Below are 111,219 nucleotides of genomic sequence, written 5' to 3'. Positions count from 1 at the left end.
CGACCAGCCCGCCGGCCGCCAGGTCCCAGGCAGCCAGCCCCTTCTCGTAGTAGGCGTCCACCCGCCCCTCGGCGGCCAGGCAGAGGTCCAGTGCCGCGGCACCCATCCGGCGGATGTCCCGGACGTGTGGGATCAGCTCCGCCACCACCCGGGCCTGGTGGGCTCGGCGGCCGGCGTCGTAACCGAACCCGGTGGCGACCAATGCCTGCCCGAGATCGGTCTCGGCGGAGCAGCGCAGCCGTTGCCCGTCGTGCCAGGCGCCACCGCCGGCGGTGGCGGTCCACTCCTCGCCGGTGGTGACGTTGCGCACCACCCCGGCGACCACCTCGCCGGCCACCTCCGCGGCGAGGGAGACCGCGCAGTACGGCAGCCCGTAGAGGTAGTTGACGGTGCCGTCGATCGGGTCAACGATCCAGCGCACCCCGCCGTCGGCGACCGGGCCGGTCTCTCCCGCGCCGTACTCCTCACCCAGCACCGCGTCGTCGGGTCGGAGCGCCCGCAGAGCGTCCAGCACCTGCCGCTCGACGGCCCGGTCGGCGGCGGTGACCACGTCGGTGACGGTGCTTTTGGTCGCGGCCACGGAGACTCCCTCGGCCCGCATCCGGTAGGCGGTAGCGGCCGCGTCCCGGGCCACCGTGACCGCGATCTCCAACAGCTCCCGCGGCGTGGGCGCCGAGCGGATCATGTTTGTTCCCTTCCCGCACGATCGGGCTGGTCGGATCGCCCGCGGGTATCATCCTTACAAAGTCCACATCTGCGCCCAATCGGCAGTCCACAGCGTCGATCCACCGTGCGGCGCCGAATGATCGCCGCAGACGGCGTTACAATTCAGCCTGCCCACGCGCCCCGGACCACCACCGACCCGCCGGTCCGGGACACGGGGGCCCTCAACGACATCGCCCGGCACGGCGTGCTGCGCCGGACGAACCGGCCGTTCCCGCTCTTCGCCTCCGGAAGGTCTTCGTGACAGATCCCCGCCAGACCGGCGCCGACGTTCGCTCGCTCACCGACACCCTGATCGCCCACGCGCAGAGCGCCGGCGGCCAGCTCACGTCGGCCCAGCTCGCGCGCACCGTCGAGTCCGCTGAGGTGACCCCGGCCCAGGCCAAGAAGATCCTGCGTGCGCTCTCCGAGGCGGGGGTGACGGTGATCGTGGACGGCTCCGCCACCACCCGCCGCCGGGTGGCCGCCGCCCGGTCCGCCACACCCGCCTCCCGGGCCACCACCGCCAAGACCACCAAGAAGGCCGCCCCGCCCGCGCCGAAGCAGGCGCCGGCCGCCGAGGAGGCCACGGCTCCCGCCCCGCGGAAGGCGACCGCGCGCAAGGCCGCCGGCACCACCGCCGAGGTGGCCGCCAAGGCCGCCGCCCCGGCGAAGGCCACCAAGACGACCCGGGCCACCAAGGCGACGGTGGCCGCGAAGGCCGCCGGGGCGAAGGCTGCTGGCAAGGGCGAGGGCCCCGAGGGCGACATCGACCCGGAGGAGCTGGCCGCCGAGATCGAGGACGTCGTCGTCGACGAGCCCGCCGAGCTGACCCAGGCCGCCGAGACCGACGCGGCCAACTCCGCCAGCGACAATGACTTCGAGTGGGACGACGAGGAGTCCGAGGCGCTCAAGCAGGCGCGTCGCGACGCCGAGCTGACCGCCTCCGCCGACTCTGTCCGGGCCTACCTCAAGCAGATCGGCAAGGTGCCGCTGCTCAACGCGGAGCAGGAGGTCGAGCTCGCCAAGCGGATCGAGGCCGGCCTCTACGCCGCTGAGCGGCTGCGCGCCGCCGATGAGGGCGAGGAGAAGCTCACCCGGGACATGCAGCGCGACCTGCTCTGGATCTCCCGGGACGGTGAGCGGGCCAAGAACCACCTGCTGGAGGCCAACCTGCGGCTGGTCGTCTCACTGGCCAAGCGCTACACCGGCCGTGGCATGGCCTTCCTCGACCTGATCCAGGAGGGCAACCTCGGCCTGATCCGGGCAGTCGAGAAGTTCGACTACACCAAGGGCTACAAGTTCTCCACCTACGCCACCTGGTGGATCCGCCAGGCCATCACCCGCGCCATGGCCGACCAGGCCCGCACCATCCGCATCCCGGTGCACATGGTCGAGGTGATCAACAAGCTCGGCAGGATCCAGCGCGAGCTGCTCCAGGACCTGGGCCGCGAGCCCACCCCGGAGGAGCTGGCCAAGGAAATGGACATCACGCCCGAGAAGGTGCTGGAGATCCAGCAGTACGCCCGGGAACCCATCTCGCTCGACCAGACCATCGGTGACGAGGGAGACAGCCAGCTCGGCGACTTCATCGAGGACTCGGAGGCCGTGGTCGCGGTCGACGCGGTTTCGTTCTCGCTGCTCCAGGACCAGCTCCAGCAGGTTCTCCAGACGCTCTCCGAGCGCGAGGCGGGTGTCGTACGCCTCCGCTTCGGCCTCACCGACGGTCAGCCCCGCACCCTGGACGAGATCGGCCAGGTGTACGGCGTGACCCGGGAGCGCATCCGGCAGATCGAATCCAAGACCATGTCCAAGTTGCGGCACCCGTCGCGTTCGCAGGTGCTCCGCGACTACCTTGACTGACCGCACACGTCAACCAATCGTGTCGGTTTGATCACCAGCTGTGGAACATTCTTCGGTGATCGATCGGTTGCCCGTCTGTGATCGTTGACGTGGCACCCTTGTTGCACGACACACTGTCCTCCACGCCAGGTGTGACCTCGGTCCCTCGCGGGCACACAGGGAAGGCAGGGCCCGAGATGGGTGTTGCACGATAGGTGAGCAACGACCCAAGAGATTGTTCATCGGTGACGACCAGAGGAGGAAGGCGATGACCCCGACCCTCACGCCGCCGCCCGAGACGGTGAGCCCCCCGGCCACCGATGAACGGTGCGACCGCTGCAATGCTGCCGGCAAGCTCCGGATCACTCTGTCGGGCGGAAGCGAGTTGGTGTTCTGTGGGCACCACGCGAACAAGTACGCGGAGGATCTCGTCAAGATCACGGTGCGCTACGCCACGGACCCCGAGTTCACCTGGCGCGGCGCCGACCTGATGGCGAACTGAATCCGCAATCGCCCAACCGTGACATAGCCGGCCGGAGGCCCCCGAGGGGTGCCTCCGGCCGGCTTTTCGCGTCCGTCCCTGGCGCGCGCCGACCTTCCTTACCGCTCAGAGGGTCTGGACGGTGGCGATGCGCTCCTCGAGCTGCTCGATGGTGGCCTGGGCGCTCGGCGGGCCGCCACAAATCCGGCGCAGCTCGGCGTGGATCTTGCCGTGTGGCTGCCCGGTGCGGTGATGCCGGGCGGCCACCAGAGCGTTCAGCTGGCGCCGTAGCGCCACCCGCCGCTGGGCGGCACTCATCACTGGTGGCGCTGACGCCGGGGCCTCAGCGGCCGGCTCAGCGGCCCGCTGGGCGGCCTTGCGCCGCTGCGCGGCCAACTGCTCGGCCTGCCGTTTGCTCAGCAGCATCGCGACCTGGTCGGCGGTGAGCAGTCCGGGGAGGCCGAGGTATTCCTCCTCCTCGGGGGTGCCGGCCTGGGCAGCGGTGCCGAACGACGCCCCGTCGAAGATCACCTGGTCCAGCTCGGCGGTCGCGGACAGCGCCGCGAACCGCTTCTCCAACTCGCCGCTGGCCTGGTCATCGCGCTGGGCGCGCTCCAGTAGGTCGTCGTCGAAGCCGTCGGACTCCTTCGGCTTGCCGAGCACATGGTCCCGCTCGGCCTCCATCTCGCTGGCCAACCCGAGCAGGTGCGGCACGCTGGGCAGGAAGACCGAGGCGGTCTCCCCGGGCTGCCGGGCCCGGACGAACCGGCCGATCGCCTGCGCGAAGTACAGCGGGGTGCTGGCGCTGGTCGCGTAGACGCCGACCGCGAGTCGGGGGATGTCCACCCCCTCGGAGACCATTCGCACCGCGACCAGCCAGCGCTGCTCGGACGCCGCGAATGTCGCGATCCGCCCGGACGCGCCCTGGTCGTCGGAGAGCACCACCGTCGCCTTCTCGCCGGTCACCTGCTCCAACAGCTTCGCGTACGAGCGGGCGGCCTGCTGGTCGCTGGCGATCACCAGGCCGCCGGCGTCGGGCATGCCCGCGTTGCGCAGCACGGTCAGCCGGGCGTCGGCGGCCCGCAGCACCTGCGGCATCCAGTCGCCGGCCGGGTCCAGGGCGGTCCGCCACGCCTGCGCGACAAGATCCTGGGTCATCGGTTCGCCCAGCCGCGCCGCCAGCTCCTCCCCCGCGTTGGTGCGCCACCGGGTCTCCCCGGAGTACGCCAGGAAGAGCACCGGCCGGACCACGCTGTCGCGCAGCGCGTCGGAGTAGCCGTAGACCGAGTCGGCGCGGGAACGCAGCAGCCCGTCGCCGCCCCGCTCGTAGCTGACGAACGGGATCGGGTTGTCGTCGGAGCGGAACGGTGTGCCGGTGAGCATCAGCCGGCGTACCGCGGGCTCGAACGCCGCCTTGACGCCGTCGCCCCAGGTACGCGAGTCGCCGGCGTGGTGGATCTCGTCGAGGATGACCAGCGTGCGCCGGGTCATGGTGCGCCGCCGGTGCACCTGCGGCGCCATGCCGACCTGGGCGTACGTGATGACGGCGCCGTGGAAGTCGGCGGAGGAGTGCAGGTCGGCGTTGCGGAAGGCGGCGTCGAGCTGGATGCCGACCCGGGCGGCGGACTGCGCCCACTGGGTCTTGAGGTGCTCGGTCGGGGCGACCACGGTGACGGCCTCGACGGTGCCGTCGTTCAGCAGCTCGGCGGCGATCCGCAGGGCGAAGGTGGTCTTGCCGGCGCCGGGCGTGGCGACCGCCGTGAAGTCCTCGGTACGGCGACGCAGGTAGTCCACCATCGCCTTGCGTTGCCAGGCCCGCAGGGGCGGGAACGTGTCGAACGCCGGCAACCGCGGTGCCACCCGTAGCTCCTCTCCGCTTTCGAACGGCGGGCCCGGGCCGAGGGCCACGGGTACCGCCGCCCATGAAAAGGCCCTCGCGCATCCGGTGCAGCGAAGGCCGACTCAGCATAACCAGCGGGGCCTCTTCTCCCCACTCGACGCCACGCTGGTCACATCCGCCGGCTCCGCGGGCCCCGCTCGCCCGAGGGTGCCCGGCACAGCCCGGGGCGGGGCAGCGAGCCGCTCAGCCCCGCGGACCGCGGGTGCCGGTGCGGGGCGGACGCAGGGTGGCTACCGGGGCGGACCAGCGCCGCCGCAGCGCGACCAGCCGCACCGCGAAGACGAAGAGGACCGCGACGGTCAGCCCGGCCGTGTGCGCATGTCCGTACGCCGACAGCAGCGCCACCAGGATCGATCCGGCGAGCGCGGCGAGCGCGTAGATCTCCCGGCGCAACACCACCGGGATCTCCCCGGTGAGCAGGTCCCGGCCCAGGCCGCCGCCGATCGCGGTGAGCATGCCGATCATGCAGGCGCCGACCGGCGGGACGTGGGCGTCGAGGGCCTTGAGCGTGCCGGTGACGGTGAACAGGCCGAGACCGGCCGCGTCGAGCACCAGCACGGTGGTGCGCAGGCGGGCGAGCTGCGGGTGCAGCCAGAAGACGGCGACAGCGGTCGCCGCCGCGGTGACCGCGTACCGCCAGTCGGCGAAGGCCAGCGGCGGGACCTCGCCGATGGCCAGGTCGCGGAAGATCCCACCGCCGAGCGCGGCGACGACGCCGACGAAGACCACCCCGAAGAGGTCGAGCCGTTTGGCCACCGCCGCGGAGGCACCGGAGGCGGCGAAGACCGCGACACCGGTGAGGTCGGCGACGAGCAGGGCGGTGGAGGTGGTCACCGGCGAAGGGTACGTGGGCGGGCGGCGGAGCCGCCCGCGGTCACTCGCGCCAGGAGTCGTAGATCTCCTTGCACTTGGGGCAGACCGGCGAACCCGGCTTGGCGGCCTTGGTCACCGGGAAAGTCTCCCCGCACAGCGCGACAACGTACGTGCCCATGACCGCACTCTCGGCGATCTTGTCCTTGCGGACGTAGTGGAACATCTCGGGACCGGTATCGGCGTCCTTCACCTCGGGACGTTCGAGAACCTGTGTGCTCACGTTTACACCTCCGACTTTCAAGTTTTACAGGTCCGCCTAAGCCGGTCCACCGCAGGCCGGCCGGAGGCGGCCCGTAACGTAACGGAAGTGACCAACTTTCACATCAGCCTCGGCGGTGAGGTGGCCGATGCCCTGCGCCACGGGCATCCGGTCGTCGCCCTGGAGAGCACCATTGTCTCGCACGGCCTCCCCCGACCGGACAATCTGCTGGTCGCCCGCCAGATCGAGCAGGCGGTCCGGGAGGCGGGGGCGGTTCCGGCCACCATCGGAATGGTCGCCGGCGAGCTGATCGTGGGCCTGGACGACGCGCAGCTGACCCGGCTCGCCACGGTCGACGGTGTGCGCAAGCTCTCCGTACGCGATCTGGCTCTGGCGGCGGCGGCCGGCGCGGACGGCGCCACCACGGTGGCCGCGACCAGCGCGGTGGCCGTGGCGGCCGGGATCGGCGTTTTCGCCACCGGCGGCCTCGGCGGGGTGCACCGGGAGGCGGCGCAGACCTTCGACGAGTCGGCCGACCTGATCACCCTGGCCCGGACGCCGATCGCGGTGGTCTGCGCCGGAGTGAAGTCGATCCTCGACGTGGGTGCCACCCTGGAGCGGCTGGAGACCCTGGGGGTGAGCGTGGTCGGCTACCGCACCCACCGCTTCCCCGGCTTCTACCTGACCGACGCCGGCTTCGACCTGGACTGGTCGCTGGAATCGCCGGAGCAGGTTGCCGACGTGCTCCTCGCGCGGGAGCGGCAGGGGGTGCACCACGGCGGGCTGGTGGTGGCGAACCCGCTGCCGGCCGACGAGCAGCTCGACCCGGCGCTGCACGACCGCACCCTCGCCGACGGGCTGGCCCTGCTGGCCCGCGAGGGGGTGACCGGGAAGGCGGTCACCCCGTTCCTGCTGGCCCACTTCCACTCGGCCACCGAGGGCGCCAGCCTGGCGGTCAACGTCCGCATCATCCTGCGCAACGCCGACCTGGCGGCCCGGATCGCGGTCGCCGCCGCGGCCCGAGCAGCGGCATGAGCGAGCGTCAGCGAGCGAATCATCGGCGCGGTGCCGTGGTGCCTCATGGCGACGCCGAGCGAAGCGAGGTGGCGGCATGAGCGAGCGTCAGCGAGCGAATCATCGGCGCGGTGCCGTGGTGCCTCATGGCGACGCCGAGCGAAGCGAGGTGGCGGCATGAGTCGGACACCCGGCATCGTCGTCGTCGGCGACGTGATCACCGACGTGGTCGCGGTGCTCACCGGCCCCCTGGCGACCGGCTCGGACACCGCGGCCGGAATCCGGTTCAGCGGTGGTGGGCAGGCGGCCAACACGGCGGCCTGGCTCGCCGCTCAGGGGGCCGACGTCACGCTCGCCGCTGCCGTCGGCGACGACGAGGCGGGCCGCGAGCGGGTCGCCGAGCTGACCCGGGGCGGGGTGACCTGCGCGGTGGAACGCCATGAGGGCTACCCGACCGGGACGGTCATCGTGCTCGCCCACGACGGGGAGCGCACCATGATCAGTCAGCGCGGGGCGAACCTGCGGTTGACCGCCGAGCAGGTCGACCGGGCCCTGGCGGCGGCACCCGACGCCGGGCATCTGCACCTGTCCGCGTACACCCTGTTGGACGCCGGGTCGCGCGGCGCGGGACTGCGCGCGCTGGCCGCCGCCCGCGAGCGCGGGCTGACCACCAGCGTCGACGCGGCGTCTGCGGCGCCGCTGCGGCGGGCTGGTGCGCCGGCCTTCCTGACCTGGGTACGCGACGTCGACCTGCTGCTGGTCAACACGGACGAGGCAACGGTGCTGGCCGGCGGGCTGGACCCGGCGGCGCAGGGGCGGGCGCTGACGGCGGTGGCCCGGCGGGTGGTGGTCAAGCGAGGCGCGGCCGGGGCGGTCTGGGTGGACCGTGGCGGGGTGGTCGAGACGGCAGCCGCCCACGGGGTCCCCGTGGTCGACGTCACCGGCGCCGGGGACGCCTTCGCCGCCGGCCTGCTCACCGCCTGGCTGGCCGGCGCCGACCCCCGCACGGCCCTGTCCCGCGCCGGCGACCTCGGCGCCCTGGCCGTCTCCTCGGTCGGTGCCCGCCCCACCTGACCCGCCCGATCCGCCCTTCCGTCGATCTTGCGGTCAGGGTTCGGCGTCGATGACCTTGTGGGGTCGCTCCTCGGCGGGGAGGGCCGCGGGTGGGGGCTCGTCACGGTGGCGGGGGTGCAGCTTGTTGGCGAGGCGGTGCTGCTCCTTCGGCGGGCGGTCGTTGGCCAGCAGCACCGCCAGCCACGGGATGAGCACCATCCCGAGGCCGCACAACGGCAGCCAGAGCCAGAGCAGGGGCGCCTTCGTGCCGACCAGGATCGCACCGACCACCAGGCACGCAACCCGGATGCCCATCATCAGCACGTAGCGCTTCTGCCGGCTGTTGAGCTGGTCGTCCTGGCTGCGCGAGGCGTCGGTGATCAGGATCGGCTGGTACGCCTGACGCTTCACCATGGGCCTCCTCGAGGGGGTTACGCCTCATCCTGACACCCCCGACCGTTGATCGGCGAAATTCGCCGCAACCAAGGGCGCAGGGTCCTCCTCGACGGCGGTCAGCCCTTGGCGGCCTTCGCCTCCGCCTTCATCCGCTGCTTGTACTCCCGCACCCGGCGCAGCGAGTCGGGATCGGTCACGTCGGCCACCGAGCGGTAAGAGTCGGCGTCGCCGTAGCCGCCCGCGGCCTCCCGCCAGCCGTCCGGGGTGATGCCGAACCGCTTGCCGAGCAGGGCGACGAAGATCTGCGCCTTCTGCTTGCCGAAACCGGGCAGCTCACCGACCCGGCGCAGCAACTCGCGGCCGTCCGTGACGTCGGACCAGAGCCCGGCCGGGTCGCCGTCGTAGCGCTCGACCAGGACCCGGCACACCTCCTGGACCCGGGCCGCCATGGCCTTGGGGAACCGGTGCAGGGCCGGCGGCTGGGCGAAGAGCGCGACCAGGGCCTCCGGGTCGTACCCGGCCAGCTCCCGGGCGTCCGGCTCGTGGCCGAGTCGCTGAGTGAGGACGTACGGCGAGGAGAAGGCTTTCTCCATCGGCACCTGCTGGTCGAGCACCATGCCGAGCAGCAGCGCCAACGGGCTGCGCGCCAGCAGCTCGTTGGCCTCGGCGGCGATGGGCAGGGAGAGCGTCATGCCCTCATCCTGCCGGTCGGGGCGTCGCCCGCCGCGCCGACTCCCCGGGACAGGGCGCCGCGGCCCGGTGGAGGGGGTCCCACCGGGCCGCGTGCGGGGTGGGTCGTCAGTTGACGACGAAGAGCAGCCGGTTCGGCGAGCCACTGCCGGGGCTGGTCACCACGCCGCTGGTGGCGTTGCTGGTGAGGTAGCTCTTCACCTGCGCCGGGGTGTACGACGGGTTGGCACCGAGCACCAGCGCCGCCGCGCCGACCACGTGCGGCGTGGCCATCGAGGTGCCGCTGATCGTGTTGGTGGCGCTGTCGTTGGTGTTCCAGTCCGACGTGATCGACGAGCCCGGCGCGAAGATGTCCAGGCAGGATCCGTAGTTGGAGTACGAGGCACGGGCGTCGGTGCTGGTGGTGGCGCCGACGGTGATCGCGGTGGAGACCCGGGCCGGGGACGAGTTGCAGGCGGCGGCGTTGTCGTTGCCGCCCGCGATGCCGTACGTCACGCCGGAGGCGATCGAGTTGGCCACCGCGTTGTCGAGGGTGGTGCTGACGCCGCCGCCGAGGCTCATGTTGGCCACGGCCGGCTTGACCGCGTTCGAGGTGACCCAGTTGACGCCGTTCACGACGCCGGTGGTGCTGCCGCTGCCGGAGCAGTTGAGCACCTTGACCGCGATCAGGCGTACGCCCTTGGCCACGCCGTACTTCGTGCCGCCGACCGTGCCGGCGACGTGCGTGCCGTGGCCGTTGCAGTCGGTGTTGTTGGTGTCCACGGTGTTGGTGCCCCAGCTCGCCCGGCCACCGAAGTCGCTGTGCGTGATCCGGATGCCGGTGTCGATGATGTACGCCCGCACGTTGGTGGCCGTGTTCGGGTAGGTGAAGTTGCCGTTCAGGGGCAGGTTGCGCTGGTCGATCCGGTCCAGCCCCCACGTCGCGCCGGTCTGGGTGGCCTGGGTGGTCACCACCCGGTCCTGCTCGACGTATGCGACGGCCGGGTCGGCGGCGAGCCGGCGGGCCTGGTTGGTGCTCATCTTCGCGCTGTAGCCGGTCAGCGCGGAGCTCCAGACCGTGCCGACCGTGCCGCCGTAGTGCTTGGCGAGGCCGGCGGCGCGGCCCGGGACCGCGGTGCGGGCGCCGAGGCTGTTGGCGGAGCCCACGACGTCGCTCTTGAGCACCACCAGGTAGCTGCCGCTGATGGCGTCGGGCGAGGAGGCGTAGCGGATGTCGCCGGTGGGGGCGGCGAGAGCGGGGGTCGAGGCGGCGGCGGTAAGGGCCGCGGCGGTTGCCGCGATGGCGAGCGCGCGCAACGCACGCCGGGGCACGGACACGTCGGACATCGTCTGGCTCCCTACTGGGTACGCCCGGGCTCGTGGCCACCGAGGCACCCATCAGCGGATGTTGCAGGAGATGGTAGCCAGAGATCGAAGTCTATGAAAAGAGATCACGGCAAATGGATGGAGGTTGCGATATGGAAGTCACGGGTGCCGGCTGATCGCCGGCCCCGGGAAGGCAGGATGGCGACGTGGATCGTCAAGACATGCTGCTCTCCCCCGCCGGCGTCGACGCCCTGCGGACCGCGCTGACCCGGGCGCGCTTCACCGCCAACGGCATCGCCGATCGGCTCGGGTCGCTGGCCACCGGCGGGGTGGCCCGTAACGACTTCCGCGCCGCGCTGCGCGCCACCGAGGACCGCGACCCGCTCGCCACGCTGATCCGGGTCTTCATCTGCGACCAGACCGAGTCGGAGGCGGCGGTGGCCGCCGCGCTCGCCCCGCTGGCGGTCGAGGAGGCCGTCGACGGTGGAATCGTCGAACGCCACGCCGACGGCCTGCGCGCCGGCGTCGACCTCGAACCGTACGGCGACGACTGGTGGGTGCTCGCCGACGTGCCGGCCAGCGCCCGGCCCGGAAAGCCGCTGCACGCCGAGCACGTGCTCGGCATCGGCGGGGCCACCCAGACGCTGATCGGCGCCGCCGTCCGCCGCCCGGTGGAGACCGCGCTGGACCTGGGCACCGGGTCCGGTGTCCAGGCCCTGCACCTGTCCACCCATGCCCGGCGGGTGACCGCGACCGACGTCTCCGAGCGGGCGCTGCGCTTCGCCGCCACCACCGCCGCGCTCAACGGCCAGGACTGGGAGCTGCTGCGCGGGGACATGGTCGCCCCGGTCGCCGGACGCCGGTTCGACCTGGTGGTCAGCAACCCACCGTTCGTGGTCGGCCCCGGCACCACCACGCACGTCTACCGGGACTCGGGCCGGGTCGGCGACGCGATCGGCGCCGAGCTGGCCGCCGCCGCTCCGCACCTGCTCACCGAGGGCGGCACGATGCAGTACCTGGCCAACTGGGTGCACGTCGCCGGCGAGGAGTGGGACGAGCGGGTGGCCGGCTGGTTCGCCGGCACCGGGCTGGACGCCTGGGTGATCCAGCGCGAGGTGGCCGACCCGATGGCGTACGTCAACCTGTGGCTGACCGATGTCGGGGAGGCGGCCGACCCGCAGCGGATGGCGGCCTGGCTGGACTGGTTCGACGCGCACCGGGTGGAGGCGATCGGCTTCGGCATCGTCTCGCTGCGCCGTGCGGGCCACGAGCAGCCCGTCGTCCGGGTCGAGGACCTGCGGCAGCGGGTGGAACCGCCGATGGGTGACCGGATCGCCGAGTGGTTCGACCGGCAGGACTGGCTACGGGCCCGCGACACCGACGGACTGCTGGCCGCGCGCTATCGGGTCGCCGAGGGGCTTCAGCTGCGCCAGGAGGCGACCATGGGCGACGAGGGCTGGGCGGTGGACCGGCAGGTCCTCGCCGTGCCGCACGGGCTGCGCTGGACGGAGGAGGTTGACCCGCTGGTGCTCGCCCTGGTCGGCGGCGCGGACGGCCGGCTGCCGCTCCGCGACCAGCTCGCCCTGCTCGCCGCCGCACACGATGTAGCCCAGGACGAGCTGGCCGAGGCGGCCGGGCCGATCGTGGCGCACCTGGTCGAGCGGGGCATCATCGCGCCGGTGGCGGACTGATGCGGGCGGTGGTGCAGACGGTCAGCCGGGCCAGCGTGACCGTCGGCGACGAGGTGGTCGGCGAGATCGGGACCGGCCTGCTGGTGCTGCTCGGGGTGACCCACGCCGACACGCCGCAGGTGGCGGCAACCATGGCCCGCAAGATCCACGAACTGCGCATTCTCGACGGCGAGAAGAGCGCCGCCGACACCAGTGCGCCGATCCTGCTGGTCAGCCAGTTCACCCTCTATGGCGACGCCCGCAAGGGCAGGCGGCCGAGCTGGACCGCCGCCGCCCCCGCCGAACAGGCCGAACCCCTGGTAACCGCCGTGGTGCAAGCCCTGCGAGACCGAGGCGCAACAGTCGAGACCGGCCGCTTCCGCGCCCACATGCTCGTAGAGAGCATCAACACAGGCCCCCACACCCTCCTCCTAGACCTCTAACCCACCCCTCATGTTGATCATGAGGTTAGCGGTCGACTTGATCTCCCTGGCCGCCGCTAACCTCATGATCAACCGGCCTGGTGGCGGAGCCAGGTGTCCAGTTGGGCGGGCCAGTCGGTGTGGGTCGCCGTGGCGTGGTCGACGGTGAAGCGGCCGAACCCGTCGCCGCCGGTGAACCGGCCGGGGGTTCGCTTGTCGAGCTCCAGCAGCACCCGCGTCTGCTGCGGGTCGGTCATGAAGATGACCGCCAACTGGTTGATCGTGCCGGCGTACCGCGAGGCCGGAAAGAACTCGATCTCCTGATAGAACGGCAGCGTCTGGTGCACGCCGTAGAGGTGCCCGCGTTCGACGTCGGCCCCGGCGAGCCGGAAACCCAGCCGCAGCAGCGCCTCCAGCAGCCGCTCCTGGACGGGCAGCGGGTGGACCGCCACCGGGGCGAGGTCACCCTGGTCGACCGCCCGGGTCACCTCCAGCTCGGTCCGCAGCTCCACCGTCATGCCGCTGAGGCGCTGGCCGAACAGGTCGGTCAGCGGCGTCTCCCAGGGCACCTCGAACCGGAACGGCACGTCGTACCGCTGCCCCGGGTCCAGCCGGAACGCGTCCGTCACCTGCCTGCGGCCGAACTCCTGCATGGTGCCGTACGCCGAGTCGCCGCTCTCCACCGCGACCCGGGTGACCAGGCCGAGCGCAACGGAGGTCAGCTCCACCGGGTGGTCCCCGCCGACCATCTGGACATGGCCCTCCAGGTGGTCACCGGGGCGACACTCGGGGTTGGCGAGCACCGTCTCCACCGACGGACCGCCCACCCCCAACGCCTGCCTGAGCCGCTTGAAGACCACCTTGTCCCCCCGATCTGCTGAGCTGGGCAAACCCGGCTGGCCGCCGCTGGCACGGTAACCGGCTCCGACCGGCAACACCGGCTGTTCCGCACGGATTCCTGTCGGTTCCCCGATCGCCTCACTCCCGTTTCACGCCCCGACCGCCAAGCTGTTCTCACCGGCGCCGCTGCGGCATTGCACCAGCACCGGTACGCGGCACGAAGGACACGGGGAGAGATTGACATGGCCGTTCAGATGATCGAGCACCAGAACCGCCCGGCTGCCACCATCGACGCCGAGCTCGGCACCGCAATCCCGACCGACCAGGACGCCACCCTGACCGACCTGGACGCCACCGACGAGCGTGGCGTCTCCACCGATCTGGTCCGGGCATATCTGAACGGCATCGGCCGCACCAAGTTGCTCACCGCGGCGCAGGAGGTCGAGCTGAGCAAGCGGATCGAGGCCGGCCTCTTCGCCGAGGAGAAGCTCTCCACCTGCACCCCGGTCTCCGCCGAGCTGCGCGCCGACCTGGAGCTGATCGTGGCCGAGGGCCGCGCCGCGAAGGACCATCTGCTGGAGGCGAACCTGCGGCTGGTGGTGAGCATCGCGAAGCGCTACACCGGTCGCGGCATGGCCTTCCTCGACCTGATCCAGGAGGGCAACCTCGGCCTGATCCGCGCGGTCGAGAAGTTCGACTACACCAAGGGCTACAAGTTCTCCACCTACGCCACCTGGTGGATCCGCCAGGCCATCACCCGCGCCATGGCCGACCAGGCCCGCACCATCCGCATCCCCGTGCACATGGTGGAGCAGGTCAACCGGATGGTCCGGGTACGCCGCGAGCTGTCCGTCGCGCTGGGCCGGGAACCCACCGTCGCCGAGGTGGCGAAGACGCTGGAGATCCCCGAGTTCCAGGTCATCGAGCTGATCTCGTACGACCGGGAGCCGGTGAGCCTGGACCAGGCGGTCGGCGACGACGGCGAGAGCGCGCTCGGTGACTTCGTCGCCGCGGTGGACCCGCGGGAGGACCCGGGCGACGCCGCCGCCAACGGCGAGCTGCGCAACGAGGTACGGATCGTGCTGGCCACCCTCTCCCAGCGGGAGCAGGCGGTGATCCGGCTGCGGTTCGGCCTGGACGACGGCCGGCAGCGCACCCTCGACGAGGTGGGCCGCGAGTTCGGACTGTCCCGGGAGCGGATCCGGCAGATCGAGAAGGTGACCCTGCTGAAGCTGCGTGCCCCGGAGCGGGCGAACCGCCTGGAGGCGTACGCCTGCTGAGCCGAGGTGTCTAAGAAGGGGCCCCTGCTACGAGGGGCCCCTTCTTACAGCCTGCGGGGGCCGGTGTCGGGGCGGGACGTTTCGGCGCCGGTGCGGACGGTGGCGTGCAGGACCGAGATGCCGTCCGGGCGGGCCAGCACCGGGTTGAGGGTGAGCGTGCGGACCCGGGGCTGCTCGTCGGCGAGCCGCCCGACCCGCAGCAGCAGGTCGATCAGGGCGGCCCGATCCACCGGCGCGGCACCCCGATGGCCGCGCAGCAGCGGCGCGGCCCGTGGCTCGTCGACCAGTTCGGCGGCGTCCCGGTCGGTCAGCGGCACCGCCCGCCAGGCCCGGTCGCCGAGCAGCTCGGTCGCCACCCCGCCCAGGCCGAACCCGACCACCGGCCCGAACGCCGGATCCTCCACCAGCTCCACCACGCAGGCCACACCGGGCGGCACCATCGGCTGGACCAGCACGTCCGCGCCGAAGACCGGGGTCATTTCGGCGTACGCCCGGCGCAGCGCGGCCGGATCGGCCAGGTTGAGCCGGACGGCGCCGAGGTCGAGCCGGTGCCGCAGCCCGGGGGCGGCGGCCTTGAGGGCGACCGGCCAGCCGAGCCGTTCGGCCGCCGCCACCGCCTCGTCGGCCGAGCGCACCGGCGCCGACTCCACCACGTCGATCCCGTACGCCCGCAGCAGCCCCGCCGGATCCGGGCCGTCGGCCCGCAACGCGGCCTGGCCGGCCGCCCGGTTTACCCGGCCCAGCTCGGGCAGCACGCCGGGTGGGCGGCGCAGCCAGTCGGCGTACGTGGTGACCCGGGCGAGCGCCCGCACTGCCTCCTCCACGCTTGGATACGCCGGCACCCCGGCGGGCACCCGCCCGGCAAGGAAGGTCGCCACCACCGGCTTGCCGACGGCCGCCGCGTCGGGCAGGGCGGCGGTGAAGTCGGCCTCCGAATCGGTGAGCTGGCCGGGCAGCGGCGGCGCGAAGACGGCCACCACGGCGTCCACCCGCTCGTCGGCGGCGGAGGCGGCGAGCGCGGCGGCGTACTCGACGGCGCCGGCCCGGGGGCCGACGTCGTGCGGGTAGCCGTCGGCGACGTCGAAGCCCTGGGCGGCGCAGGCGGTGGCCGCCAGCCCGGTCAACGCCGAGGAGTTGCCGACCACGGCGACCCGGCGGCCGGCCGGCAGCGGCTGATGGGCCAGGAGCACGCCCACGTCGAGCAGTTCGGTCACGGTGTCCACCCGGATCACCCCGGACTGGGCGAAGAGCGCGCTGACCGCGGCGGCGTCCAGTGCCGGCCCGTCGCCGAGCCCGGGCGGGCGGGCCAACGAGGCGAGCGCGACGATCGGCTTACGCCGGCCGATCCGCCGGGCCAGCCGGGCGAACTTGCGCGGGTTGCCGAAGGTCTCCAGGTAGAGCGTGATGACATCGGTGCCCGGGTCGTCCTGCCAATACTGCAGCAGGTCGTTCCCGGAAACGTCGGCCCGGTTGCCGGCGGAGACGAAGCTGGACAGGCCGAGCCCACGGCGGGACGCCTCGGCGAGCAGGGCCACCCCGAACGCGCCGGACTGGCTGAACACACCGACCCGGCCGGGGGCGGGCAGCACCGGGGCGAGGGTGGCGTTGAGGCGTACCGCCGGGTCGGTGTTGGCGATGCCCAGGCAGTTCGGGCCGACCACCCGCATGCCCGCGAGGTGGGCGGCGCGGACCAGGGCGCGCTGGACGGCCGCCCCCGCCGGCCCCGACTCGGCGAAGCCGGCGGAGATCACCGCCAGGCCGTGCGCGCCGGCCCGCGCGGCGTCGGCGACCACCTCGGGCACCGCCTCGGGCGCGACCGCCACCACCGCCAGGTCGATGTCGAGCCCGGCGTCGGCCGCCGACGGGTACGCGGGCAGCCCGGCCACGGTCGCCGCGCTCGGGTGCACCGGAACGATCGCGCCGGTGAACCCGCCGTCGCGCAGGTGCCCGAGCAGGGCCGCGCCGACGCCCTGCCCGGTGGTGCTGGCCCCGTACACGGCGATGCCGCGCGGGGCGAGGAGCCGGGCGATCGAGCGGGCCTCGGTGCGGTGCTCCCGGCCGCGCTGCACCGCCAGGGTCGCCTCGGTGGGGGCGATCGGGAAGTTCAGGTGCACCACGCCGTCGGCGTACTGGCGCTGGACCTGGTAGCCGAAGTCGGCGAAGACCCGCAGCATCGCCCCGTTGGCCGGGAGCACCTCGGCGACGAAGTGCACGATGCCGAACCGGCGGGCCGCGTCGGCCAGGTGCTCCAGCAGCACGGAGCCGATCCCCCGACCCTGGTACGCGTCCTCCACCACGAAGGCCACCTCGGCCTCCGGGGCGCCGGGGCCGAGCCGCTCGTACCGGCCGACGGCGACGATCCGGTCGCCGGCCAGCACCACGAACGCCTCCCGGTCCCGGTGGTCGACGTTGACGAACCGCCGCAGGTCCCGCTCCGGGATACGCGGGTACGGCGAGAAGTAACGCAGGTAGCGGGTGCGCTCGGAGAAGCGCGAGTGCATGTCCACGATCGCCGGGGCGTCGGCGGGACGGATCTGTCGCAGCTGGACGGTCGTGCCGTCGCTGAGCAGCACGTCCACCGGTTGCTCGACGGTGGTCACCGGTCGGTCCTCCCCCTACCGTCCGGTCAGTCCCGCGGGTCGTGCGGGTCGAGCCCGAGCAGCGGGAACACCGCCCGGCGGGTGGCCGCGATCGCCCGGCCCACCGGGTCCGGCTCGCCGTTGGGCTGCCACGGCTCGTACGACGGGTCGACGTCGTCGGTCATCCGCAGTGGCACCTCGTGGCCGGGCCGCCGCTTGGCGGCCAACTCCCGCCAGGCGGGCGGGGTGAGCGTCGCCGGGTCGATCGGCTCACCGGTGGCCACGGCGAGCAGGTGTGTCCAGGTCCGGGGCACCACCTCGACCAGCGCGTATCCGCCGCCGCCGAGGGCCACCCAGCGGCCGTCGCAGAGCTCGTCGGCGAGCGCCCGCAGCGCCAGGTAGGTGGCCCGCTGCCCGTCCACGGACAGGTGCAGGTCCGCGAGGGGGTCGAGCCGATGCCCGTCCGCCCCGCACTGGGTGACCAGCAGTTGGGGCCGGAACGCCCGCAGCACGGACGGCACGACGGCATGGAACGCGCGCTGCCAGCCGGCGTCGCTCACGCCGGGCGGCAGCGGCACGTTGACCGCGCTGCCCTCCGCGCCCGACCCGCCGGTCTCGTCGGGGAACCCGGTGCCGGGGAAGAGCGCGAGCGGGGTCTCGTGCAGGCTGACCGTGAGCACCCGGGGATCGTGGTAGAAGATTTCCTGCACACCGTCGCCGTGATGCACGTCCACGTCCACGTACGCGATCCGCTCCGCGCCCAGGTCGAGCAGGCGGGCGATGGCCACCGCGGGGTCGTTGTAGACGCAGAACCCGGCGGCCCGGGCCGGCATGGCGTGGTGCAGCCCGCCGGCCACGTTGACCGCGCGGCGAGCCTCCCCCCGCCACACCGCCTCGGCGGCGGCCACGCTCGCCCCGGCGACCAGCGCGCTGGCCTCGTGCATGCCGTCGAAGACGGGATTGTCCGAGGTGCCCAGCCCGAAGCCGGCGAAGAGCGGGTCTCGGGGCGCGGCCCGCACCGCGTCCAGGTAGCGCGGGTCGTGCACCCGGGTCAGCAGCCCGTCGTCTGCCGGCTCCGGCTTGACCAGCCGTACCCCGGGCCGGTCCAGCACGCCCAGCGCACGGGCGAGCGCCATGGTCAACTCGACCCGGACCGGGTCGAGCGGATGGTCACCCATGTCGTAGGCGAGCAGGGCCTCGTCCCACACCACCACCGTGTCGTCGGCCATGGCGCCATGGTCGCACGGGCGCCGAATAACGCTCGGGTCATGCGCTGCTCAGTGGCCGGGTGTACCGCCGGTGACGACCGGACGGTCTGGGTCGGCCACCCAGTTGCTCCACGAGCCGACGTACAGGGCGGCGTCCGGGCGGCCCGCGAGGTGCAGCGCCAGGACCGCCTGCGCGGCGGTCACCCCCGAGCCGCAGTACGCCCCGACCGGCTCCTCCTCGGCGACCCCGGCGTCGGCGAACCGCCGGCGCAGCGCCTCGGCGTCGGGGAACCGGCCGTCGGTGACGTATTCCGGCGCGGGCAGGTTGACCGCGCCCGGCACGTGCCCGGCGACCGGGTCGATCGGCTCGGTCTCGCCCCGGAAACGCGGGGCGGCCCGCACGTCGAGCAGCACCCCGGCGTCGGCGGCGGCCAGCCGGGCGGCCTCCCCCGCGTCGAGCACCGGCAGCTCACCCGGTGTGACGGTGACGTCCCCGGGCGCCGGGGCGGGCACCGTGGTGGAGACCGGCAGCGCGGCGGCGGCCCAGGCGGGGAAGCCGCCGTGCAGCACCCGGACCGCCCGGTGGCCGGCCCAGCGCAGCGTCCACCAGGCCCGGGCGGCGGACATGCCGTCACCGCCGTCGTACACCACCACGGGATGACCGGCGCGCATCCCGGCGGCGCGCAGTGCGGCCTGCAGCGCGGCGGGGTCGGGCAGCGGGTGCCGGCCGGCGACGCCCGGCCGGCCGCACAGCTCGGTGTCCAGGTCGACGAAGACGGCGCCCGGCAGGTGGCCGGCGACATAGTCGTCCCGGCCGGGCGGCCCAGCGAGCCGCCAGCGGACGTCGAGCAGGGTGGGCGGGTCGACGTGATCGAGCTCGGCGGCGAGCTGGGCAGGCTCGATCAGCAGGTCAGCGGTTCCGGACATGCGGTCCAGTCAACACCATCCGGGCAGCGACGCCACGATTCGGCGGCGGCCGGGTGTCGGGGGTCCGGGGTAGCATCGACCACCGGGAGGCCGTGACGTGAAGCATGACCTGGTCGATACGACCGAAATGTACCTGCGCACCATCCTTGAGCTGGAGGAGGAGGGGGTGCCGCCGCTGCGTGCCCGCATCGCGGAGCGGCTGCGGCAGAGCGGTCCCACCGTCAGCCAGACAGTCGCCCGGATGGAGCGGGACGGCCTGCTCACCGTCGAGGGCGACCGACACCTGTCGCTCACCCCACTCGGGCGCGGCACCGCCGTCTCGGTCATGCGCAAGCACCGGCTGGCCGAGCTGCTGCTGGTCAACGTGATCGGGATGCCCTACGAGGAGGCCCACGAGGAGGCCTGCCGGTGGGAGCACGTGATGAGCGACGCGGTGGAGAAGCGGGTCTACGACCTGCTCAACCGCCCGACCCGCTCGCCGTACGGCAACCCGATCCCCGGCCTGGAGGAGCTGGGCGAGCCCGGGCAGCCCGAAACCGAGTCGGTGGAGGGCGAGCGCAACCTGGCCTTCCCCGGCCTGTCCGGCCCGGTCGTGGTGCGGCGGATCTGTGAGAGCGTGCAGACCGACGCGGACGTGCTGCGGCAGCTGCACGCGGCGGGCGTCGACCCGGGCGCCACGGTGACCGTGGCTCAGGAGCGGGACGGCGTCTCCATCGACCGCTCCGGCGACCGCATCCGACTCCCCCGAGAGGTGGCCTCCCGGGTGTTCGTCGCGGCCCACTGACCGCCGGTCGGGGCCGCGCGCCGGCCCCGCCGGTCACAGCTGGCGGGTGTCCACCACCTTGGCCAGGTTGACCAACTTGCCGGCCATCTTCTCGGCCTCCGCCGTGTCCGCCCCGTGCGGACAGGTCCAGCGCAGGGTGGCCAGCCGGCCCTCGGTGGCCAGCCAGCCCACCTCGGCCACCGGGCCGACCTTGCCGCTCTTCGGCAGGTGCTGTCGGTAGGCGATCTTCCCCAGCTTGTTGACCTTCGTGGCGCCCCTGGGCTGCACATCCTGGGTGAAACCCGACGCATCGATCGACGTGTCGGTGATGCTGAGCGTCAACTCCGGCAGGAGGGCAGCCTCGGCGCGGAGCACGCAGGTGTGGGTGTCGCCGCGCTCCACAGCGGCGGCCACGTCGAACCGCGCCCCGGTGTGCTCGGCGATCACCCCGAAGTCGAGCAGCCGGCAGGCGCCGCCCGACGACGCCGCGGCCACCTCCACCGGCACCGGTGCCACCGCCGGCAACTCCACCGCCGGGGTCTCCGCGGCGCAACCCACGGTCAGCAGTACGGCCGAAGCGGCGAGCCAGGTTCGGACGTGCACGCTCAATCCTCCACCCTCGACGGCGGGTCCCCCGCCGAACGTCCGTCGGACACCGTACGGGGTTGCCGGCGTGCGAGGGAAGTCCTCACTCGTCCACGTACGGACAGTGCCGACAGCCTCGCCCGCAGCAGGTGCCCCGCCGGGCGAGGAACCCGGCGGTGAGCACGAAGAGCCCGGTCTCCGGGTCGAGGTAGCCGGCCTCCCCGGCAGCCAGCGCCGCCGCATGGACGGCCAGGATCCGCTCCCGACCCGGATGCTCGGGCGACAACCGGGACGGATGCGGCTCGGTCAACGGCCGGTCCGCCAGGGGTCGTCGCTCTCCACTCACCGGGCGAGTGTACGGAGGCGGCATCTGGTCAGCGGCGGCCCGGCGCGGCCGTCCCAGCGCGGCGTGGAATTCCTGGCGCGCCTGTCGAGCTGATGTCGCAGACGACTCAGCATCCTGGCTCAGCCGTACCGGTGGAAGGCGGCGCGGACCTCCTCGTGGTCGGCGCCGGCGGCCAGGAGGAGGCGGAGCAGCACCTTCGCCTTGTACGGGTCGAGCAGTCCACCCCAGACCAGCCCTCGCCGAAGCAGGTCGGCCTCGGAGCCGACCGCCCCGTAGGTGCGGCGCAGCACCGATCCGGCGCCGGCACGCGAGGCGAGCACCACCGGCATCCGCTCGGCCAACGCGCCGAGCGCTGGGGCGAAGGCCGGCGGCACGTGCCCGACCCCGAAACCGGCCACGACCAGCCCGTCCAGGTTGCCGGCGAGCGCGTCCAGCAGCGCCACGTCGTCGTCGAGGGTGACGGTGTGCAGCGCCACCCGGGTGGCGGCGAGCCGGTCGGCGTCCACCGGCGGCAGCGGGGCGCGGCGGGGCGGCCGGGTGAGCAGGCGTACCTCAGCCTCGATCACGTGGCCGAGCGGACCGGCGTCGGGCGACGCGAACGTGGCCGTACTGGTGCTGTGGGTCTTGCGGACAAACCTGGCGGCGTGGATCTCGTCGTTGAACGCGACCAGCACGCCGAGGTCGCGCGCGGCCGGGCTGGCGGCGACCCGGGCGGCGGCGAGCAGGTTGGCCGGGCCGTCCGGGCCGGCGAGCGTGGGGTTGCGCATCGCGCCGGTGATCACCAGCGGCGCCGCGTGCGGCCAGACCAGGTCGGCCAGGAACGCCGTCTCCTCCAGGCTGTCGGTGCCCTGGGTGACCACCGCGCCGGTCGCCCCGGCGACCACCGCTGCGCCTGCCGCGTCCACCAGATCGAGGAGCTGCCGGTACGTGAGGGCCGCGCTCGGCACCGCCTGCACATCGTGGACGTCGAGCGGAATGTCGGCGAGCCCCGGTACGGCGGCGGTGAGCTCCGCCCCGGTGAGTCGACTCACCACGCCCTGACCCCTGGCCCCGGCCATGGCGATCGTCCCGCCGAGGGTGAACAGCGCAACGGTCACCGGGCCACGCTCCCGTCCGGCCGCCCGGCAAGCAGGAACGCCTGCGGTCCCTTCTCGGCGTCGATCGGCTCGCGGACCAGCGTGGCCTGTACGGTCAGGCCGGCGTCGGCGAGTTGGTCGGCGAGCCGGTCGGGCGGCAGCCAGTGCACGTCGTACGAGACGGTGTGGCCGTACGCCTGCTCGAGCCGGATCCGGCGGTCGCCGGCCTTGACCGCGAGCAGCAGGTGCCCGCCCGGAGCGAGCACCCGGCGGAACTCGGCGAACACGTCGGGCAGCAACTCCGGCGGCAGGTGGATGATCGAATACCAGGCGACGAGCCCGGCCAGCCCCGCGTCGGGCAGCGCCAACGCGGTCATCGAACCGACCTCGAAGCGCAGCTCCGGGTAGGTCCGGCGGGCCACCTCGACCATGCCCGGCGAGAGGTCGAGGCCGGCGACGTCCAGCCCCAGGTCGCGCAGGTAGGCAGTGATCCGGCCGGTCCCGCAGCCCACCTCCAGCACCGGCCGGTCGGGCCCGACCTGCTCGGCGAACGCGGCCAGCATCCCCCGGGCGAGCGCACCTTCCTGCACGTCGGGTATCAGCCGCGCGTAGTCCACGGCAACCGTGTCGTACGCGGCGCGGGTCTCGGTCAACCAGGTCGGTTCGGTCACGACGGTCGACCCTAGTCGCCCGCCGCGCCCGTCGCGGCCCGCACCGCCCCCACCCCACCCCCGGTTGATCATGAAGTTGTTGCGCTCCGCTTCGGCGGTTCGGGACAACAGCTTCATGATCGACGAGGCAGGCAAGCGGGTAGGGCGGGGGCCGTGCGGGGCTAGAGGGGGAAGGCGGCGCGGTAGGCGCGGGGTGGGATGCCGACGATGTGGCGGAAGGATTCGCGGAAGGCAGTCGGGGAGGCGAAGCCGACGAGCTCGCCTACCCGTTCGACCGGCTGGTGGGTGCGTTCCAGCAGCTGCTGCGCGCGGCGGATCCGCTGCCGGTTGAGCCACCGCATCGGGGTGGTGCCGACCTGGTCGCGGAAGTGCCGGCTGAGGGAGCGCGTACTCATCATCGCGTGCGCGGCGATGTCAGCCAGGGTGAGCGGGCGGTGCAGGTTTTCGGCCAGCCAGGCCAGCAGCGGTTGCAGGCCGTCTCCGGCCGGCGCGGGCGGCTCGTACGCGATGAACTGCGCCTGACCGCCGGCGCGCTCCAACGGCATCACGCAGCTTCGCGCGGTGTCCGCGGCGACCGCCACGCCGTGGTCGCCGCGCACCACGTGCAGGCACAGGTCGAGGCCGGCCGCCGCACCGGCCGACGTCAGCACCGGTCCGTCCGCGACGAAGAGCACGTCGGGGTCGACGGTGACGGTGGGATGGCGGCGGGCCAGCTCGGGTGCGGCGGCCCAGTGGGTGGTGGCCCGCCGCCCGTCGAGCCGCCCTGATGCGGCCAGCACGAAGGCGCCGGTGCAGATCGACACCAGCCGGGCCGGGGTGGTCGCGACCGCGTCGAGGACCGCGGCGGGCACGGCCAGGTCGAGGTCGGCAACCCCCGGCACGACGACCGTGTCGGCTCCGGCCACCGCCGACAGGTCGTGGGGCACCCGGATGTTGACCGCCCCGGCCCGCACCTCGTCCGTGACGGCGCAGACGCGCACCTCGTAGGCCGGGCTGCCGTCCGCCCGACGTGCCCGACCGAACACCTCCACCGGCACGGACAGGTCGAACGGGATGACGCCGTCGTAGGCGAGGACCACCACCTGATGCATGTGCCCATCCTGGCGCGGATCCGTCGACCCCTGGCTCGCCGGCCCCTGTCCGGCGCACCGGCGCGGCCCGAGAATCGGCCACCATGACCATCCTCGTGCCAGTGCTCATCGGTCTTCTGTACGCCTGCCTCAACGCGTTCATCCACGAACCGCACCGCCGGACCGTCAACGCGATCATGGTGGGCGGGGCCGGGGCGGCGTACCTCAGCGGCGGCGGCCTCGGGGCCTGGGAGTTCCCCTTCGTCGCCCTGATGACCTACGTGGCCTGGCGTGGCCTCGGGTCATGGACGTGGATCGGGGTCGGCTGGCTGCTACACACCGCCTGGGACGTGGTGCACCACCTGAAGGGGGCACCGATCATCCCGTTCCTGCCCGGCTCCTCACACGGCTGCGCCATTTGCGACCCGGTCATCGCCCTCTGGGCCCTCACCGGCGGCTGGTCGGTCACGGACCTGGCACGACGGTTGCTTCCGAGTTCTTCGCCGAGGGACGCGACGGCAGCTTCCCCGGGTGCCGGAGGCACTACCCGAACCAGTTGATCGCCTGTCCGTGTCCGCGGGTCCAGGCGAGCGGTGTCCCGTCCAGCGCGAGCACGTTGTAATGCGCGTCGCCCGGCAGCTCCGGCAGCGCGTCGTAGCGCAGCACCTCCGGCGCTTCGTTCGCGATCCAGTGGCCGGGCAGGCCGCGTACCACCTCGGCGAAGGCCTCGCGGCGCGGCGGCGGCACCAGATAGAGCACCGAGGTGTGGAACACCACCAGGGTGGCGTCGGCCGGTGCCTGCGCGGCCAGCGCCGGCAGATCGTCCACCAGGTCGCCCCGGACCAGCAGCGGCGGGTCGGCCGCCGCGACCGCCGCCGCAGCCCGCAACCGGGTACGCCGGTGAGCATGCTCGGGCCAGATGAGCGCCTCCAGCCACGCGAGATCCGCCGGGTCGGTCACGTCGAGCGGGTTCAAATCCAGGCCGGCCCGCCACACCACCTCGGGCCGGCGATCCGGTGGCGTCATCCCGGTGGCCACGCAGTCGAGGACCGGCTCGCCCGCGCCGAGCAGGTGCTCGCCGTACCGGTAGGCGTACCGGTCGGGGTAGAGGCACAGGCCGGCGGACGCGCCGACCTCCAGCAACGCAAGCGGCTGCGGCAACGCGGCCAGCACCGGAAGCAGTACGGCGCACCGGCCGGCCTCGTTCGTCTGCGTCGACCGGGTACGCATCTCCGGCTCGATCGCCGACCAGTTCGCCAGGGCGTAGTCGTGGAAGGCGGCCGGATCCTCGACCGGGCCGCCGAGGAGGCGGACGACGCCGAACAGCAGGTTCGGCTGCCGCTTAGCGGGCGGGAGGGTCTCCAGCCGGGCGAGCAACTCGTCGTCGCGGGACACCGCCAGGGCCAACCGCTTGTACGCAGGTGACACCCCGTGCGCCTCGCGGGCGCTGAACTGGGCGTAGCTGGCCGCGATTGTCATCGCTCAATGATCCTCTCGTGCCCGGGCAACGGTCCGGCGGGCGTCACGCCACGCGATCAAGGCGGTGCGGAGCCGGGGCGAGGTGATGCTCTCTCCTCGGCGTCTGGCACCCAGTTGGTCGATCAGCCAGGCCGGCGCGTCGGCCTGCCGGACGGCTTCGGTCTTGGTGAGCAGGTCACCGCTGCGCAACGCGCGGCGGCCCCGGGCCATCGAGGTGAGACCGAGATCCGCGATCGTGGGGTCCAGCCACATCCATGGACGCCGGGCGGCCCAGGCCCAGTAGCCGGCGAGTTCGGCCCGGGCAGCCGCCCGTACGTCGTCGGGACTCATCGGTGGGAAGACGTCGCGGGGCGCGGGGCCGAAGATCGCGTACCCGCGATGCACCAGCTCGGCCCGGGTGATCCCGGAGAGGATGCGCTGGACGAGTTGCCTGTGGGTCCAGGTCGGATGCCGCACCTCGGGGTCGAGCGCCAACGCGGTGTCGACGTAGACGCAGCCGAGGTGCAGACCTAAGCCGGTGCCGGCGTCGAGGCGACGATGCAGACCAGCAAGCGTGGCCTGCCGGGCCGCGTCGAGCGGGCCGTCGATCAGCGCGACCAGGTCGAGATCGCTGACGCCGGGTAGGTAGTCGCCGGTCGCCAACGATCCCGCGACCAGGAGCCCCGCGACCCAGCCGAGTGCGGCGAGTTCCCCGCCGAACTCCTCGACGACCGGTGGCGAGATCACCATGACCGAAGTCTATGGGCCTTCTGCGCCGCCGGCGCCTACAGCACGTCGGGCCACGAACGCCTCGCCTCGGCCAGCGCCTCCTCGGAAACCGGCCCATGCTCCGCTTCCAACATCGCGGAGAGCTCCGTGAGGAGATCCAGCTCAAGCTGCCCGGCGACCACGAGCAGTATCATCCACCGTCCTTGCTCGCCGGACGAGACCTACGCCGCCGCGAAATCTCCTCAAGGTGTTGGCTCTGGTGCTGCCGGACCATCGCATCCCAGACTTCCTGATCGAAGTCCGGGTCGGGAGGGATCCACTTGTGCGAGCCGTCGCGGTAGTGGAAGCGCTCGTCGCCTTGCCGGATCACGCTCATCGGATCCATCCCAGGAACCGCTGGTGCAGGAGGCCAGCCGGCAGCCAGGTCAGGTCCTCGGCGGCCCACACGAAATAGGACCCCATGTAGAGGCCCAGCGACACCCGCGCGCCCTCGAACTCGGCCCGCAATTCCTTGCGCCGGGTCTCACAGGGCCACGGTGCCCCGCAGCCGCCGCAGCTCCAGACCGGCAGCACCGGGCCGTGCGTCGTCACGGCAGGCCGTCCAGGAAGCGCCGGGTGGCGACGCGCGCATCCCACCGGAGGGCCCATTCCGCCTGGTAACACGGATACGGAGCCAGCCGCGCCCACCACCACCGGCAGCCGGCGCACAGGCCATCGACGCCGGGAAGGTGCACCGACAGGATCTGGTTGACCTGCAGCTCGGTCATGGCTGCTCCTCCCCTGGCCAGTGGCCTCGACGGATCGGGATGCGGTGCTGCGCGCGGCACGGCAGATCCGAGCCGCACCGGCAGATCCGGCGGCACAGCCGCCACGACCACACCGGACGGTGCCGGCGAGCCAGCGTCAGCGCGACCGCCAGCAGGTAGTCCTCGTACGACACACGCTTGCGCATGCCCGCCTCCCGGATTTGGACTCCTATTTTGGAAGCCCAATCAGGGTAAAAGTTGGACTCCCATTTTGGAAACCTTGCTGCGGCGTGTCGTGGCCTGCAGCCCTGGTGGGGCGATAATCAGCCGATGGTCAACCCGACGATCCAGCGGCGGCGGCTCGGGCTCGCACTCAAGCGCGCCCGCGAGAGCGCTGGCAAGACGCAGGATGATGCTGCCGCCGTCATCGATGCCGCGGCGAGCAAGATCAGCCGACTTGAACTCGGGCAGTCGGGGATCAAGCTGACCGACCTGAACCTGCTACTCGACCTGTACGGCGTCGGTGGCGCGGACGCTGAGCCGCTGCGGGAACTCGCCCGCGCCGGACGTCAACGCGGCCGCTGGAGCACGTACCGCAACGTGGTCCCCGACTGGTTCCGTCAGTACCTCGATCTGGAAGGCGATGCTACGGAGATCCGCTGGTACCAGCCAGAGGTTGTTCCTGGCATCCTTCAAGTCGAGCCATACATCCGCGCCATGATCGCGACCGCTTATCCCCGGCTGGCCGAAGAGGATGTGGACCGGCAGGTCGCCGTACGGCTGGAGCGGCAGGCGATCCTGCGACAAAACAGCGGGCCGGATGTCAGCTTCGTCCTCAGCGAATCGGCGTTGCGTCGGAACATCGGAGACGCCGCGACGATGCGCGGTCAGCTACTTCACCTGACGGAAGTCGGCAAGCAGCCGAACGTCTCCCTCCAGGTCTTCCCGTTCGACGCGCAGACCTACGAGACGGCGTCCTTCAGCTTCATCATCCTGCGGTTCGGCGATGACGCGGCGTCGGACGTCATCTACGTCGAGACGTTCACCGACGCCGATTACCTTGACCGGCCGGACGCGGTACGGGCCTACACTCGGCTGTGGGACCGACTCCGGGCAGCCGCTCTCGGGCCGGTAGAGTCGCGCAAGCTCATCCTGCGGATGGCGGACGACATGAAGCGGTGACAGACCTTAGGAGTGGTCATGGAGACCTCAGATCGCCTGGTCTGGCGCAAGTCCAGTCGCAGCGACAACAACGGCGGCGCGTGCGTCGAGGTGGCCGACCTGGACAAGAACATTCTGGTCCGCGACAGCAAGGACCCGTCCGGCCCAACTCTCCGCTTCGGCAACCGAGCCTGGTCGGCCTTCGTCTCAGGATTGAAGCGCTAATCAGCGATGCGCTAGGCCGTGAAGCGACCGCGCTTGTACGGACCCGGCGAGTTGGCCGTGCTGTTCGGCGTGTCGCGCCAGCGGGTTATACAGATCACTCGCAGGCCCGGCTTTCCCGAGCCGGTCGCACGCCTGATCGGGATGACCGTCTGGGATGCCGATGAGGTGGACGAGTGGACGCGGCACAACCGCCCTCCCCGCCCAACCGAGGGCGACGAGGAGCGCTGAAGTCCTCTCGATCGGGGCGCTACGAACCTGATGGCGTAGACGATTCATCGACATCGGCGGCGGCTGAGTCGTTTGCGACATCAAGTTGGTAGCGAGCGAACCGCCGTCGGTCAGACCCGGCGTCCCGGGGCGGCTTGTCTAGATAAAGACGCGAAGGCGGGAGATCACAGGGGCGACGGGTCGCTCCTCAGTCGGCTGTACAGGTACCCGTCGCACCATCGGCCGTCCCGGAATTCGCAGGCCCGCACCACGCCCTCCAACTGAAAGCCGGCCTTCACAAGGGATCGCTGTTCGGCGATGTTCTCGGGGTGAGTGCCCGCCTGGATACGCTGTAGCGGCGTGTGGGTGAACAGGTAGTCGCACAGCATCGCCTGCGCCCGCCACCCGATCTCGTGCCCGCGCCACTCCGGCAGCAACGCGATCCCGATCTCCCAGTGCTTCGTGGGGCCGCCGAAGTCCCGAAGTGCCCAGCTCACGAACCCGGCCCCGACCTGTTCCTGCTCCACCTCGACCATCAGCCGGCCGCTGTCAGCCCCGAGATAGCTGTCGATGGCGTAGCGCCGCGTCGGCGCCTGCGGGTCCTTGAATCCAGTCCAGTCCAAGCCGATGAGGCCCGGCTCCGTCGCGAATCGGCGGAACATGGCCAGATCCTCCTCGACAACCGGCCGTAGCCGGATCGAGTGTTCACTCATGTCATCGCCCCATTCGCCAATGAACGAGGGTACTGAAGTCATCTCACCGGCGTGTCTCCCCGGAAACGCCGCGAGCGCGGCAGGAAGCCCTGCCGCGCTCGCGAAACGGGTGAAGCGTCAGCTGCAGCCGCTGGTGGAGCCGCAGCCCTCGCAGACGTAGCAGCTACCGGCGGGGCGCATCTTCGTACCGCAGGTGAAGCAGAGCGGTGCGTCGGCGGCCTTGCCGATCACGGCCTCGAGCAGCTCGGTGCTGGAGCCCACCGACGGCGCCGGCTTGACGGCGGCGACGTCCGCGACCTCCTGCTTCGGCTGGGCGACCGCGCCGACCTTCGGCTCGAACACCTCGACCGGGGCAGAGGCGGCCATCGCGGTGAGGTCCGCACCGCTCGCCTCCGCCTCCGCCTCGGCCGCGAGCTGGGCGGCCCGCTCCTTGGCGGTGAAGATGCCCAGCTCCGCGCGGCGCTCGTACGGCAGGAAGTCCAGGGCCAGGCGACGGAAGATGTAGTCCATCACCGAGGCTGCCATCCGCACGTCCGGGTCGTCGGTCATGCCGGCCGGCTCGAAGCGCATGTTGGTGAACTTGCTGACGTACGTCTCCAGCGGAACGCCGTACTGGAGACCGATGGAGATGGCCACCGAGAAGGCGTCCATCACGCCGGCCAGGGTCGAGCCCTGCTTCGACATCTTGAGGAAGACCTCGCCGAGGCCGTCGTCCGGGTACGACGAGGCGGTGAGGTAGCCCTCGGCGCCACCGACCGAGAAGGAGATCGTCTCCGACGGGCGCTTCTTCGGCAGGCGCTTGCGCACCGGCCGGTACTCGACGACCTTCTCGACGACCTTTTCCGGCGCGGCCGCCGGCTCCACCGCCTTGTTCGGCTTGGCGACGGACAGCGGCTGGCCGACCTTGCAGTTGTCCCGGTAGATCGCCAGGGCCTTGAGGCCGAGCTTCCAGCCCTCGAAGTAGATCTTCTCGACGTCCTCGACGGTCGCCTGCTCCGGCATGTTGACCGTCTTGGAGATCGCGCCGGAGATGAACGGCTGGACGGCCGCCATCATCCGCACGTGGCCCATCGGCGCGATGGACCGCTCGCCCATGGCGCAGTCGAAGACCGAGTAGTGCTCCGGCTTGAGACCGGGGGCGTCGACCACGTGGCCGTGGTCGGCGATGTGCTCGACGATCGCCTCGACCTGCTCCTCCGGGTAGCCGAGGCTACGCAGGGCGCGCGGCACGGTCTGGTTGACGATCTGCATCGAGCCGCCGCCGACCAGCTTCTTGAACTTGACCAGGGCCAGGTCCGGCTCGACACCTGTGGTGTCGCAGTCCATCATCAGGCCGATGGTGCCGGTCGGGGCGAGCACGCTGGCCTGCGAGTTGCGCCAGCCGTTCTTGTCGCCGACCTTGTTGCCGAGGGTCCACTGCTTCGTGGCCTCGCGCTGGACGGCGGTGGCCACGGTGCCGGTCGGCTTGATCGCGTCGTTGGCGGCGGCGTGCTTGCGCATGACCCGCTTGTGCGCCTCGGCGTTGCGGGCATAGCCGTCGTACGCGCCGACGATGCCGGCCAGCTCGGCCGAGCGGCGGTAAGCGGTGCCGGTCATCAGCGAGGTGATCGCCGCGGCGACCGAGCGGCCCTGCTCCGAGTCGTACGGCAGGCCGGAGGCCATCAGCAGCGCACCCAGGTTGGCGTACCCGATGCCGAGCTGCCGGTAGGCGCGGGTGGTCTCGCCGATCTTCTCGGTCGGGAAGTCGGCGAAGCAGATCGAGATGTCCATCGCGGTGATGACGAACTCGACCGACTTGACGAACTTCTCCACCTCGAAGCCGCCGTCGGCGCGCATGAACTTCATCAGGTTCAGCGAGGCCAGGTTGCACGAGGAGTTGTCCAGGTGCAGGTACTCCGAGCACGGGTTCGAGGCGGTGATCCGCCCGGTCTCCGGGCAGGTGTGCCAGTCGTTGATGATGTCGTCGTACTGCAGGCCTGGGTCGGCGCACTCCCAGGCGGCCTGGGAGATGGTGCGGAAGAGCTTCTTGGCGTCGACGGTCTCGATGGTCTGCCCGTCGAGGCGACCCCGCAGGTCGAAGGTGCCGCCGTTCTCCACCGCGCTCATGAACTCGTCGGAGACCCGGACCGAGTTGTTGGCGTTCTGGTACTGCACGCTGACGATGTCGGCGCCGCCCAGGTCCATGTCGAAACCGGCGTCCCGCAGCGCGCGGATCTTGTCCTCCTCGCGCGCCTTGGTGACCACGAACTCCTCGATGTCCGGGTGGTCCACGTCGAGGATGACCATCTTGGCCGCGCGCCGGGTGGCGCCACCGGACTTGATGGTCCCGGCGGAGGCGTCCGCGCCGCGCATGAAGCTGACCGGGCCGGAGGCGGTGCCGCCGGAGGAGAGCAGTTCCTTGGAGGAGCGAATCCGGGACAGGTTGGCGCCGGAGCCGGAGCCGCCCTGGAAGATCAGCCCCTCCTCCTTGTACCAGTCCAGGATGGAGTCCATCGAGTCGTCGACGGCCAGGATGAAGCACGCGCTGACCTGCTGCGGCGACGGCGTGCCGACGTTGAACCAGACCGGCGAGTTGAAGCTGAACACCTGGTGCAGCAGCATCCAGGTCAGCTCGTGCGCGAAGACCTCCGCGTCGGCCGGGGTGGCGAAGTAGCCGTACTCCTCACCGGCGGTGCGGTAGGTGCCGACCACCCGGTCGATCAGCTGCTTGAGCGACCACTCCCGCTCCGGGGTCCCCACCGCGCCCCGGAAGTACTTGGTGGTCACGATGTTGGCCGCGTTGACGGACCAGGACCCGGGGAACTCCACCCCGCGCTGCTCGAAGTTGATCGAGCCGTCCCGCCAGTTCGTCATCACGACGTCGCGGCGCTCCCAGGTGACCTCGTCGTAGGGATGCACCCCCTCGGTCGTCCAGACGCGCTCGATCTTCAGCCCTGTCCCGGCCTTGTTCCGTGACTTGCTGGTCGTCACGCCGTCGCCCCCCTCGTCTGCGCGCGGTCACCCACCGCGCGTCGTCAACTGTCAGAAATCCGAAAAAACTCAGCTGGTACGGCCGGCGGCCTCGACGGCCTCGGCCCCGGCGCCCTCGCGGGTCCGCGCGGCGGCCCGCAGCGTCTCGATCTCGCGCTCGAAGTCGGCGAGCGAGTCGAAGGAGCGGTAGACGCTGGCGAACCTCAGGTAGGCCACCTCGTCCAGGTCGCGCAGCGGGCCCAGGATGGCCAGCCCGACCTCGTGGCTGGGGATCTCGGCGGCCCCCTTGGCCCGCACCGTCTCCTCGACCTTCTGCGCCAGCAGCGCGATGGAGTCGTCGTCGACCGGCCGGCCCTGGCACGCCTTGCGCACCCCGCCGATGATCTTGATGCGGCTGAACGGCTCGGTCACCCCGCTACGCTTGACCACCGCGAGCACCGCCTCCTCGACGGTGGTGAACCGCTTGCCGCATTCCGGGCAGGACCGCCGCCGCCGGATGAGCTGGCCGTCGTCGGCCTCCCGCGAGTCGACGACTCGGGAGTCGGCGTGCCGGCAGTACGGACACCGCATCGCCCAACCTCCTTGACCAACCGCGGGCACACCGACCGGCGGGCACACCGACCGGCTCCCGGGCATGCGTCATCATGGCGCGGCCATCGCTATGCTGGCCGCCGCCGGTCGACAATACGGGAGTGCGTTCGGTAGTCAAACCCAACCTGTAGGCGACTTACGCCCATGTGACTACTACATCTAGGGGTCGACCGTATGCCGTCGCCCTAGCGAGGTCAAGTTGGTCGGCGTGTCCGGCGAGTCGCGTCACTCATAGAACGCCTGTTCGATTACGACGTACTATTAGCAGAACAGGCGTTCGGAAATCCAGGATTTCGCCGCGACACGCCGACAAGACGTCGTACAGATGTTTGAAAATGGCCGATCTCACCTATACGGTCAACAACGACCGGACGCGGCGTGTCGCGTCGGTCGGCAGCACCACCTGAGCACGCACCACGAGCCGACGAGGCACCCAGCGCCGACCAGGGAGGACGGACGTGACCGAGGACCGGGCCAGCCGGCAGGAGAAGCCGCAGCCGATCGACGGGGCGGGGCCGCCGGCGACGCGCCGACCACGCGCCACGCGCAGCCGGGCGACCCAGCCCGCCGTGCGCCCGGTCACGCCGATGAGCAGCTTTTCCGACCCGACGACGGTCGACCTGACCGCCCGGCAGCGTCGGATCCTGGAGTTCATCCGCACCTGGGTCGAGCGCCACGGCTACCCGCCGAGCGTGCGCGAGATCGGCGAGGCGGTCGGCCTGGTCTCCCCGTCCAGCGTCGCCTATCAGCTCAAGGAGCTGGAAAAGAAGGGCCTCCTGCGGCGCGATCCCAACCGGCCGCGCGCGGTGGACGTCCGCGCCCCCGGCGACGTGCTCGACGACGAGGCGGCCCGCGCGCAGCGGCCCGCCCCGGCGTACGTGCCGATGCTGGGCCGGATCGCCGCCGGTGGCCCGATTCTCGCCGAGCAGTCGGTCGAGGACGTCTTCCCCCTTCCCCGCGAGCTGGTGGGTGAGGGCGAGGTCTTCATGCTTCAGGTCAAGGGCGACTCGATGCTCGACGCCGCGATCTGCGACGGCGACTGGGTGGTGGTCCGGCAGCAACCGACCGCCGAGGTCGGCGACATCGTGGCCGCCATGCTCGACGGCGAGGCGACCGTGAAGACCTATCGGCGCCGCGACGGTCACGTCTGGCTGATGCCGCAGAACCCGGCCTTCGACCCGATCCCTGGCGACGACGCGACCATCATGGGCCGGGTGGTCGCCGTGCTGCGCCGGATCTGACACCCGCTCGGGTGACCGCCGACGTGGCGGTCACCCGATCAGCATCCGCGAGCGGTGGGCGCGCGGTGGCGCGGGCTCAGTAGCGGTCGCCGCGGTGCTCCCGGCCGCCGCCAGGCATCGGCCCGTACTGGCCCCGGTCGTCGTAACCGTCGCCGCGGCGGCCGGCCCGCGGATCCCGAGGGTCAGGCTCCCGTCGCGGCGGCTCGCCACGCCCGCCGCCGTACCTGCCACCGCCCTGCGGTGCGCCGCCGTGCTGCGGTGCGCCGCCGTAAACGCCGCCACCCTGCGGTCGGCCCCCGCCGCCCTGAGGTGCGCCACCGTGGCCGCCGCCCTGGGGTACGCCACCGTTGCCACCGCCCCGGGGTGGGCCGCCATGGCCACCGCCCTGCCGGCCCGCGCCGTAGACGCCGCCGCCGCTCTGCTGGCCGCCACCGTAGACCCCGCCACCGCGGCCGCCGCCGTCCTGAGGACGGCCACCGCCATCCTGGGGACGGCCACCGCCGCCCTGGGGACGGCCACCGCCATCCTGAGGGCGGCCACCGCCGTACACCCCGCCGGCAGGCGCCCGGCCCGGCGCACCGTTCACCGGAGCGCCACCGCCGGAACCGCCGCCGCCGCCGTACACCCCGCCCCGCGGACCGCCGGCCGGCGGCACGTCGGACCGACCGCCCTGCGACGGACCTCCGTCGCGCGGCGGGACCTCGTCGCGCGCCAGCCCGTCAGCCGGCTCCGCGGCCGGTGCCGGCTTGCGGCGGGCGCGCAGGATGCCGAAGATGCCGACGCCGACCATCAGCACGCCGAGCACACCCACCGCCGCGATCAGGTACGTGATCTGGTTCAAGGTCAGTCCCTCGAACCAGGACTTCGTCGCTGCCGGCTTGGAGCCTTCCGCACCGCCGTCGGGCAGCGCGTCGGCCCCGGCGGACGGGGTGTAGCTGAGGACATCGATGGGATCGGATTTCTCCATGAGGCCGCCGTCGGAGACGGTGACGAACAACTTGCCGTCCGGTGTGTAGGAGATGGCCTCGCCGAACGGGTCGGTCAGCGGGGTGATCCGCGGCTTGCCGCCGGTCAGCGCGGCGACGATGTCGCCGCCGGTCACGTCGTACTCGAAGGCGTCCGCGTAGGTGCGCAGGACAACTTTGGTGCCGTCGGGCGAGCGGGCCGCGCCGGTGACCGTCGCCCGGCCGGTCGCGCCGAGCTTGTTCTCGGTGCTCGTCTTCGGGATGGTGACCTCGCCGACCTTCTTCATCGGCACCGGTTCGGTGTCGCCCGACTCGAGCTGCGCCTCGGGCTTGAAGATCTCCGCCGTGCCGGACGCGTCCTTGGTGATGATCAGCGGCAGGTTGTCGTCGCCGACGAGCAGCGCCTGGGCGTCGCGCGACTTCCGCTCCGGGTAGGACAGCCGGTGCAGCACCGGCTGCTTCGAGCCGTCCAGCGGCATGGTCCAGACGGCGACCCGCTCCCGGCGGGTCTTGTTGGTGCTCTTGTCGCCGATGTCGGCGATCCAGAGGGTCTTGCCGTCCGGGCTGAGGGCCAGGTCCTCCGGGTCGTACGACCCGGCGCCCGGGTAGCCGACCTCCTTGGTGACGGCGCACTTGGCGTTGAGGTAGAAGACCTTTTTGTGGTTGTCCGGGCCGCTGCCGTCGTTGATCACCACATAGCCGCTGGCGGTCGCGACGAGACCGGACAGCTCACGCAGCCGCTCGTCCTCCACCGTGCACTTCTTCTTGGGCGCCGCGACCAGCACAGGGGCCGCGGCAGGAGCCGCCAGGGCGGCTCCTGCCGGCGCCACGACCGCACCGATGAGGCCCAGCACAATCGTGACCGAGGAAACAGCGTGCCGCATGCGGCCCATAATTGCATGCCTCGGGCATCGTGCGGGTGACGCCGGACCCCTCACCGGCCGGCGCCCACCCGCTCCTCGCTGACGAGCCGGTCCCCGGCGCGGTAGGGCGCCAACTCGGCGGCGAGCGCCTCGCCCACCCGGACGTGCAGCGCCGTGCCCTCGGGCAGGTGGGAGGTGCTCAACACCTCGCCCTGCCGGTGCACCCGCGCCACCAGGTCACCCCGGTCGTACGGGAGCACCGCCCGGATCTCGACCGCCGGGCGGGGCAGCCGCTGCTCGATCGCCTCGCGCATCCCGTCGACCCCGCGCCCGGTGTGCGCGGAGACGAGGACGGCATCCGGCCAGAGCCGCTTGAGCCGCAGCAGCGTCTCCTCGTCGGCCGCGTCGATCTTGTTGATCACCAGCAGCTCGGGCAGCCGGTCGGCGCCCACCTCGGCGAGCACCTCACGAACCGCGCGGACCTGCTCCTCCGGGTCCGGGTGGGTGCCGTCGACCACGTGCACCACCAGGTCGGCGTCAGCGACCTCCTCCAGCGTCGACCGGAACGCCTCGACGATCTGGTGCGGCAGATGCCGGACGAAGCCGACCGTGTCGGAGAAGGTGTAGAGCCGGCCGTCGGAGGTGGTGGCCTTGCGGGTGGTCGGGTCCAGGGTGGCGAAGAGCGCGTTCTCCACCAGCACACCCGCCCCAGTGAGCCGGTTGAGCAGGCTGGACTTGCCGGCGTTGGTGTAGCCGGCGATGGCCACCGCGGGCACCGCGTTGCGTGAGCGGCGGGCGCGCTTGGTCTGGCGTACCGTCGTCATGCTCTTGATCTCGCGGCGCAGCTTGGCGATCCGGTGCCGGATCCGACGCCGGTCGGTCTCCAGCTTGGTCTCACCGGGGCCGCGCAGGCCCACGCCGCCGCCGGCGCCACCGCCGCGACCGCTACCACCGGTCTGCCGGGACAGCGTCTCACCCCAACCGCGCAGCCGCGGCAGCAGGTATTCGAGCTGGGCCAGCTCGACCTGCGCCTTACCCTCGCGGCTCTTGGCGTGCTGGGCGAAGATGTCGAGGATCAGGGCCGTCCGGTCGACCACCTTTACCTTGGTGCGCTGCTCCAGGTTGCGCAGCTGGGACGGGGAGAGTTCACCGTCGCAGATCACCGTGTCGGCGCCGGTGGAGAGCACCACCGCGCCGAGGTCGTCGACCTTGCCCCGACCGACGTACGTGGCCGGGTCAGGCCGGGTGCGGCGCTGGATCAGCCCTTCGAGCACCTGCGAGCCGGCCGTCTCGGCCAGCGCCGCCAGCTCGGTGAGGCTGTTCTCCGCGTCCTCCTGGGTCCCCTCGGTCCAGACGCCCACCAGGACGACCCGCTCCAGCCGCAGCTGGCGGTATTCGACCTCGGTGATGTCGATGAGCTCGGTGGAGAGGCCGGGGACCCGCCGCAGCGCCTGCCGCTCCGACAGCTCGAACTCGCCGGTCGTGGCGTCGAACTCGTCGTCCTCGTAGGGAAGGAAGGTCTCCTGCTCTCGCAAACCGCGTCTCCTGTCCGTTATGTGCATCGCCGAGGGATTTTCGGCGCGTACGAGCAATCCTGACACGTGGCAACGCCCGACGCACCTGCTATATGCCCGTGACGGTACCCGCAAGTAGCGGGGCCGGATGCCGGTGAAGCTGGGCGGGCGAGTAGAAATGCCCTGCGAGGAGATCAGCGAGTACGGAGGAGTTTGCGTGGCTATCACCCGACTGCCGAGTGCGGGATTCTCGATCACGATCCGGCTGGCGGTACCCGCGGACGCCTCCTCCATCGGTCGGCTGACCACCGCGGTGGGCGAGGCCGGCGCCATCGTCACCGCGCTCGACGTGGTCGACTCCGACCCGTCCCACGTGATCGTCGACCTCACCTGCGACACCGCCGACGCCGGCCACGCCGACCAGGTGGTCAAGGCGCTGACCGTGCTGGACGGGGTGGACGTCCGCAAGGTCTCCGACCGGACGTTCCTGCTGCACCTCGGCGGCAAGATCGAGGTCAGCTCGAAGGTGGCGCTTCGCACCCGGGACGAACTGTCCCGCGCGTACACCCCGGGCGTGGCCCGGGTCTGCCAGGCGATCGCCGAGAACCCGGCCGACGCCCGCCGGCTCACCATCAAGCGCAACACGGTCGCCGTGGTCAGCGACGGCTCGGCCGTGCTCGGCCTGGGCAACCTCGGGCCGGCCGCGTCGCTGCCGGTGATGGAGGGCAAGGCGGCGCTGTTCAAGCGCTTCGGCGGGGTGGACGCCTGGCCGGTGGTGCTGGACACCCAGGACACCGACGAGATCGTGTCGATCGTCAAGGCGATCGCCCCCGCGTACGGCGGGATCAACCTGGAGGACATCGCCGCGCCGCGCTGCTTCGAGATCGAGGCCCGGCTGCGCGAGGCGCTGGACATCCCGGTCTTCCACGACGACCAGCACGGCACCGCGATCTGCGTGCTGGCGGCGCTGACCAACGCGCTGCGCGTCGTGGGCAAGCGGCTGTCGGACGTACGGGTGGTCGTCTCCGGCGCCGGCGCGGCCGGCACCGCGATCATGAAGCTGCTGCTCCGGCAGGGGGTGGGCGACGTCATCGCGTACGACCGGCAGGGCGCCCTGCACCGCGGGCTGGCCGGCCTCAACCCGGCCTGGCAGTGGCTGGCGGAGAACACCAACAAGGAGAACTACTCCGGCGACCTGGCGGGGGCGGTCCGCGGCGCGGACGTCTTCATCGGGGTGAGCGCGCCCAACCTGCTGACCGGCGACGACATCGCCACCATGGCCAAGGACTCGATCGTCTTCGCGCTGGCCAACCCGGACCCGGAGGTCGACCCGCGGGAGGCGCGCAAGCACGCCGCGGTGGTCGCCACCGGCCGCTCCGACCAGCCGAACCAGATCAACAACGTGCTCGCCTTCCCCGGCGTCTTCCGGGGCATGCTCGATGCCCACGCCGAGGAGTTCACCGAGGAGATGGCGCTCGCCGCGGCCCAGGCCATCGCGGACGTGGTCGGGGAGGACAAGATCAACCCGACGGTGATCGTGCCGAGCGTCTTCGACTCCCGGGTCGCCCCGGCCGTCGCCGCCGCGGTGCGCGCCGCCGCGCAGAACCCGGCCGCCACCCCGGCCCCGGCCGCCGACCCGGGCCCGGCCGACCTCCCCGAGATCGCCGCCAGCGCCAGCGCCACCCCCTGACGACCGCCGATCGCACTGGCTTTGGGTGCATCTGTTGTCGCTCTGGCAACAACAGATGCACCCAGACGGGCCAGCTCCGCCCGTTGATCATGAACTTGGCCACCCCAGGCCAGGACAAACCGCACCGCTAGCCACATGATCACGGGCGGCACGCCGCGGAGACAGCCGGCGGGGCGGCAGGGTGGGGTGGGTCAGGGGCGCAGGGTGGGGAGGGTGATCTCGCCGGTGGCGACCAGGACCGCCGGGCCGGCAAGCCAGCAGGAGTCGTCGGTCACGGTGACCGTGAGGCGTCCGCCGAGGACGTCGACCGCGACCGTGCCGGTGTCCCGGCCGGCGTCGCGCAGCACCACCGCCGCCACCGCTGAGGCGCCGGTGCCGCAGGAGAGGGTCTCGGCCGAGCCGCGCTCGTAGACCCGCATCAGCACATGCCCGTCGGCGCCGGTCACCGGCTCGCCGGGGGCGATGAACTCGACGTTCACGCCGGCGGGGAAGACCGCCGGGTTGACGTCGGGCGCCCGGGTGAGGTCGAGGGCCGCCAGCTCCAGGCTGGCCGGGAGGGCACAGACCAGGTGCGGGTTGCCCACGTCCACCGCCGCGCCGGTCAGGGTCAGCCCGCTCAGCGTGGTGGCGGCCGTCCCGTACACCTGGGGGCGGCGCATCTCGACGGCGACGACCTCCCCCTCGACCCGGGCGCGGACCACGCCGGCCCGGGTGGCGACCGGGAGCGTCGCGCCGGACGGGGTGGCCAGCCCGGTCTCCAGCAGGTAGCGGACGAAGACCCGGGCGCCGTTGCCACACATCTCGGCGAACGAGCCGTCGGAGTTCCAGTAGTCCATGAACCACTCGGCCTCGCCGGCCAGGGCCACGCCCTCCGGGTGCTTGGCGGCGCGGACCACGCGCAGCACGCCGTCCCCGCCGATGCCGCGGCGCCGGTCGCACAGCGCGGCGACCAGCTCGGGCGTCAGGTCGAGCGCCCCGTCCGGGTCGGGCAGGATGACGAAGTCGTTGCCGGTGCCGTGGCCCTTGGTGAACTCCACACCCCCATCATTCCCGATGGTCGGCGACCACCCGCAGCGCAGTGTCGAGAAACGAAGGCGAGGCCGAGTCCAGCCAGTGGATCCGCGGGTCGCGCCGGAACCAGGAGCGCTGCCGCCGGACGAATCGGCGGGTGGCCCGGACCGTCTCCTCGTACGCCTCGGTCTCGGTCAGCTCCCCGGCCAGGAAGCGCAGCACCTGCTGGTAGCCGAGCGCCCGGCTGGCCGTACGCCCCTCGGGCAGGCCGCGGCCCACCAGCGTCCGCGTCTCCGCGACCAGGCCGTCGGCCCGCATCCGGTCCACCCGGCGCGCGATCCGCTCGTCCAGCAGCCCGGTGTCCAGGTCCACCCCGAGCTGCACCGACGGGTAGTACGGCGTCGGCTCGGGCAGCGCGGCGGTGAACGGCGCCCCGGTCAGCTCGATCACCTCCAGGGCCCGGACGATCCGCCGCCCGTTGCCCGGCAGGATGCTCGCCGCCGCCGCCGGGTCCGCCTCCTTCAGCCGGGCGTACAGCGGGGCCGGGCCGCTCGTGGCCAGCTCCGCCTCCAGCCGCTGGCGCACCGCCGGGTCGGTGCCGGGGAACTCGAACTGCTCCAGCACCGCCCGCACGTACAGGCCGGAGCCGCCGACCAGCAGCGGCACCCTCCCCCGGGCCAGAATGTCGTCGACCGCCGCACGGGCCAGCTGCTGGTATTCGGCGACGCTGGCCGGCTCGGTCACCTCCCAGATGTCGAGTAGATGGTGCGGCACGCCCTCCCGCTCGACCGTGGTCAGCTTGGCGGTGCCGATGTCCATGCCCCGGTAGAGCTGCATCGAGTCGGCGTTGACCACCTCGCCGCCGAGGGCGTGCGCGAGGGCGATACTCAGCGCCGACTTGCCGGCCGCGGTCGGCCCGACCACGGCGATCACGGTCATGCCCGCTCCCAGGACGCCACGAAGTAGGCCACGCCGTAGGGGGCCTCGTGGTAGCCGAGGTCGCCCCGCCAGTCACCGCCCGCCGCGCGGACCGCGCCGGCCAGCACCTGCCACGGCGCCCGCCCGGCGACCTTCAGCTCCGTCGACAGCATCGGGTCCAGGCCGAGCAGGGCCTCGGCGTCCGCGTCGGCCAGGGCCCGGGCCACCCCGTCGTCGTACGCCTGCGCGCGCGGGTCGTCGTAGCCGGGCGCTTTGACGCCCCGGCACGCCGACCCGTCCCCCATCACCAGCAGCGCCCACGGCTGGTCAGCCCCGATCCGGGCCCCACCGGCGGCAAGGTTCTCGACCGGCTCGTCGGGCGCAAGGGACACCATCCGCCAGCTGATCGGTCGCTTCTCGTCCGGGCGCACCCTACGCAGCAGCCAGGCGCCGACGAGCAGGCTCAGCGGGAGACCGTCGGTGCCGACCGCGCCGCTCGGGAGCCGGCCGAGCCGCACCTCCAGCGGCAGCCCCCACGGCGCGAAACTGCCCCGATACGGGAAATCGAGGTCGGCGGTGCGGTCGCCGGCGCCGACCACCACGATGCGGCGCGCGCCCGAGGCGTACAGCCGGGCGACGGCGACGTCGCAGGCGGCTCGGAGGTCGTCCAGCTCGCCGGCGGCGGCGCCGGCCAACTCGGGCACGATCAGGGGCGGGTGGGGGCAGACGGCGGCGGCGACCAGAGGCACCCGTCCAACCTATCCGGATGCCCCGGTGCGTCCCCGCGCCGATCCGGTCATCCGGGGGCTACGACACCGTATGGTCACGGTCGACGACAGGCGCTCGACACGGACCGGGTCAGACCTGTGACAATGCCGGGAGTAACTTTGCTGCGCCGTGGCGGCGATCGGGGGGACCACCTTCCCGACGCCGGGAGAACGAGGATGGGCACATGAGCGACTGGACTGCCTTCGGACGCGTGGACGAGGACGGCACCGTCTACGTCAAGACCGCCGAGGGCGAGCGGGTGGTCGGATCTTGGCAGGCGGGCGCCCCGGAGGAGGGGCTGGCGCACTTCGCCCGACGCTTCGACGACCTGGTGACGGAGGTTGACCTGACCGCGGCCCGCCTCAACTCGGGCGCGGCGGACGCCGGGCACTCACTGACCACGATCCGGCGGATCCGCGCCTCGCTGGCCGAGGCGCACGTCGTGGGCGACATCGACGCGCTGGCCGCGCGCCTGGACAAGCTGGCCGCGGTGGCCGAGGAGAAGGCCGGCGAGGCCAAGGCGGCCCGCGAGGCCGCCCGGGGCGAGGCCCTGGCCCGCAAGACCGCTCTGGTGGAGGAGGCGGAGAAGCTGGCCGCCGAGTCGACCGGGTGGAAGACCGCCGGGGATCGGCTCAAGGAGATCCTTGACGAGTGGAAGACCATCCGCGGGGTCGACAAGAAGACCGACGGTGAGCTGTGGAAGCGGTTCGCCGCCGCGCGGGACGGCTTCACCCGCCGCCGGGGCGCCCACTTCGCCTCCCTGGACCAGGAGCGCAAGCAGGCGCAGACGGTCAAGGAGGAGTTGGTCGCCGAGGCCGAGAAGCTGAAGGACTCCACCGACTGGGGGGCCACCGCCGGCCAGCTCAAGGACCTCATGACCCAGTGGAAGGCCGCGCCGCGGGCGTCCAAGGAGGCCGAGCAGAAGCTCTGGGAACGGTTCCGGGCGGCGCAGGACGAGTTCTTCACCCGGCGTAGCGAGGTCTTCTCGGCCCGCGACAACGAGCAGCGCGCCAACCTCGAGCGCAAGCAGGCCCTGCTCGCCGACGCGGAGGCGCTCGACGTCGACGGCGACCCCAAGGGCGCCCAGGCCAGGCTGCGGGAGATCCAGGCGCAGTGGCACGAGGCCGGCCGGGTGCCACGGGAGGCCGCCACCGGGCTGGAGCGCCGGCTGCGTGCCGTGGACGAGAAGGTCCGCGAAATCATGGACTCGGCGTGGCGGCGCACCGCCCCGCAGGACAACCCGTTGCTGGCCCAGATGCGGGCGCAGGTCGCCGAGGCCGAGGAGCGGCTGGCCCGGGCGCAGGCCGCCGGCGACGCCCGGCGGGTCAAGGAGGCCGAGCAGGCGCTCGCCTCGAAGCGGCAGTTCCTCCAGCTGGCCGAGCAGGCCAGCTGAGCTGAGCTGATCCCGGGAGCCCCCGGTCCCGCCACGGGACCGGGGGCTTTCGTCTGCCCGGTGGGCGGTTGACGCATCGAGGCACGCTGATCAGAATGGGCGGCAGAGCCAGGTCAATCACCGGCGCGAGGGCATCGACGGCGAGGCCGCCGTCGCAGTCGCCGGTGCATCCCCGTGAGTGGCCGTCCACGTGACACGGCCCGTCGCGGCTGTCCGCGTACTCGATGACGAGCGGGCCGTCTCCCTTGGTCTTACCGCCCGCGGCGCTCGCGCGACGCGGGGATCCGAAGTGGAGTTCGCATGCACTTCCGACCCAAGGCTATCGGCGGCGCCCTCGCGGCGCTCGCCACCGCTGCGGCCGGCGTCCTCGTCGCCGCCGCCGTCAGCACCACCCCGGCCGCCGCCGCTGTCGGTGGCACCGGCACCGGTTACCTGCACACCAGCGGTAACAAGATCGTCGACAGTACGGGGGCCACCGTCCGGCTCACCGGCATCAACTGGTTCGGCATGGAGACCGACAACAAGACCTTCCACGGTCTGTGGTCGAGCAACCCGTGGCGCAGCCAGCTCGACACCATGGCCCGGCTGGGCTACAACACGCTGCGCATCCCGTACTCGGACGACTCGGTGAAGTCGGGCGCGGTGGCCACCGGGATCAACGACTACGTCAACCCGGACCTGGTCGGCCTCTCCCCGCTGCAGATCCTCGACCGGGTAATCGACTACGCGGGCAGCAAGGGGATGCGGGTCATCCTGGACCGGCACCGGCCCACCTCGGCCGGGCAGTCGGCGCTCTGGTACACCTCCGCGGTCTCTGAGACGACCTGGATCAACAACTGGAAGATGCTGGCCCAGCGGTACGCCGGCAACACCACCGTCATCGGCGCCGACCTGCACAACGAGCCGCACGCCGAGGGCACCAACCCGAACGCCACCGGTGCCTGCTGGGGCTGCGGCGACACCAATCGGGACTGGAGGCTGGCCGCCGAGCGGGCCGGCAACGCGATCCTCGGGGTGCAGCCGAACTGGCTGATCTTCGTGGAGGGAGTGAGCTGCCCCAGCGGCGGGGAGCCGAACGTCTGGAACGGCGAGAACGAGGACTGCGGCTGGTGGGGTGGCAACCTCTCCAAGGCCAAGGACTTCCCGGTCCGGCTGAACGTGGCCAACCGGCTGGTCTACTCCCCGCACGAGTACGCGATCTCGGTCTACCACCAGAAGTGGTTCGACGACCCGACCTACCCGGCGAACATGCCGGCCATCTGGGACAAGTACTGGGGCTACCTCTACAAGCAGAACATCGCGCCGATCATGATGGGCGAGTTCGGCACCACGCTCCAGGACCCGAAGGACAAGGTGTGGCTGCAGAACCTGCTCGCGTACACCGGGACCGGGGTGAACGGCATGTCCTTCACCTACTGGTCGTGGAACCCGAACTCGGGTGACACCGGCGGCATCGCGAACGACGACTGGACCACCATCAACCAGGCCAAGCAGAACATCATCCAGCCGTACCTGATCGCGCCGGTGGGCGGCGGCAACCCGTCACCGACCGGCACTCCGACCGGCACCGCGTCGCCCACCAGCCGGCCGACCACCCCGCCGCCCACCACCGCACCGCCGACCACCCCGCCGGCAACCGGGCGCTGCGCCGCGACCTACAACCAGACCAACGCGTGGCAGGGCGGGTTCCAGGGCGAGCTGACCGTGAAGAACAACGGCACGGGCACGTTGAACCCGTGGACGGTGACCTGGACCTGGCCGTCCGGGGTGACCCTGGCCAGCGGCTGGAACGCCACCGTCACCCAGTCCGGCACCACGGTCACCGCCGCCGCGCCCGACTGGGCGAAGACCCTCGCCCCCGGCGCGTCGGTGACCATCGGCTTCACCGCCAACGGCACGGCCAGCGCGCCCGCCAGCGTGAAGTTGAACGGCACCGCCTGCTGATCCCCAACGCCACGACCGCCTCGATCCGGAGCGGCTCGCCGGCCGGCGCCACCGCCGCCGCCGCCGCGAGCCGCTCCGGATCGTACGGGCTGGCGGGCGCCAACGCGGGAGCCTCCTCGTACCGCTCCGATCTCCCCGAAGGGACGCACCATGCGCTCATCCCGACGTCGGCCGATCCTGATCACCGCGACGGCCACCGCAGCCCTGCTCGTCACCAGCGCGCTGACCGCAGTCACCGCCCACGCCGCCACCGGCTGCGCGGTCACCTACTCTGTCGGCGGGCAGTGGCAGGGTGGCTTCACCGGCAACGTCACCGTCACCAACCTCGGCGATCCGATCTCCGGCTGGACCGTACGCTGGTCCTTCGGCGCCGGTCAGCAGGTCACCGAGGCGTGGAACGCCACGGTGACGCAGAGCGGAAGCTCGGTCACCGCCACCAACGTCAGCTACAACGCGGGCCTGCCCACCAACGGCAGCACGTCCTTCGGCTTCAACGGCACCTGGAACAACTCCAGCAACCCGACCCCGACCAGCTTCACCCTCAACGGCGTGACGTGCACCGGAGGAGTCGCGCCCACGGGCAACCCGACGACCTCCGCGCCGCCCACCAGCCCACCGCAGACCGGGCTCGTGGGCTGGGCCACCCAGAACGGCGGCACCACCGGCGGAGGCAGCGCCACCGCCACCACCGTCAGCAGCGCCTCGGCACTGACCAGCGCCGCCTCCTCCACCAGCCCGGCGGTGATCCGGATCTCCGGCACCATCACCTGCTCAGGCATGTTGCGGGTGCGGTCCAACAAGACCATCCTCGGCAACGCGGGTGCCACCATCGCCGGCTGCGGATTCAACATCAGCGGCGACCGCAACGTCATCATCCGCAACATCACCTTCCGGGACTGGGACGACGACGCCGTCAACGTCGAGCAGTCGGCAACGAACGTCTGGATCGACCACAACACGTTCACCAACGGCTACGACGGCACGGTCGACATCAAGCGCGGCGCGGACTTCATCACCGTGTCCTGGAACCGGGTCTACAACCACGACAAGACCATGCTGCTCGGGCACAGCGACGACAACGGCAGCCAGGACCTCGGCCACCTGCGGGTGACCTACCACCACAACTGGTTCGACGCCAGCACGCAGCGCCACCCCCGGGTCCGCTTCGGCAACCCGGTGCACGTCTACAACAACTACTACTACAACAACAGCGGCTACGGCGTGGCCTCCACCATGAGCGCCGGCGTCCTCGTCGAGAGCAACTACTTCGAGAACGTCAAGGACCCGTACCACCTCGGTGAGGCCGCCTCCGGGCCGGGCAGCCTGGTCGCCCGCAACAACTACCTCGTCAACTCGGGCAGCGGCCAGACCGGCGGCAGCGTGGCCAGCATCCCGTACCCGTACACCGTCGACAGCGCGAGCAGCGTCAAGTCGATCGTGACGGGCGGCGCGGGCGCCGGTCGGATCTCCGTCTGACCGCGCCTCGGTCGGGGCCCGCCGCGCGGCGGGCCCCCACCGCCGTCAGTGCGCGGCGCAGCCGGTGGTCGGCGCGGGCGGCGCGGCGGGCGCGCCGATGGTGGGCAGCCCCAGCAACACCCCCGGCGTACGCGGGGCACGCCCCGCCTCGGCCGCGTCGCCGGCCCGGGTACGCCGGTGCGACAGCGGCTCCCCGTCGGCGTTGAGGTGGTGCGGGGCGGCGTAGGTGATCGTGGTGTGCACGATGTCGCCGGGTCGGATCTGCCCGGCGAAGCTCCCGGCATCGAAGTGCACGAGGCGGCCGTCGCGGGCGCGGCCGGACATCCGGCCGGTGCGCTCGTCCTTGCGGCCCTCGCCGACGGCGACGAGCACCTCGACGGTCTCCCCCACGAGCTTCTTGTTCTCCGCCCAGGTGATCTCCTCGACGCAAGCGATCAGCCGCTCGTACCGCTCCTGCACGACCTGCTTGGGGAGCTGGCCGTCCATCGTCGCAGCGGGGGTGCCGGGTCGCTTCGAGTACTGGAAGGTGAACGCGGAGGAGAACCGGGCCTCGCGGACCACGTCGAGGGTCCGCTCGAAGTCGGCCTCGGTCTCGCCGGGGAAGCCGACGATGATGTCCGTGGTGATCGCCGCGTCCGGCATCGCCGCCCGGACCTTCTCGATGATGCCCAGGTAGCGCTCCGACCGGTACGACCGGCGCATCGCGCGCAGCACGTCGTCGGAGCCGGACTGCAACGGCATGTGCAGCGAGTGGCAGACGTTCGGCGTCTCGGCCATCGCCGCGATCACGTCGTCGGTGAAGTCCTTCGGGTGCGGGCTGGTGAACCGGACCCGCTCCAGGCCGTCGATCTCCCCGCAGGCCCGCAACAGCTTGCCGAACGCGTACCGGTCGCCGAACTCGACGCCGTAGGAGTTGACGTTCTGCCCGAGCAGGGTCACCTCAAGCACGCCCTCGTCGACCAGGGCGCGCACCTCGGAGAGGATGTCGCCGGGGCGGCGGTCCTTCTCCTTGCCGCGCAGGGAGGGCACGATGCAGAACGTGCAGGTGTTGTTGCAGCCGACGGAGATCGACACCCAGCCGGCGTACGTCGACTCGCGGCGGGCCGGCAGCGTCGAGGGGAACACCTCGAGGGATTCGAGGATCTCCACCTCGGCGGCGGCGTTGTGCCGGGCCCGCTCCAGCAGCACCGGCAGCGAGCCGATGTTGTGTGTGCCGAAGACCACATCCACCCAGGGCGCCTTGCGGACGATCTCGCCGCGGTCCTTCTGGGCCAGGCAGCCACCGACGGCGATCTGCATCCCGGGCTGCCTGTCCTTGACGGGACGCAGATGACCCAGGTTGCCGTAGAGCCGGTTGTCGGCGTTCTCCCGCACGGCGCAGGTGTTGAACACCACCACGTCGGGGTGCTCGTCGGCCTCGGCGGCACGCACGTACCCGGCCCCTTCGAGCAGGCCGGAGATGCGCTCGGAGTCGTGCACGTTCATCTGGCAGCCGTACGTACGCACCTGATAGGTGCGCGGGCTGCCCGCGGCTGCGGTAGTCATGACCCGGACAGCGTATCCGGGCCGACCCGATCGGACCGAATGAGGAGGAGCCATGTGCCGGAGCATCAAGACCCTGCGTGAGCCGTACGTCCCGGTGGTCACCGAGGCGGACATCCGGGCGGCCGCGTTGCAGTACGTCCGGAAGATCTCCGGATTCCGTACGCCCGCCCCGCACAACGCGGCCGCGTTCGAAGCGGCGGTGGACGGTGTGGCCGCAGCCACCGCGACCCTGCTCGACCAACTGGTGGTCCGGGGTCAGCGGCCGGCCGCCCACTCCTGACCGGCCCGCCGCCCTCGCCCGCGCGTCAGGCGGCGGCGAGAGCCGGGGCGACCGAGTCGGGCCCCCACTGCGAGCGGTGGCACTGCGACCAGCCCCGACAGCCGGGGTGGGCCACGGTGCACAGCCGCTGGTCGCTCAGCACCTCACCCTCGTCGGTCTCGACGACGTCGAAGTGCACCGGGCGGATCGTGCCACCCGGGGCGACCAGCAGGTGCCGCCCGGCGTCGAGGGTGTCGTCGCGCATCAGGCAGTTGCGGTCCAGCAGCTTGGCCAGCGCCGCGATGCTGGGCAGTTCGGCCAGCCGCTCGGGCACCCCGTAGCAGTCGACCATGGTGCCGTACACCCCCGGCGCCTCCCACACGTCGCAGATCACCGCGTACGTGGGAAGTCTGGCCGGGTCGGCCACGGCCAGGGGCATCACCACCCGGCCGAGCGCCTCGGCGAGCGCCGGGTAGACCTCCACGGGCGCCGCGCCGTCGATTCTCCAGTTCCACAGCTCGGTCATGCCGCCTCCTCGCTGTGCTCGTTCCACCGGCCTCCGGATCGGGCCTTACTGATGATGGTGGGGTGCATATGACCGCAGCCGGGGGCAAGTTACCGGTCTGTGACCATTCCGGGCAAAATTTCCTCCGGCGTCGTTGCTCGGAGTGACGGGAAGGTGACAGTTTATCGGGTATGGTGCCCGAACCCCGGCAGCGACATGAGGTTCAGCGGACCCGGACCAGATGCTCACCGCCGGGCAGCAGCTCGCCGATCACCGTGCCACCGGGCACCTCGCCCGCGACCAGCAACCCGCCGGAGGTCTGCGCGTCGGCCAGCAGCAGCCGCTCCCCCTCGTCCTGGCCGCCGAAGTCGGTCCACGGGGTCACCCACTCCAGGTTGCGGCGGGTGCCGCCGCTGACGTACCCGGCGCGCACCGCCTCCCGGGCCCCGGGCAGGTACGGCACGGCCGCCGCGTCGATCGCGACGGTGAGCCGGCTGGCCCGGGCCAGCTTCGAGACGTGCCCGAGCAGCCCGAAGCCGGTGACGTCGGTGCCACAGCGGACGCCGGCGGCGACCGCCGCCCGGGCCGCGTCCCGGTTGAGCCGGGTCATCGCGGCGACCGCCTCCGGGAACCGCTCCCCGGTCCGCTTGTGCCGGGTGTTCAGCACCCCCACCCCGAGCGGCTTGGTCAGCGACAGCGGCAGGCCGGCCCGGCCGGCGTCCAGCGTGATCAGTTCCTCCGGCCGGACAACCCCGGTGACCGCGAGGCCGTACTTCGGGCTGTCGTCGTCCACACTGTGGCCGCCGGCCAGGTGGCAGCCGGCCTCCCGGGCCACGTCCTGCCCGCCGCGCAGCACCTCCCGGGCCAACTCCAGCGGCAGCACGTCCCGAGGCCAGCAGAGCAGGTTGAGCGCGACCAGCGGGGTGCCGCCCATGGCGTACACGTCGGACAGCGCGTTGGCCGCGGCGATGCGGCCCCAGTCGTACGCGTCGTCCACCACCGGCGTGAAGAAGTCGGCGGTGCTGACCAACCCGGTGCGCTCGTCCAGCCGGACCACCGCGGCGTCGTCGCCGTGGTCCAGACCGACCAGCAGGTCGGCGGCGCCCGTGGCCGACCCGAGGCCGGCGACCATGAACTCCAGTTCGGCCGGTGGAATCTTGCATGCGCAGCCGCCGCCGCGGGCGTAATCGGTCAGCCTGAGTGCCTCGGTCATCCCCACATAGTTCACCTCGGCTGCCGGCGCCGCCATCTGGACGGGCGGGTCACTGACGTATTTCGGACGCACGGGCACACTCGTGCCTGGTGTTACCGCTCCGTGACCATTCGAGTTGCGTCCTGACACATCGCCCCGCCTACAGTGGCCCAACCGGGGACGATCGCTCCCCACCTTCCGCGATAGACGACAGGGACGGTGTACGACGTGACGACGGGCGAACCGCTCATCGTGCTGGACGGGGTCAACAAATGGTTCGGCCCGCTGCACGTGCTTGACGACGTCTCGCTCTCCGTCGGCAAGGGCGAGGTAGTCGTGGTGATCGGCCCCTCGGGTTCCGGCAAGTCGACGCTCTGTCGGACGATCAACCGGCTGGAGCCCATCGACTCGGGCATCATCACCTTTGACGGCACGCCGCTGCCCGCCGAGGGCAAGGCCCTGGCGAAGCTGCGCAGCGAGGTCGGCATGGTCTTCCAGTCGTTCAACCTCTTCGCGCACAAGACCATCCTGGAGAACGTCACCCTCGGCCCGGTGAAGGTCCGCAGGGAGAAGGCGGCCGCCGTCCGCGAGCGAGGCCTGGCCCTGCTCGACCGGGTCGGCATCGCCAACCAGGCCAACAAGTTCCCGGCCCAGCTCTCCGGCGGCCAGCAGCAGCGAGCGGCGATCGCCCGCGCGCTGGCCATGCAGCCCAAGGCGATGCTCTTCGACGAGCCGACCAGCGCGCTGGACCCGGAGATGGTCGGCGAGGTGCTGGACGTGATGACCTCGCTGGCCCGGGAGGGCATGACGATGGTCGTGGTCACCCACGAGATGGGCTTCGCCCGGCACGCGGCCAACCGAGTGGTCTTCATGGCCGACGGGCGGATCGTCGAGGACGCCCCGCCGACGGAGTTCTTCGCGAACCCGCGCAGCGAGCGGGCCAGGGACTTCCTCTCCAAAATCCTCACACACTGAGCGTCCGTAGTGGAGCACGCCGTCCCCCGGCGGCTCTGTTCAAGAAGGAGATGAGTATGCGTTTCAAGCGCGTGGCCGCGGTCGCCGCGGCGGCGACCCTGGCGCTCGGCCTGGCCGCCTGTGGTGGCGACAGCGACGAGGGCACCGGCTCCGGCAGCAGCGCCAAGGGCATCGTCGGCAAGGCGCAGAACCAGAAGAAGCTGGTCATCGGCGTGAAGGCCGACCAGCCGGGCCTGGGCCTGCAGACGGGCAGCCAGTACGAGGGCTTCGACGTCGAGATCGCCAAGATCATCGCCAAGGGTCTCGGCGTTGACGCGAACAACATCGAGTGGAAGACCACCGTCTCGGCCAACCGCGAGCCCTTCATCGAGCAGGGCACCGTCGACCTGGTCGTGGCGACCTACACGATCAACGACGAGCGCAAGCAGAAGGTCAACTTCGCCGGGCCGTACTACATCGCCGGCCAGGACCTGCTGGTGAAGGCCGACTCCACCCTGACCGGGCCGGAGGCGCTGGAGGGCAAGAAGGTCTGCTCGGTGCAGGGCTCCACGCCGGCCAAGCGGATCGAGAGCGACTACCCGAAGGCCCAGCTCCAGCAGTTCGACGCGTACTCGAAGTGCCTGCCGCTGCTGGAGCAGGGCAAGGTCGACGCGGTGACCACCGACGACATCATCCTCGCCGGCTACGCCGCCCAGGACCAGTTCGCCGGCAAGTTCAAGGTCGTCGGCAACCCGTTCTCCAGCGAGCCCTACGGCATCGGCCTGAAGAAGGACGACAAGGACGGCTGCGAGAAGGTCAACGACATCCTCAAGGCCGCCGCCTCGGACGGCTCCTACAAGGCCGCCTGGGACGCCACGCTCGGCAAGAGTGGCACCCCCGCGCCCGAGCTGGACACCACCAAGCTGACCAACTGCGGCAGCGTCTGACCGGTTCCAGGGCCGGCATCCGTACGGGTGCCGGCCCTGGCCTGTCACGACGCCGACGACGTTCCCAGGAGTCGACGCATGCACGTATTCGCTGATCCGAAAAACCTCGACGCGTACCTGTCGGGCTTCATCTGGATCCTCAAGCTCACCGGCGCGTCGGCGGTCTCCGCGCTGGTGCTCGGCGTACTGCTCGCCGCGTTCCGGGTCTCGCCGGTGCCGGTCCTGCGATGGTTCGGCGCGGCCTGGGTGAACGTCTTCCGCAACACGCCGCTCACGCTGATCATCTTCTTCTGCTACTTCGGCCTCTATGCGACGCTGGGCCTGAGCCTCTCCGACGACCTGCACCTGAACAACTTCTGGCTCGGCGTGGTAGGCCTGTCGGTCTACACCGCCGCGTTCGTCTGCGAGGCCATCCGCTCCGGCATCAACACCGTCCCGGCCGGCCAGGCGGAGGCGGCCCGGGCGATCGGGCTGACCTTCTTCCAGACCCTGCGCATCGTGATCCTGCCGCAGGCCGGGCGGGCCGTGGTGGCCCCGCTGGGCAGCGTCCTCATCGCGCTGTGCAAGAACGCCACGATCGTCGGCACCATCGGCGTGATCGAGGCGTCGAGCGTCATGAAGCAGCTGATCAACGACAACGGCAACGCGGTGATCCCGATCTTCCTGGTCTTCGCCGGCACGTTCGCCGCGCTCCTCGTTCCCACCGGCTACTTCTTCGGCTGGCTGGCCAACCGACTGGCGGTGAAGCGCTGATGAGCACCAGCACCGTTCTCTACGACCACCCGGGACCGCGGGCCCGCGTCCGCAACCGAGTGCTCAGCGTCGTCATCGGCGTCGCCCTGCTCGCCCTGTGCTGGTGGATCTACCACAAGTTCGACCAGGCCGGGCAGTGGGAGGGCTGGCTCTGGAAGCCCTTCGCCGAGTCGAAGACCTGGACCCAGTTCATCCTTCCCGCCCTGGGCCAGACACTGCTCGCCGCAGCCACCGGCATGGTCCTGTCGCTCGCCTTCGGCATCGTGTTCGCCGTCGGGCGACTCTCCGACCACTGGTGGCTCCGCGTGCCATCCGGCGTGGTGGTCGAGTTCTTCCGCGCCGTACCGCTGCTGCTGATGATCTTCTTCATCTTCTACGGCGTGCCGTTCCTCATCCAGGGGCCGGTCTCGGCGTTCTGGTCAGTGGTCATCGGGCTCACCCTCTACAACGGGTCGGTGCTGGCCGAGGCGTTCCGCGCCGGCATCCGGTCCCTCCCCGGCGGGCAGTCCGAGGCCGCGTACGCCGTCGGCATGCGCAAGAACCAGGTGATGCGGCTCATCCTGGTGCCGCAGGCCGCCCGCGCCATGCTGCCGGTGATCGTCAGCCAGCTCGTGGTGCTGCTGAAGGACACTGCGCTCGGCTACATCGTGGCCTTCCCCGAGCTGCTCCAGCGCGGCGTCAACGACCTCGCGGCCAACTACGGCAACATCGTGGCGTCGGCCATCGTGGTGGCCGCCATCTTCATCGCGCTCAACTCGGTGATCACCATGCTCGCGGGCTGGCTGGACCGGCACACCCGGCGGCGGGCCTTCCGGGCCCCGAAGCAGACCGCCGCTCCGGGCCCGGGCGAGGCGGCCGTCGCCGAACCGCAGGGCTGATCCGCACCACCGCGACGCGCCCTGCCACCTGCCTAACAGGCCAGGTGGCAGGGCGTTCGTCGTTCCGGCAGACTGACTCAGTGCCCCGGGTCAGCGGGCGATCTCGGTGACCCGGGACTCGCGGACCACGGTCACCCGGATCTGCCCCGGGTACGTCAGCTCTTCCTCGATCTGCTTGGCCACGTCCCGCGCCAGGACCGCCGCGCCGATGTCATCGACGTCCTCCGGCTTGACCATCACCCGGATCTCCCGGCCGGCCTGCATGGCGAAGACCTTCTCCACACCGAGCTTGCCGGCCGCGATCTCCTCGATCCGCTCCAGCCGCTTGACGTACGCCTCCAGGCTCTCCCGTCGAGCCCCCGGCCGGCCACCCGAACAGGCGTCCGAGGCCTGGGTGAGCACCGCCTCGATGGTCTGCGGCGGCACCTCGTTGTGGTGCGCCTCGATGGCGTGCACCACGTCCTCGCTCTCGCCGTACCTGCGGGCCAGGTCGGCGCCGATGATCGCATGGCTGCCCTCCACCTCGTGGGTGAGCGCCTTGCCGATGTCGTGCAGGAACGCGCAGCGCTTGATCGTCGGCACGTCCAGCCGCAGCTCGGCCGCCATGATCCCGGCGATGTGCGCGCTCTCGACCAGGTGCTTGAGCACGTTCTGCCCGTACGACGTCCGATAACGCAGCCGACCGAGCAGGGTGACCAGCTCCGGGTGGATCTCGGTGATGCCGACCTCCACCAGCGCGTCCTCGGCGGCCCGGTCGCAGAGCTGCTCGACCTCGTGCCGAGCCAGGTCGTAGACCTCTTCGATCCGGTGCGGATGGATCCGGCCGTCCAGCACCAGCTTCTCCAGGGTGAGCCGGCCGACCTCCCGGCGTACCGGGTCGAAGCAGGACAGCAGCACCGCCTCAGGCGTGTCGTCGATGATCAGGTTGACCCCGGTCACCGACTCGAAGGCGCGGATGTTGCGCCCCTCCCGGCCGATGATCCGCCCCTTCATCTCGTCACCCGGCAGGTGCAGGACGCTCACCACGCTCTCCGCGGTCTGCTCGCTGGCGACCCGCTGGATGGCGTCGACGACGATGTGCCGGGCCCGCTGCTCGGCGGTGTTACGCGCGTCGGACTCGATGTCCCGGACCAGCAGGACGGCCTCCCGCTTGGCCTGACTCTCGATCGACTCGACCAGCTCGACCCGGGCCGCCTCGGCGGTCAGCCCCGCCACCCGCTCCAATTCCCGGCGGCGCTGCTCCTCGACCTGCGTGAGCGCCTGCTCCCGCTCGACCAGGGTGGCCTCCCGAGCGGCCAGCGCCGCGCTGGCGGCCGTCAGCTGCCGTTCCCGCTCCGCGAGCCGCTCCACCTCCTCGGTGTGCAGCCGCTCCCGCTCATCCATCCTGGCCGCCCGCCGCTCGACCTCGGCGGCCTGCTCGCGGGTGGTCGCGGCGAGCACCGCCACCTCGCGCTCGCCGCTGCGCCGGGCGGCGGTACGGAGTTGCTCGGCGTCCGCCTCGGCCTGCTTGTGCGCCCGCTCCAGCACGGTGTCGGCCTCGGCCCGGGCATCGTCGAGGACCCGCCGCGCCTCCGCCCGGGCCGCCTTCGCCTCCGCCTTGGCGGCGGCCGCCTCCGTCCGGGCCGCGGCAGCGGCCGACTTCGCAACGTCGATCGTGCTGTTCGCCTCGTCGGCGGCGGTGCGCAGCGCCGCCAACGACTGCTCCTGCCGGTCCTTCTCGGCGATGAAGGCCGAGTCCTCGGGCGCGGGCGCGAGGTTGAGCCGACGCAGCGTGCGGACGCCGACCAGGACGGCACCGACCACCAGGACGGCAAGGAGCAGCACCACCACGAGGATGCCGATGTCGAACGCGCTCATACGGCCGCTCCGAACGCGCGGCCGGCAGCGTACGGCAGACCCCCGGTGAACCTGTGCCACCCCGCCATGGCCGCCTCCCCTGCACGTCGGGGCCGCAGGCGGTGTGCCAACAGGCACGCACCTGCGACTCTGGACGCCCGACCGAGCGGCTGGCCGTGGGTAGCTTTCCGTCGACGATGCCCCCCGTTGGGCATCGCCGGCAGCCGGTTGCAGTTGTCGACCGACTCCGGACCACCGGTCCGGAGTTGCCGTCAAAAGGCCGGTGAAGCTGGCCCTAAAGTGATGCTGTTCTGTTACGAGATCTATGTTGTGCGCTTAGCCTGCGCTGGTCGGGCAATGTGAGCCTGTACGGCGAGGCTAGGTCTCCGAGGGCCGTTCGGTCAAGAACTCATGATCAAACCACCCGGACGGAGAGAAGTTGCCGGGTCACACTGCGTCGATAAGATGCCGGATACGGACGGACAAACGCCCCGCCCAACCAACCCCCGGGTCACCCTTCCGACCTGCGCAAAGCCCTCCCAGGCGGCACCCTCGGGAGCCGGGAAGGGGCCTTCGGAGGCGTGACGTGCCGCAACGAAAACGCCACACATTTTCCGCAAGTTTTTGCGGCTGCCGACCCGCATCCGCCGACGCCGAGGGCCGCCGCGGCCCGTGTCTGTGTGGGTGATCAGTTGAGGGTGCGGGGCTCCCGGTCGAGGTCCTGCTCGGCGTCGGCGAGCGCCTCGGCGTCGATGTGCTCCGCGAACTCGGCCGCCTCGGCGCTCTGCGCGGCGAGGGCGTCCTTCACCGCCCGGATCGCCACGCCCGGCGGATAGCCCTTGCGGGCCAGCATGCCAACCAGACGGCGGAACACCGCGTCCGGCTCGCCCCGGGTGGCGCGCAGCTTCCGCTCCACCAGGGCGCGGGCGGTCTCCGCCTCGGTCTCCTCGTCCAAGTCGCCGAGAGCCTCGCTGGCCACCTCGCCGTCGACTCCGCGCTGGCGCAGCTCGTTGGCGAGCGCCCGGCGGGCCAGCCCACGGCCGGCGTGCCGGCTGCTGACCCAGGCACGGGCAAAGGCGGCGTCGTCGACGATGCCAACCTCGTCGTACCGGTCGAGGACCTGGGCGGCGACCTCCTCGGAGATGCCCCGCCTGGCCAACGCGCCGGCCAGCTCCGCCCGGGTACGCGGCCGGACCGCGAGCTGCCGCAGGCAGATCTCCCGCGCCAACTCGGCCTCATCCCGGGGCGGCGCGGCCTCGGAATCGGGCTCCTCGGCACGGCGACCCCGGCGGGGGCGGGGTGGGGTGGTGGCGTCGCCCGTCCGGGGCGGGCTGGCGTCCCAGCCGCGCCCCGTGCGGGCACGTCGTCCTGCCATGGGTCAGGTCAGAAGTCGACCGGCGGCAGCTCCGGGCCACCGGCGGCGTCACCCGCGCCGGCCCCGACGCCGAGCTTCTCCAGGATCTTCTTCTCGATCTCGGCGGCCACGTCCGGGTTCTCCCGGAGGAACTCGCGGGCCTTCTCCTTGCCCTGGCCGAGCTGGTCACCGTCGTAGGTGTACCAGGCGCCGGACTTGCGGATGATCGACTGCTCCACGCCGACGTCGATCAGGGAGCCCTCGCGGGAAATGCCCTTTCCGTACATGATGTCGAACTCGGCCTGTTTGAACGGCGCGGCGACCTTGTTCTTCACGACCTTGACCCGGGTCCGGTTGCCGACCACCTCGGTGCCGTCCTTGAGGCTCTCGATGCGGCGCACGTCGAGCCGGACCGAGGCGTAGAACTTCAGCGCCCGACCACCCGTGGTCGTCTCAGGAGATCCGAACATCACTCCGATTTTTTCGCGGAGCTGGTTGATGAAGATCGCGGTAGTGCCGGTGTTGTTGAGCACACCGGTGATCTTGCGGAGCGCCTGGCTCATCAGCCGGGCCTGGAGGCCCACGTGGCTGTCGCCCATCTCACCCTCGATCTCGGCGCGCGGCACCAGGGCGGCGACCGAGTCGATCACGATGATGTCGATCGCGCCGGAGCGGACCAGCATGTCGGCGATCTCCAGCGCCTGCTCACCGGTGTCCGGCTGGGAGACCAGCAGGGCGTCGGTGTCGACGCCGAGGGCCTTCGCGTATTCCGGGTCGAGCGCGTGCTCGGCGTCGATGAAGGCGGCGATGCCGCCGGCCCGCTGGGCGTTGGCCACCGCGTGCAGGGCGACCGTGGTCTTACCGCTGGACTCCGGACCGTAGATCTCGACGACCCGGCCGCGAGGCAGGCCGCCCACGCCGAGCGCGACGTCGAGCGCGATGGAGCTGGTCGGGATCACGGCGGTCTGGATGACCGGCCGCTCCCCCAGCCTCATCACCGAGCCCTTGCCGAACTGCTTGTCGATCTGAGCGAGAGCAAGGTCGAGTGCCTTCTCCCGGTCCGGCCCTGCCGCCATCGTTGCCACCCCTGCCTTCGCCGGCGTCTTCCCTGAGCTTCGCGTCACGCGGGACACGCTAGGCGCTGGGTCCGACAGAAAACCAGCCGACGGGCCGTGACCTGTGGACGAGCACCCAGCTGTGGACAATAGCCGAACAGGTGTACGACCCAGCAAGCAACACGCGGAGTCGGGAAAAAGGCTGCTCAGCGTAGCCGCGCGGGCACCCGGTCGGGGTACGCGGCGACCACCGCCCGCCACACCACGTGTGTCTCCTCACCCGCGGCGAGGGCCTGCTCGATGGTCCGCCCGCCGAGCTGGGACAGCACCTGGTCGCTGGCGAGGCTGGCCGCGTAGCCCGGCCCGAACGCCTCCGCCAGCCGGGTCCAGAAGTCGGTCAGCCGCACGTGATCAACCCTCCTCGTCGGGCGCCCCTGCGGGCACCGGACGCAACGCTAGCGCCACCAGGGGCACCACCGCGATCGCCGCGAGCAGGGTCAGGGTCGGATAGCCCACCGCCCGCATGACAAACCCGCTGGCCGCCGCCGCGCCCGCACCGGCCAGGCCCATGATGAGGTCGGAGAACCCCTGCACGGCCGGCCGGGTGGCGGTGGGCACCGACTCCGACAGCAGGGTCGAGCCGGCGACCATGGTCCCGGACCAGCCCAGGCCGAGCAGGATCAGGCCCACCGAGAGCAGCGGCGTGTCGTGCCCGGCGGTACCGGCGACCGCGCAGGCGGCCAGCAGCAGGGCCACACCGCCGAGGATCACCGGGCGCCGGCCCAGCCGGTCGGTGAGCCAGCCGACCACGGGGGAGAGCGCGTACATGCCGGCGATGTGCAGGCTCAGCACGATGCCGACCACCCGGAGCACGTCCGAGTCGGCGTGCGACTCGCCGAGGCGTACCGGGGTCATCGACATCACCGCGACCATCACCAGGTGGCCCATCGCCACCGCGGCGATGCCGAGGCGGGCGGCGGGCCGCTCGCGTACCGTCCGCCAGGCTGATGCCATGCCCGCGGCGCGCCGCGACCTGGTGCCGTCGGCGGCCGGCGGGTCGGCCGCCGCGAGCCGGCGCGCGGTGAGCAGCGGGTCGGGCCGGAGCAGGAGCAGCAGTACGACGGCGGCCAGGGTGAACGCGGCGGCGCTGAAGGCGAACGGGCCGGCCAGCGGGGGCAGTCCCCAGCCGCCGGCGGTGGCGTCGGCGAGCGTGGCGAAGTTCGGTGCGGCCACCGAGCCGATGGTGGTGGCCCAGACGATCAGGGAGAGTTGCCGGCCGCGGCGGGCCGGCTCGGCCAGGTCCACGGCGGTGTAGCGGGCCTGGAGGTTGGCGGCGGTGCCGCCGCCGAAGAGCAGCATGCCGAGGAACAGCAGCGGCACCAGGTGGGCGGCGGTGGCGATGACCACCAGCACGCCGCCGACGGCTCCGGTGAGGTACGCCGTCACCAGGCCGGGTCGTCGTCCGCGGGCCGCCATGATCCGGGTGACCGGTATGGCGAGCAGCGCCGCGCCGACCACGCCGGCGCTCTGGGCCAGCCCGGCCAGGGCGGTGCCGGCGACCCGGGCGGCGAGCAGCGCCCCGACGGAGATGCCGATGGTGACGCCGATGCCGCCGATGATCTGGGTGAGGAAGAGCAGCCGGAGCGTCCGCCGTTGGATCGGGGCGACGTCGAGCCGGGCCTGCGGCGGCGCGGTGAGGTCGGTGGCCATTGCGTGGTGCTCCTCGGTAAGGGGTGACCATCCTCTCGCACCGGACCGGACCGGCGGCGCCCGGTTCTACTACAGGCCGAGCCCCCGGCCGATGATCTCTTTCATGATCTCGGTGGTGCCGCCGTAGATGGTCTGCACCCGGCCGTCCAGCCAGGCCTTCGCGACCGGGTATTCGAGCATGAAGCCGTAGCCGCCGTGCAGTTGGAGACAGCGGTCGGCGACCCGGTTCTGCAGTTCGGTGGTCCACCACTTGGCCTTGGCCGCGTCGGTGACCGTGAGCCGGCCGGCGTTGAACTCGGCGATGCAGTGGTTGACGAAGGTGCGCGCGATGGTGACCTCGGTGTCCAGTTCGGCCAGGAGGAAGCGGTTGTGCTGGAATTTTCCGATCGGCCGGCCGAATGCCTCGCGCGTTCGGGCGTAGTCGAGGGTGAGGGCAAGTAGCCGTTCCGCCGCCGCCACCGCTGCGACGGCGATGCTCAGCCGTTCGCGGGGCAGGTTGGCCATCAGGTGGTAGAAGCCGTGGTTCTCGGTGCCGATCAGGTTTTCCGCCGGCACCCGGCAGTCGTCGAGGAAGAGTTCGGCGGTGTCGTTGGCCTTCAGGCCGACCTTGGCCAGCCGTCGGCCCCGGCTGAAGCCCGGCGTGCCGGTCTCGACCACGATCAGGCTCAGCCCGTGCGCGCCCAGGTCCGGCGCGGTTTTGGCGACCACGATCACGAGGTCGGCCTGTTCCCCGTTGGTGATGAACGTCTTCTGGCCGTTGAGCACGTAGGTGTCGCCGTCGCGGACGGCGCTGGTGCGGACGCCGGCGAGGTCGGAACCGGCCCCGGGTTCGCTCATCGCGATGGCGGTGATCAGGTCGCCGGTGCAGAAGCGCGGCAGCCAGCGCTTGCGCTGGTCGCCGGTGGTCAGCTCGGTGAGGTACGGGGCCACCACGTCGTTGTGCAGGCCGAACCCGAGGCCGGAGCAGCCGGCCGTGACGATCTCCTCGTCGAGCACCGCGTTGAACCGGAAGTCGCGCTGACCGCCGCCGCCGTACGCCTCGTCGACGTCCATGCCGAGCAGCCCGGCGGCGCCGGCCCTGCGCCACACCTCCCGGTCGACGATCCCGTCGGCCTCCCAGCGCGCGTGGTGCGGCACGGCCTCCCGGGCGAGGAATTCGCGGCACAGGTCGCGGAACTCCTCGTGCACGGGCTCATAGAGATGATGTTCCATGGCGATGAGTGTGCCGGGCGCGCCGGCGGGCGGGAAGGGCCGGCGAGCCGGGCACGTTTGCTGGCGTACGGGTTGGGTAGCTCGCGTCGTCCACCGGCCTGACGTAGGGGGCGCGCGGTGTCCGTACCGGCCGAGGCTGTCCCACGGGCCGGGCGGCGCGAGGCGCTGGTGGTGCACGCGTTGAGCGCTGCGGCCGCCAGCGCGGACGCGGTCAGCTACCTCGGCCTGGGGCGGGCCTTCCCGGCGAACATGACCGGCAACACGGTGCTGCTCGGGCTGGGGGTGGCCACCGGCGATCTGGCCGCGGCGGGACGCTCGGCCACGGCGCTGGTCGCCTTCCTGCTCGGTGCGGGCGCGGTGGGGGCTGCGGTGGCGGTGCGGGGCTGGTCGCGTGGGCTGGTCGGGGCGCTCGCGGTCGAACTGCTGCTGCTCGCCGCCCTGCCGGCGTGGTGGCTCGCGCTGCCGGGCCGCCCGTCGGGATGGCCGCAGCACGGGCTCATCGCGCTGCTCGGCGGTGCGATGGGGGTGCAGAGCGCGGTGACCTACCGGTGGGGCAGGGCCGGGGTGTCCACGACGTACATCACGGGAACCTGGACGGCGTTCAGCATCGGCGTGGCCAGCCGGCTACGCGGCCGGGAGGCCGGGAAGTCGACGGGCCCCCTGCACCGTGAGGCCACCGTGCTCGGGCTGTACGCCCTCACCGCCCTGGGGGTGGCGGCGGCGTTCACCGCGTGGCGGGCCTGGGCCGCGCTGATCCCGGTGGCCCTGCTGGTCCTGTCCGTGGCGACCGCCGCCTCGGTGAACCGGGCCCGAACCGTCCGGGCCGGGTGACGGGGCCTGGCAGCGTCGGCGCTCCGGCCCGCCGGTTACCCACGGTGATGCCGTTCCCCGGCCACGACACTCCGTACGTATTCAGCTAGGCGGTGAGCACGGCGGCGGCCACCTTGAGGTCGGCGACGAGGCCGTCGTACGCCACGTCCTGGTTGTCGGCGCGCAGCACTGCGGACGGGTGGATGGTGGCCAGCAGCTGCGACTGCGGGACGTCGGCGACCTTTCCGGCGCTGTCCACCGGTACCCGCTTGAAGTCCTCCGGGCGCTGCGCGGCGTCCGGCCAGGGCAGCAGTTCGCCGCGCTGTCTCGTGACGCGGAACGTCGGGCCGAGCAGGGCCTTGGCGGCGGTGGCGCCGAGCACCACCACGACCTCGGGGCGGAGCCGGGCGAACTCGGCAACCAGCCAGGGCCGGCACGCGGTGATGTGCACCCGGTCCGGCGTCTGGTGAATGCGCCGCTTTCCGCGCAGCTCGAAGCGGAAATGCTTAACGGCATTGGTGAGGTAGATGTGACCGGGGTCGATGCCCGCGTCGTCCACGGCGCGGCGCAGCACTCGGCCGGCCGGGCCGACGAAGGGCAGCCCCTTCTGGTCCTCCATGTCGCCGGGCTGCTCGCCGACGAAGACCACCCGGGCGCTCTCGTCGCCCCGGCCGAAGACGGTCTGCGAGGCGTCCCGGTAGAGCTCACAACCCCGGCAGCCGGCCGCGGCGGCGCGCAGCTGGTCGATGGTGTCCGCCTTCGGCGGGATGAACTCCTGGGCTCCGGGCGCGCTCTCGGTCTCGGCCATGCCGACTTTATATACCGGTTTCGTCATCGCCGCCCGGCCCGGGGCGAGCTCGGGGGTCAGTAGCCCCTACTGAGGCTGCGCGAGATCAGCGCGATCGCGATGACCACCAGGATGATCACCAGCGTCGTCAGGCCGATCCAGAGACCGGTCCTGGAGCCGTTCGGAGCCACGGTCGTCCACCTCCCGGCCGGGGATACCCGTACCCGGCCGGGCCATGCCGTCGCCCGGCTCAGGCGGTGTATCCGGCCGGCAGGCCGGGACGTACGGCCTGGGCGACCGCGTCGGCGAACGGCGCGAGGTCGGCCTCGTCGAGGGTGCTGACGGTGATCCGTACGCCGGGCGCGGCGGCGATCCGGTTCAGCGTGCCGGGGGCGACGGACCAGCCGGCGTCGCGCAGCGCGGTGACCGCCACCGTCTCGTCCGGCACGGGCACCCAGACGTTGATCCCGGTCCGCCCGTGGGCGGTCAACCCCCGGGCGGCCAGCGCGTCGACCAGCCCGGCCCGTCGGCCCTCGTAGCTCTCCCCCGCCCGGCGCACCAGGTCGGCGGTGGCCGGGTCGCGCCAGAGCGCCAGGACCAGGCGTTGCAGCACGGTGGAGACCCAGCCGGCGCCGACCCGGGCGCGGCCGGCCACCCGGGCCACCGTGGCCTCGTCGCCGGCGAGCACCGCGAGCCGCAGGTCGGGGCCGTAGGGCTTGCTCACCGACCGGACGAAGGCCCAGGTCGGGGTCGCTCCGGCCAGCGGATGCAGGGGTACGCGGGCCAGCTCGGCGGCGTGGTCGTCCTCGATCAGCAGCAGGTCGGCGCGGCCGGCGAGCAGCGTACGCAGGGCGGTAGCCCGGTCGGCGGAGATGGCGGCGCCGGTCGGGTTCTGGGCGCGGCTGGTGATGACGAGCGCGCGGGCGCCGGCGGCGAGGGCGGCCCGGACGCCCGGCTCGGTCGGGCCGTCGTCGTCGACGGGCACCCCGATGGCGCGCAGCCCGAGCGCGGCGACGAGGTCGAGCAGGTTGGCCCAGCCGGGGTCCTCGACCGCGACCGCGTCGCCGGGCCGCAGGTGGGCGGCGAGCAGCCGCTCGATGCCGTCCAGCGCGCCCCCGGTCACGGTGATCTCGCCGGCCGGCACGCCGTCGGCGGTGAACCGGGTGCGGGCCGCTTCGGCCAGGTCGGGAAGCATGGTGGTGGCCGCGTACCCGGTGGGTGGGCCGAGTTCGGCGGCGAGCGCGGCCAGGTGCGGGCCGAGCGGGGGCAGCAGCCGGCTGTCGGGCTGACCCGAGGAGAGGTCGCGGGCGCCGGGCAGCGGAGGTGGCATCAGCGCGGCGCGGCGGGTGGCCACCGGCGGGCGGGGCCGGACGCGGGTGCCGCGCCGGCCGGCGGTGGCGATCAGGCCGCGCTGCCGCAGCTCCTGGTACGCCTTCGCGACGGTGGCCGGGCTGACGGACAGCTCGGCGGCGAGGGCACGGACGGCGGGCAGGGCCTCGCCGGGAGCGAGGGCGCCGGAGCGGATGCCGGTTTCCACGCTGGCCGAAAGGGCGGCCGACGACGAGCCAGTGATCTGATAACGTGCTGCCACAGTTCGGCGATTGTACTAGAACAAAGGTGGGCCTGCCGCATGTACCCCCGGACCGAACGCACCACCGCGACCCGGATGCGCGACCGGATGAGCTACGACGAGGCCACCGCGCACGCCGTGCTGGACGAGGCGTACCACAGCGCGCTGTCGTTCGTCGTGGACGGTGAGCCACGCGTGCTGCCCACTCTGCACGTCCGCGTCGGCGACACCCTCTACCTGCACGGCTCCACCGGCAGCCGGCCGCTGCTCGCGGCGCGCGGCGGAGACGGGCTGGCGATCTGCGTCGCGGTGACCCACATCGACGGCCTGGTTCTCGCCCGGGCCCAGTTCAACCACAGCGCCAACTACCGCTCGGTGGTGGTCCACGGCACCGCCCGGCTGGTCACCGACGAGCAGGAGAAGCGCGACATGCTCACCGCGCTGGTCGACAAGGTGGCCGCCGGGCGCAGCACCGACAGCCGGCCGCCCACCCGGCGGGAACTGGCCGAGACGGCGGTGCTGGCGCTGCCGCTGCGCGAGGTGTCGGTCCGTACCCGGGTTGGCGGAGTCAACGACGAGCCGGCCGACCTCGACCTGCCGTACTGGGCCGGGGTGGTGCCGCTGCGGCTCACCGCCGGGGTGCCGGAGCCGGACGCCGGAGTGGACGTGCCGGTGCCGGCGTACCTGCGGCCGGCCCGCTCGCCCTGGCTGGAGCCGGTGGTGCTGCGGGGCGCGCACGTCGTGCTGGAGCCGCTCGACCTTTCCCACGCCGAGGAGCTGTACGCCGCGCTGGACGACCCCGAGGTGTGGCGGTACGTCGGCAGCCCCCGCCCCACCTGCGCCAACGAGATGGCCGGCCTCATCCGGGCCGCGCTGGCCGACCATGAACGGGGCGTCCGGGTGCCCTGGGTGCAGCGCAGCGCGGCGACCGGGGCGGTGGTCGGCACCACCTCCTACTACCAGCCCGACGAGGGGCTGCGGACCATGGAGATCGGCTTCACCCAGCTCGGCCGGGCGTGGTGGCGCACCGGGATCAACACCGAGGCGAAACTGCTGCTGCTCACCCGGGCCTTCGAGGAGCTGGCCGCGATCCGGGTGACCTGGCAGACCAGCACGCTCAACGAGCGCTCACAGCGGGCCATCGAACGGCTCGGCGCCACCCGGGAGGGGACGCTGCGGTCCAACCGACGGCGGGCCGACGGCTCCTGGCGGGACTCCGCGCTCTACTCGATGCTCGCGGCGGAGTGGCCCAACGCACAACTCCGACTGCGGGAAAGGCTTCGCCCGACGGCACCGGTGGCGTCATGATGTCCGGCGTGCTGGGCATCACTGACATCTGGACATACGTGCTGGGGACGGTGGCGATCGTGCTGCTGCCCGGGCCGAACTCACTCTTCGTGCTCTCCACCGCCGCCAAGCGCGGGGTGCGGGCGGGCTACCGGGCCGCCGGCGGCGTCTTCGTCGGCGACTCGGTGCTCATGTTTCTCTCAGCCGCCGGAGTGGCGTCGCTGCTCAAGGCGTACCCGCCGCTCTTTCTGGTGGTCAAGTACGCCGGCGCCGGGTATCTCGGCTATGTGGGGCTGACCATGCTGCGCGGCGCCTGGCGGCGCTGGCGCGACCGCAACGACCCGACGACGCCGCGGCTGATCGACGCGGCGGAGCCGGCGGCGATGACCAGCCCGTTCCGGAAGGCGCTGGTGATCAGCCTGCTCAACCCGAAGGCGATCCTCTTCTTCATCTCGTTCTTCATCCAGTTCGTCGACCCCGGGTACGCCTGGCCGGTGCTGTCGTTCATGCTGCTCGGGCTGATCGCCCAGGTGGCCAGCGCGCTCTACCTCACCGCGCTGATCTTCACGGGCACCTTCCTGGCCGCCCAGTTCCACCGCCGGCGCCGCCTGGCCGCTGGCGCCACCACCGGCATCGGCATGCTCTTCCTCGGCTTCAGCCTCAAACTCGCCACCGCCTCGGTCTAGCTCGACGCCGATACGCGATCATGGAGTTGCGGCGCGCGAACAAAACCCCGCCAACAGCGGGAAGTCCGGCACCGCAACTCCATGATCGGCGGAGGGTTGGGGCGGTTAGATGCCGCCGCCGTTTCCGCTGCTGACGCCACCGGTGCCGCCGGCCGTGCCCTTGAGGCCGAAGCCGGGCTGGACGGGCTGGTCTGGGTGGCGGCTGACGTGCGCGGACTCCCGGATCGTGGCGGACCAGTCGGCGTGCGCGGCGGCCGCGGCGTGCCGGTTGATCGCGTGTCGCAGCCAGCCGTCCACGGTGGCGACCCAGTCCCGCTGTTCCGTGCCGGTGTGCCAGACCCGGAAACGGCTGATGCTCTGGTGGGTGACCCCGGCCAGGGAGAGCCGCCGGTCGGCCCAGAGCAGCACCTCCAGCCCCGCCGCGTTGGTCACGAAGATCACCTCCAGCTCCGTGATCGGGCCGGCGTACAGGGGTGCCACCCAGTAGCCGAGCCGCTCGTGGAACGGCAGTTTCTGCTCCACCCCGGGCAGCCGGCCCTGCTGCAGGCCCGCCTGCCGCATGACGAAGCCGAGGGTTTCCAACGCGGCGAGGACGTGCTGCTGAACGGGGAGCGGATGGACGAAGACCGGCACCATCGCGCCCTGGTCCAGGTCGGGGTCGACCGACACCTCGGTACGCAGTCCGGTGCGCAGGCTCATCAGCGGCACCCCACCGAAGATGGTCACCGGGGTCTCCCAGGGCAGCGGGAACGCGAAGTCGACCGCCCGCCGCCGGCCGGCGGGCACCACGAACCGGCCGGCGATCGGCACCTGGTGGTACTGCACCAGCCTGCGGGGCGAGCCGGGATCCTCCGGTTCGACCTGGGCGACCAGCCCGAGCCGGAGGTGCCGGACCGGCACGTCCGCACCCCCGGCCGTGAGGGTCACCCGGCCGGGCAGCCGAAGCCCGGGTCGGGTGCTGGGGTTGGGCAGGGTGGTGCTCACCGAGAGCCCGGTCCAGACCGACTCCGACGACACCCCGGTCAGCCGCATCCGCGCACCCCCTCTCCCCCGCCCCGGCGGCATTCCCCGGATGCCGGCCGGGCACTCCTGACCGGGCGCCGCGCCGGCCGGCCGGGCGGGGCTCCGCGCCGGCCCGGCCGGACGGCAACCGCGGGACGTCAGCGCAGCCGGCGGCCCCGGGGCACCGGGTCGGTCTCGTCGTCGAACTCGCCGATGACCTCCTCCAGCAGGTCCTCGAGGGCCACGAAACCGATCGGCCGGGTCGGGCCGCCGCCGTTGCGGACCAGCGCCAGTTGGGCCTGCCGGCCGCGCATCGCCGCGACCGCCTCGGTGACCGAGGCACCGGCGGGCAGCACGAACGCCGGGGTCATCAGCTCGCCGGCGGTCGCCGACCGGCCGGTGGTGACCACGCGGACCGCCTCGCGTACGTGAACCAGGCCGCAGACCTCGCCACCGGCGTCGACGACGGCCAGCCGGGAGCGACCGCTGTCCCGAGAGACGTGCTCGATCTGCTCGGCGGTGTCCTCCCGGCGGACCGCGACGATCCGGTCGAACGGCTCCATCACCTGCGCCACGGTGGTGCCCTGCAGCTCCAGCATGCTGGTCAGCATCCGGTGCTGCTCGGCGCCGAGCAGCCCGTGCTCACGGGACTGCTCCAGCAGGATGCGCAGCTCGTCCGGGCCGTGCACCTGGGCGAGCTGGTCCTGCTGGTGCACGCCGAACAGCCGCAGCACCGCATTGGCCAGCGCGTTCAACGCGGACAGCACCGGGCGGGCGACCCGTGCGAAGGCCCGGAACGGCAGCGCCAACAGCATCGCCGAGCGCTCCGCGTCGGTGATCGCCCAGGACTTCGGGGCCATCTCGCCGACCACCAGGTGCAGGAAGGTCACCAGGGCCAGAGCGAACAGCAGCCCCACGACGTGGCTCGCCGCCTGGGGCAGCCCGACGGCGTGCAGCAGCGGGCTGATCAGGTGCTCGATCGCCGGTTCGGCCAGGGCGCCCAGCCCCAGGGTGCACAGGGTGATGCCGAGCTGCGCCCCGGCCAGCATCAGGCCCAGCTCGCGGGCCCCGTCCAGGGCCGCGCGGGCCGCCCGGCCGCCGCCGGCCGCCGCCTGTTCCAAGCGGTAGCGCTTGGCTGCGACCAGGGCGAACTCGGCCGCCACGAAGAAGCCGTTGAGGGCGAGGAGTACGACCGAGAAGAAGAGCGCGAACCCGGGCGTCATGCCGCCACCTCGCTACGCTCGGCGTCGGCATGGGCACTGCGCCGATGATTCGCTCGCTGACGCTCGCTCATGCCGCCACCTCGCTGACGCTCGGCGTCGCCATGAGGCACCACCGCGCTGCGCCGATGATTCGCTCGCTGACGCTCGCTCATGCCGCCACCTCCCCGCCCCCGCGCTCGGCGATCCGGAGTCGGACGGAGTCAGCCACGTGCCGGTCGACGGCCAGTACCTCGACCAGGGCACGCGGCTCGGCGTCGGGCTCGTCGCCGTCGACGCCGAGGCTGATCTCCAGCCGGTCGCCCACCTCAGGCACCCGACCCAGCTCCCGCATCACCAGCCCGGAGACGGTGTCGTACTCAGGTGCCTCGGGCAGCGCGATGCCGGTGCTGTCGGCGACCTCGTCGATCCGCCAGCGGGCGGGCACCACCCAGGACCCGTCCTCCTGCCGCGCCGGGGCCCGCTCCGGCGGATCGTCCTCGTCGCGGATCGGCCCGACCAGCTCCTCGGCGATGTCCTCCAGCGTGATGACGCCGGCGAAGCCGCCGTACTCGTCGACCACGCAGGCGAGCTGCCGGTGCCCGACCCGGAGCCGGTCCAGCACCGTCGGCAACGGCAGCGTCTCCGGCACCAGCAGCGGGGGTACGGCCACCGCCGCCACCCGGGTGGTGGCCCGCTCCGGCGGCGGCACCCCGAGCACGTCGGCGATGCCGATCACGCCAATCAGGTCGTCGACCCCCTCGGCGCCCCGGACGGGGAACCGGGAGTGGCCGGTGTCGAGCAGCTCGACGACCCGGCTGACCGGTTCGTCGGCCCGTACGATGTGCACGTCGACCCGGGGGACCATGGCCTCCCCGGCGGTCAGTTCCCGGAAGTCGAGGCCCCGGTCGAGCAGGTCGGACATCGCGGCGTCGAGGTGCCCCTCCTCCCGCGAGTCGGCGATGATCTGTTCCAGGTCCTCCGGGGTGGCGCCGCTCGGCAGTTCCTCGATCGGCTCGATGCCGAGCCGACGCAGCAGCCGCACGGCGGCCCGGTCGAAGAGGGTGATCAGCGGGCCGGCGATCTTCAGGTAGAGCAGGGTGGACCGGGCCAGCGCCCGGGCGAGGGGCTCGGCGCGGGCGATGGCCAGGTTCTTCGGGGCCAGCTCGCCGAGGACCATCTGCACCACGGTGGCGATGATCAGAGCGAGCGCCACCGACAGCGGCAGCGCCACGCCGGTGGAGACCCCGGCGACGCCGAGCAGGTCGGCCAGCCCGGTGCCCAGGTACGGCTCGGCGGCGTAGCCGACCAGCAGGGCGGTCACGGTGATGCCGAGCTGGGCGCCGGAGAGCATGAACGAGAGCCGGCCCGTTACTTCCAGGGCCCGGGCGGCGGCCTGGTCACCGTCGTCGGCGAGCTGTTTGAGCTTGCCCCTGTCCACGGCGACGTAGCCGAACTCCTGGGCCACGAAGTAGCCGGTGGCGGCGGTGAGCACGATGATGAGAACGAGTCCGACGAGGATCAGCACGGGAGGCTCAGGGCTCCCGGGGTCGTCGGGGCGAGGGGTTGCCGGGCCGTACCCGGCTGGCTACTGCTGCCCTCCTGGGCAGAAGAGTCGATCATGCAGCCATTCTATCGGCGTTGTCTGGACGCCCGCTGAAGGTGCCGGCAACCCTCCCCGGCGTCTGGTTCACCGCCCCGCCAGCTCGTCGGTGTCCAGCGGGTCGCGATGACCCGCGTGGTGCGTCATCGCGAGGTCGCGGTTGCCTGCTGCGGCGGTATGCGCGGTGCTGGCGGAGCGGCGCGTTCTCGCTGGCGGTGGATGCACGGGGCCCATCAGCTGGCGATCGCTTGATGACCCCGTTGCGGCTACCTCGATTACTTATCGGCCACATCCGACGAAAAATTCCATTAACGGGAATTGCGCCGCTTCCGCTGCTCCTGCAGCTCCTGGAGCCTCCGCAGCTTCCTTCGCTTCATCTTCGGAGGTTTCGCGCGATCCGCGGGGTGAGGCTTGGTCCACGGCCACTCTCGCATACCAAGACCGAGGATCAGGCCAACGGCACCCAACACAATCGGGGCAGTGGCAGTCATGAACTGAGTCCATTGGTCGTAGCTCGATCCGCTACCGTCGCGGTCATAAAAAATCGACGGGTCATTCGGGTCCAGACAGATCACCCTGGTCGCCGAATCGAGCGCCTCCTTGCCATAGTAGAGCTCTTCGCGTCGAACCTCTCCGTTGAGCTCGAAGCTGATATCGGCCACGTGCCCGAGGAACATGACAGATGCTCTAGTGTCATCGATAGATGCCGTTACGCAGTGACCTTGGACGATTATCTGCTCGGCGCTCCTCTGATAAGAAAGCAGGGCGGCCACGCCTGCGGCGATCAGCGCGGCGCTCAGACCGAGACCGATAATGTCGGCCCATGAGAGCCCGAACGGGAACTTCCGTTGCGGCGATTTCGACCTGGGTTGTCGCCTACTTCTCGAGGGCCGACTGCGGCGTGCCATGGTCATGCTCCTACAAGCAGGCTGAGGACGAGCGCCCCACTTCTGCTGATCTTTGGGCGTCCAGGCCAGAGGATCATCGTCAGGCGTGCCGGCATCTTCCCAGATCAGCGGTGCCGTTGACCACCTCGCGGACCTGGCCTTGTGGAGGCGAACTCGCGGCCAACCCGCAGGCCGTGGCACTCTCGCCCGCTCCGGGACCCGCCGCCGTGTCAGGCGCGCCGAGCCGGAATGGTCGTAGCCGGCTCGGGGGCCGGGCGCTCCCGTGGGGTCTCCACCAGCAGGTCGGGACGGCCGAGCTGGCGGACGGCCTTGTTGACCACCCGTTGCGCGGCGGTGAGGGAGCGCACCGGCAGCAGCTTGCCGCGGCTCTCCCGGCGCAGGACGAAGTAGTGCACGGCGGCGCGGACCAGGCCGCGGTCGGCGGCGCTGGAATGGGCGGTGGCGACCACCAGCTCACGCAGGCAGCGGGCCAACTTCTCGGCGAGCTCCAGCTCGGGGCCGTGCAGGCCGGTGCGGAGCGCGGCAAGATGGCCGTCGACCTTGCGGATGAGCACGTCGGTCCCGGACCCGGAGCCTCGCCCGTCGACGGTCATCCACGCCCCCCACCCCACGCCGCGTTGCGAGTGAAGTTACTTTATGTTGCGCACCGCAAGCAAGCAGTTAAGTAAGACTTAACAGCTGCAACATGGCATCCGACGCGTAAGCCCACCGACCCGGACAGACCAGATCCCGCCACGGACCGGATGTCGCACCGGCGAGGCACGATGGACGGGTGGCGGACGAGGTGACCGGCGGGGACGCGGCGGTGCTGGCGGGTTTCGGCGCGGCGACCCGCGAGTGGTTCAACGCCGCCTTCGCGGCGCCCACCGCCGCCCAGGCCGGCGCGTGGCGGTCGGTCGCGGCCGGGCGCAGCGCTCTGGTCGTGGCGCCGACCGGTTCGGGCAAGACCCTGGCCGCGTTTCTCTGGTCGCTGGACCAGCTGGCCAAGGCGCCACCGCCGGCCGAGGCACGGCAGCGCTGCCGGGTGCTCTACGTCAGCCCGCTCAAGGCCCTCGCCGTCGACGTGGAGCGCAACCTGCGCGCCCCGCTCGCCGGCATCCGGCAGGCGGCCACCCGGCTCGGTCTCGCCCCGCCGGAGATCACCGTCGGCATGCGCACCGGCGACACCCCGGCCGACGAGCGGCGGGCCTTCGCGCGGAACCCGCCGGACATCCTCATCACCACGCCGGAGTCGCTGTTCCTGCTGCTCACCTCCGCCGCCCGGGACTCGCTGCGCGGAGTACGCACGGTCATCGTCGACGAGGTGCACGCGGTCGCCGGCACGAAGCGCGGCGCCCACCTGGCCCTGTCGCTGGAGCGCCTCGACGCGCTGCTGGAGACGCCCGCGCAACGGATCGGCCTGTCCGCCACCGTACGACCGGTCGACGGCTGCGCCCGCTTCCTCGGCGGGGCCCGCCCGGTCGACGTGGTGCAGCCGGCCAGCAGCAAGACCATCGAGGTCAGCGTCCAGGTGCCGGTGGAGGACATGACCCGCCTCGACAAGCAGGAGCCGCCGGACGACGACCTCGGCGGCCCCGGCCCGCGCCGGGCGTCGATCTGGCCGGCGGTCGAGGAACGCGTCTTCGCGCTGATCCGCTCGCACCGGTCGACCATTGTCTTCACCAACTCCCGGCGCAGCGCCGAACGGCTCTGCGCGCGCCTCAACGAGCTGGCCGCCGAGGAACTGGAGGCGGCGGGCGCTCCGACCGGCGGGCGCGTGGCGCAGGGCGGCGGGCCGCCACGGCCGCCCCGGCCGCCGGCCGAGGTGATGGCGCAGTCCGGGGCGGCGGCCGGCGCGGTGCCGGTGATCGCCCGCGCCCACCACGGCAGCGTCTCCCGGGAGGAACGCCGACACATCGAGGAGGCGCTGAAGTCCGGGCAGCTCCCCGCGGTGGTCGCCACCTCCAGCCTGGAGCTCGGCATCGACATGGGCGCGGTCGACCTGGTGGTGCAGATCGAGGCCCCACCGAGCGTCGCCGCCGGCCTGCAACGGGTCGGCCGGGCCGGGCACCAGGTCGGCGCGGTCTCCCGGGGCGTCGTCTTCCCGAAGCATCGCGGCGACCTGCTCTCCTGCACCGTCGTCTCGGAGCGGATGGCGCAGGGCGCGATCGAGGAGCTGAGCTACCCGCGCAACCCGCTCGACGTGCTGGCCCAGCAGATCGTGGCGATGGTGGCCCTGGAGCCGTGGCGGCTGGGCGACCTCGCCGTGCTGGTCCGCCGGGCGGCCCCGTTCGCCGAGCTGCCCGAGTCGGCGCTGCACGCGGTGCTCGACATGCTCTCCGGGCGCTACCCGTCGACCGCCTTCGCCGAGCTGCGTCCCCGGCTGGTCTGGGACCGGGCCACCGACGTGCTCACCGGCCGCCCCGGCGCCCAGCGGCTGGCGGTGACCAGCGGCGGCACCATCCCCGACCGGGGGCTGTTCGGCGTCTTCCTGGCTGGCGCCGAGCGGGCCGCCCGGGTCGGCGAGCTGGACGAGGAGATGGTCTACGAGTCCCGGGTCGGCGACGTCTTCCTGCTCGGCTCGTCGTCCTGGCGGATCGAGGAGATCACCCCCGACCGGGTGCTGGTGTCGCCCGCGCCGGGGCAGGCCGCCCGGATGCCGTTCTGGAAGGGCGACCAGCTCGGCCGCCCGGTCGAGCTGGGCCGGGCCATCGGCGCCCGGGTCCGGGCGCTGCTTCGCCAGCGTGACGAGGACGCGGTCGCCGCGCTACGGGCCGGCGGGCTGGACGACTGGGCCGCCGGCAACCTGCTGGCCTATCTGCGCGAGCAGCGGGATGCCACCCGCGCCCTGCCGGACGACCGGACGGTGGTGGTCGAGCGGTTCCGCGACGAGCTGGGCGACTGGCGGCTCGCCGTGCATTCGGTGCTCGGCGCTCGGGTCAACGGCCCGTGGGCGCTCGCCATCGGCCGCCGCCTCGCCGAACGATACGGCGTGGACGCCCAGGTGATGCCCGCCGACGACGGCATCGTGGTGCGGCTGCCGGACACCGCCGACGAGCCACCCGGCGCCGACGTGGTGATCTTCGAGCCCGACGAGATCGCCCAACTGGTCGAGGAGTCCGTCGGCACCTCGGCGCTGTTCGCGTCCCGGTTCCGCGAGTGCGCGGCCCGGTCGCTGCTGCTGCCCCGCCGCGACCCGCGCCGCCGGCAGCCGCTCTGGCAGCAGCGGCAGCGCGCCGCCCAGCTCCTCGACGTGGCCCGCGAGTACGCCGACTTCCCGGTCACCCTGGAGGCCGCCCGGGAATGCCTGCAGGACGTCTTCGACCAGCCGGCCCTGGCCGAGCTGATGCGCGACCTGGCCGCCCGCAAGATCCGCCTGATCGAGGTGGAGACCGAGCGCCCGTCCCCGTTCGCCCGCTCGCTGCTCTTCGGCTACGTCGGTGCCTTCCTCTACGAGGGCGACGCGCCCTTGGCCGAGCGGCGAGCCGCCGCGCTCGCCCTCGACTCCGGGCTGCTCGGCGAGCTGCTCGGCCGGGTCGACCTGCGGGAGCTGCTCGACCCGGCGGTGCTCGTCGAGACCGAGCGGCAGCTGCGCTGGCGCACCGAGCAGCGCCGCCCCCGAGACGCCGAGGACGTGGTCGAGCTGCTCCGGGTGGTCGGCGATCTGAGCGAGGTCGAGCTGGCCGAGCGGGGCGTACCGGCCGGCTGGCTGGCCGAGCTGGCGGCGGCCCGCCGGGTGCTGCGGGTCCGGATCGCCGGCGAGGAACGCTGGGTGGGCGTGGAGGATGCGGCCCGGCTGCGGGACGCGCTCGGCGTGGCGCTGCCGGTCGGGGTGGCCGAGGCGTACCTGACACCGGTGGCCGACCCGCTCGGCGACCTGGTCGCCCGGTACGCGCGCACCCACGGCCCGTTCGCGGCGGCCACCTGCGCCGCCCGGTTCGGGCTCGGGGTGTTCGTGGTCGAGCAGGCGCTGCGCCGGCTCGCCGCCACCGGGCGGGTGGTCTCCGGCGAGTTCGCCCCGGACAGCGTCGGCACCCAGTGGTGTGACGCCGAGGTGCTGCGGCTGCTGCGCCGACGTTCGCTCGCCGCGCTGCGCCGGGAGATCGAGCCGGTGCCGCCACGGGCCCTGGCCGCGTTCCTGCCCCGCTGGCAGCAGGTCGGCTCGTCGGCCCGGGGCGTGGAGGCCCTCGCCGCCGCCGTGGAGCAGTTGCAGGGCGTCGCCGTGCCGGCGTCCGCGCTGGAACGCCTGGTGCTGCCCGCCCGGGTGGCCGACTACTCCCCCGCCCAGCTCGACGAGCTGTGCGCCAGCGGCGAGGTGCTGTGGGCCGGGTCCGGGGCGATCTCCGGCGGCGACGGCTGGGTGACCCTGGCGTACGCCGATGTCGCGCCGCTGCTGCTCCCGCCGCCGGACGAGGCGCTGGCCCGCACCCCGCTGCACGACGCGGTGCTCGAGACGCTCGCCGACGGGCAGGCGCTGTTCTTCCGCACCCTGTCCGACCGGGTCGGCTCGACCGACGACGCGGCGCTGACCGCGGTGCTCTGGGACCTGGTCTGGGCCGGGCACCTCACCAACGACACGCTCGCCCCGCTGCGGGCCGTGCTCGGCGGGGGCGGGGCGCACCGGTCCCGGCCGTCCGCCCCGCGCACCACCCGCTACCGCCGGCCCGGCCGGGTGGCGCTGCCCAGCCGTAGTGGCCCGCCCACGGTCGCCGGGCGCTGGTCCCGGCTGCCCGAGCGGGACCTCGACCCGACCCGCCGGGCCGCCGCTCTCGCCGACCTGCTGCTGGAACGGCACGGCGTGGTCACCCGCGGCGCGGTGATGGCCGAGCAGGTCGCCGGGGGCTTCGCCGCGGTCTACCCGGTGCTGTCCGCGCTCGAGGAGCGCGGGGCGGCCCGCCGGGGCTACTTCGTCGAGGGGCTGGGCGCGGCCCAGTTCGCGGTGCCCGGGGCGGTGGACCGCATCCGCGCCCTGGCCGACGACACCCGGGGCGGGGGCGGGCCGACCGTGGTGCTGGCCGCCACCGACCCGGCGAACCCGTACGGGGCGGCGCTGCCCTGGCCGGAACGGGTCGTCGACTCGGGCGACGGCACGGCCCCGGCCACCGGGCACCGGGCCGGGCGCAAGGCCGGTGCCCTGGTCGTGCTGGTCGGCGGCGACCTGGTGCTCTACGTGGAGCGCGGCGGGCGGACCCTCCTGTCGTTCAACGACGACACCGACGCGCTCGCCGCGGCCGGGAAGGCGCTCGCGGACGCGGTGCACTCCGGCGCGCTCGGCGCCATCTCGGTGGAACGCGCCGACGGTGAGGCGGTCCACGCCTCGCCGCTGCGCGACGCGCTGACCGCCGCCGGTTTCCGGGCCACCCCGCGCGGCCTGCGCCTGCGTAGCTGACCGACCACCCGCACCCCGCACCTCGCGGGCCGCGGCCCACGCGGAGATCGTGCTCGATCCAGGATCGAGTGGTATCGGAGCGCGGGCAAGGCCACTACATGCGAACCGCTACCGCGGTGACCGGTAGGACGGCCGGCGCTGCGGGAACGATGCCGCGCCCCCGGGGTGGCCCCGGAGGCGCGACAGGCAGCAGCCGACCGTCAGTTCGCCCGGATCAACTGACCCACCAGGCCGTGCTGCTCGTTGTCCGGCCCGGAGCTGAACCAGAGCGTGCCCTGGCCGCCGGTCGTCGCGGTCCCGGGCAGCAGCGCCCAGAGACCGTCGATCGTGATGGCGTCACCCTCGGCGTCCTGCAGCTGGCCCTGGAACTCGGTCCCGTTGAACACGTTGATCCTGCCGTCGCCGAAGTTGCCCACCAGCAGGTCACCGGCGAAGCTGCCGAAGCTGTTCGGCGCGATGGCCATGCCCCACGGCGCGTTGAGCGTCCCCATGCTGGCGACCCGGGACACCTGCCGGCCGAAGTCGGTGAAGAGGTCCACGAAGCCGAGCCCCTCACCGGGCACGTCGTCGTGGGCCGCCGCGTCCTGCTCGGCGTAGCTGACGTAGACCCGCTCGCCGACCGCGAACGCGTTGAACGGCGCAAAGCCCTCCGGCAGGTCCGGGTCCTGGAAGCGGACATCCGAAAAGTCAACCTTGTCGAAGTGCTCGTCGAACACGTCGATCCGCGCGTTGTGGAAGTCGGCGGCGAGCAGGAAGTTGCCGGAGTCCGTATGCAGCAGGGTCGCACCCTTGTAGACCGCGCCCTCCGTCCCGTGGGCAACGACGACGCCATTGGCGCCCGCGTTCTGGTTCCACGCGATGACGTCGCCGCCCTCGGTGACGAAAATGAAGCGGGCGGGCGCACCGCCACCCGCGTCCGGCACCGCGAAGCCGGCCGTGTCGTTGAACACCGCGCCGGTCGGCCCGCCGGGCACGCTGACCGTGATATTGACCTTTTCGACTCGCTCGCCGCCCACCCCGCCGCTGTAGACGGTGGCCGTGTCGGTGCCGTTGTTGGCCACCCACAGCGGCGTGTCCGGCCCCAGGGCGAGGCCCCAGGTGTTGACGGCGTTCGGGTCCACGAGCGCCGGGCTTTGGGAGTCCTGAGTCAGCGCCTGGTCCGAGACCTGGTTGATCACGTCGAAGCGCGGCGTCGGTTGCGTCTGAGGGCCGCCGTCTGAGGCCCACGCTGGACTACCGACGGCGGTCGTCGCGGCCACCGCTCCGATGGCCACCAGCCGTGCCATCTTCGTCGCCATACTGCTCCTCTCGATCGACTGACAGGCCCATAGCGACGCTTTCATGGCGATCGGACGGCCGACGCCAGTTTGATAAAACATTGTCACATTTCACCCGGTAGAGACGCCCTCCCTACCAGCCGCCCGGCCGCCGGATAGCCTGCCCGCATGGCCCGGACCCCGTGGATCTCGCTGACCACCGACTACGGTCTCGCCGATGGGTTCGTGGCGGCGTGTCACGGGGTCATCGCCCGGCTCGCCCCGGCCGCCCGGGTGATCAACGTGACCCACCTGGTGCCACCGGCGGACGTACGCCGGGGTGCGGCCGTGCTCGCGCAGACCGTGCCGGACCTGCCGGCCGGGGTGCACATCGCGGTGGTCGACCCGGGCGTGGGCACCAGCCGACGGGGGATCGCCCTGTCCACCCCGGGCGGGCTGCTCGTCGGGCCGGACAACGGCTTGCTGCTGGACGCCGCCGAGGCCCTGGGCGGGATCACCGAAGCGGTGGAGCTGACCAACCCGGCGTGGCTGGCATCGTCGGTCTCCCGCACCTTCCACGGTCGGGACGTGTTCGCGCCGGTCGCCGCCCGGCTGGCGCTCGGCGCCCCGCTCGCCGAGGCTGGTCCGGCGGTGGACCCGGCGGCACTGGTCCGACTGCCCGCGCCGGTGTTCCGCGCCGAGCCTGACGGGTTCGCCGCCGAGGTGCTGACCGTCGACCATTTCGGCAACGTGCAGCTCGCCGCCCCGGCCGAGCTCCTCGATGGGATGCCGGAGCGGGTCCGGGTGGCCGCTCGGACCGACCGACAACGCCAGCTCGGCGCGTCCGAGGCGGTCGCTGGAGCCGTCGCGATGCACGGGCGTACCTTCGGCGACGCCCCGGTCGGTGGCTTGGTCGCGTACGTCGACTCGGCCGGGCTGATCGCGCTGGCGGTCAACACCGGCCGCGCCGTCGACCTGCTCGGCGTACGCCCCGGCGACGTGCTGACCGTGCACCGGGAAGACTGACCCGGGCGGGCGAGGGACGATGGACGGGTGCCCGAAGGTGACACCGTCTGGAACACCGCCCGCGTCCTGCAGCGGGCGCTGGCCGGCGCCCGGCTCACCGGCTCCGACTTCCGGGTGCCGCAGCTCGCCACGGCCGACCTGACCGGCTGGACCGTCCGCGAGTCGGTCAGCCGCGGCAAGCACCTGCTGCTCCGGCTCACCGCGCCGGACGGGCACGCCGACGGCCGGCGCGACTGGACGCTGCACTCGCACCTGCGGATGGACGGCGCCTGGCGGGCGTACGCCCCGGGCGAACGGTGGGCGGCGCAGCCGGCCCACCTGATCCGGGCCGTGCTCCGCTCCCCGGGCGCGGTCGCGGTCGGCTACCACCTGCACGAGCTGGCCCTGGTGCCGACCGCTGAGGAGGACTCGCTGGTCGGCCACCTCGGGCCGGACCTGCTCGGTCCGGAATGGGATCCGGACGAGGCGGTCCGCCGGCTGGCCGCCCACCCGGACGAGACCATCGGCGAGGCGCTGCTGAACCAGCGCAACCTGGCCGGCGTGGGCAATCTCTACAAGTGCGAGGTGCTGTTCCTACGCGGGACATCGCCGTGGACGCCGGTCCGCGCGGTGCCCGACCTGGCCGAAATGGTCGCCCTCGCACAACGGCTGCTCGCGGCGAACCGGGGCCGGTGGACGCAGAGCACCACCGGCTCGCTGCACCGGGGCGGCACCACCTACGTGTACGGCCGGCGAGCCCAGCCCTGCCGACGCTGCGGCACCGCCATCCGGAGCAAGGACCTGGGCGAGCGGGTCACCTACTGGTGCCCGGTCTGCCAGCCGGACCGCTGCTGACCGGGCGGCTCCGGCTGCCTTCCGGGCCGGCACCGCCCCGTCCGAACGGCACATCACCAAAAAGCGACGTAGCGGCATGGATTGCCAAGCACCGCCCGGATGAGGCGACAGAACCCTGAGCCGGCCGGTGATCGCCGCCTCTGTGTCCAGTTTGTAGGCTGTGCCCCTCGTACATACCAATCCATGGGGGGTAATGGTCTCGTGCGGCTCACCAGGACCAGCCGGATCGGCGCACTCGCGCTGACCGCGGCGTTGACGATCACGGGATGCGGGGCCCTGAGCGGCCCCGACCGGCCCGACGGCGCGAAGACCACGGCCGGTGCCGCGCCGGAAAACGCCGCGCCAGAAGGCGCCGCGCCCGACGATCCCTCGGACGTCGGCGTGATCGTCGCGACCCGCGACGTCGAGATCAGCAGGGGCGGCAAAGCCTTTTCGGTCCGGGTCGAGCTCGGCCAGCTCCGCCGCCGCGACGGATTTGTCACCGTCAACGTCAAGCTGACCCGCACCGACCAGGACGCCACCAGTTGGCAGGTGGGCGAAGCGTTCCAGGGCGACACCATCTCGCTGACCTTCGCCGGGGTGACCCTGGTGGACCGCAAGAATCGCAAGCGATACCTGGTCGCCCGGGTCAACGCGGGCGCCGGTCGGACCCAGGCCAACCAGGCCGAGCGGGAGGAATACCTGGCCTCCTCCGACCTCTCGTCGGTGTTCGTGAGGCCTGGTCAGTCCATCTGGCTGTACGCCACGTTCGGCGCCCCGCCGGACGACGTCACCGCCGTCGACGTGGTCATCCCTCGGGTACCGGTGTTCGAGAATGTCCCGCTCGGCTGAGCGGGTGGCGGCGCTGGCCGTCGCCGCTGTCGCCCTCGGCGTGCTGATCGTCGCACCGGCCGGCCCGGCCGCCACGGCGGAACCTGCGTCACCAGCACCCGGGCCGAGCGTCACTCCCGGCACGGATGTGGCCCGCCCGGCGCTGGACATCACCGCCCCCGCGCTCGACATCGTCGTTCCGATCGAGGACCTGACCGACGGAAGCATCACCGCCGAGTCCCGCTCGCGGGTCGAGCTGACCCTGGCCGCCGACGTGCTGTTCGCCTTCGGCAAGGCCGACCTGACCCCGGCCGCCCGGGCCCGGCTGGTCGAGATCGCCGAGCAGCTCCGCGCCGAGGCCCGGGGCAACGTCCGGATCGACGGCCACACCGACTCGATCGGCAGCGGGCAGAGCAACCTCGCGCTGTCCCGGCGACGGGCGGAGGCGGTCCGCGCCGAGCTGGCCCGGCTGCTCGGCGACGCGCCGGTCCACTTCGTGGTGCAAGGCTTCGGCAAGGCGCGACCGGTGGCGCCGAACCAGGTGGACGGCCGGGACAACCCGGCGGGCCGGGCCCGGAACCGGCGGGTGGAGATCCGTTTCGACCGGTGACAAACCGCCGCCGGTTCGTGGAACTTCCACGAATCGGCAAGATCCCCCAGAGATACGGACGATTGGGTACTTCCCTCCCCCGGCTCTGGCGTCGCATGCTGCGGTTGACCACTGACTGGTCGTCAGCAGCGCGTACGCCCGGCACGCCGGGGTGGCGGCGGACGCGCCTTGTTCCGGGGGAGAGTCATGGCCCTGTTCCGCAGACTCCGGCCGGGCTGGGTCGAGCGCGCCCTCCGGACCGACGAGAACCCCGCGCCGACCGTGCCCGCCACCCGGGTCGCCGAGGAGGAGACCGGGCCGACGCCGGCCAGCCTCGACCCGGCCGCGGCGCCGCGCTGCTTCGGCCCGGTGCCGAACTTCGCCGGCAGCCCGCTGCCGATGCCCGACCGGGCCGGCCGCCCGGTGCCCGGCACCGGCATCCGCAAGTTCGTGGACCCGCTGCCGCTGCCGAGCACGTCCGACAACGCCAGCTCGGGCGCCCGGCTGCCGGTGGCGGTGCCGGACACCATCACCTGGCCCGGCTGCGACTACTACGAGATCGGGTTACAGGAGTACGCCCAGCGCCTGCACCGGGATCTGCCGGCCACCCGGCTGCGCGGCTACCGCCAGCTCAACCTGGGCACCGACCCGTCCGGGCACAACACGGTCTACCCGCCGGACCGGCCCTGGCACCTCGGTCCGGTGATCATGGCACGCCGCGGTCGGCCGGTCCGGATCAAGTTCATCAACCAGCTGCCCACCGGTCGGGCCGGCGAACTCTTCCTGCCGGTGGACGAGACCGTCGACGGGGCCGGCACCGGGCCGCTGGACGGGCCGGCGCCATACCCGCAGAACCGGGCGGTGCCGCACCTGGCCGGCGGGCAGACCGCCTGGATCAGCGCCGGTAACCCCTGGCAGTGGGTGACCCCCGCCGGCGAGATCACTCCGTACCCGGTCGGGGTGGGGGTGACGCCGGTGCCGGACATGCCGCCGCCGGGCGCCGGCGCCACCACCCTCTACTTCCCGAACGAGCAGAGCGGCCGGCTGATGTGGCTGCACGACAACACCCTCGGCCTGGCCCGGCTCACCGTCTACGCCGGGCAGCTCGCCCTCTACCTGCTCACCGATCCGGCCGAGGAACGGCTGGTCGGCGACGGGGTGCTGCCCGCCGACCAGCTGCCGCTGGTGATCCAGGACAAGACCTTCGTGCCGGACGACGCGCAGCTCGCCGCGCAGGACCCGACCTGGGACCGGGACCGCTGGGGCGCCAAGGGCAGCCTCTGGCACCCGCACGTCTACCAGCCCCGGCAGAACCCGTACGGCAGCACCGGCACCAACCCGACCGGTCGCTGGGACTACGGGCCGTGGACGCACGACCCGGACGGCGGGGGCAGCCCGTGGATCGCCCCGACGCCGAATCCGCATCACGACCCGGTCGCCGAGCCGGACGAGCCACCACTGGCGCCCAACGTGCCGCACCCGTCGGCCGTCCCCGAGGCGTACGGGGACACCCCACTGGTCAACGGGGTGGCCTACCCGTACCTGGAGGTGGCGCCCCGGGCGTACCGGTTCCGGATCCTCAACGCCTGCGCGGACCGCAGCCTCAACCTCCAGCTCTACCGGGCCGCCTCGAACCGGCCGATGTGGACCGAGGACGGGCACCTGGCCGACCCGGACGCCGGCGAGGTGCCGATGGTCGAGGCGGTACGGGCCGCCGGGCGGCCGGCATGCTGGCCCACCGACGGGCGCGACGGCGGGGTGCCGGACCCCGGGGCCGCCGGCCCGGCGCTGATCCGGATCGGCAACGAGGCCGGCCTGCTGCCCGCCCCGGTGGTGCTGGCGAACCGGCCGATCGGCTACCGGTACGACCGGCAGGATCCGACCGCGCTCAACGTGGACGAGCACACCCTGCTGCTGGCCCCCGGGGAGCGGGCCGACGTGGTGGTGGACTTCGCCACGCTCCCGCCGGGCAGCACGCTGATCCTCTACAACGACTGCCCCGCCCCGCTGCCCCGGTTCGACCCCCGGTACGACCACCACACCGACGCGCCGGACCGCACCACGATCGGCGGCCTGCCCGCCGCCCGTCCCGGCTACGGCCCGAACACCCGTACGGTGCTGCAGTTCCGGGTGGTCGGCACCCCGGCGGAGCCGTACGACGTGGCCCGGCTCGCCGCCCGCCTGCCCGAGGCGTACGCGGCGAGCCAGCGACCGCCGATCGTGCCGCAACCGGCGTACGACGCGGCCTTCGGCACCCGCACCCCCCGGGAGACGCTGGTCGCGGCACGGGCCACGTCAGTCACCTTCACCCCGCCCGGGGCGGTCATCCCGGTGACCCTGCCGCTGCTGGTGAAGTCGGTCGGGCAGGTCTTCGAAGCCCAGCACGGCCGGGCGGTGGGCCGGCTCGGCGTCGGCCACTCGAACGCCGGCCCGGCGACCGCGACGACCCTGCCGCTGGGACCGGTCGACCCGGCCACCGAGGTGCTGTACCCGACCGACCCCACCGTGCCGGTCGGCGGGGCGGCCGACGGCACACAGCTCTGGCGGATCGTCGGGGATGCCCCGCGTACCCACCCGGTGCACGTCGAGGGCTGCGACGTGCAACTGGTCAACCGGGTCGGCTGGGACGGCACGGTCCGCCCGCCGGACGCCGACGAGCTGGGCTGGAAGGAGACCATCCGGGTCAACCCGTGGGAGGACGTGATCGTGGCGCTGCGCCCGGTCCTGCCCAGCCTGCCGTTCAAGATCGGCGACAGCGTGCGGCTGCTCGACCCGTCCCGGCCGGCCGGCGTCCGGCTCGACGCCAGCCCGGTCAGCCCGGTCGACGGGCGGCCGACCGCCGTGATCAACCAACTGGTGAACCTGGGCTGGGAGTACCGCTGGCAGACCCGCGCGGCGGGGCTACGCGACCAGGGCATGAGCCGGCCTCTGGTGCTGCGGGTCGCGCCCGCGGCCCCGACCGGGCTGACCGCCAACCCGGCACCCGGCTCGGCCACCGCGCTGCCGGCCATCGCGCTGGCCTGGACCGGACACGGCAGCCGGCCCCCGGCCACGAGTCACCTGTTGCAACGAGCCACCGACGCCGCCTTCACCAGCGGGCTCACCGAGATCACCGTGGCCGCCACCGCCACCCGGCACACCGACGCGACGGTGACGCCGGGGGTCACCTACCACTACCGGATCCGCGCGGAGAACGCGGTGAGCTGCTCGGCCTGGTCGAACAGCGTCCCGGCGTCGGTGCAGCTCATCTCCCCGGCGAAGCCGACCGCGGCGGTGCCACCGGCCGCGCCGCTGCGGGTCGCGCTGCACTGGGCCAACCGCTCGTACGCCACCGGCGTGGACGTGCAGCGGGCCACCAACCCGACGTTCAGCAGCGGCCCGGGCACCACCGCCATCGCCGTCGGCGACGCCCACGTCGACCCGGCGGTCGCCCCGGACACCACGTACTACTACCGGGTCCGCACCACGTACCTGGGCGCCGCGTCACCCTGGTCGACGGTCGCCGCGGTGACCACCCCGCCACGGCCGGGGCTGCCGACCGGGGTGAGCGCCACCGCGACCTCGCCCGCCCCGGACACCGCCACGGTGCTCCTGAGCTGGTCCGCCAGCACGCCCGCCGGCCCGGGTTCCGGGTTCGTGGTGCAACGCGCCGCCGACCCCGCCTTCACCTGCGAGCTGGCCACCTTCACCGTCACCGGCCGTGGATTCACCAACACCGGTCTGGCCCGGGGGGTCACCTACCACTACCGGATCCGCTCGTTCAACGTCGTCGGCACCTCCCCCTGGACCTCCCCCATCCCGGTGACCACCCCCACCTCGCCTTGTTGATCAAGGAGTTTGCGTCAAGAATTCGCGCGGTCCCGACGCAAACTCCTTGATCAACCGCGTGCGGTGGGGGTGCGGAGTTCAGCCAGGGCGGAGGCGACGCCGTGCAGGAGGTCGGTCGCCTCGGTGAGGCGGGCGGCGGCCGGGTGCTCGGTGCTCGGGCGGGAGTCCTCGGCCACGTAGCCGGCGGCGGCCACGACCAGCCGCTCGTACGCCGCCACCCCGCTCTCCAGTTGGGCGGTCAGCGTGCCGTGCACCTCGACCAGCGGAGGGTGCGAAGCGATCCTGAGCGCCCGTTCCACGCCGGCCACCCGGGCGGCCAGGTCGCGCAGCGAGCGGTCGGCCTCGGCCGCCTCGCGCACCGCCGGCTCGGCCAGCCCGGTGAGCCGGCCGGACAGCCCGTCCAGGGTGAGCGCCGCCCGATCGAGCCGGGCCCACGCCTGCGCGGCGGTGGTGCCGCGCAGCGCGCGGCGGGACCGGACCCGACGTATCTCGGCCAGGACGCCGGAACCGACGGGCAGGCGCTCGACGGCGGCGACCAGCCGGGCGCGGGAGCGGGCGGCGGCCTCGGCCGGGTCGAGGGCCGGCGGCGCCGGCGTGGCCGCGAGGGCCCGCAGGTCGGCCCAGCGCCAGGCGGCGACCGCGATCGCGCTGCCCGCGGCGCCGGCCCAGATCGCATCCGGCAGGCCGATCCCGGCGTACGGGGTCAGCACCGCCGTCACGCCGGTGAGCCCGCCGGCCAGGACGCTCCACCGGCGGGCGGAGCGCCGCAGCCGACGCAGTCGACGGAAATGCCGGGCCCGTTCGTCCGCCATCGCTCCCCTACCCCTAGCTGGTGGTGCTCTCCCCGGTGCCACGGTCCCGGCTCAGGCTGGCCCGGATCTCGTCCAGTCGGGCGGCAGCTGCCGGATCGGCGGGCTGCGCCGGCGCCACCGCCGGACGATCCTGCCGACCGGAGAGCTGCTCGCCGGCCATGCTCGACCGGATCTGCGCCAGTCTCGCCGACCCGGCCGAGTCGATCGTCGCCTGCTGGATCTCCAGCATGCGGCCCTCGACCGAGTTGCCGGCCAGCTCGGCGCGGCCCATCGCGGTGGAGTACCGGCGCTCGATCCGGTCCCGAACCTCGTCGAGCGAGGGGGTGGTGCCGGGTGCGGTGAGCGCGGACATGGACTCCAGCGAGTGGGCCACGCTCTCCTGCATCTTGGCCTGCTCAAGCTGGCTGAGCAGCTTGGTCCGCTCGGCCAGCTTCTGCTGGAGGATCATCGAGTTGTTCTCGACCGCCTTGCGGGCCTGGGCGGCGGCGGCGAGCGCCTGGTCGTGCAGCGTCTTCAGATCCTCGGCGGCCTGCTCGGCGGTGACCAGCTGGGTGGCGAGGAGCTGGGCGGACTGCTCGTACCGGCCGGCCTCGGCCTCGTCGCCGCGGGCCCGGGCCTGGTCGGCCAGCACCAGGGCCTGCCGGGCGTTCGCCTGAAACTGCTCGACCTCGGACATCTGCCGGGACAGCTTCATCTCGAGCTGCCGCTGGTTGCCGATCACCGCGGCCGCCTGTTGGACCAACGCCTGATGCTGGCGCTGAGCCTCCTCAATGGCCTGCTGGATCTGCACCTTCGGATCGGCATACTCATCGATCTTCGAGCCGAAGAGCGCCATCAGGTATTTCCAACCCTTGACGAACGGGTTCGCCATCTCCGCGTTGTCCCCTCAGTAGCGTCGCGCCGCCTCGACCGGGCCGGGCGGAGTTGACCGACGGGCCGCGCGGTGTGCCTCCATCGTTCCAGGCGTACGCCAGCCCCGACACCCGGACGACCCTGATCAACATTACGCGGCGGGTGCCACCATGGCCACGGCGGCCGAGCGGGGTCAGGCGGCGCAGACCACGTCCCGATCCGCGGAGCGGACCCGGGTGCTGCGCAGCGTGGCCTTGAGCGGCGAATCCTGGCGGACCTGAACGGCCACCGAGCCGTCAGAAGCGACCCGTCGGACGCTCCGGTTGGTCGCCTTGCGGACGGCCGGCGGGGCCACCGGCGTCGGCTCGACCGCCTTGCCGGCCACCGGGACCAGCATCTCCGGCAGCTGCTCGGCCAGGGCGACCGTGTCGCTGACCTCGCGGAGCAGCTCGGAGAGGCGGGCGCCGAGCGCGTCGCAGATCGCCGCCAGCAGCTCGCTGGAGGGCTCTTTCTGGCCGCGTTCGATCTCGGAGAGGTAACCGAGGCTCACGTTGGCTGCGGAGGAGACTTCGCGAAGGGTGCGGTGCTGCCCCTGTCGGCGCGCCCGCAGAGCGTCACCGATCACCCGGCGTAGCAGGACCATCGCACCTCCCTCTGACAGGACCACCATTCTCCGGACCGGCCGCGCCGCTGCCGAGCGCGGCGGACCGCTCCCGGCGCCGTCGTCGTCCGTCGGAGCCTTTCCGCAACGGTACCCGCTGCCCGCCCCCACGACATCCCGCCCCGCCCCTCCAATTGTCCAGATCCGCGGCGGCGGACGGACGGGCGGGCGCTCGCGGGCGGGCCCGCGGTCGGGCGTGTCGCCCGACCGCTCATCGGCGGCCCGCCGCGGCCCGGTCGGGGTCATCGGCCCCGGCGGCCACGTGGATCCGCTCGGTCAGCAACCGCAGCGCCTCGATCACCGCGGCCGAGCGGATGTGGTCGCGGCCACCGTCGAGGTCGAGCCGGCTCACCCGGGTGCCGCCGGGACCGGCGACCGCGACGTACACCAGGCCGACCGGCTTGCCGTCCTGCGGCTGCGGCCCGGCCACACCGGTGGTGGCCAGCCCCCAGTCGGCGCCGCAGCGGCGCCGCCCACCCTCCGCGAGCGCGGCGGCCACGTCCGGGTCGACCGGCCCACGTTCGGCGAGCAGATCCTCCGGTACGCCCGCGAGCTGCGACTTGAGCTCGGTGGCGTAGACCACCAGGCCGCCCCGGTAGACCCCGCTCGCCCCAGCGATCTCCACGATCGAGGCGGAGAGCAGCCCGCCGGTGAGCGACTCGACGGTCGCGAGGGTCTCGCGCCGCAGCGACAGGCGGTGCACCACTCCCGCCGCCGGGCTGCCGACCGGCCGCTCGTGCCGCGCATCCGTCATGCCGATCCTCTCTTCGCCGCTGCCGCCGGCCCTACTCATCCTGCCCGCCGACCCGTCCGTCGCGGGTCGTCGCCGCGCCGGCCGGGGTCAGCGGGTGGGACGACGCAGGCGGAAGGCCTGGGCGATGTAGTCGAAACCGGTCAACACGGTGACGACGACCGCCGCCCCCATGATCCACGGGCCGACGACGGCCACCGCGGCCGGCATCGGCCAGAGGTACCAGGTGATGGCGAGGATCTGGAGCGCCGTCTTGAGCTTGCCGCCCCGGCTGGCCGCGATCACCCCGTGCCGGATTACCCAGAACCGCAGCCCGGTGATGCCCAGCTCACGAAGGAGGATCACCGCGGTCACCCACCAGGGCAGCCGGTCGTACCACGAGAGCAGCACCAGAGCCGCGCCGGTGAGCGCCTTGTCGGCGATCGGGTCGGCGACCTTGCCGAGCGAGGTGATCAATCCCCATCGGCGGGCGATCCAGCCGTCCACCAGGTCGGTCGCCGAGGCGACCACGAAGATCAGGCAGGCGGCGGTCCGCCAGCCGGCATGGATCATCCCGCCGGTCGCCACCGTGGCCGCGAAGACCGGAACAAGCAGCAGCCGCACCGCGGTCAGCACGTTCGCCGCGTTGAGCAGCGGAACCGGGGGCGCCACCGTCGGCTCCGCCCCGGTCATCTCCGCACTCCGCGGCGTACCTCGCACCGCACCACGTGGCTCCCCTGCCTTGCTCGGCCCCGTCGTCACCGTGCCGCGCCGGGCGCCGCCGAGATCATCTCATCCGGCACCGCGATCAGGTCGACACCCTCGGTCGCGGTGACCGTGGCCCGGACCAGGTCGCCGGGGCGCAGCGCGGCGAGATCGACCCCGCCGCCGTCCGGCGCGACCAGGGTGGTCGAGCCGTCCACCTCGGGTGCCTGGTGGGCCGCCCGGCCCTCGACCACGCCGTCGGCGACCAAGTCGACCAGCACCTCGACCGTCGAGCCGAGCCGCTCCTCAGCCCGCTGCGAACAGAGCTCGTCGGCGAGCGCGCTGAGCTTGTCGTACCGCCGCTTGATCGTGGCGGCGGAGACCTTGCCCGGCAGGCCGGCGGCCTCGGTGCCGTCCTCGTCGCTGTAGTCGAACACGCCGATCGCGTCGAGCCGCGCCTCGGTCAGGAACCGGACCAGCTCGGCCATGTCCTGCCGGGTCTCGCCCGGGAATCCGACGATGAAGTTGCTCCGGGCGCCCGCCTCCGGGGCCAGCGCGCGGGCGGAGGCCAGCAGCTCCAGGAACCGGTCGGTGGAGCCGAAACGGCGCATCCGGCGCAGCACCGCCTCGCTGGAGTGCTGGAACGACAGGTCGAAGTAGGCGGCCACGCCGGGCGTGGTGGCGATCACCTCGACCAGGCCGGGCCGGGTCTCGGCGGGCTGGAGGTAACTCGCCCGGACCCGGACGATCCCGTCGATCGCGGCGAGCTGCGGCAGCAGCTTCTCCAGCGCCCGGGGGTCGCCCAGATCCTTGCCGTACGAGGTGGAGTTCTCGCTGACCAGCACCAGCTCGCGGACGCCGGTCTTGGCCAGCCACTCCGCCTCGGCGAGCAGCTCGTCCGGCGTACGCGAGACGAACGCGCCGCGGAACGCCGGGATGGCGCAGAACGCGCAGCGCCGGTCGCAGCCGCTGGCCAGCTTGAGCGAGGCGACCGGGCCGGTGTCGAGCCGGTGCCGCAGCACCTGCCGAAGGTGCGCCGGGGTGTGCTCGTCGGTCTCGGCGGCCACCCGCGTCGGGGTGCCGTGGCCGGGCAGCGAAACCGCCGCGTCCCGCCGCTTGACCGGAGTGAGCGGCAGCAGCTCGCGGCGGTCCCGCGGGGTGTGCGCGTCGAGCGCCTCCCCGGCCACCACCGCGTCCAGCCGGGCGGCGATGTCCGGGTAGTCGTCGAAGCTGAGCACCGCCTGCGCCTCGGGCAGGCTCTCGGCCAGCTCGCGGCCGTAACGCTCGGCCATGCAGCCGGCGGCGACCACCTTGGCGCCGGTCTCGGCGGCGGCGAGCAGCGTCTGGATCGAGTCCTGCTTCGCCTTCTCCACGAAGCCGCAGGTGTTCACGACCACCACGTCGGCGCCCTCGCCGTCGGTGGTCACCTGCCAGCCGTCGGCGTGCAGCCGGGCGGCCAACTCCTCCGAGTCGACCTCGTTACGGGCGCAGCCCAGGGTCAGCAGGGCGACGCGGCGGCTGTTGTGGGAAGGGGAGGTGGCAGACACCATCCGAGGGTACCGGGCCGCGCGGGTGGGCCCACGCGGGCGGGCCGCCACGCGGGCCACGGGTCAGCGGGGCGTGGCGCCCACCCGGGCCAGGCGGTCGAGCAGGAAAACCTCGGTGCCGGCCAGGCCGGTCGAGCAGAAGACCGAGATCTGGTCCGCGCCGGTCCGGCCGGGAACCGCCCCCGCCAGCACCGCGCCCAGGTCGCGCAGCCGCCCGGCGTACGGCTCGACGGCGGCGAGCATCGGCGGCGCGTACGCGGCGGCCTGCGCCGGCGAGTCGGTGACCAGCACGTCGGCGGCGTCCAGCAGGTCGGTGCCGAACTCGTGCCGGTCGGCCTGCTTGAAACCGACCGTGTTGACGTGGGTGCCCGGGGCAAGGTCGGCGGCGGCCAGCACCGGTGTGGTGCTGGTGGTGGCGAGCACCACCACGTCCCGGCCGCGGACCGCCTCGGCGGCCGTACCGACCGCGCGGGCCGGCACGCCCAGCTCGGCACGGACCCGGGCGGCGAACGCCTCCCGGCGGGCCGCCGAACGGCTGTGTACGGTCACCTCGCGCAGCGGGCGGACCGCGGCGGCGGCCCAGACCTGGGTCCACGCCTGGCGGCCGGAGCCGACCACCCCGAGGGTGGCCGCGTCGGGGCGCGCGAGGGCGTCGACGGCCACCCCGCCCAGTCCCCCGGTACGCCGGGAACCCAGCTCCTCGCCGACCGCGATCGCCCGGACCGCCCCGCTGCACGCGTCGTGCAGCACGACCAGCTGCTCGCTCTCGGGGAGCCCGAAGGTGTCGTAGGAGCGGTAGCCGTACCACTGGCCGGTGAGGTGGCCGGCGGTGAGCACCATCCGCCCTCCGCCCAACGGGGCGGCCGCCCGCGGCGGAGCGACCAGCCGGCCCTCGTACGCGGCCAGCAATGCGTCCCGCATGGCGGCGACGGTGAACGGGGCGTCCAGGGCGGCGACATCCCCGTCGGAGTAGAGCAGGGTCATGCCGACCATGGTCCAACTTCAAGTTGACGTCAACTCCAGCCTTGGTGGCCTTTCTCACCGCGTCGGCCGACCATCGGGCGGCGGTGCTACGGTCGGCTGCGGCGGCACTGCCGCCCCGGACGAGTGGTGGGCGTACCCGGTCAGGCCAAGACGCCCCGCGAGACAAACCACCCGTCCCGGCCTTGGCGGCCGGGCCCACCCGCAGAGGTGACCCTCATGGCCTGGATCGTGCTGGTGTTCTCCGGGCTGCTGGAGACCGCGTGGGCGATCGCCCTCGACCGCAGCGCCGGCTTCAGCCGCCCTCTCCCCTCCCTCGTCTTCGTCGTCACGCTGGTGGCGAGCATGGCCGGCCTGGCGTACGCGTTGCGCGACATCCCGGTCGGCACCGGATACGTGGTCTGGGTGGGGATCGGGGCGGTGGGCACGGCGCTGGTCGGCATGCTCGCCCTGGACGAGCCGGCCAGCCTCCCCCGGATCGCCTGTCTGCTGCTGGTGGTCGCCGGCGTGGTCGGCCTCAAGCTCTTCAGCTGATTCTTGGCGTGATCCCGACGGTGAGCCGGGTATGCGGCCTACGCGGATGACTTCCCGCGCTGCGCCGACCTCACGGAGGACACCATGGCCGACCGCCACGCCACCGCCCGGCCGCGAAGCGGTGCGGCGCGCGTCTGCACGATTATCGCGTTCATCTTCGCGGTCATCGCGATCTTCTTCCTGCCGCCGTTGTTCGGCCTGGTCGGCCTGGTGCTCGGCATCGTCGGCGCGGTGCTCGGCGACAAGCCGCTCGGCTGGTGGGCCGCCGGGGCGAGCGTGGTCGGCGCCGTGATCGGCATAGTCATCGGGTATGCGATCTATCGCTCCTGATTCCCGGTGGCTCAGTCGTCGCCGCCGCGCAGGCCGGCCAGGACCTCCTCCAGCTCGTCCGGCTTGACCAGCACGTCGCGGGCCTTCGACCCCTCGGACGGCCCGACCACGCCCCGGGTCTCCATCAGGTCCATCAGCCGGCCCGCCTTGGCGAAACCGACCCGCAGCTTGCGCTGCAGCATCGACGTGGAACCGAACTGCGAGGTGACCACCAGCTCCACCGCCTGCACCAGCAGGTCGAGGTCGTCGCCGATGTCCTCGTCGATCTTCTTCTTGCTGTCCTGCGCCACGGTCAGCACGTCCGCGCGGAACTCCGGCTCGCGCTGGTCCTTGCAGAACTTCACCACGTCCTGGATCTCGCGCTCAGTCACCCAGGCGCCCTGGATCCGCAGCGGCTTCGACGCCCCCATCGGCAGGAAGAGGCCGTCACCGCGACCGAGCAGCTTCTCCGCGCCCGGCTGGTCGAGGATGACCCGCGAGTCGGCCAGGGAGGAGGTGGCGAAGGCCAGCCGGGACGGCACGTTCGCCTTGATCAGACCGGTGACCACGTCGACCGAGGGCCGCTGGGTGGCCAGCACCAGGTGGATGCCGGCGGCCCGGGCGAGCTGGGTGATCCGGACGACGGAGTCCTCCACGTCGCGCGGCGCGACCATCATCAGGTCGGCCAGCTCGTCCACGATCACCAGCAGGTACGGGTACGGTCGCAGCTCCCGCTCGCTGCCCGGCGGGGCCTTGATCTCGCCGGTGCGTACCTTGCGGTTGAAGTCGTCGATGTGCCGGACCCCGTTGGCGGCGAGGTCGTCGTAACGCATGTCCATCTCGCGGACGACCCAGTCCAGCGAGTCGGCCGCCTTCTTCGGGTTTGTCACGATCGGGGTGACCAGGTGCGGGATGCCCTCGTAGCCGGTCATCTCGACCCGCTTCGGGTCGATCAGCAGCAGCCGCACCTCGTCCGGAGTCGCCCGGGTCAAAATGGACACAAGCAGAGAATTCAGGCAACTGGATTTGCCCGCGCCGGTGGCCCCGGCGATGAGAATGTGAGGCATCTTCGCGAGATTGGCCACCACGTAGCCGCCCTCGATGTCCTTGCCCAACGCCACCACCATCGAATGGTGGTTGCCGGTGGCGGCCCGCGAGCGGAGCACGTCGCCGAGCGCCACGTTCTCCGGGTCGGTGTTCGGGATCTCCACGCCGACAGCGCTCTTGCCCGGGATCGGGCTGAGAATCCGCACGTCCGGCGACTTGACCGCGTACGCGATGTTGCGGGACAGCTGGGTGATCCGCTCCACCTTGACGCCGTGGCCCAGCTCGACCTCGTAGCGGGTGACCGTCGGGCCACGGGTGAAGCCGGTGACCGCCGCGTCCACGTCGAACTGTTCGAAGACGCCGGTCAGCGCGGCGATCACCTCATCGTTGGCCTTGCTCCGGGTCTTCGGCGCGGCACCGCTGCCCAGCATGTTTGCCGGCGGCAGCGTGTAGTCGCCGGCCAGCCCAGTGAGCGCGAGCTGCTCGGCCCGGGTGGGCAGCGGCGAGTGCTCCGGCGGCTCGGCCGGCTTGCGGCGCGCCGGCACCTTCGCCGGCCGCTTGCGCGGCAACACCAGGGTGTCCTGCAGATCAACGCCGTCGAGGTCGTCGGGGTCGTCGAGGTCGCCGTCCGGGTCCGCCGGATCCAGCGGCGGGGGGAGACGCTTGGCCGGCCGCTTGCGGGCCGGCTTCGGCTCCGGCTCCGCCTCGGCCTCGGCGTCGTCGGTGGCCGGCGCCCCGATCAGGCTGCCGGCGAGCAGCCCGAGCCGCTCCGGGATCTTGTTGATCGGGGTCGCGGTGACCACCAGCAGGCCGAAGACCAGCAGCAGGACGAGCAGCGGCACCGCCACCCAGGCGGTGACGGCCGCTTTCAGCAGGTCGCCCACGCCCGCGCCGAGCAGTCCACCCGCGTAGTCCCGCTGTCCCCCGTCGACCGGATCCTGTCCGATGTGCAGCATTGCCGCGGTGGCGAGCAGCATCGAGCCCCAGCCGACCAGGCCACGCCCGCGGTGCGCGGGATCGCCCGGGGTACGCAGCAGCCGCCAGGCACCGACCATCAGCAGCACCGGCACCACGATCGCGACCGCGCCGAGAAAGAGCCGCACGGTGTCGGCGAGACGGGCGCCGACCGGCCCGGCGCCGCCGAACCAGATACCCACCGCGCTGAGGATGGCGAGGCCGAACACCAGCAACCCGGCACCGTCGCGGCGATGCTCCGGATCCAGGTCACGGGCCGAGGCGGCGTGCCGTCCGGCGGCGCGGACCGCCCAGCCCAGGCCGTGCGCGACGCCCATCCACAGGGCACCGACCGCCCGGCCGACGTACGCCGCCGGGCTCGGCCGGGCCGCGGTCCGCCGCCGGGGCGTCGCCCGGGTGGCCTTCTTCGCCGGCTGACGGGCACGGCTGTTCGTGGTGCCACGCGGCGACGCGCCGCGCCGCCGGCTCGCCTGAGAGGTACGGCCCGCCATAGAGTCACCGTAACGGCGGGACCCGACGGATCGCCGCTTTCCGGGTCGTGTCCGCGCGTCGCAGCACGGACCACGGCGCAGTCTGTGTTATTCGCCTCAGAAGGGGTGGCCGATGGCGTCGCCGGAGATCGAGGACGGTCCGGACGGCCCCCTGGCCGGGCCCCCGCAGGCGTTGCGGCCACTGACCGGCGAGCTGATCGCCGCCGTGCTGGCCAACCGAGGGTACGCGGTGGCCGAGGACCCCGACGGCGATCTGGTGGGCCGCTGGGAGCAGGGCCTGATCTGGTTCCACCGCCGGGGCGTCGCCGAGGAGCTGCTGCAGGTGCGGACCGTCGCCGCGCACCGCTTCGGCATCGAGCGCGTCCCCGACCTGTACGCGTTCTGCAACTCCTGGAACCACGACCGGCTCTGGCCGAAGGCGTTCGTGCACGTCGCCGACGACGGGCTGGCCCAGGTCTGCGGTGAGGTGACCACCGACCTGGAGCGTGGGGTCACCCCACACCAGCTCGACCAGCTCATCGACTGCGGCATCACCACCGGCTGTCAGCTCGCCGCAGCCGTGAGCCGCCTGCCCGGCGGGTCGGTCCGGTGACCACCTCCCGCGACCGCGGCCTGGCCGACGCCCTCGCCGACGCTCGGGACCTGCCCGACGGCGAGGCCCGCTGCGCCGAGCTGGAGCGGATCGCCGCCCGGGCCGACGCGACCGACGACCCGCGTACCGGGCTGGCCGCACGGTTCGCGCTGATGGAGGCGTACCTGCACCTCGGCCAGCGGTGGCGGCTGGTCGAGCCGGTGCGCCGCAGCCTGGCCGCGCTCGACCGGACGCCCGGGCTGCTGGACGGCCGCCCCGGCGACGCGGAACAGCTGCACCGGCACCAGCGGCAGGCGGTGGAGGCGGTGTTCGGCACCCCACGGATCAGTCTGGACCAGGCCCGGTCCCTGATGGACGGGCTGGCCGACCGGCTCGGTCCGGACGCCGAGCCCGTGGCCGAGCTGCGCAGCCGACTCGCCGACCACCTCGGCGACGAGCCCACCGCCCGCCGGGAGTACGCCCGCTGGCACGACGACCGGTCCGGCGCGACCGACGCCGTCGCCGGCTGCCCCGGCTGCGCGCCGGCGCGGCGGGCCGAGCTGCTGGCCGGCTGGGGTGAGCCGGGGGCGGCCCTGACGGCGCTGCGGCCGGTGCTCGACGGCGAGGTGGGCTGCACCGACCAGCCGGAACGGGCCCTCGCGGCGGCACTGCTGCCCTGGCTACGCACCGGCGAGGTCACACGCGCCGCCCGGGCTCACGTATGGGCCTACCGCCGGCACCGCCGGGAGCGGGCGGCGTTCCCGGTGCTCGCCGCGCATCTGCGCTACTGCGCGCTCGGCGGGCACCTGGACCGTGGGCTGGGCCTGCTGGCCGAGCAACTGCCCAGACTGGACCAGCCCGCCGACGACCTGTCCGCCATGGAGTTCGCCGCGGCGGGCGCGCTGCTCTGCGGGCTGGCCGTCGAGGCCGGGCTCGGCGACCGGCGCATCCACCGCCCGGGGCACGGGCCACGGCCGGCGACCGAGGTGGAGGTGGCCACGCTGGGCGGCCAGCTCCAGGTGCTCGCCACCGAGCTGGCCGGCAGCTTCGACGCCCGTAACGGCACCGGGCACCAGTCCGGGCGGATCGCCTCCTGGCTGGCGGAACGACCGCTCGCCGACCCGGTGCCGCTGCCCGCCGAGGACGACGTCGACGACTGGCCCGATGACGACCCGGCCGAGCCGGGCCCGCCGGGCGAGGAGGAGCCGGTCCCGCTCACCCTGACGCTGCTCACCGCCGCCCTCGACGTACGCGGCGACGGCTACGCGGTGGCGCCGGACGGCACCGTGGTGGGCCGCTGGGGCGAGGCGGTGATCCAGTTCCGGCGGCTCGGGCAGCAGGGGGAGATCCTGCACGCCCGGGCGGTGGCGACCCGCCGGCTGCCGGCCGCCCGCCGCGCCGAGGCGTACGCGTTCTGCAACGCGTGGAACCACGACCGGCTGCTGCCGGCGGCGTACGTGCACGATCCCGGCGACGGGACGCTGGTGCTGGCCGCCGACGTCACCACCGACCTGACGCACGGGGTGGCCCCGGCGCAGCTCGTCGTGCTGGTGACGGCGGCGGCCAGCACCGGGGCCGCGTACGCCGAGGCGGTCGCCGCGCTGCCCTGACCGGCCGCCGGGTCAGACCTCGACGACCGTCGGGACGATCATCGGCCGCCGCCGGTACGCGTCGTTGACCCAGCGCCCGACAACGCGCCGGACGATCTGCTGGAGCTGGTGCGGGTCGGTGATGCCGTCCGCGGCGGCCCGGTTGAGCGCCTCGGTGACCAGCGGGACGACCGGGTTGAACGCCTCCGGGTCCTCGGAGAAGCCCTTCGCGGAGACGGTCGGGCCGCCGACCACCTTGCCGGTGACCGAGTCGACCACCACGGTGGCGGCGATGAAGCCGCCGTCGCCGAGGATCCGGCGCTCGGTGAGCAACGACTCGCTGACGTCACCGACGGCGAGGCCGTCGACGTAGACGTACCGGCTCTGCACGTGGCCGACCAGGCTGGCCCGCCCGTCGACCAGGTCGACGACGTCGCCGTCCTCGCAGAGGACCACCCGGTCCGGGGCGACGCCGGACTCGATGCCGAGCCGGGCGTGCGCCCGCAGGTGCCGCCACTCGCCGTGCACCGGCATGAGGTTGCTCGGGCGGGTGACGTTGAGCAGGTAGAGCAGCTCACCGGCGGGGGCGTGACCGGAGACGTGCACCTTGGCCACATCCTTGTGCACCACCACCGCGCCGGCCCGGGCCAGCCGGTTGATCACTCGGTAGACCGAGGTCTCGTTGCCGGGCACCAGCGAGCTCGCCAGCACGACGGTGTCGCCGGGGGCGATGGTGATGTGCCGGTGGTCGCCGCTGGCCATCCGGCCCAGCGCGCTCATCGGCTCGCCCTGCGAGCCGGTGGACATCAGCACGATCTGCTCGGGCGGCAGGCTGGTGGCCTCCTCCAGGCCGACCACCAGGCCGGGCGGGATGTTGAGCAGGCCAAGGTCGCGGGCGATGCCCATGTTGCGGACCATCGACCGGCCGATCAGCGCCACCTTGCGGCCGTGCTCGACGGCCGAGTCGAAGACCTGCTGCACCCGGTGCACGTGCGAGGCGAACGAGGCGACGATGATCCGGCCGCGCGCCTTGGCGAAGATCGAGTCCAGTACCGGGCCGATCTCCCGCTCGGGGGTGACGAAGCCGGGGATCTCCGCGTTGGTGGAGTCCGACAGCAGCAGGTCCACGCCCTCGGCGCCGAGCCGGGCGAAGCCGGCCAGGTCGGTGATCCGGCCGTCCAGCGGAAGCTGGTCCATCTTGAAGTCGCCGGTGTGCAGCACCAGGCCGGCGCCGGTGCGGATGGCCACCGCGAGCGCGTCCGGGATGGAGTGGTTGACGGCGAAGAACTCGCACTCGAACGGGCCGAGCCGCTCTCGCTCCCCCTCCCGCACGGTCAACGTGTACGGCTGGATCCGCCGCTCGGCCAGCTTCGCCTCGACCAGGGCCAAGGTGAACTGGGAGCCGACCAGCGGGATGTCCGTCTTGTGGGCGAGCAGGTACGGCACCGCGCCGATGTGGTCCTCGTGCCCGTGGGTGAGCACGATCGCCTGGACGTCGTCGAGCCGGTCCAGGATCGGACCGAAGTCGGGCAGGATCAGGTCCACGCCCGGCTGCTCGACGTCGGGGAAGAGCACCCCGCAGTCGACGATCAGCAGCTTGCCGTCGTACTCGAAGACGGTCATGTTCCGGCCGATGGCGCCGAGTCCGCCGAGCGGAATGATCCGCAGGCCGCCTTCCGGCAGCGGCGGGGGAAGTTCACCCTCGATGTGCGCCTCGGTCACGCGTCCACCTCATTCTGCGACGCCGTCGCCCGGCGTCCGTCGTGTCGTTCGATCATTCGGGAAGTGCCAGGCCCGCCGCCGCGCAATCGGCGCGCAACTGGGCCAGTTCGTCGGCGGTGGCGTCCACCATCGGCGGGCGCACCGGGCCGGCCGGCAGGCCCTTGGCCGCCAGACCCGCCTTGACCAGGATCACGCCCTGGGTACGGAAGATGCCGGTGTACAGCGGCAGCAGCCGCCGGTGCAGGGCGAGGGCGGTGCCGACGTCGCCCGCCTCGTACGCCTCGATCATCTGCTTGGTCAGCATCCCGGTGAAGTGCGTCGAGGTGCCGACGACGCCGACCGCGCCGACCGCGAGGGCGGGCAGGGTCAGCGAATCCTCACCGCTGTAGTAGGCCAGGTCGCTGCGCGCGAGCACCTCGGAGCTGGCGGCGAGGTCGCCCTTGGCGTCCTTGACCGCGACGATCCGGCCGTGCTCAGCCAGCCGCAGCAGGGTGTCGGTGGCGATCGCGGTGCCGGCCCGGTGCGGGATGTCGTACAGCATGATCGGCAGGCCGGTGGCGTCGGCGACCGCGGTGAAGTGCCGCAGCAGGCCGCTCTGCGGCGGCTTGTTGTAGTACGGCGTGACCACCAGCAGGCCGTGCGCGCCGGCCTTCTCCGCCTGCGCGGCCAGCTCGATGGTGTGTCGGGTGTCGTTGGTGCCGACCCCGGCGAGGATCCGGGCCCGGTCGCCGACCGCCTCCACCACGGCCCGGATCAGGGCCTCCTTCTCGGCGTCGGTGGTGGTCGGGGACTCCCCGGTGGTGCCGTTGAGCACCAGCGCGTCGTTGCCCTGCTCGTCGACGAGGTGCCGGGCGAGCCGGTCGGCGCCGTCCAGGTCGAGCGACCCGTCGGCGGTGAACGGGCTCACCATGGCCGTGATCAGTCGCCCGAACGGGCGCGACGCGTCCCGGTCGGGAGCGGCAGGGTGGTCGTGCGTCATGTTCACAACCTAGCGGACGACCACCGGGGGCCCGGCGGCGAAGGGCGCAGGAGTCACTCGACGTGCGGGCTGGCCGCGACCTCGGTGCCGTCGGGCAGGGTGGAGATCACGAAGTCGGCGAAGACGTTCGGCGCGACCTCCTGGAGCTGCCGCAGGCACTCCACGGCCAGCTCACGGATCTCCACGTCGGCGTGCTCGGTGGCCCGCATCTTGATGAAGTGCCGCCAGGCCCGGTAGTTGCCGGTGACCACGATCCGGGTCTCGGTGGCGTTGGGCAGCACCGCCCGCGCCGCCTGCCGGGCCTGCTTGCGGCGCAGCGTCGGGTTGGGCTCGTCGGTGAAGCGCTCCTCCAGGCCCGCCAACAGCTCGGTGTACGCCCGCACAGCCGCGTCGGTCGCCTCGACGAACTTCTTGTGCAGCTCCGGGTCCTCGGCGATCACCGCGGGCTCGACCATGGCCGCGTCCCGCTCCGGCACGTACCGCTGGGAGAGCTGGGAGTACGAGAAGTGCCGGTGCCGGATCAGCTCGTGGGTGAAGGACCGGGAGACCCCGCTGAAGTAGAAGCTCACCGAGCCGTGCTCCAGCACGCTCAGGTGGCCGACGTCGAGGATGTGCGCGAGGTAGCCGGCGTTGGTCGCGGTGGCCGGGTTCGGCTTCTTCCAGCTCTGGTAGCAGGCCCGGCCGGCGAACTCGGCGAGGGCCTGACCGCCCTCCGCGTCGGTCGACCACGGCACCTCGTCCGGGGCCTGGAACTGGGTCCACGCGATGAGCTTGACCTGGGGCTGCACCATGTCCGGCATTCCTGCGACTGTAGTGGCCGGTGGGCCTCCGACGAAACTCGGGCACGCCGACGTGAGACGCCGCACGAGCTGCCCCGCGCCGGGCGGGGCGGGTCAGACGTAGAGCGAGGTGAACGGGGCCCAGGGCAGGTTGCGGGCCACTGAGAAGGCGAGCCACGCGACGAGGAAGCCGCCGAGCACCTTCGGGCTGAACCGCAGCTCCGGCAGCCGCCAGCCGAACGCTTGGTTACCCGCCCAGGCGACGAAGAGGTACGCCAGGAAGGGCAGCGCGAAGACGAAGAGGAAATGGTGCCGGGCGGCGGCCGGCAGGTCGGCGTGCAGTACGTACCAGAGGGCTCGGGTGCCGCCGCAACCCGGGCAGTCCAGCCCGGTGGTGAGCTTGAGCAGGCAGGTCGGCGCGGCATCCGGGGCGCTGTGGGTGGGGTTGCTCAGCAGCGCGTACGCCATGCCCAGGCCGACGCAGCCCACTGCGGCGAGGGGCACCGCCCAGCGCGGGGCGCGGGCATGCAGCCGCAACACGAAGCGGGTGAACCGGTCCGGCTCGACCGGTTGGTATGCCACTCCGTCGGGCCAGGGCGTCGACCCGGGGTCGGGGCTCGGCTGCGGGTCGGGTGCGGCGGCCGGCCGGTCAACGCTCGTCACGACGCTCACCGTACACCCGCCACGCTGGCCAGCGCGGCGGCCAGCGGAGGCGCCAGATCGCCGGCGACCGGCGGGGTGACCGCGTCCAGGCCGAGCCAACCGGCCAGCCGGTAGAGCTCGGCGGCGAGCGCCACCGAGGTCTCCCCCGGGTCGGCCCCCGGCTCCACCCAGGCGGCCGGCACCAGCAGCACCCCCGCCTTCCGGTCGGCCTTCAGGTCGACCCGGGCGGTGAACCGCTCGCCCTGCAGGAAGGGCAGCACGTAGTAGCCGTGCACCCGCTGCGGGGCGGGCACGTAGATCTCGATCCGGTAGGTGAAACCGAACAGCCGCTCGGCGCGGGCCCGCTCCCAGACCAGCGGGTCGAACGGGCTGACCAGGGTGTTGCCGCGGACCCAGCGGGGCAGCCGGGCCTGCGCGTGCAGGTAGGCCGGCTGCCGCCAGCCCTGCACCTCGACCGGGGTCAGCTCGCCCGCCTCGACCAGCTCGGCGATCGCCCGCCGGGCCCCGGCCAGCGGCAGCCGGAAGTAGTCACGCAGCTCCGGCTCGGCCGCGACGCCCAACGACCGGGCGGCGACCGCCACCAGGGCGCGGTGCGCGTCGGCGTCGGCCGGGGTGGGCGCGTCCACCACGGCGGCCGGCAGCACCCGCTCGGGCAGGTCGTAGCGGCGGGCGAACGAGGTGGTGCGGTCGGCCGCGGTCACCTCGCCGGCCCAGAACAGGAACTCCAGTGCCCGCTTGACCGAGGACCAGTTCCACCCCCAGTGGCCCGTCACCCGGGGCGCGTCATGCTCGATCTCGGCGGCGGTGAGCGGCCCCCGGGCGGCCACCTCGTCGCGGACCCGGGCGACCAGCTCGGGCTGCTCCTGGGCGATCCGGCGCATCCCGCCCCACGCCTCGTCCCGGGCTCGGGCCATCCGCCAACGCAGCGCCGGCTGCAGACCGACCGGGATCAGCGACGCCTCGTGCCCCCAGTATTCGAACAGGTCCCGGGGGCGCCGGTAGGCGGCGGTGTCGAGCAGCTCGGTCGGGTAGGGCCCGAGCCGGCTGTAGAGCGGCAGGTAGTGGGCCCGCTGCAGGACGTTGACCGAGTCCATCTGGATCAGCCCGACCCGGTCGAGCACCCGGCGCAGGTGCCGGCGGGTGGGCACCCCGGCGGGTGGCGGGTCGGCGAAGCCCTGGGCGGCCAGGGCGACCCGGCGGGCCTGGGCGAGCGAGAGCGAATCCGGTGCGGCCATCGTCGGGCACCCTAATTCAAGGGTGCGACACGCTGGACCCGCCGGGCCGCTGGGGCGTAGAACGGACAGATGCCCACCATCCGTCGCGAGGGGCCGGACGACGCCGAGGCGATCGCCCGGGTGCACGTGCACGGCTGGCAGGCCGGGTACGCCGGGATCATGCCGGACGAGGTGCTGCGCCGGCTCAATCCGGCCGCCTGGGCGCAGCGCCGCCGGGACCTCGGCACCGCCGACCCGGCGCACCCGTTCGTCACCCTGCTCGCCGAGGTCGACGGGGTGGTCGCCGGGTTCGCCACCTTCGGCCCGTACCGGAACAACCAGGACCGCGACGACCTCGACCACCGGTACGGCGAGATCCTGGCGATGTACGTCGAGCCGGCGTATTGGGGCACCGGGACCGGCCGCGAGTTGCTGGCGGCAGCCCGGGGCGGCCTGGCCGAACGGGACTGGACGGACTATCGGCTCTGGGTGCTCGCCGACAACGCCCGGGCCCGCCGCTTCTACGAGCGGGCCGGGCTGTCACCGGACGGTGCCGAGAGCACCTATCCGGTGCCGCTGTCCGGCGGACGCGACCCGGTGCGGCTGCGGGAGTTGCGCTACGCCGCCCGTCTCGACGGCTGAGGTACGCCGCTGGGCGGGCGCGCCACGGGCCGGCGTGGCCGGGTGGCGGATCGGCAGGCCGAGCAGCAGCCCCAGGCTGATCCAGACGTACGTGTTGCTGCCGAGGAAGCCGGTCACCCCGCCGAAGTCCTCGTCGAACCGCCAGATGATCCGACTGATCAGCAACACGTACCCGATGGTCGCGGCGGCCAGCAGGATCGGGCGGCGGCCGCTTCGCGCGGGGGCCGCCATGCCGTTGTCGACCAGCAGGATCAGCGCGGGCAGCAGCCAGACCAGGTGGTGCACCCAGGTCACCGGGCTGACCAGGCACATGGTGATGCCGGTCAGGGCGAAGCCGACGGCCTCGTCGCCGGCGGCCGACGCGGCGCGGGAGCGCCACACCCAGGCGGCCAGGGTGGCGAGCACCAGCACCAGCCAGGCGACGCTGCGCGGGTGTGCCGGGTCCAGCCGGGCGAGCACCCCGCGCAGCGACTGGTTGGAGACGAACGCCAGCTCGCCCACCCGGTCGGTGTTCCACAACGCCGAGGTCCAGAACTCGCGGGAGGCGTCCGGAAAGAGCGCGCCGGCGAGCAGGGTGGCCCCGGCCGCCGCGCCCATCGCGGTGAACGCGGCCCGCCAGCGCCCGGTGACCAGCAGGTAGACGATGAAGATGCCCGGGGTCAGCTTGATCGCGGTGGCCAGTCCGACGCCCGCCCCGGCCCACCGGCTGCCCGCCGGCAGCCACCGCAGCAGATCCACCGCCACCACGAAGAGCAGCAGCATGTTGACCTGGCCGAAGCTGACCGTCTCGCGCATCGGCTCGTAGGCGGCGGCCAGGCAGAGCGCCACCGCGAGGGCGAACCAACGGGTCCAGCCGCAGCGGCGGGCGATCGGGTCGACCAGCCACCAGATGACCACGATGCTGACCACCACCGTGGCGACCAGGCTCACCATGGTCGCCACCTGCCACGACAGTAAGACCATCGGCAGCATGACCAACGCGGCGAACGGCGGGTAGGTGAAGCCGTACGGGCTGCCGGGCTTGAGGAAGTCGTAGATCTCCCCGCCGTGCACCCACCAGGTCAGCGCGCCGTGGTAGACCTTGAGGTCGAAGAACTCGTGCCGCACGGCCTTTTCCGACAGGAAGGCGGCCACCGCGACGGCGAGCACCACCACGGCGACGACCTGCGTGATCGTCCGCCTGGCACCCTGCGCCACCGTCGTCTCCCTCGCCCTGCGTAGGCTCACGTGCCATGGCACTCGGGTACGTCCGCCCCGCGCGTCCGGAGGACGCGGGCGAGATCGCACGCATCCAGCTCGCTACCTGGCGGGTCGCGTACCGCCGGATCCTGCCCCGTCACGTGCTCGACAACCTGGACGAGGCTTACCTCGCCCGGCGATGGAGCGCGGCGGTGCAGGAGCCGCCCTCGGGCGCGCACCGGGTGCTGGTCGCCGTCGAACAGGCCGAACAATCGTATCTGGTGGGGTTCGTGGCGGCCGGTCCGGCCGACGCCGAGGCGCTCGCGCCGGGTGAACCGGCCGACGCGCTCGGCGACGGGGTGGTCGCGGTGACCGACCTGCTGGTCGAGCCGCGCTGGGGCCGGCGCGGGCACGGCAGCCGGCTGCTCGCGGCCGTCGTCGACCACTGGCGGGAGGATGGCTTCACCCGGGCGGTGGCCTGGGCGTTCGACGCGGACGCGGCGACCCGGAAGTTCCTCACCTCGACCGGCTGGGAGCCGGACGCCGCCGCCCGCGCCATCGATGTCGACGACATGCTGGTCCCCCAGCTCCGGCTGCACGTCGCCGTGCCTACCGAGGCGTCGGCGGAGAGCTGAGCCGTCAGCCCTTGTCGGTGCCCTCGTTGGCGCCACGGACGAAGTACCGCTGGAAGATCGCGAAGAGGACCGCCACCGGGATGGTGGCCAGCAGCGCCGCGCCGAGCTTGAGCGGATACTGGTTGCCCTTGCCGAGCGAGCCGCTGAACAGGTCGGCCAGGCCCCGGGGCAGGGTGAACAGGTCCGGGCTCTGCACCGCGACCAGGCTGTGCGGGAACTCGTTCCAGGAACCCTGGAACGACAGGATGGTCAGCGTGATCAGGGCCGGCTTCGCCATCGGCAGCACCACCGACCAGTAGGTGCGGAAGATGCCGGCGCCGTCGATCCGGGCCGCCTCCTCCACGCTGACCGGGACCGACTCGAAGAACTGTTTCATGATGAAGACGCCGGCGGCGTCCGCGAGCAGCGGCACGACCAGGCCGCTGTAGCTGTCGTAGAGGCCGAGCTGCTTGAGTACCAGGAACTTCGGGATCAGCAGCACCACGCCAGGGACGGCCATCACCGCGATGATCGCGGCGAAGAGCCCGGCCCGGCCGCGGAACCGCAGGCGGGCCAGGGCGTAGCCGGCCAGCGAGTCGAAGAACACCCGGCCCACCGTCACCAGCACCGTGACCAGCACCGAGTTGCCCAGCCAGAGCGGGAAATTGGTGCCGCCGAAGATCCGCTCAAAGGCGGCCAGTGTCACCGGATCGGGGATCGGCGACAGCCCGTTCGCCGCCGCGTCCGGCTCGGTCTTGAGCGAGTTGGCGATCTGGATGACGAACGGGTAGAGGAAGACCAGCCCGAAGAAGATCAGGATGGCGTACCCGAGGATTCTGTTGACCAGGGTGCGGGCGGCGCGGGCGCCGCGGCGCCCGGACGCCGCCTCGACCGGCGGCCGCTGGGTCAGCACGTCCATGTCAGGACTCCTCAGAAACGCGCCGCCGCCACCACCGGCCGCGCCGGGGCCTGTCCCGGTCGGCCACCACCCGGCGCTGGATCAGGGTGAAGACGATGATGATCAGGAAGAGAACGAACGCGATCGCCGCACCTCGGCCGTAGTCGAACTCCCGGAACGCGGCCCGGTACGACAGGTAGGCCGGGGTGAGCGTGGTCTTGGCCGGGTCGCCCTGACTCATCACATAGACCTGGTCGAAGACCTGCCAGGAACCGATCAGGCCGAGGGTGAGCACCAGAAACATGGTCGGCTTGATCATCGGCAGGGTGACGTGCCGGAACCGCTGCCAGCGGTTCGCCCCGTCGATGGTGCTGGCCTCCTCCAGCGACACCGGAACGTTCTGCAGCGCGGCGAGGAACATCAGCATGAAGGTGCCCGAGGTGGTCCAGATCACCAGGCTGATGATCGTGGTCATCCCGACGCTCGGCCCGGCGAGCCAGTCCCACCAGGTCAGCCCGAACGGGCCGCCGTTGGTCAACGCGGCGGGCGGCGAGTCCACGCCGACCGCGCCGAGCAGCAGGTGCAGCACCCCACGGGAGTCGGAGAACCACTGCGGCCCGTCGATGCCGAAGACGCGGAGCAGCGCGTTCACCGCGCCGCCGTTGGTGAACATAAAGAGGAAGACCACGCTGATCGCCACCGAACTGGTGACCGAGGGGAAGTAGAACGCGGTCCGGAAGAAGGTCTTCCCCTTCAGCATCCGGTTGTTGACCACCAGGGCGAGACCGAGGGCGAGCACCGTCTGGGTCGGCACCACCACCGCCACGTAGTAGAGGTTGTTCCGGATGCTGGTCATGAAGTCCCGGCGCGCCAGCCCGTCCTCGGTGAACAGCCGGGTGTAGTTCTTCGCGCCGACGAACGGCACGTCGGCGGTGAACGGACTGCCCTGCCCGTTCCAGCCGGTGAGGCTCACCCAGAGCGCCATCAGGATCGGCAGCAGCAGGAAGAGCCCGAGGATCACGATGACCGGCGCGACGAAGAGCCAGCCCGCGATCTGCTCGTTGCTCCGGATGCCGCCACCCCGTCGCTGGCGGCGCGCCGGGCCGGTCGTCGGCGCGGTCGCCGTAGTGGCGAGCGCGTCCATCGCCATCCCCTCCCTTCCGTCGAAGGCGGGCCGGAGGGCCCGGTGTGCACCGGGCCCTCCGGCCGCGCTCAGCCTCAGCCGCCGAGCGCGGCCTTGAAGTTCTTGTCGAAGTTCTGCAGGATCTGCTTCGGGTCGCCGTTGGCCAGGCCCTGCAGGCCGGCGTCGAGGTCGCTGAGGACGCTGTCCATCTTCGGGGCGTTCACCGGGCCCTGGGCGTACGCGGCGCCGCCGATGAACGCCTGGTCGGCCGGGAAGGCCTGGGAGTACTGGTCGCTGACGGACTGCCGGGACGGCATCACGCCGAACGCCTTGGCGAAGGTGATCTGCTGGTCGCCGGCGGTCATCGCCTCGACGAACTTGATCGCCTGCTCCTTGTACTTGCTCTTGGCCGCGATCCCCCAGCAGTTGGTGAAGGAGAGCGTGCCCTTGCCCGTCGGCCCGGCGGGCATCTCGATGACCTTGTACTTCACGGTCGGGAAGTCGTTCTGCAGGGCGCCCTTGATCCAGTTGCCCTCGATGGCCATCACGGCCTTGCCCTTGCCGAACGCCTCACCGGCCCAGCCCGCGTCGAGCTGCTTCGGGAACTTCGCGTAACCGCTGGTGAGCAGCGTCTTGACGTACTCGAGGGCGGCCAGGTTCTCCGGGGTGTCCGCGGTGGGCTGCTTGCCGTCCTTGCTGGTCCACCAGCCGCCGTTCTCCACCAGGAAGGCGCCGATGCGGTCCCGGGTGTCACCGATGGCCAGCGGCACCATGCCCTTCGCCTTGATCTTCTGGCTGACGGCGGTGAGCTGCTCCCAGGTGGTCGGCAGGTCGGCGTCGGTCAGCCCGGCCTTCGCCCACAGGTCGGTGTTGACCTGCAGGGCCAGGGTGGAGAAGTCCTTCGGCGCGCAGTAGAACTTCCCGTCGTAGGTGAACGCGTTCCGCAGGCTCTCGTAGAAGTCGTTCGAGTTGTTGATCTTGTCACCGTACGGTTCGAGGGCGCCGACGCTGGCGTAGTCGGCGAACCGACCGGCGTCGACGTAGAAGACGTCCGGCGGGGTACCACCGGCCAGGGCCTGGCCGAGCTGCTGGACGAGGTCCTGGGCCGGGGTGACGGTGGCGGTGTTGCCGGAGCTGCTCGCCCACTTGGCGGCGGCGTCCTGCACGGCCTTGGTCTCCGCGTCGCCGGAGGAGCCGATCATGATCTGGAGGTCGGCCGGGCCGCTGGACTGCTTGGTGTCCTTGGCGGAGTCGTCGAAGCCGCTGCCGCAGGCGGCGGAGCCGAAGAGGGCGACGGCGGCGAGTCCGGCCACCGCTGCCCGGGTGAGGGTCCGAGGTGTCATCTCATTCTCCTGATTGGGGGTGTGTGGTCACGCGGTGTGCCGGAGCACGAGCGTGGGACAGAGCAGCACATGAGGGTCGGTCGGTTGCCCGTCGAGCTGGCCGGTGAGCAGCTCGACGCAGCGCGCGGCGGCGGCCGCGAGCGGCTGGCTGACGCTGGTCAGCCCGATCGCGGCGGCCACCGGGGTGTCGTCGAAACCGGTGACCGCGACGGGGACCGCCGTGTCGCGGACGGCCCGGAGCGCGCCGAGAGCGAGTGAGTCGCTGACGCAGACCACCGCCGTCGACGGCTCGTCGGCGGCGAGCAGGGCGCGCATCTCCCGCTCGCCGTGGGTGATGCCGTCCTCGGTCTCGCGGTTCAGTGCGGCGCCGTCGAGGCCGGCCGCCGCCATGGTGGTACGCCAGCCGGCACGCCGGTCGTCGCCCACGCCGGAGCCTTCCGGCCAGCCGATGAAGGCGATCCGGCGGTGGCCGGCCTCGAGGAGCCGCCGGGTCGCCTGGGCGGTGCCGTCGGCGCCGTCGACGTCGACCCAGGGGTGTGACTCCGGGTCGTCCCAGGGCCGACCGAAGGTCACGAACGGCACCCCCCGCTCAGCCAGCCAGGCGGTACGCGGATCGCCGTGGTCGGTGCCGGTGAGCACGAACCCGTCCAGGTCGTACGCGCTGAGCAGGTCGTCGAAGGTGGCGATCTCGTGGTCGTCACCGGTGGCGGAGTAGAGCAGGACCCGATAGCCGGCGGCCTCGGCGGTCTCGGTGAGCCCGTGCAGGAAACGGTCGAGCACCGAACCGTTGATGCCGTCCTGGGTGGGCTCGATCCGGACGGCGATGAGCTGGGAGCGCCCGGTCCGCATCTGCCGGGCGGCCTGGTTGGCCCGGTAGCCGAGCACGGCGATCGCCTCCTGCACCCGCCGCCGGGTTTCCTCGCGGACGATGTGCGGCGCGTTGAGCACGTTGGAGACCGTCTGCCGGCTCACCTGGGCGTGCCGGGCCACCGTCGCGATGGTCACCTTTTCTGCCACGTAATCCCTCTCGCCACCTTGAACGATCCAACCCCGATGCGGCAGGATTAGATCGTTCAAGTTTCTGGAATGTTTCGCACTTTGCACCGGGCCTGCCGCATCTGTCAAGACGTCCGGCCCACCGATCAGCCCCCCAGGAGTTCCCCGTGTCCGAACGCCACCTGCAACCCCTGCTGCACGACCTGGTCGGGGTGGTCCATGCCCCCACCAGCGCGCTGGGCGACGCGGCGGGCCAGATCCGGCCGAGCGGCGTCCAGGGCGTCTTCCACGCCGACGCCCGGGTGCTCTCCCGCGCCGAGCTGCGGGTCGACGACCGGGAGCCGGAGGCGGTGACCCGCGGCCCCGCCGGCCCGCACGGGGCCCGCTTCGTCACCCTGGCCCGCTGGCTCGGCGACCCCGGAGCCGACCCGACCGTCCGCATCGACCGGACCCGGCAGGCCGGCCCGCACGGCGTCACCGAGGAACTGCACGTCTCCTCCACCGCCGCCGTCCCGGTCCAGGCCACGGTCAGCGTCGACCTCGGCTGCGACCTCGCCCCGATCGAGCTGGTCAAATCCGGTAACAGCGGATCACCGCTGGAGGCCAAGGCCGGCGAGCCCGGCCGCATCGAGTGGGCCGCCGAGGGCCTGATCGTCACGGTGACCGGCGAGGCGGCCACCGTCGACGCCACCGGCGACCGGGCCGTCGCCCCCCGACTCAGCTGGCCGGTCGAGCTGCCCCCGCGCGGATCCGTCACGCTGCGCTGGCGGCTCGCCGTCACCGACCCGAAGGCCGTCGTGGCCGCCCCGCCCGCCGCCCCGGACTGGTCCGTGCCGGAGGTACGCGCCGACGACCGCCGCCTGGTCCGGCTCCTCGACCGCTCCCTGGCCGACCTGCGCGGGCTGCGGCTGACCGATCCCGCCCATCCCGAGGACGTCTTCCTCGGCGCCGGGGTGCCGTGGTTCCTCACCCTGTTCGGCCGGGACAGCCTCTGGGCCGCCCGGATGATGCTGCCGCTCGGCACCGGACTGGCCGCCGGGACGCTGCGGGTCCTCGCGCGCCGGCAGGGCACCAAGACCGACCCGGCCACCGGCGAGGCGCCCGGCAAGATTCTGCACGAGCTGCGCCGCCACGAGTTCGCCCTGCCCGCCCACGAGCTACGGCTGCCGCCCGCCTACTACGGCACGGTCGACGCCACCCTGCTCTGGGTCAACCTGCTGCACGACGCCTGGCGCTGGGGTCTGCCCGCCGACCAGGTCGAGCCCCTGCTCCCGCACCTGGAGGCGGCGCTGCGCTGGCTCGGCGAGCACGCCGACGCCGACGGCGACGGCTTCGTCGAGTACATCGACACCACCGGCCACGGCCTGGCCAACCAGGGCTGGAAGGACTCCGGCGACTCGATCCGCTTCCGCGACGGCCGGCTGGCCCAGTCGCCCATCGTGCTGTCCGAGGTGCAGGGGTACGCGTACCAGGCGGCGATGAACGGGGCCGCCCTGCTCGACGCCTTCGGCCGTCCCGGCGCCGACCGCTGGCGCGAACACGCCGACCAGCTCGCCCGACAGTTCCGCGCCGCGTTCTGGGTCGACGGCCGGTACGGCCCGCAGCCCGCGCTCGCGCTGGACCGGGACAAGCGCCCTGTCGACTCGCTGACCAGCAACATCGGTCACCTGCTCGGCACCGGGCTGCTGTCGGACGACGAGTCGGCACAGGTGGCGGCGCTGCTGTCCACCGAGACGCTGGCCGGGGGCTTCGGGCTACGCACCATGTCCACCGACGACGCCGGGTTCAGCCCGCTGTCGTACCACTGCGGTTCGATCTGGACGCACGACACCGCGATCGCGCTCGACGGGCTGGCCCGGGCCGGCTTCGCCGAGGCCGCGCTGCGCCTCGCCGACGGCCTGCTCGGTGCCGCCGAGGCGTTCGACTACCGCCTGCCCGAGCTGTACGGCGGCGATGACCGGGCGGCGCTCGGCCGCCCGGTCGAGTACCCGGCGGCGTGCCGCCCGCAGGCGTGGTCGGCGGCGGCCGCGGTGACGCTGCTCCAAGCCGGCGTCGGCCTCTACCCCGACGTGCCGGGCGGCCGGGTGCAGGTACGCCCGTTGGCCGGCCCCGAGCTGGGCGCGCTCGCCGTCGACGGCCTGCGGATCGCCGGCACCCCGGTCACCGTGGACGTCGACCGCGCCGGCCACCCCACGGTCACCGGCCTCCCTGCCAACCTGACCGTGTCGACCACCCCGCCCATCCCCACCCCCCGGACGCCGGCCGAAACCCCCTCCCCCACCTCCTGACCGCTGGCCCCACCCGGTTGATCAAGGAGTTCGCGTCAGAACCTGGCTCCTCCGCGACGCAAACTCCTTGATCAACGGGGTAGTTCGGCGACCAGTTCGTCGTCTTCCATGGCGCCGGTGGGGTGGAAGTTGAGGGAGCGGTAGAGGGCGGCGGCCTGGGTGTTGTCGGGGTGGTAGCTGAGGCGGATCGGGTGGCCCTGGGTGGCGAGCCAGTCGGCGAGGGTGCGTACGGTGGCCCGGCCGACGCCCCGGTGCTGCTCGGCGGCGTCGATCACCATGCCGCCGATCCAACGCGAACCGTCGTCGTCCACGCCCCACATGACGTGCCCGACCACCGTCTCGTCCGCGTACACGGCCAGCGAGGTCCACACGTCCGAGCGCATGGTCAGCAGCAGGTAGCGGGCGGCCAGGGCCGGCACCCAGGCGCGCTGGTCGTCGCGGGGTGCGACGTCGGCCACGGCCCGCCAGTTGTCGTCGTCGACCGGCCGCAGGGTCACCCGCCGGCCGGCACGGTCGCACAGCCCAGAATTGATCATGAAGGTGAGCCTAGACGCGACCCGGCCGGCCGACGAACGGTTTCGGCGGCCGGCGAAGGATGTCCGGCCGGATGACGCCGGGTTTCCGGCGGCCGGTGAAGGGGGTCCGGCCGGATGACGCCGGGTTTCCGGCGGCCGGTGAAGGGGGTCCGGCCGGATGACGCCGGGTTTCCGGCGGCCGGTGAAGGGGGTCCGGCCGGA

General features: G+C 72.5%; 105 protein-coding genes and 1 riboswitch (1 of these 106 cut by a window edge). Of the genes, 38 read left to right on the top strand and 67 right to left on the bottom strand.

Going from position 1 to position 111,219, the window contains the following annotated elements:
* A protein-coding gene (locus AB0C02_RS11310) for an inositol monophosphatase family protein (protein ID WP_357543654.1) crosses the window boundary here: on the bottom strand, window positions 1-685 show its 5' portion. The gene continues 137 nt to the left of window position 1, outside the view; only the first 685 of its 822 coding nucleotides appear in the window; the start codon lies at window positions 683-685; the stop codon falls past the left edge of the window.
* A 278-nt stretch (window positions 686-963) separates the two neighbouring features.
* On the opposite strand from AB0C02_RS11310, the gene AB0C02_RS11305 reads away from it, so the two are divergent.
* Window positions 964-2,565, top strand: a complete 1,602-nt coding sequence (locus AB0C02_RS11305; RefSeq protein WP_357543652.1) for an RNA polymerase sigma factor — start codon at window positions 964-966, stop codon at window positions 2,563-2,565.
* Window positions 2,566-2,812: 247 nt separating this feature from the next.
* On the top strand, window positions 2,813-3,046 hold the full coding sequence (locus tag AB0C02_RS11300) for a hypothetical protein (protein WP_357543650.1): 234 nt from the start codon (window positions 2,813-2,815) through the stop codon (window positions 3,044-3,046).
* A 105-nt stretch (window positions 3,047-3,151) separates the two neighbouring features.
* On the opposite strand, the gene AB0C02_RS11295 is transcribed toward AB0C02_RS11300, so the two are convergent.
* The 3 genes from AB0C02_RS11295 to AB0C02_RS11285 form a co-directional block, all read right to left on the bottom strand.
* Entirely contained in the window at window positions 3,152-4,885 is a 1,734-nt protein-coding gene (locus AB0C02_RS11295) for a DEAD/DEAH box helicase (RefSeq protein WP_357543648.1), read from the bottom strand.
* A gap of 223 nt (window positions 4,886-5,108) precedes the next feature.
* On the bottom strand, window positions 5,109-5,759 hold the full coding sequence (locus AB0C02_RS11290) for a TRIC cation channel family protein (RefSeq protein ID WP_357543646.1): 651 nt from the start codon (window positions 5,757-5,759) through the stop codon (window positions 5,109-5,111).
* Window positions 5,760-5,799: 40 nt separating this feature from the next.
* Window positions 5,800-6,018, bottom strand: coding sequence for a DUF3039 domain-containing protein (locus AB0C02_RS11285; RefSeq protein WP_357543644.1), 219 nt, complete (start codon window positions 6,016-6,018; stop codon window positions 5,800-5,802).
* An 87-nt stretch (window positions 6,019-6,105) separates the two neighbouring features.
* Here AB0C02_RS11285 and AB0C02_RS11280 point away from each other — a divergent pair, with 87 nt between their 5' ends.
* Together AB0C02_RS11280 and AB0C02_RS11275 are read left to right on the top strand one after the other, a co-directional pair.
* Window positions 6,106-7,032 (top strand): pseudouridine-5'-phosphate glycosidase, encoded by a 927-nt coding sequence (locus AB0C02_RS11280; RefSeq protein WP_357543642.1) that lies wholly within the window; start codon window positions 6,106-6,108, stop codon window positions 7,030-7,032.
* Window positions 7,033-7,188: 156 nt separating this feature from the next.
* Window positions 7,189-8,085, top strand: coding sequence for a PfkB family carbohydrate kinase (locus AB0C02_RS11275; protein WP_357543640.1), 897 nt, complete (start codon window positions 7,189-7,191; stop codon window positions 8,083-8,085).
* Between the two features lie 33 nt (window positions 8,086-8,118).
* Here the strand turns inward: AB0C02_RS11275 and AB0C02_RS11270 are convergent, their stop codons facing one another.
* The 3 genes from AB0C02_RS11270 to AB0C02_RS11260 form a co-directional block, all read right to left on the bottom strand.
* Window positions 8,119-8,478, bottom strand: coding sequence for a DUF3099 domain-containing protein (locus AB0C02_RS11270; RefSeq protein WP_357543638.1), 360 nt, complete (start codon window positions 8,476-8,478; stop codon window positions 8,119-8,121).
* Between the two features lie 98 nt (window positions 8,479-8,576).
* Window positions 8,577-9,152 carry an HhH-GPD-type base excision DNA repair protein gene (locus tag AB0C02_RS11265; protein ID WP_357543636.1) on the bottom strand — a complete coding sequence of 192 codons (576 nt, stop codon included), beginning with the start codon at window positions 9,150-9,152 and terminating at the stop codon, window positions 8,577-8,579.
* Between the two features lie 106 nt (window positions 9,153-9,258).
* Window positions 9,259-10,476, bottom strand: coding sequence for a S8 family serine peptidase (locus AB0C02_RS11260; RefSeq protein WP_357543634.1), 1,218 nt, complete (start codon window positions 10,474-10,476; stop codon window positions 9,259-9,261).
* A gap of 185 nt (window positions 10,477-10,661) precedes the next feature.
* Between AB0C02_RS11260 and AB0C02_RS11255 the strand changes: the two genes are divergently transcribed.
* Together AB0C02_RS11255 and dtd are read left to right on the top strand one after the other, a co-directional pair.
* Window positions 10,662-12,146 carry a methyltransferase gene (locus AB0C02_RS11255; protein ID WP_357543632.1) on the top strand — a complete coding sequence of 495 codons (1,485 nt, stop codon included), beginning with the start codon at window positions 10,662-10,664 and terminating at the stop codon, window positions 12,144-12,146.
* Window positions 12,146-12,568 (top strand): D-aminoacyl-tRNA deacylase, encoded by a 423-nt coding sequence (gene dtd / locus AB0C02_RS11250; protein WP_357543630.1) that lies wholly within the window; start codon window positions 12,146-12,148, stop codon window positions 12,566-12,568. The genes AB0C02_RS11255 and dtd overlap by 1 nt, the downstream gene beginning before the upstream one ends.
* 68 nt (window positions 12,569-12,636) lie before the next feature.
* Here the strand turns inward: dtd and AB0C02_RS11245 are convergent, their stop codons facing one another.
* Window positions 12,637-13,407, bottom strand: coding sequence for a sporulation protein (locus AB0C02_RS11245; protein ID WP_357543628.1), 771 nt, complete (start codon window positions 13,405-13,407; stop codon window positions 12,637-12,639).
* A gap of 222 nt (window positions 13,408-13,629) precedes the next feature.
* On the opposite strand from AB0C02_RS11245, the gene sigB reads away from it, so the two are divergent.
* Window positions 13,630-14,667, top strand: a complete 1,038-nt coding sequence (sigB, locus tag AB0C02_RS11240; RefSeq protein ID WP_357543626.1) for an RNA polymerase sigma factor SigB — start codon at window positions 13,630-13,632, stop codon at window positions 14,665-14,667.
* Between the two features lie 44 nt (window positions 14,668-14,711).
* Here sigB and AB0C02_RS11235 read toward each other — a convergent pair whose 3' ends face one another.
* Genes AB0C02_RS11235 through AB0C02_RS11225 form a run of 3 tightly spaced genes read right to left on the bottom strand, consistent with a single transcriptional unit; the run spans window position 14,712 to window position 19,381 of the window.
* Window positions 14,712-17,267: a GNAT family N-acetyltransferase gene (locus AB0C02_RS11235; RefSeq protein WP_357543624.1), complete on the bottom strand. Its 2,556-nt coding sequence runs from the start codon at window positions 17,265-17,267 to the stop codon at window positions 14,712-14,714.
* Between the two features lie 26 nt (window positions 17,268-17,293).
* Window positions 17,294-18,475 carry an acetoin utilization protein AcuC gene (locus AB0C02_RS11230; RefSeq protein WP_357543622.1) on the bottom strand — a complete coding sequence of 394 codons (1,182 nt, stop codon included), beginning with the start codon at window positions 18,473-18,475 and terminating at the stop codon, window positions 17,294-17,296.
* Window positions 18,476-18,523: 48 nt separating this feature from the next.
* On the bottom strand, window positions 18,524-19,381 hold the full coding sequence (locus AB0C02_RS11225) for a sulfurtransferase (protein WP_357543620.1): 858 nt from the start codon (window positions 19,379-19,381) through the stop codon (window positions 18,524-18,526).
* Between the two features lie 97 nt (window positions 19,382-19,478).
* Between AB0C02_RS11225 and AB0C02_RS11220 the strand changes: the two genes are divergently transcribed.
* Complete coding sequence (locus AB0C02_RS11220) at window positions 19,479-20,165, top strand: metal-dependent transcriptional regulator (protein ID WP_357543618.1); 687 nt, start codon at window positions 19,479-19,481, stop codon at window positions 20,163-20,165.
* A gap of 33 nt (window positions 20,166-20,198) precedes the next feature.
* On the opposite strand, the gene AB0C02_RS11215 is transcribed toward AB0C02_RS11220, so the two are convergent.
* The 5 genes from AB0C02_RS11215 to AB0C02_RS11195 form a co-directional block, all read right to left on the bottom strand.
* Entirely contained in the window at window positions 20,199-20,747 is a 549-nt protein-coding gene (locus tag AB0C02_RS11215) for a hypothetical protein (RefSeq protein WP_357543616.1), read from the bottom strand.
* Between the two features lie 85 nt (window positions 20,748-20,832).
* Window positions 20,833-21,075: a DUF5522 domain-containing protein gene (locus AB0C02_RS11210; RefSeq protein ID WP_357543614.1), complete on the bottom strand. Its 243-nt coding sequence runs from the start codon at window positions 21,073-21,075 to the stop codon at window positions 20,833-20,835.
* A gap of 119 nt (window positions 21,076-21,194) precedes the next feature.
* Window positions 21,195-22,172 carry an asparaginase gene (locus AB0C02_RS11205; RefSeq protein WP_357543612.1) on the bottom strand — a complete coding sequence of 326 codons (978 nt, stop codon included), beginning with the start codon at window positions 22,170-22,172 and terminating at the stop codon, window positions 21,195-21,197.
* Complete coding sequence (locus tag AB0C02_RS11200) at window positions 22,169-22,822, bottom strand: class I SAM-dependent methyltransferase (protein WP_357543610.1); 654 nt, start codon at window positions 22,820-22,822, stop codon at window positions 22,169-22,171. The genes AB0C02_RS11205 and AB0C02_RS11200 overlap by 4 nt, the downstream gene beginning before the upstream one ends.
* A gap of 161 nt (window positions 22,823-22,983) precedes the next feature.
* Window positions 22,984-23,913 carry a helix-turn-helix domain-containing protein gene (locus tag AB0C02_RS11195; RefSeq protein WP_357543608.1) on the bottom strand — a complete coding sequence of 310 codons (930 nt, stop codon included), beginning with the start codon at window positions 23,911-23,913 and terminating at the stop codon, window positions 22,984-22,986.
* A gap of 83 nt (window positions 23,914-23,996) precedes the next feature.
* Between AB0C02_RS11195 and AB0C02_RS11190 the strand changes: the two genes are divergently transcribed.
* Window positions 23,997-24,452 (top strand): DUF6010 family protein, encoded by a 456-nt coding sequence (locus AB0C02_RS11190; protein ID WP_357543606.1) that lies wholly within the window; start codon window positions 23,997-23,999, stop codon window positions 24,450-24,452.
* Here AB0C02_RS11190 and AB0C02_RS11185 read toward each other — a convergent pair.
* From AB0C02_RS11185 to AB0C02_RS11155, 7 genes are read right to left on the bottom strand one after another with little or no spacing between them, the layout of a single operon-like run.
* Complete coding sequence (locus tag AB0C02_RS11185; RefSeq protein WP_357543604.1) at window positions 24,436-25,371, bottom strand: DUF2332 domain-containing protein; 936 nt, start codon at window positions 25,369-25,371, stop codon at window positions 24,436-24,438. The two genes, AB0C02_RS11190 and AB0C02_RS11185, sit on opposite strands and share 17 nt — an antisense overlap.
* A 3-nt stretch (window positions 25,372-25,374) precedes the next feature.
* Entirely contained in the window at window positions 25,375-26,100 is a 726-nt protein-coding gene (locus tag AB0C02_RS11180; protein WP_357543602.1) for a nucleotidyltransferase domain-containing protein, read from the bottom strand.
* A 35-nt stretch (window positions 26,101-26,135) separates the two neighbouring features.
* A complete protein-coding gene (locus AB0C02_RS11175) occupies window positions 26,136-26,273 on the bottom strand; it encodes a hypothetical protein (RefSeq protein ID WP_357543600.1) in 138 nt (45 codons plus the stop codon).
* The gene (locus tag AB0C02_RS11170) at window positions 26,270-26,455 is read right to left on the bottom strand and encodes a hypothetical protein (protein WP_357543598.1); all 186 of its coding nucleotides are present in this window, start codon (window positions 26,453-26,455) and stop codon (window positions 26,270-26,272) included. Before AB0C02_RS11170 ends, AB0C02_RS11175 begins: the two co-directional genes overlap by 4 nt.
* Entirely contained in the window at window positions 26,452-26,670 is a 219-nt protein-coding gene (locus AB0C02_RS11165; protein WP_357543596.1) for a hypothetical protein, read from the bottom strand. The genes AB0C02_RS11170 and AB0C02_RS11165 overlap by 4 nt, the downstream gene beginning before the upstream one ends.
* Window positions 26,667-26,846: a hypothetical protein gene (locus AB0C02_RS11160; RefSeq protein WP_357543594.1), complete on the bottom strand. Its 180-nt coding sequence runs from the start codon at window positions 26,844-26,846 to the stop codon at window positions 26,667-26,669. The genes AB0C02_RS11165 and AB0C02_RS11160 overlap by 4 nt, the downstream gene beginning before the upstream one ends.
* Window positions 26,843-27,031 carry a hypothetical protein gene (locus AB0C02_RS11155; RefSeq protein WP_357543592.1) on the bottom strand — a complete coding sequence of 63 codons (189 nt, stop codon included), beginning with the start codon at window positions 27,029-27,031 and terminating at the stop codon, window positions 26,843-26,845. The genes AB0C02_RS11160 and AB0C02_RS11155 overlap by 4 nt, the downstream gene beginning before the upstream one ends.
* A gap of 124 nt (window positions 27,032-27,155) precedes the next feature.
* Here AB0C02_RS11155 and AB0C02_RS11150 point away from each other — a divergent pair, with 124 nt between their 5' ends.
* Genes AB0C02_RS11150 through AB0C02_RS11140 form a run of 3 tightly spaced genes read left to right on the top strand, consistent with a single transcriptional unit; the run spans window position 27,156 to window position 28,439 of the window.
* On the top strand, window positions 27,156-28,007 hold the full coding sequence (locus AB0C02_RS11150; protein WP_357543590.1) for a DUF5753 domain-containing protein: 852 nt from the start codon (window positions 27,156-27,158) through the stop codon (window positions 28,005-28,007).
* 18 nt (window positions 28,008-28,025) lie between these two features.
* On the top strand, window positions 28,026-28,211 hold the full coding sequence (locus AB0C02_RS11145) for a DUF397 domain-containing protein (protein WP_357543588.1): 186 nt from the start codon (window positions 28,026-28,028) through the stop codon (window positions 28,209-28,211).
* Window positions 28,212-28,268: 57 nt separating this feature from the next.
* On the top strand, window positions 28,269-28,439 hold the full coding sequence (locus AB0C02_RS11140) for a DNA-binding protein (protein ID WP_357544524.1): 171 nt from the start codon (window positions 28,269-28,271) through the stop codon (window positions 28,437-28,439).
* Window positions 28,440-28,603: 164 nt separating this feature from the next.
* On the opposite strand, the gene AB0C02_RS11135 is transcribed toward AB0C02_RS11140, so the two are convergent.
* The 3 genes from AB0C02_RS11135 to nrdR form a co-directional block, all read right to left on the bottom strand.
* Window positions 28,604-29,131 carry a GNAT family protein gene (locus AB0C02_RS11135; protein WP_357543586.1) on the bottom strand — a complete coding sequence of 176 codons (528 nt, stop codon included), beginning with the start codon at window positions 29,129-29,131 and terminating at the stop codon, window positions 28,604-28,606.
* 117 nt (window positions 29,132-29,248) lie between these two features.
* Window positions 29,249-32,101: a vitamin B12-dependent ribonucleotide reductase gene (locus AB0C02_RS11130; RefSeq protein WP_357543584.1), complete on the bottom strand. Its 2,853-nt coding sequence runs from the start codon at window positions 32,099-32,101 to the stop codon at window positions 29,249-29,251.
* A 69-nt stretch (window positions 32,102-32,170) separates the two neighbouring features.
* Entirely contained in the window at window positions 32,171-32,671 is a 501-nt protein-coding gene (gene nrdR / locus AB0C02_RS11125; RefSeq protein WP_357543582.1) for a transcriptional regulator NrdR, read from the bottom strand.
* A gap of 479 nt (window positions 32,672-33,150) precedes the next feature.
* On the opposite strand from nrdR, the gene lexA reads away from it, so the two are divergent.
* Complete coding sequence (lexA, locus tag AB0C02_RS11120; protein WP_357543580.1) at window positions 33,151-33,933, top strand: transcriptional repressor LexA; 783 nt, start codon at window positions 33,151-33,153, stop codon at window positions 33,931-33,933.
* 76 nt (window positions 33,934-34,009) lie between these two features.
* Here the strand turns inward: lexA and AB0C02_RS11115 are convergent, their stop codons facing one another.
* Window positions 34,010-35,782, bottom strand: coding sequence for a hypothetical protein (locus tag AB0C02_RS11115; protein ID WP_357543578.1), 1,773 nt, complete (start codon window positions 35,780-35,782; stop codon window positions 34,010-34,012).
* A gap of 50 nt (window positions 35,783-35,832) precedes the next feature.
* Complete coding sequence (gene hflX / locus AB0C02_RS11110) at window positions 35,833-37,296, bottom strand: GTPase HflX (protein WP_357543576.1); 1,464 nt, start codon at window positions 37,294-37,296, stop codon at window positions 35,833-35,835.
* A 157-nt stretch (window positions 37,297-37,453) separates the two neighbouring features.
* On the opposite strand from hflX, the gene AB0C02_RS11105 reads away from it, so the two are divergent.
* Complete coding sequence (locus AB0C02_RS11105; RefSeq protein ID WP_357544523.1) at window positions 37,454-38,965, top strand: NAD-dependent malic enzyme; 1,512 nt, start codon at window positions 37,454-37,456, stop codon at window positions 38,963-38,965.
* Between the two features lie 191 nt (window positions 38,966-39,156).
* Here the strand turns inward: AB0C02_RS11105 and dapF are convergent, their stop codons facing one another.
* From dapF to AB0C02_RS11090, 3 genes are read right to left on the bottom strand one after another with little or no spacing between them, the layout of a single operon-like run.
* On the bottom strand, window positions 39,157-40,002 hold the full coding sequence (gene dapF / locus AB0C02_RS11100; protein WP_357543574.1) for a diaminopimelate epimerase: 846 nt from the start codon (window positions 40,000-40,002) through the stop codon (window positions 39,157-39,159).
* Window positions 40,003-40,009: 7 nt separating this feature from the next.
* Entirely contained in the window at window positions 40,010-40,915 is a 906-nt protein-coding gene (miaA, locus tag AB0C02_RS11095) for a tRNA (adenosine(37)-N6)-dimethylallyltransferase MiaA (RefSeq protein WP_357543572.1), read from the bottom strand.
* A complete protein-coding gene (locus tag AB0C02_RS11090; protein WP_357543570.1) occupies window positions 40,912-41,643 on the bottom strand; it encodes a class III extradiol dioxygenase subunit B-like domain-containing protein in 732 nt (243 codons plus the stop codon). The genes miaA and AB0C02_RS11090 overlap by 4 nt, the downstream gene beginning before the upstream one ends.
* Before the next feature lie 203 nt (window positions 41,644-41,846).
* Between AB0C02_RS11090 and AB0C02_RS11085 the strand changes: the two genes are divergently transcribed.
* The 3 genes from AB0C02_RS11085 (at window position 41,847) to AB0C02_RS11075 (ending at window position 46,475) form a co-directional block, all read left to right on the top strand.
* On the top strand, window positions 41,847-43,055 hold the full coding sequence (locus AB0C02_RS11085) for a DUF349 domain-containing protein (protein WP_357543568.1): 1,209 nt from the start codon (window positions 41,847-41,849) through the stop codon (window positions 43,053-43,055).
* Between the two features lie 300 nt (window positions 43,056-43,355).
* Entirely contained in the window at window positions 43,356-44,999 is a 1,644-nt protein-coding gene (locus AB0C02_RS11080; RefSeq protein ID WP_357543566.1) for a cellulase family glycosylhydrolase, read from the top strand.
* Between the two features lie 150 nt (window positions 45,000-45,149).
* Window positions 45,150-46,475 (top strand): cellulose binding domain-containing protein, encoded by a 1,326-nt coding sequence (locus tag AB0C02_RS11075; protein WP_357543564.1) that lies wholly within the window; start codon window positions 45,150-45,152, stop codon window positions 46,473-46,475.
* 45 nt (window positions 46,476-46,520) lie between these two features.
* On the opposite strand, the gene miaB is transcribed toward AB0C02_RS11075, so the two are convergent.
* Complete coding sequence (gene miaB / locus AB0C02_RS11070; RefSeq protein WP_357543562.1) at window positions 46,521-48,020, bottom strand: tRNA (N6-isopentenyl adenosine(37)-C2)-methylthiotransferase MiaB; 1,500 nt, start codon at window positions 48,018-48,020, stop codon at window positions 46,521-46,523.
* A 52-nt stretch (window positions 48,021-48,072) separates the two neighbouring features.
* Here miaB and AB0C02_RS11065 point away from each other — a divergent pair, with 52 nt between their 5' ends.
* Window positions 48,073-48,300, top strand: a complete 228-nt coding sequence (locus AB0C02_RS11065) for a DUF2277 domain-containing protein (RefSeq protein ID WP_357543560.1) — start codon at window positions 48,073-48,075, stop codon at window positions 48,298-48,300.
* 25 nt (window positions 48,301-48,325) lie between these two features.
* Here AB0C02_RS11065 and AB0C02_RS11060 read toward each other — a convergent pair whose 3' ends face one another.
* Window positions 48,326-48,805: a hypothetical protein gene (locus AB0C02_RS11060; protein ID WP_357543558.1), complete on the bottom strand. Its 480-nt coding sequence runs from the start codon at window positions 48,803-48,805 to the stop codon at window positions 48,326-48,328.
* Window positions 48,806-49,007: 202 nt separating this feature from the next.
* Window positions 49,008-49,997: a selenide, water dikinase SelD gene (gene selD, locus AB0C02_RS11055; RefSeq protein ID WP_357543556.1), complete on the bottom strand. Its 990-nt coding sequence runs from the start codon at window positions 49,995-49,997 to the stop codon at window positions 49,008-49,010.
* 198 nt (window positions 49,998-50,195) lie between these two features.
* Here selD and AB0C02_RS11050 point away from each other — a divergent pair, with 198 nt between their 5' ends.
* The 4 genes from AB0C02_RS11050 to AB0C02_RS11035 all read left to right on the top strand — a co-directional run bounded on the left by AB0C02_RS11050 (window position 50,196) and on the right by AB0C02_RS11035 (window position 53,508).
* Window positions 50,196-50,951, top strand: coding sequence for an amino acid ABC transporter ATP-binding protein (locus tag AB0C02_RS11050; RefSeq protein ID WP_357543554.1), 756 nt, complete (start codon window positions 50,196-50,198; stop codon window positions 50,949-50,951).
* A 56-nt stretch (window positions 50,952-51,007) separates the two neighbouring features.
* Window positions 51,008-51,877 (top strand): glutamate ABC transporter substrate-binding protein, encoded by an 870-nt coding sequence (locus tag AB0C02_RS11045; RefSeq protein WP_357543552.1) that lies wholly within the window; start codon window positions 51,008-51,010, stop codon window positions 51,875-51,877.
* Between the two features lie 78 nt (window positions 51,878-51,955).
* Window positions 51,956-52,630: an amino acid ABC transporter permease gene (locus AB0C02_RS11040; protein WP_357543550.1), complete on the top strand. Its 675-nt coding sequence runs from the start codon at window positions 51,956-51,958 to the stop codon at window positions 52,628-52,630.
* The gene (locus AB0C02_RS11035; RefSeq protein ID WP_357543548.1) at window positions 52,630-53,508 is read left to right on the top strand and encodes an amino acid ABC transporter permease; all 879 of its coding nucleotides are present in this window, start codon (window positions 52,630-52,632) and stop codon (window positions 53,506-53,508) included. The genes AB0C02_RS11040 and AB0C02_RS11035 overlap by 1 nt, the downstream gene beginning before the upstream one ends.
* Before the next feature lie 90 nt (window positions 53,509-53,598).
* Here the strand turns inward: AB0C02_RS11035 and rny are convergent, their stop codons facing one another.
* The 6 genes from rny to AB0C02_RS11005 form a co-directional block, all read right to left on the bottom strand.
* A complete protein-coding gene (gene rny, locus AB0C02_RS11030; protein ID WP_357543546.1) occupies window positions 53,599-55,365 on the bottom strand; it encodes a ribonuclease Y in 1,767 nt (588 codons plus the stop codon).
* A 667-nt stretch (window positions 55,366-56,032) separates the two neighbouring features.
* Window positions 56,033-56,719: a regulatory protein RecX gene (locus AB0C02_RS11025; protein ID WP_357543544.1), complete on the bottom strand. Its 687-nt coding sequence runs from the start codon at window positions 56,717-56,719 to the stop codon at window positions 56,033-56,035.
* An 8-nt stretch (window positions 56,720-56,727) separates the two neighbouring features.
* Window positions 56,728-57,774 carry a recombinase RecA gene (gene recA / locus AB0C02_RS11020; RefSeq protein ID WP_357543542.1) on the bottom strand — a complete coding sequence of 349 codons (1,047 nt, stop codon included), beginning with the start codon at window positions 57,772-57,774 and terminating at the stop codon, window positions 56,728-56,730.
* A gap of 185 nt (window positions 57,775-57,959) precedes the next feature.
* Window positions 57,960-58,160: a DUF3046 domain-containing protein gene (locus AB0C02_RS11015; RefSeq protein WP_357543540.1), complete on the bottom strand. Its 201-nt coding sequence runs from the start codon at window positions 58,158-58,160 to the stop codon at window positions 57,960-57,962.
* A gap of 4 nt (window positions 58,161-58,164) precedes the next feature.
* Window positions 58,165-59,463 (bottom strand): MFS transporter, encoded by a 1,299-nt coding sequence (locus AB0C02_RS11010; RefSeq protein WP_357543538.1) that lies wholly within the window; start codon window positions 59,461-59,463, stop codon window positions 58,165-58,167.
* 69 nt (window positions 59,464-59,532) lie between these two features.
* On the bottom strand, window positions 59,533-60,675 hold the full coding sequence (locus tag AB0C02_RS11005; RefSeq protein ID WP_357543536.1) for an acyl-CoA dehydrogenase family protein: 1,143 nt from the start codon (window positions 60,673-60,675) through the stop codon (window positions 59,533-59,535).
* A gap of 117 nt (window positions 60,676-60,792) precedes the next feature.
* On the opposite strand from AB0C02_RS11005, the gene AB0C02_RS11000 reads away from it, so the two are divergent.
* A complete protein-coding gene (locus tag AB0C02_RS11000; protein WP_357543534.1) occupies window positions 60,793-61,506 on the top strand; it encodes a YoaK family protein in 714 nt (237 codons plus the stop codon).
* A gap of 85 nt (window positions 61,507-61,591) precedes the next feature.
* On the opposite strand, the gene AB0C02_RS10995 is transcribed toward AB0C02_RS11000, so the two are convergent.
* Window positions 61,592-62,293 (bottom strand): UdgX family uracil-DNA binding protein, encoded by a 702-nt coding sequence (locus tag AB0C02_RS10995; protein WP_357543532.1) that lies wholly within the window; start codon window positions 62,291-62,293, stop codon window positions 61,592-61,594.
* Window positions 62,294-62,522: 229 nt separating this feature from the next.
* Window positions 62,523-63,863, bottom strand: a complete 1,341-nt coding sequence (locus AB0C02_RS10990) for an aminotransferase class I/II-fold pyridoxal phosphate-dependent enzyme (protein ID WP_357543530.1) — start codon at window positions 63,861-63,863, stop codon at window positions 62,523-62,525.
* 39 nt (window positions 63,864-63,902) lie between these two features.
* Here AB0C02_RS10990 and AB0C02_RS10985 point away from each other — a divergent pair, with 39 nt between their 5' ends.
* Window positions 63,903-65,150, top strand: coding sequence for a bifunctional pyridoxamine 5'-phosphate oxidase family protein/GNAT family N-acetyltransferase (locus AB0C02_RS10985; RefSeq protein ID WP_357543528.1), 1,248 nt, complete (start codon window positions 63,903-63,905; stop codon window positions 65,148-65,150).
* On the top strand, window positions 65,147-65,815 hold the full coding sequence (gene leuE / locus AB0C02_RS10980) for a leucine efflux protein LeuE (RefSeq protein ID WP_357543526.1): 669 nt from the start codon (window positions 65,147-65,149) through the stop codon (window positions 65,813-65,815). Before AB0C02_RS10985 ends, leuE begins: the two co-directional genes overlap by 4 nt.
* Before the next feature lie 105 nt (window positions 65,816-65,920).
* Here leuE and AB0C02_RS10975 read toward each other — a convergent pair whose 3' ends face one another.
* The 5 genes from AB0C02_RS10975 to AB0C02_RS10955 all read right to left on the bottom strand — a co-directional run bounded on the left by AB0C02_RS10975 (window position 65,921) and on the right by AB0C02_RS10955 (window position 71,120).
* Window positions 65,921-66,847 (bottom strand): sporulation protein, encoded by a 927-nt coding sequence (locus AB0C02_RS10975; protein WP_357543524.1) that lies wholly within the window; start codon window positions 66,845-66,847, stop codon window positions 65,921-65,923.
* Window positions 66,848-66,975: 128 nt separating this feature from the next.
* Window positions 66,976-68,040, bottom strand: coding sequence for a hemolysin family protein (locus AB0C02_RS10970; RefSeq protein ID WP_357543522.1), 1,065 nt, complete (start codon window positions 68,038-68,040; stop codon window positions 66,976-66,978).
* A gap of 148 nt (window positions 68,041-68,188) precedes the next feature.
* A complete protein-coding gene (locus tag AB0C02_RS10965) occupies window positions 68,189-69,544 on the bottom strand; it encodes a hemolysin family protein (protein ID WP_357543520.1) in 1,356 nt (451 codons plus the stop codon).
* A 383-nt stretch (window positions 69,545-69,927) separates the two neighbouring features.
* Window positions 69,928-70,296 carry a hypothetical protein gene (locus AB0C02_RS10960; RefSeq protein ID WP_357543518.1) on the bottom strand — a complete coding sequence of 123 codons (369 nt, stop codon included), beginning with the start codon at window positions 70,294-70,296 and terminating at the stop codon, window positions 69,928-69,930.
* Window positions 70,297-70,736: 440 nt separating this feature from the next.
* Window positions 70,737-71,120 carry a hypothetical protein gene (locus tag AB0C02_RS10955; protein ID WP_357543516.1) on the bottom strand — a complete coding sequence of 128 codons (384 nt, stop codon included), beginning with the start codon at window positions 71,118-71,120 and terminating at the stop codon, window positions 70,737-70,739.
* Between the two features lie 179 nt (window positions 71,121-71,299).
* On the opposite strand from AB0C02_RS10955, the gene AB0C02_RS10950 reads away from it, so the two are divergent.
* The gene (locus tag AB0C02_RS10950; RefSeq protein WP_357543514.1) at window positions 71,300-75,895 is read left to right on the top strand and encodes an ATP-dependent helicase; all 4,596 of its coding nucleotides are present in this window, start codon (window positions 71,300-71,302) and stop codon (window positions 75,893-75,895) included.
* A 200-nt stretch (window positions 75,896-76,095) separates the two neighbouring features.
* Here the strand turns inward: AB0C02_RS10950 and AB0C02_RS10945 are convergent, their stop codons facing one another.
* Complete coding sequence (locus AB0C02_RS10945; protein WP_357543512.1) at window positions 76,096-77,193, bottom strand: TIGR03118 family protein; 1,098 nt, start codon at window positions 77,191-77,193, stop codon at window positions 76,096-76,098.
* A gap of 147 nt (window positions 77,194-77,340) precedes the next feature.
* Between AB0C02_RS10945 and AB0C02_RS10940 the strand changes: the two genes are divergently transcribed.
* The 5 genes from AB0C02_RS10940 (at window position 77,341) to AB0C02_RS10920 (ending at window position 84,238) form a co-directional block, all read left to right on the top strand.
* On the top strand, window positions 77,341-78,177 hold the full coding sequence (locus AB0C02_RS10940) for an SAM-dependent chlorinase/fluorinase (protein WP_357543510.1): 837 nt from the start codon (window positions 77,341-77,343) through the stop codon (window positions 78,175-78,177).
* A gap of 27 nt (window positions 78,178-78,204) precedes the next feature.
* Window positions 78,205-79,011, top strand: a complete 807-nt coding sequence (locus tag AB0C02_RS10935) for a DNA-formamidopyrimidine glycosylase family protein (RefSeq protein ID WP_357543508.1) — start codon at window positions 78,205-78,207, stop codon at window positions 79,009-79,011.
* Window positions 79,012-79,212: 201 nt separating this feature from the next.
* Complete coding sequence (locus AB0C02_RS10930) at window positions 79,213-79,842, top strand: hypothetical protein (RefSeq protein WP_357543506.1); 630 nt, start codon at window positions 79,213-79,215, stop codon at window positions 79,840-79,842.
* Window positions 79,826-80,431, top strand: coding sequence for an OmpA family protein (locus AB0C02_RS10925; protein ID WP_357543504.1), 606 nt, complete (start codon window positions 79,826-79,828; stop codon window positions 80,429-80,431). Before AB0C02_RS10930 ends, AB0C02_RS10925 begins: the two co-directional genes overlap by 17 nt.
* Window positions 80,432-80,617: 186 nt before the next feature.
* On the top strand, window positions 80,618-84,238 hold the full coding sequence (locus tag AB0C02_RS10920) for a hypothetical protein (protein WP_357543502.1): 3,621 nt from the start codon (window positions 80,618-80,620) through the stop codon (window positions 84,236-84,238).
* Between the two features lie 50 nt (window positions 84,239-84,288).
* On the opposite strand, the gene AB0C02_RS10915 is transcribed toward AB0C02_RS10920, so the two are convergent.
* The 7 genes from AB0C02_RS10915 to AB0C02_RS10885 form a co-directional block, all read right to left on the bottom strand.
* Entirely contained in the window at window positions 84,289-85,050 is a 762-nt protein-coding gene (locus AB0C02_RS10915; protein WP_357543500.1) for a hypothetical protein, read from the bottom strand.
* Between the two features lie 13 nt (window positions 85,051-85,063).
* Entirely contained in the window at window positions 85,064-85,921 is an 858-nt protein-coding gene (locus tag AB0C02_RS10910; protein ID WP_357543498.1) for a PspA/IM30 family protein, read from the bottom strand.
* 174 nt (window positions 85,922-86,095) lie between these two features.
* The gene (locus tag AB0C02_RS10905) at window positions 86,096-86,545 is read right to left on the bottom strand and encodes a helix-turn-helix transcriptional regulator (RefSeq protein ID WP_357543496.1); all 450 of its coding nucleotides are present in this window, start codon (window positions 86,543-86,545) and stop codon (window positions 86,096-86,098) included.
* Window positions 86,546-86,774: 229 nt separating this feature from the next.
* Window positions 86,775-87,317, bottom strand: coding sequence for a CinA family protein (locus tag AB0C02_RS10900; protein ID WP_357543494.1), 543 nt, complete (start codon window positions 87,315-87,317; stop codon window positions 86,775-86,777).
* An 87-nt stretch (window positions 87,318-87,404) separates the two neighbouring features.
* Entirely contained in the window at window positions 87,405-87,986 is a 582-nt protein-coding gene (gene pgsA / locus AB0C02_RS10895; RefSeq protein WP_357543492.1) for a CDP-diacylglycerol--glycerol-3-phosphate 3-phosphatidyltransferase, read from the bottom strand.
* A 65-nt stretch (window positions 87,987-88,051) separates the two neighbouring features.
* The gene (gene rimO / locus AB0C02_RS10890; RefSeq protein ID WP_357543490.1) at window positions 88,052-89,548 is read right to left on the bottom strand and encodes a 30S ribosomal protein S12 methylthiotransferase RimO; all 1,497 of its coding nucleotides are present in this window, start codon (window positions 89,546-89,548) and stop codon (window positions 88,052-88,054) included.
* A gap of 60 nt (window positions 89,549-89,608) precedes the next feature.
* Complete coding sequence (locus AB0C02_RS10885) at window positions 89,609-90,529, bottom strand: ornithine cyclodeaminase family protein (protein WP_357543488.1); 921 nt, start codon at window positions 90,527-90,529, stop codon at window positions 89,609-89,611.
* A gap of 95 nt (window positions 90,530-90,624) precedes the next feature.
* Window positions 90,625-90,689: riboswitch (guanidine-III (ykkC-III) riboswitch) on the top strand.
* A gap of 56 nt (window positions 90,690-90,745) precedes the next feature.
* Here AB0C02_RS10885 and AB0C02_RS10880 point away from each other — a divergent pair.
* Together AB0C02_RS10880 and AB0C02_RS10875 are read left to right on the top strand one after the other, a co-directional pair.
* Window positions 90,746-91,060, top strand: a complete 315-nt coding sequence (locus AB0C02_RS10880; RefSeq protein WP_357543486.1) for an SMR family transporter — start codon at window positions 90,746-90,748, stop codon at window positions 91,058-91,060.
* Between the two features lie 84 nt (window positions 91,061-91,144).
* Window positions 91,145-91,390: a hypothetical protein gene (locus tag AB0C02_RS10875; RefSeq protein ID WP_357543484.1), complete on the top strand. Its 246-nt coding sequence runs from the start codon at window positions 91,145-91,147 to the stop codon at window positions 91,388-91,390.
* 11 nt (window positions 91,391-91,401) lie between these two features.
* On the opposite strand, the gene AB0C02_RS10870 is transcribed toward AB0C02_RS10875, so the two are convergent.
* Window positions 91,402-93,882, bottom strand: coding sequence for a DNA translocase FtsK 4TM domain-containing protein (locus AB0C02_RS10870; protein ID WP_357543482.1), 2,481 nt, complete (start codon window positions 93,880-93,882; stop codon window positions 91,402-91,404).
* 112 nt (window positions 93,883-93,994) lie between these two features.
* On the opposite strand from AB0C02_RS10870, the gene AB0C02_RS10865 reads away from it, so the two are divergent.
* Both AB0C02_RS10865 and AB0C02_RS10860 read left to right on the top strand, forming a co-directional pair.
* Window positions 93,995-94,474: a YbjN domain-containing protein gene (locus AB0C02_RS10865; RefSeq protein WP_357543480.1), complete on the top strand. Its 480-nt coding sequence runs from the start codon at window positions 93,995-93,997 to the stop codon at window positions 94,472-94,474.
* The gene (locus AB0C02_RS10860; protein WP_357543478.1) at window positions 94,471-96,063 is read left to right on the top strand and encodes a YbjN domain-containing protein; all 1,593 of its coding nucleotides are present in this window, start codon (window positions 94,471-94,473) and stop codon (window positions 96,061-96,063) included. The genes AB0C02_RS10865 and AB0C02_RS10860 overlap by 4 nt, the downstream gene beginning before the upstream one ends.
* A 12-nt stretch (window positions 96,064-96,075) precedes the next feature.
* Here the strand turns inward: AB0C02_RS10860 and AB0C02_RS10855 are convergent, their stop codons facing one another.
* The 5 genes from AB0C02_RS10855 to AB0C02_RS10835 form a co-directional block, all read right to left on the bottom strand.
* On the bottom strand, window positions 96,076-97,764 hold the full coding sequence (locus AB0C02_RS10855; RefSeq protein WP_357543476.1) for a ribonuclease J: 1,689 nt from the start codon (window positions 97,762-97,764) through the stop codon (window positions 96,076-96,078).
* Between the two features lie 52 nt (window positions 97,765-97,816).
* Window positions 97,817-98,743, bottom strand: coding sequence for a 4-hydroxy-tetrahydrodipicolinate synthase (dapA, locus tag AB0C02_RS10850; protein WP_357543474.1), 927 nt, complete (start codon window positions 98,741-98,743; stop codon window positions 97,817-97,819).
* A 53-nt stretch (window positions 98,744-98,796) separates the two neighbouring features.
* Window positions 98,797-99,534: an FAD-dependent thymidylate synthase gene (gene thyX, locus AB0C02_RS10845; RefSeq protein WP_357544522.1), complete on the bottom strand. Its 738-nt coding sequence runs from the start codon at window positions 99,532-99,534 to the stop codon at window positions 98,797-98,799.
* 102 nt (window positions 99,535-99,636) lie between these two features.
* Window positions 99,637-100,194 carry a DUF2752 domain-containing protein gene (locus tag AB0C02_RS10840; RefSeq protein WP_357543472.1) on the bottom strand — a complete coding sequence of 186 codons (558 nt, stop codon included), beginning with the start codon at window positions 100,192-100,194 and terminating at the stop codon, window positions 99,637-99,639.
* A complete protein-coding gene (locus tag AB0C02_RS10835; protein ID WP_357543470.1) occupies window positions 100,191-101,420 on the bottom strand; it encodes a crosslink repair DNA glycosylase YcaQ family protein in 1,230 nt (409 codons plus the stop codon). Before AB0C02_RS10835 ends, AB0C02_RS10840 begins: the two co-directional genes overlap by 4 nt.
* Window positions 101,421-101,489: 69 nt before the next feature.
* Between AB0C02_RS10835 and AB0C02_RS10830 the strand changes: the two genes are divergently transcribed.
* Complete coding sequence (locus AB0C02_RS10830) at window positions 101,490-102,041, top strand: GNAT family N-acetyltransferase (protein WP_357543468.1); 552 nt, start codon at window positions 101,490-101,492, stop codon at window positions 102,039-102,041.
* Here the strand turns inward: AB0C02_RS10830 and AB0C02_RS10825 are convergent.
* The gene (locus AB0C02_RS10825; protein ID WP_357543466.1) at window positions 101,940-103,238 is read right to left on the bottom strand and encodes a glycosyltransferase 87 family protein; all 1,299 of its coding nucleotides are present in this window, start codon (window positions 103,236-103,238) and stop codon (window positions 101,940-101,942) included. The two genes, AB0C02_RS10830 and AB0C02_RS10825, sit on opposite strands and share 102 nt — an antisense overlap.
* A 35-nt stretch (window positions 103,239-103,273) precedes the next feature.
* Between AB0C02_RS10825 and AB0C02_RS10820 the strand changes: the two genes are divergently transcribed.
* Window positions 103,274-103,855, top strand: a complete 582-nt coding sequence (locus AB0C02_RS10820) for a GNAT family N-acetyltransferase (RefSeq protein WP_357543464.1) — start codon at window positions 103,274-103,276, stop codon at window positions 103,853-103,855.
* A gap of 4 nt (window positions 103,856-103,859) precedes the next feature.
* On the opposite strand, the gene AB0C02_RS10815 is transcribed toward AB0C02_RS10820, so the two are convergent.
* From AB0C02_RS10815 to AB0C02_RS10800, 4 genes are all read right to left on the bottom strand, one after another.
* Complete coding sequence (locus tag AB0C02_RS10815; protein WP_357543463.1) at window positions 103,860-104,753, bottom strand: carbohydrate ABC transporter permease; 894 nt, start codon at window positions 104,751-104,753, stop codon at window positions 103,860-103,862.
* Window position 104,754: 1 nt separating this feature from the next.
* Window positions 104,755-105,876 carry a sugar ABC transporter permease gene (locus tag AB0C02_RS10810; protein WP_357543461.1) on the bottom strand — a complete coding sequence of 374 codons (1,122 nt, stop codon included), beginning with the start codon at window positions 105,874-105,876 and terminating at the stop codon, window positions 104,755-104,757.
* 74 nt (window positions 105,877-105,950) lie between these two features.
* On the bottom strand, window positions 105,951-107,198 hold the full coding sequence (locus tag AB0C02_RS10805) for an extracellular solute-binding protein (protein WP_357543459.1): 1,248 nt from the start codon (window positions 107,196-107,198) through the stop codon (window positions 105,951-105,953).
* A 27-nt stretch (window positions 107,199-107,225) separates the two neighbouring features.
* On the bottom strand, window positions 107,226-108,215 hold the full coding sequence (locus AB0C02_RS10800; protein WP_357543457.1) for a LacI family DNA-binding transcriptional regulator: 990 nt from the start codon (window positions 108,213-108,215) through the stop codon (window positions 107,226-107,228).
* A 146-nt stretch (window positions 108,216-108,361) separates the two neighbouring features.
* On the opposite strand from AB0C02_RS10800, the gene AB0C02_RS10795 reads away from it, so the two are divergent.
* On the top strand, window positions 108,362-110,482 hold the full coding sequence (locus AB0C02_RS10795; protein ID WP_357543455.1) for a glycogen debranching N-terminal domain-containing protein: 2,121 nt from the start codon (window positions 108,362-108,364) through the stop codon (window positions 110,480-110,482).
* Window positions 110,483-110,553: 71 nt separating this feature from the next.
* Here AB0C02_RS10795 and AB0C02_RS10790 read toward each other — a convergent pair whose 3' ends face one another.
* On the bottom strand, window positions 110,554-111,018 hold the full coding sequence (locus AB0C02_RS10790) for a GNAT family N-acetyltransferase (RefSeq protein ID WP_357543453.1): 465 nt from the start codon (window positions 111,016-111,018) through the stop codon (window positions 110,554-110,556).
* Between the last annotated feature and the right edge of the window lie 201 nt (window positions 111,019-111,219).

Source organism: Micromonospora sp. NPDC048999, from assembly GCF_040649295.1.
Taxonomy (GTDB): domain Bacteria; phylum Actinomycetota; class Actinomycetes; order Mycobacteriales; family Micromonosporaceae; genus Micromonospora.
This window is presented reverse-complemented; position numbering and strand designations above follow the sequence as displayed.

What these genes read in the sequence shown, in the direction of transcription:
- AB0C02_RS10910 (WP_357543498.1), bottom strand. Translation starts at nt 85,921, where the DNA reads ATGGCGAACCCGTTCGTCAAGGGTTGGAAATACCTGATGGCGCTCTTC.
- AB0C02_RS10900 (WP_357543494.1), bottom strand. Translation starts at nt 87,317, where the DNA reads ATGACGGATGCGCGGCACGAGCGGCCGGTCGGCAGCCCGGCGGCGGGA.
- AB0C02_RS10945 (WP_357543512.1), bottom strand. Translation starts at nt 77,193, where the DNA reads ATGGCGACGAAGATGGCACGGCTGGTGGCCATCGGAGCGGTGGCCGCG.
- AB0C02_RS11180 (WP_357543602.1), bottom strand. Translation starts at nt 26,100, where the DNA reads ATGGTGATCTCGCCACCGGTCGTCGAGGAGTTCGGCGGGGAACTCGCC.
- AB0C02_RS11045 (WP_357543552.1), top strand. Translation starts at nt 51,008, where the DNA reads ATGCGTTTCAAGCGCGTGGCCGCGGTCGCCGCGGCGGCGACCCTGGCG.
- AB0C02_RS11260 (WP_357543634.1), bottom strand. Translation starts at nt 10,476, where the DNA reads ATGTCCGACGTGTCCGTGCCCCGGCGTGCGTTGCGCGCGCTCGCCATC.
- AB0C02_RS11300 (WP_357543650.1), top strand. Translation starts at nt 2,813, where the DNA reads ATGACCCCGACCCTCACGCCGCCGCCCGAGACGGTGAGCCCCCCGGCC.
- AB0C02_RS11145 (WP_357543588.1), top strand. Translation starts at nt 28,026, where the DNA reads ATGGAGACCTCAGATCGCCTGGTCTGGCGCAAGTCCAGTCGCAGCGAC.
- AB0C02_RS11080 (WP_357543566.1), top strand. Translation starts at nt 43,356, where the DNA reads ATGCACTTCCGACCCAAGGCTATCGGCGGCGCCCTCGCGGCGCTCGCC.
- AB0C02_RS11190 (WP_357543606.1), top strand. Translation starts at nt 23,997, where the DNA reads ATGACCATCCTCGTGCCAGTGCTCATCGGTCTTCTGTACGCCTGCCTC.
- AB0C02_RS11150 (WP_357543590.1), top strand. Translation starts at nt 27,156, where the DNA reads ATGGTCAACCCGACGATCCAGCGGCGGCGGCTCGGGCTCGCACTCAAG.
- AB0C02_RS11025 (WP_357543544.1), bottom strand. Translation starts at nt 56,719, where the DNA reads ATGGCAGGACGACGTGCCCGCACGGGGCGCGGCTGGGACGCCAGCCCG.
- AB0C02_RS11105 (WP_357544523.1), top strand. Translation starts at nt 37,454, where the DNA reads ATGCCCTGCGAGGAGATCAGCGAGTACGGAGGAGTTTGCGTGGCTATC.
- AB0C02_RS10975 (WP_357543524.1), bottom strand. Translation starts at nt 66,847, where the DNA reads ATGCGGCTGACCGGGGTGTCGTCGGAGTCGGTCTGGACCGGGCTCTCG.
- AB0C02_RS11115 (WP_357543578.1), bottom strand. Translation starts at nt 35,782, where the DNA reads ATGCGGCACGCTGTTTCCTCGGTCACGATTGTGCTGGGCCTCATCGGT.
- miaB (WP_357543562.1), bottom strand. Translation starts at nt 48,020, where the DNA reads ATGACTACCGCAGCCGCGGGCAGCCCGCGCACCTATCAGGTGCGTACG.
- AB0C02_RS10865 (WP_357543480.1), top strand. Translation starts at nt 93,995, where the DNA reads ATGGCGTCGCCGGAGATCGAGGACGGTCCGGACGGCCCCCTGGCCGGG.
- AB0C02_RS11040 (WP_357543550.1), top strand. Translation starts at nt 51,956, where the DNA reads ATGCACGTATTCGCTGATCCGAAAAACCTCGACGCGTACCTGTCGGGC.
- AB0C02_RS10870 (WP_357543482.1), bottom strand. Translation starts at nt 93,882, where the DNA reads ATGGCGGGCCGTACCTCTCAGGCGAGCCGGCGGCGCGGCGCGTCGCCG.
- AB0C02_RS10835 (WP_357543470.1), bottom strand. Translation starts at nt 101,420, where the DNA reads ATGGCCGCACCGGATTCGCTCTCGCTCGCCCAGGCCCGCCGGGTCGCC.
- AB0C02_RS10830 (WP_357543468.1), top strand. Translation starts at nt 101,490, where the DNA reads ATGCCCACCATCCGTCGCGAGGGGCCGGACGACGCCGAGGCGATCGCC.
- AB0C02_RS11170 (WP_357543598.1), bottom strand. Translation starts at nt 26,455, where the DNA reads ATGAGCGTGATCCGGCAAGGCGACGAGCGCTTCCACTACCGCGACGGC.
- AB0C02_RS11035 (WP_357543548.1), top strand. Translation starts at nt 52,630, where the DNA reads ATGAGCACCAGCACCGTTCTCTACGACCACCCGGGACCGCGGGCCCGC.
- AB0C02_RS11135 (WP_357543586.1), bottom strand. Translation starts at nt 29,131, where the DNA reads ATGAGTGAACACTCGATCCGGCTACGGCCGGTTGTCGAGGAGGATCTG.
- AB0C02_RS10955 (WP_357543516.1), bottom strand. Translation starts at nt 71,120, where the DNA reads ATGACCGTCGACGGGCGAGGCTCCGGGTCCGGGACCGACGTGCTCATC.
- miaA (WP_357543572.1), bottom strand. Translation starts at nt 40,915, where the DNA reads ATGACCGTGATCGCCGTGGTCGGGCCGACCGCGGCCGGCAAGTCGGCG.
- thyX (WP_357544522.1), bottom strand. Translation starts at nt 99,534, where the DNA reads ATGGTGCAGCCCCAGGTCAAGCTCATCGCGTGGACCCAGTTCCAGGCC.
- AB0C02_RS11085 (WP_357543568.1), top strand. Translation starts at nt 41,847, where the DNA reads ATGAGCGACTGGACTGCCTTCGGACGCGTGGACGAGGACGGCACCGTC.
- AB0C02_RS10995 (WP_357543532.1), bottom strand. Translation starts at nt 62,293, where the DNA reads ATGGCCGAGACCGAGAGCGCGCCCGGAGCCCAGGAGTTCATCCCGCCG.
- AB0C02_RS10880 (WP_357543486.1), top strand. Translation starts at nt 90,746, where the DNA reads ATGGCCTGGATCGTGCTGGTGTTCTCCGGGCTGCTGGAGACCGCGTGG.
- AB0C02_RS11225 (WP_357543620.1), bottom strand. Translation starts at nt 19,381, where the DNA reads ATGTCCGGAACCGCTGACCTGCTGATCGAGCCTGCCCAGCTCGCCGCC.
- AB0C02_RS11265 (WP_357543636.1), bottom strand. Translation starts at nt 9,152, where the DNA reads ATGACGCTCTCCCTGCCCATCGCCGCCGAGGCCAACGAGCTGCTGGCG.
- AB0C02_RS10970 (WP_357543522.1), bottom strand. Translation starts at nt 68,040, where the DNA reads ATGACGCCCGGGTTCGCGCTCTTCTTCTCGGTCGTACTCCTCGCCCTC.
- AB0C02_RS11185 (WP_357543604.1), bottom strand. Translation starts at nt 25,371, where the DNA reads ATGACAATCGCGGCCAGCTACGCCCAGTTCAGCGCCCGCGAGGCGCAC.
- selD (WP_357543556.1), bottom strand. Translation starts at nt 49,997, where the DNA reads ATGACCGAGGCACTCAGGCTGACCGATTACGCCCGCGGCGGCGGCTGC.
- AB0C02_RS11060 (WP_357543558.1), bottom strand. Translation starts at nt 48,805, where the DNA reads ATGACCGAGCTGTGGAACTGGAGAATCGACGGCGCGGCGCCCGTGGAG.
- AB0C02_RS11005 (WP_357543536.1), bottom strand. Translation starts at nt 60,675, where the DNA reads ATGGAACATCATCTCTATGAGCCCGTGCACGAGGAGTTCCGCGACCTG.
- recA (WP_357543542.1), bottom strand. Translation starts at nt 57,774, where the DNA reads ATGGCGGCAGGGCCGGACCGGGAGAAGGCACTCGACCTTGCTCTCGCT.
- AB0C02_RS10920 (WP_357543502.1), top strand. Translation starts at nt 80,618, where the DNA reads ATGGCCCTGTTCCGCAGACTCCGGCCGGGCTGGGTCGAGCGCGCCCTC.
- AB0C02_RS10815 (WP_357543463.1), bottom strand. Translation starts at nt 104,753, where the DNA reads ATGGACGTGCTGACCCAGCGGCCGCCGGTCGAGGCGGCGTCCGGGCGC.
- AB0C02_RS11065 (WP_357543560.1), top strand. Translation starts at nt 48,073, where the DNA reads ATGTGCCGGAGCATCAAGACCCTGCGTGAGCCGTACGTCCCGGTGGTC.
- dtd (WP_357543630.1), top strand. Translation starts at nt 12,146, where the DNA reads ATGCGGGCGGTGGTGCAGACGGTCAGCCGGGCCAGCGTGACCGTCGGC.
- AB0C02_RS10960 (WP_357543518.1), bottom strand. Translation starts at nt 70,296, where the DNA reads ATGTTCCTCGGGCACGTGGCCGATATCAGCTTCGAGCTCAACGGAGAG.
- AB0C02_RS11075 (WP_357543564.1), top strand. Translation starts at nt 45,150, where the DNA reads ATGCGCTCATCCCGACGTCGGCCGATCCTGATCACCGCGACGGCCACC.
- leuE (WP_357543526.1), top strand. Translation starts at nt 65,147, where the DNA reads ATGATGTCCGGCGTGCTGGGCATCACTGACATCTGGACATACGTGCTG.
- rimO (WP_357543490.1), bottom strand. Translation starts at nt 89,548, where the DNA reads ATGGTGTCTGCCACCTCCCCTTCCCACAACAGCCGCCGCGTCGCCCTG.
- pgsA (WP_357543492.1), bottom strand. Translation starts at nt 87,986, where the DNA reads ATGACCGGGGCGGAGCCGACGGTGGCGCCCCCGGTTCCGCTGCTCAAC.
- AB0C02_RS10820 (WP_357543464.1), top strand. Translation starts at nt 103,274, where the DNA reads ATGGCACTCGGGTACGTCCGCCCCGCGCGTCCGGAGGACGCGGGCGAG.
- AB0C02_RS10925 (WP_357543504.1), top strand. Translation starts at nt 79,826, where the DNA reads ATGTCCCGCTCGGCTGAGCGGGTGGCGGCGCTGGCCGTCGCCGCTGTC.
- AB0C02_RS11270 (WP_357543638.1), bottom strand. Translation starts at nt 8,478, where the DNA reads ATGGTGAAGCGTCAGGCGTACCAGCCGATCCTGATCACCGACGCCTCG.
- AB0C02_RS10875 (WP_357543484.1), top strand. Translation starts at nt 91,145, where the DNA reads ATGGCCGACCGCCACGCCACCGCCCGGCCGCGAAGCGGTGCGGCGCGC.
- AB0C02_RS11155 (WP_357543592.1), bottom strand. Translation starts at nt 27,031, where the DNA reads ATGCGCAAGCGTGTGTCGTACGAGGACTACCTGCTGGCGGTCGCGCTG.
- AB0C02_RS10905 (WP_357543496.1), bottom strand. Translation starts at nt 86,545, where the DNA reads ATGGTCCTGCTACGCCGGGTGATCGGTGACGCTCTGCGGGCGCGCCGA.
- AB0C02_RS10810 (WP_357543461.1), bottom strand. Translation starts at nt 105,876, where the DNA reads ATGGACGCGCTCGCCACTACGGCGACCGCGCCGACGACCGGCCCGGCG.
- AB0C02_RS11195 (WP_357543608.1), bottom strand. Translation starts at nt 23,913, where the DNA reads ATGCATCAGGTGGTGGTCCTCGCCTACGACGGCGTCATCCCGTTCGAC.
- AB0C02_RS11160 (WP_357543594.1), bottom strand. Translation starts at nt 26,846, where the DNA reads ATGACCGAGCTGCAGGTCAACCAGATCCTGTCGGTGCACCTTCCCGGC.
- AB0C02_RS10985 (WP_357543528.1), top strand. Translation starts at nt 63,903, where the DNA reads ATGTACCCCCGGACCGAACGCACCACCGCGACCCGGATGCGCGACCGG.
- AB0C02_RS11175 (WP_357543600.1), bottom strand. Translation starts at nt 26,273, where the DNA reads ATGATACTGCTCGTGGTCGCCGGGCAGCTTGAGCTGGATCTCCTCACG.
- rny (WP_357543546.1), bottom strand. Translation starts at nt 55,365, where the DNA reads ATGAGCGCGTTCGACATCGGCATCCTCGTGGTGGTGCTGCTCCTTGCC.
- sigB (WP_357543626.1), top strand. Translation starts at nt 13,630, where the DNA reads ATGGCCGTTCAGATGATCGAGCACCAGAACCGCCCGGCTGCCACCATC.
- AB0C02_RS10940 (WP_357543510.1), top strand. Translation starts at nt 77,341, where the DNA reads ATGGCCCGGACCCCGTGGATCTCGCTGACCACCGACTACGGTCTCGCC.
- AB0C02_RS10790 (WP_357543453.1), bottom strand. Translation starts at nt 111,018, where the DNA reads ATGATCAATTCTGGGCTGTGCGACCGTGCCGGCCGGCGGGTGACCCTG.
- AB0C02_RS11230 (WP_357543622.1), bottom strand. Translation starts at nt 18,475, where the DNA reads ATGGCCGACGACACGGTGGTGGTGTGGGACGAGGCCCTGCTCGCCTAC.
- AB0C02_RS10805 (WP_357543459.1), bottom strand. Translation starts at nt 107,198, where the DNA reads ATGACACCTCGGACCCTCACCCGGGCAGCGGTGGCCGGACTCGCCGCC.
- AB0C02_RS11275 (WP_357543640.1), top strand. Translation starts at nt 7,189, where the DNA reads ATGAGTCGGACACCCGGCATCGTCGTCGTCGGCGACGTGATCACCGAC.
- dapA (WP_357543474.1), bottom strand. Translation starts at nt 98,743, where the DNA reads ATGACGCACGACCACCCTGCCGCTCCCGACCGGGACGCGTCGCGCCCG.
- nrdR (WP_357543582.1), bottom strand. Translation starts at nt 32,671, where the DNA reads ATGCGGTGTCCGTACTGCCGGCACGCCGACTCCCGAGTCGTCGACTCG.
- AB0C02_RS11010 (WP_357543538.1), bottom strand. Translation starts at nt 59,463, where the DNA reads ATGGCCACCGACCTCACCGCGCCGCCGCAGGCCCGGCTCGACGTCGCC.
- AB0C02_RS10885 (WP_357543488.1), bottom strand. Translation starts at nt 90,529, where the DNA reads ATGACCCTGCTCTACTCCGACGGGGATGTCGCCGCCCTGGACGCCCCG.
- AB0C02_RS10915 (WP_357543500.1), bottom strand. Translation starts at nt 85,050, where the DNA reads ATGGCGGACGAACGGGCCCGGCATTTCCGTCGACTGCGTCGGCTGCGG.